Source organism: Tsukamurella sp. TY48 (assembly GCF_019656655.1).
GTDB lineage: Bacteria > Actinomycetota > Actinomycetes > Mycobacteriales > Mycobacteriaceae > Tsukamurella > Tsukamurella strandjordii.
The window spans coordinates 1,701,088-1,813,451 of the sequence record NZ_BPMV01000001.1 but is presented as its reverse complement, the minus strand read 5'-3'; the positions used below and the strand labels follow the sequence as shown (position 1 = coordinate 1,813,451).

Annotated in this window: 113 protein-coding genes and 2 pseudogenes (1 of these 115 running past the window's edge); 66 read left to right on the top strand and 49 right to left on the bottom strand. The window is 70.3% G+C overall.

The window, feature by feature from the left end; translation table 11 throughout:
- The 3 genes from TTY48_RS08810 to TTY48_RS08800 all read right to left on the bottom strand — a co-directional run.
- On the bottom strand, positions 1-477 hold the 5' portion of the coding sequence (locus TTY48_RS08810; RefSeq protein ID WP_220657139.1) for a flavoprotein. It extends 42 nt beyond the left edge of the window; only the first 477 of its 519 coding nucleotides appear in the window; it begins with the start codon at positions 475-477; its stop codon lies beyond the left edge, outside the window.
- Positions 474-1,607, bottom strand: coding sequence for a helix-turn-helix domain-containing protein (locus TTY48_RS08805; RefSeq protein WP_220657138.1), 1,134 nt, complete (start codon positions 1,605-1,607; stop codon positions 474-476). Before TTY48_RS08805 ends, TTY48_RS08810 begins: the two co-directional genes overlap by 4 nt.
- A gap of 390 nt (positions 1,608-1,997) precedes the next feature.
- On the bottom strand, positions 1,998-2,588 hold the full coding sequence (locus TTY48_RS08800) for an NADPH-dependent F420 reductase (RefSeq protein ID WP_220657137.1): 591 nt from the start codon (positions 2,586-2,588) through the stop codon (positions 1,998-2,000).
- A 130-nt stretch (positions 2,589-2,718) separates the two neighbouring features.
- On the opposite strand from TTY48_RS08800, the gene TTY48_RS08795 reads away from it, so the two are divergent.
- The gene (locus TTY48_RS08795; RefSeq protein ID WP_220657136.1) at positions 2,719-3,627 is read left to right on the top strand and encodes a LysR family transcriptional regulator; all 909 of its coding nucleotides are present in this window, start codon (positions 2,719-2,721) and stop codon (positions 3,625-3,627) included.
- Here TTY48_RS08795 and TTY48_RS08790 read toward each other — a convergent pair.
- The 3 genes from TTY48_RS08790 to TTY48_RS08780 are packed head-to-tail and all read right to left on the bottom strand — an operon-like array spanning position 3,624 to position 7,199.
- Positions 3,624-4,637 carry a 3-oxoacyl-[acyl-carrier-protein] synthase III C-terminal domain-containing protein gene (locus TTY48_RS08790; RefSeq protein WP_220657135.1) on the bottom strand — a complete coding sequence of 338 codons (1,014 nt, stop codon included), beginning with the start codon at positions 4,635-4,637 and terminating at the stop codon, positions 3,624-3,626. The two genes, TTY48_RS08795 and TTY48_RS08790, sit on opposite strands and share 4 nt — an antisense overlap.
- 38 nt (positions 4,638-4,675) lie before the next feature.
- On the bottom strand, positions 4,676-6,106 hold the full coding sequence (locus TTY48_RS08785; protein ID WP_220657134.1) for an MFS transporter: 1,431 nt from the start codon (positions 6,104-6,106) through the stop codon (positions 4,676-4,678).
- The gene (locus tag TTY48_RS08780; protein WP_255585592.1) at positions 6,099-7,199 is read right to left on the bottom strand and encodes a zinc-binding dehydrogenase; all 1,101 of its coding nucleotides are present in this window, start codon (positions 7,197-7,199) and stop codon (positions 6,099-6,101) included. Before TTY48_RS08780 ends, TTY48_RS08785 begins: the two co-directional genes overlap by 8 nt.
- 325 nt (positions 7,200-7,524) lie before the next feature.
- Here TTY48_RS08780 and TTY48_RS08775 point away from each other — a divergent pair, with 325 nt between their 5' ends.
- Positions 7,525-8,055 carry a TetR/AcrR family transcriptional regulator gene (locus TTY48_RS08775; protein ID WP_220657133.1) on the top strand — a complete coding sequence of 177 codons (531 nt, stop codon included), beginning with the start codon at positions 7,525-7,527 and terminating at the stop codon, positions 8,053-8,055.
- A gap of 28 nt (positions 8,056-8,083) precedes the next feature.
- Positions 8,084-8,881: an ABC transporter permease gene (locus TTY48_RS08770; protein WP_220657132.1), complete on the top strand. Its 798-nt coding sequence runs from the start codon at positions 8,084-8,086 to the stop codon at positions 8,879-8,881.
- Here TTY48_RS08770 and TTY48_RS08765 read toward each other — a convergent pair.
- Positions 8,878-10,416 (bottom strand): MFS transporter, encoded by a 1,539-nt coding sequence (locus tag TTY48_RS08765; RefSeq protein ID WP_220657131.1) that lies wholly within the window; start codon positions 10,414-10,416, stop codon positions 8,878-8,880. The genes TTY48_RS08770 and TTY48_RS08765 overlap by 4 nt on opposite strands.
- Positions 10,417-10,565: 149 nt before the next feature.
- Between TTY48_RS08765 and TTY48_RS08760 the strand changes: the two genes are divergently transcribed.
- From TTY48_RS08760 to TTY48_RS08745, 4 genes are all read left to right on the top strand, one after another.
- A complete protein-coding gene (locus TTY48_RS08760; protein ID WP_220657130.1) occupies positions 10,566-11,201 on the top strand; it encodes a TetR/AcrR family transcriptional regulator in 636 nt (211 codons plus the stop codon).
- A gap of 82 nt (positions 11,202-11,283) precedes the next feature.
- Entirely contained in the window at positions 11,284-11,814 is a 531-nt protein-coding gene (locus TTY48_RS08755; protein WP_220657129.1) for a TspO/MBR family protein, read from the top strand.
- Positions 11,807-12,406 (top strand): TetR/AcrR family transcriptional regulator, encoded by a 600-nt coding sequence (locus tag TTY48_RS08750; RefSeq protein ID WP_220657128.1) that lies wholly within the window; start codon positions 11,807-11,809, stop codon positions 12,404-12,406. Before TTY48_RS08755 ends, TTY48_RS08750 begins: the two co-directional genes overlap by 8 nt.
- A 62-nt stretch (positions 12,407-12,468) precedes the next feature.
- A complete protein-coding gene (locus TTY48_RS08745) occupies positions 12,469-13,449 on the top strand; it encodes a zinc-binding alcohol dehydrogenase family protein (RefSeq protein WP_220657127.1) in 981 nt (326 codons plus the stop codon).
- On the opposite strand, the pseudogene TTY48_RS08740 reads toward TTY48_RS08745, so the two are convergent.
- A pseudogene (locus tag TTY48_RS08740) lies at positions 13,450-13,886 on the bottom strand (hypothetical protein).
- Between the two features lie 170 nt (positions 13,887-14,056).
- On the opposite strand from TTY48_RS08740, the gene TTY48_RS08735 reads away from it, so the two are divergent.
- The 3 genes from TTY48_RS08735 to TTY48_RS08725 all read left to right on the top strand — a co-directional run bounded on the left by TTY48_RS08735 (position 14,057) and on the right by TTY48_RS08725 (position 16,246).
- A complete protein-coding gene (locus TTY48_RS08735; RefSeq protein ID WP_220657126.1) occupies positions 14,057-14,710 on the top strand; it encodes a GNAT family N-acetyltransferase in 654 nt (217 codons plus the stop codon).
- Positions 14,711-14,791: 81 nt separating this feature from the next.
- Positions 14,792-15,001 carry a sigma factor-like helix-turn-helix DNA-binding protein gene (locus TTY48_RS08730; RefSeq protein WP_220657125.1) on the top strand — a complete coding sequence of 70 codons (210 nt, stop codon included), beginning with the start codon at positions 14,792-14,794 and terminating at the stop codon, positions 14,999-15,001.
- 114 nt (positions 15,002-15,115) lie between these two features.
- Positions 15,116-16,246, top strand: a complete 1,131-nt coding sequence (locus TTY48_RS08725; RefSeq protein WP_220657124.1) for a hypothetical protein — start codon at positions 15,116-15,118, stop codon at positions 16,244-16,246.
- Positions 16,247-16,282: 36 nt separating this feature from the next.
- Here the strand turns inward: TTY48_RS08725 and TTY48_RS08720 are convergent, their stop codons facing one another.
- From TTY48_RS08720 to TTY48_RS08710, 3 genes are read right to left on the bottom strand one after another with little or no spacing between them, the layout of a single operon-like run.
- The gene (locus tag TTY48_RS08720; protein WP_220657123.1) at positions 16,283-17,746 is read right to left on the bottom strand and encodes an NAD(P)/FAD-dependent oxidoreductase; all 1,464 of its coding nucleotides are present in this window, start codon (positions 17,744-17,746) and stop codon (positions 16,283-16,285) included.
- A complete protein-coding gene (locus tag TTY48_RS08715; RefSeq protein ID WP_220657122.1) occupies positions 17,743-18,672 on the bottom strand; it encodes a patatin-like phospholipase family protein in 930 nt (309 codons plus the stop codon). Before TTY48_RS08715 ends, TTY48_RS08720 begins: the two co-directional genes overlap by 4 nt.
- Positions 18,669-19,562, bottom strand: coding sequence for an SDR family oxidoreductase (locus tag TTY48_RS08710; RefSeq protein ID WP_220657121.1), 894 nt, complete (start codon positions 19,560-19,562; stop codon positions 18,669-18,671). Before TTY48_RS08710 ends, TTY48_RS08715 begins: the two co-directional genes overlap by 4 nt.
- A gap of 96 nt (positions 19,563-19,658) precedes the next feature.
- Between TTY48_RS08710 and TTY48_RS08705 the strand changes: the two genes are divergently transcribed.
- Positions 19,659-20,288: a TetR/AcrR family transcriptional regulator gene (locus TTY48_RS08705; RefSeq protein ID WP_220657120.1), complete on the top strand. Its 630-nt coding sequence runs from the start codon at positions 19,659-19,661 to the stop codon at positions 20,286-20,288.
- A 7-nt stretch (positions 20,289-20,295) separates the two neighbouring features.
- Here the strand turns inward: TTY48_RS08705 and TTY48_RS08700 are convergent, their stop codons facing one another.
- Complete coding sequence (locus tag TTY48_RS08700; protein WP_220657119.1) at positions 20,296-20,439, bottom strand: hypothetical protein; 144 nt, start codon at positions 20,437-20,439, stop codon at positions 20,296-20,298.
- Between the two features lie 163 nt (positions 20,440-20,602).
- Here TTY48_RS08700 and TTY48_RS08695 point away from each other — a divergent pair, with 163 nt between their 5' ends.
- Positions 20,603-21,901, top strand: a complete 1,299-nt coding sequence (locus TTY48_RS08695) for a lipase family protein (RefSeq protein WP_220657118.1) — start codon at positions 20,603-20,605, stop codon at positions 21,899-21,901.
- Between the two features lie 38 nt (positions 21,902-21,939).
- Positions 21,940-22,497, top strand: coding sequence for a YdcF family protein (locus TTY48_RS08690; protein WP_220657117.1), 558 nt, complete (start codon positions 21,940-21,942; stop codon positions 22,495-22,497).
- Positions 22,498-22,505: 8 nt separating this feature from the next.
- Here TTY48_RS08690 and TTY48_RS08685 read toward each other — a convergent pair whose 3' ends face one another.
- The 4 genes from TTY48_RS08685 to rfbC form a co-directional block, all read right to left on the bottom strand.
- Positions 22,506-22,883, bottom strand: a complete 378-nt coding sequence (locus TTY48_RS08685; protein WP_220657116.1) for a hypothetical protein — start codon at positions 22,881-22,883, stop codon at positions 22,506-22,508.
- Positions 22,880-23,329 carry a hypothetical protein gene (locus TTY48_RS08680; protein WP_220657115.1) on the bottom strand — a complete coding sequence of 150 codons (450 nt, stop codon included), beginning with the start codon at positions 23,327-23,329 and terminating at the stop codon, positions 22,880-22,882. Before TTY48_RS08680 ends, TTY48_RS08685 begins: the two co-directional genes overlap by 4 nt.
- 5 nt (positions 23,330-23,334) lie before the next feature.
- Positions 23,335-24,855: a sugar transferase gene (locus TTY48_RS08675; protein ID WP_220657114.1), complete on the bottom strand. Its 1,521-nt coding sequence runs from the start codon at positions 24,853-24,855 to the stop codon at positions 23,335-23,337.
- A gap of 157 nt (positions 24,856-25,012) precedes the next feature.
- Positions 25,013-25,567 carry a dTDP-4-dehydrorhamnose 3,5-epimerase gene (gene rfbC / locus TTY48_RS08670; RefSeq protein ID WP_220657113.1) on the bottom strand — a complete coding sequence of 185 codons (555 nt, stop codon included), beginning with the start codon at positions 25,565-25,567 and terminating at the stop codon, positions 25,013-25,015.
- A 52-nt stretch (positions 25,568-25,619) separates the two neighbouring features.
- Here rfbC and rfbA point away from each other — a divergent pair, with 52 nt between their 5' ends.
- Positions 25,620-26,492: a glucose-1-phosphate thymidylyltransferase RfbA gene (rfbA, locus tag TTY48_RS08665; protein ID WP_220657112.1), complete on the top strand. Its 873-nt coding sequence runs from the start codon at positions 25,620-25,622 to the stop codon at positions 26,490-26,492.
- Here the strand turns inward: rfbA and TTY48_RS08660 are convergent.
- Positions 26,437-27,123, bottom strand: a complete 687-nt coding sequence (locus tag TTY48_RS08660) for a DUF1361 domain-containing protein (RefSeq protein WP_220657111.1) — start codon at positions 27,121-27,123, stop codon at positions 26,437-26,439. The genes rfbA and TTY48_RS08660 overlap by 56 nt on opposite strands.
- Positions 27,124-27,168: 45 nt before the next feature.
- A complete protein-coding gene (locus TTY48_RS08655) occupies positions 27,169-28,623 on the bottom strand; it encodes a hypothetical protein (protein WP_220657110.1) in 1,455 nt (484 codons plus the stop codon).
- A gap of 150 nt (positions 28,624-28,773) precedes the next feature.
- Between TTY48_RS08655 and TTY48_RS08650 the strand changes: the two genes are divergently transcribed.
- On the top strand, positions 28,774-29,349 hold the full coding sequence (locus TTY48_RS08650) for a dTDP-4-dehydrorhamnose 3,5-epimerase family protein (RefSeq protein ID WP_374758685.1): 576 nt from the start codon (positions 28,774-28,776) through the stop codon (positions 29,347-29,349).
- Between the two features lie 24 nt (positions 29,350-29,373).
- Here the strand turns inward: TTY48_RS08650 and TTY48_RS08645 are convergent, their stop codons facing one another.
- Entirely contained in the window at positions 29,374-29,901 is a 528-nt protein-coding gene (locus TTY48_RS08645) for a hypothetical protein (RefSeq protein WP_220657109.1), read from the bottom strand.
- A gap of 71 nt (positions 29,902-29,972) precedes the next feature.
- Here TTY48_RS08645 and TTY48_RS08640 point away from each other — a divergent pair, with 71 nt between their 5' ends.
- On the top strand, positions 29,973-31,067 hold the full coding sequence (locus tag TTY48_RS08640) for a glycosyltransferase family 4 protein (protein ID WP_220657108.1): 1,095 nt from the start codon (positions 29,973-29,975) through the stop codon (positions 31,065-31,067).
- On the opposite strand, the gene TTY48_RS08635 is transcribed toward TTY48_RS08640, so the two are convergent.
- From TTY48_RS08635 to TTY48_RS08625, 3 genes are read right to left on the bottom strand one after another with little or no spacing between them, the layout of a single operon-like run.
- On the bottom strand, positions 31,045-32,055 hold the full coding sequence (locus TTY48_RS08635) for a glycosyltransferase (protein ID WP_220658512.1): 1,011 nt from the start codon (positions 32,053-32,055) through the stop codon (positions 31,045-31,047). The genes TTY48_RS08640 and TTY48_RS08635 overlap by 23 nt on opposite strands.
- Positions 32,056-32,063: 8 nt before the next feature.
- Positions 32,064-34,040: a glycosyltransferase gene (locus TTY48_RS08630; RefSeq protein WP_220657107.1), complete on the bottom strand. Its 1,977-nt coding sequence runs from the start codon at positions 34,038-34,040 to the stop codon at positions 32,064-32,066.
- Complete coding sequence (locus TTY48_RS08625; RefSeq protein ID WP_255585589.1) at positions 34,037-35,482, bottom strand: flippase; 1,446 nt, start codon at positions 35,480-35,482, stop codon at positions 34,037-34,039. Before TTY48_RS08625 ends, TTY48_RS08630 begins: the two co-directional genes overlap by 4 nt.
- Before the next feature lie 143 nt (positions 35,483-35,625).
- Here TTY48_RS08625 and TTY48_RS08620 point away from each other — a divergent pair, with 143 nt between their 5' ends.
- Positions 35,626-36,681: a glycosyltransferase family 4 protein gene (locus tag TTY48_RS08620; RefSeq protein ID WP_255585588.1), complete on the top strand. Its 1,056-nt coding sequence runs from the start codon at positions 35,626-35,628 to the stop codon at positions 36,679-36,681.
- A 33-nt stretch (positions 36,682-36,714) separates the two neighbouring features.
- Here TTY48_RS08620 and TTY48_RS08615 read toward each other — a convergent pair whose 3' ends face one another.
- Entirely contained in the window at positions 36,715-37,356 is a 642-nt protein-coding gene (locus TTY48_RS08615; RefSeq protein ID WP_220657104.1) for a hypothetical protein, read from the bottom strand.
- Between the two features lie 91 nt (positions 37,357-37,447).
- Here TTY48_RS08615 and TTY48_RS08610 point away from each other — a divergent pair, with 91 nt between their 5' ends.
- From TTY48_RS08610 to TTY48_RS08550, 14 genes and pseudogenes are all read left to right on the top strand, one after another.
- Entirely contained in the window at positions 37,448-38,425 is a 978-nt protein-coding gene (locus TTY48_RS08610; protein WP_220657103.1) for a hypothetical protein, read from the top strand.
- Positions 38,422-39,096: a hypothetical protein gene (locus tag TTY48_RS08605; RefSeq protein WP_220657102.1), complete on the top strand. Its 675-nt coding sequence runs from the start codon at positions 38,422-38,424 to the stop codon at positions 39,094-39,096. Before TTY48_RS08610 ends, TTY48_RS08605 begins: the two co-directional genes overlap by 4 nt.
- Positions 39,093-40,445, top strand: a complete 1,353-nt coding sequence (locus TTY48_RS08600; protein ID WP_220657101.1) for an O-antigen ligase — start codon at positions 39,093-39,095, stop codon at positions 40,443-40,445. The genes TTY48_RS08605 and TTY48_RS08600 overlap by 4 nt, the downstream gene beginning before the upstream one ends.
- Positions 40,442-42,061 carry a hypothetical protein gene (locus tag TTY48_RS08595; RefSeq protein WP_220657100.1) on the top strand — a complete coding sequence of 540 codons (1,620 nt, stop codon included), beginning with the start codon at positions 40,442-40,444 and terminating at the stop codon, positions 42,059-42,061. Before TTY48_RS08600 ends, TTY48_RS08595 begins: the two co-directional genes overlap by 4 nt.
- 108 nt (positions 42,062-42,169) lie before the next feature.
- Positions 42,170-43,411: a class I SAM-dependent methyltransferase gene (locus tag TTY48_RS08590; RefSeq protein WP_220657099.1), complete on the top strand. Its 1,242-nt coding sequence runs from the start codon at positions 42,170-42,172 to the stop codon at positions 43,409-43,411.
- Between the two features lie 13 nt (positions 43,412-43,424).
- The gene (locus TTY48_RS08585; protein WP_220657098.1) at positions 43,425-44,207 is read left to right on the top strand and encodes a glucose-1-phosphate cytidylyltransferase; all 783 of its coding nucleotides are present in this window, start codon (positions 43,425-43,427) and stop codon (positions 44,205-44,207) included.
- Positions 44,204-44,857: a PIG-L deacetylase family protein gene (locus tag TTY48_RS08580; protein WP_220657097.1), complete on the top strand. Its 654-nt coding sequence runs from the start codon at positions 44,204-44,206 to the stop codon at positions 44,855-44,857. The genes TTY48_RS08585 and TTY48_RS08580 overlap by 4 nt, the downstream gene beginning before the upstream one ends.
- A complete protein-coding gene (locus tag TTY48_RS08575) occupies positions 44,854-45,870 on the top strand; it encodes an NAD(P)-dependent oxidoreductase (RefSeq protein WP_220657096.1) in 1,017 nt (338 codons plus the stop codon). The genes TTY48_RS08580 and TTY48_RS08575 overlap by 4 nt, the downstream gene beginning before the upstream one ends.
- 2 nt (positions 45,871-45,872) lie before the next feature.
- Positions 45,873-46,814, top strand: a pseudogene (locus TTY48_RS21295) (class I SAM-dependent methyltransferase); the annotation flags it as partial.
- Between the two features lie 210 nt (positions 46,815-47,024).
- Positions 47,025-48,365: a glutamate-1-semialdehyde 2,1-aminomutase gene (locus TTY48_RS21290; RefSeq protein ID WP_255585734.1), complete on the top strand. Its 1,341-nt coding sequence runs from the start codon at positions 47,025-47,027 to the stop codon at positions 48,363-48,365.
- Positions 48,366-48,430: 65 nt separating this feature from the next.
- A complete protein-coding gene (locus tag TTY48_RS08565) occupies positions 48,431-48,895 on the top strand; it encodes a hypothetical protein (protein WP_220657094.1) in 465 nt (154 codons plus the stop codon).
- 52 nt (positions 48,896-48,947) lie between these two features.
- On the top strand, positions 48,948-49,670 hold the full coding sequence (locus tag TTY48_RS08560; RefSeq protein WP_220657093.1) for a hypothetical protein: 723 nt from the start codon (positions 48,948-48,950) through the stop codon (positions 49,668-49,670).
- Between the two features lie 2 nt (positions 49,671-49,672).
- Positions 49,673-51,514, top strand: coding sequence for a cytochrome c oxidase assembly protein (locus TTY48_RS08555; RefSeq protein ID WP_220657092.1), 1,842 nt, complete (start codon positions 49,673-49,675; stop codon positions 51,512-51,514).
- A 100-nt stretch (positions 51,515-51,614) separates the two neighbouring features.
- A complete protein-coding gene (locus tag TTY48_RS08550; RefSeq protein ID WP_220657091.1) occupies positions 51,615-53,270 on the top strand; it encodes a hypothetical protein in 1,656 nt (551 codons plus the stop codon).
- A gap of 19 nt (positions 53,271-53,289) precedes the next feature.
- On the opposite strand, the gene TTY48_RS08545 is transcribed toward TTY48_RS08550, so the two are convergent.
- Positions 53,290-54,057 (bottom strand): WecB/TagA/CpsF family glycosyltransferase, encoded by a 768-nt coding sequence (locus TTY48_RS08545; RefSeq protein WP_220657090.1) that lies wholly within the window; start codon positions 54,055-54,057, stop codon positions 53,290-53,292.
- A 95-nt stretch (positions 54,058-54,152) separates the two neighbouring features.
- On the opposite strand from TTY48_RS08545, the gene TTY48_RS08540 reads away from it, so the two are divergent.
- Complete coding sequence (locus TTY48_RS08540) at positions 54,153-55,217, top strand: TPM domain-containing protein (RefSeq protein ID WP_220657089.1); 1,065 nt, start codon at positions 54,153-54,155, stop codon at positions 55,215-55,217.
- Between the two features lie 21 nt (positions 55,218-55,238).
- Here TTY48_RS08540 and TTY48_RS08535 read toward each other — a convergent pair whose 3' ends face one another.
- The 4 genes from TTY48_RS08535 to TTY48_RS08520 all read right to left on the bottom strand — a co-directional run bounded on the left by TTY48_RS08535 (position 55,239) and on the right by TTY48_RS08520 (position 59,836).
- On the bottom strand, positions 55,239-57,485 hold the full coding sequence (locus tag TTY48_RS08535; protein WP_220657088.1) for a cation-translocating P-type ATPase: 2,247 nt from the start codon (positions 57,483-57,485) through the stop codon (positions 55,239-55,241).
- Between the two features lie 235 nt (positions 57,486-57,720).
- On the bottom strand, positions 57,721-58,803 hold the full coding sequence (locus TTY48_RS08530) for an alpha/beta hydrolase (protein WP_220657087.1): 1,083 nt from the start codon (positions 58,801-58,803) through the stop codon (positions 57,721-57,723).
- Positions 58,804-58,824: 21 nt separating this feature from the next.
- Positions 58,825-59,427, bottom strand: coding sequence for an FMN-binding negative transcriptional regulator (locus tag TTY48_RS08525; RefSeq protein ID WP_220657086.1), 603 nt, complete (start codon positions 59,425-59,427; stop codon positions 58,825-58,827).
- A 10-nt stretch (positions 59,428-59,437) separates the two neighbouring features.
- Positions 59,438-59,836 carry a DUF5313 domain-containing protein gene (locus TTY48_RS08520; RefSeq protein ID WP_220657085.1) on the bottom strand — a complete coding sequence of 133 codons (399 nt, stop codon included), beginning with the start codon at positions 59,834-59,836 and terminating at the stop codon, positions 59,438-59,440.
- A gap of 200 nt (positions 59,837-60,036) precedes the next feature.
- On the opposite strand from TTY48_RS08520, the gene TTY48_RS08515 reads away from it, so the two are divergent.
- From TTY48_RS08515 to TTY48_RS08500, 4 genes are read left to right on the top strand one after another with little or no spacing between them, the layout of a single operon-like run.
- Positions 60,037-60,651, top strand: a complete 615-nt coding sequence (locus TTY48_RS08515; protein ID WP_220657084.1) for a TetR/AcrR family transcriptional regulator — start codon at positions 60,037-60,039, stop codon at positions 60,649-60,651.
- A complete protein-coding gene (locus TTY48_RS08510) occupies positions 60,648-61,145 on the top strand; it encodes a GNAT family N-acetyltransferase (protein ID WP_220657083.1) in 498 nt (165 codons plus the stop codon). The genes TTY48_RS08515 and TTY48_RS08510 overlap by 4 nt, the downstream gene beginning before the upstream one ends.
- Positions 61,145-61,786, top strand: coding sequence for a 5,6-dimethylbenzimidazole synthase (gene bluB / locus TTY48_RS08505; RefSeq protein ID WP_220657082.1), 642 nt, complete (start codon positions 61,145-61,147; stop codon positions 61,784-61,786). Before TTY48_RS08510 ends, bluB begins: the two co-directional genes overlap by 1 nt.
- 27 nt (positions 61,787-61,813) lie before the next feature.
- Complete coding sequence (locus TTY48_RS08500) at positions 61,814-63,154, top strand: Ig-like domain-containing protein (protein ID WP_255585587.1); 1,341 nt, start codon at positions 61,814-61,816, stop codon at positions 63,152-63,154.
- Here TTY48_RS08500 and TTY48_RS08495 read toward each other — a convergent pair.
- A complete protein-coding gene (locus TTY48_RS08495; protein WP_220657081.1) occupies positions 63,151-64,380 on the bottom strand; it encodes an MFS transporter in 1,230 nt (409 codons plus the stop codon). The two genes, TTY48_RS08500 and TTY48_RS08495, sit on opposite strands and share 4 nt — an antisense overlap.
- 103 nt (positions 64,381-64,483) lie before the next feature.
- Between TTY48_RS08495 and TTY48_RS08490 the strand changes: the two genes are divergently transcribed.
- Positions 64,484-64,822, top strand: coding sequence for a helix-turn-helix transcriptional regulator (locus TTY48_RS08490; protein ID WP_220657080.1), 339 nt, complete (start codon positions 64,484-64,486; stop codon positions 64,820-64,822).
- On the opposite strand, the gene TTY48_RS08485 is transcribed toward TTY48_RS08490, so the two are convergent.
- Both TTY48_RS08485 and TTY48_RS08480 read right to left on the bottom strand, forming a co-directional pair.
- The gene (locus TTY48_RS08485; protein ID WP_220657079.1) at positions 64,746-65,453 is read right to left on the bottom strand and encodes a DUF998 domain-containing protein; all 708 of its coding nucleotides are present in this window, start codon (positions 65,451-65,453) and stop codon (positions 64,746-64,748) included. The two genes, TTY48_RS08490 and TTY48_RS08485, sit on opposite strands and share 77 nt — an antisense overlap.
- A 9-nt stretch (positions 65,454-65,462) precedes the next feature.
- Positions 65,463-66,386, bottom strand: coding sequence for a cytochrome c oxidase assembly protein (locus TTY48_RS08480; RefSeq protein ID WP_220658511.1), 924 nt, complete (start codon positions 66,384-66,386; stop codon positions 65,463-65,465).
- Between the two features lie 20 nt (positions 66,387-66,406).
- Here TTY48_RS08480 and TTY48_RS08475 point away from each other — a divergent pair, with 20 nt between their 5' ends.
- The 7 genes from TTY48_RS08475 (at position 66,407) to TTY48_RS08445 (ending at position 74,140) form a co-directional block, all read left to right on the top strand.
- The gene (locus tag TTY48_RS08475) at positions 66,407-67,105 is read left to right on the top strand and encodes a response regulator transcription factor (protein ID WP_220657078.1); all 699 of its coding nucleotides are present in this window, start codon (positions 66,407-66,409) and stop codon (positions 67,103-67,105) included.
- The gene (locus TTY48_RS08470) at positions 67,102-68,232 is read left to right on the top strand and encodes a cell wall metabolism sensor histidine kinase WalK (protein WP_220657077.1); all 1,131 of its coding nucleotides are present in this window, start codon (positions 67,102-67,104) and stop codon (positions 68,230-68,232) included. Before TTY48_RS08475 ends, TTY48_RS08470 begins: the two co-directional genes overlap by 4 nt.
- 124 nt (positions 68,233-68,356) lie before the next feature.
- Positions 68,357-70,507, top strand: a complete 2,151-nt coding sequence (locus TTY48_RS08465; protein ID WP_220657076.1) for a bifunctional SulP family inorganic anion transporter/carbonic anhydrase — start codon at positions 68,357-68,359, stop codon at positions 70,505-70,507.
- A 155-nt stretch (positions 70,508-70,662) separates the two neighbouring features.
- Positions 70,663-71,310, top strand: coding sequence for a phosphatase PAP2 family protein (locus tag TTY48_RS08460; RefSeq protein ID WP_220657075.1), 648 nt, complete (start codon positions 70,663-70,665; stop codon positions 71,308-71,310).
- Entirely contained in the window at positions 71,282-71,980 is a 699-nt protein-coding gene (locus tag TTY48_RS08455; RefSeq protein ID WP_220657074.1) for a response regulator transcription factor, read from the top strand. The genes TTY48_RS08460 and TTY48_RS08455 overlap by 29 nt, the downstream gene beginning before the upstream one ends.
- Positions 71,977-73,332, top strand: a complete 1,356-nt coding sequence (locus tag TTY48_RS21460; RefSeq protein ID WP_220657073.1) for a cell wall metabolism sensor histidine kinase WalK — start codon at positions 71,977-71,979, stop codon at positions 73,330-73,332. The genes TTY48_RS08455 and TTY48_RS21460 overlap by 4 nt, the downstream gene beginning before the upstream one ends.
- A gap of 10 nt (positions 73,333-73,342) precedes the next feature.
- The gene (locus TTY48_RS08445) at positions 73,343-74,140 is read left to right on the top strand and encodes a glutamate racemase (RefSeq protein WP_220657072.1); all 798 of its coding nucleotides are present in this window, start codon (positions 73,343-73,345) and stop codon (positions 74,138-74,140) included.
- A 164-nt stretch (positions 74,141-74,304) separates the two neighbouring features.
- Here the strand turns inward: TTY48_RS08445 and TTY48_RS08440 are convergent, their stop codons facing one another.
- Together TTY48_RS08440 and TTY48_RS08435 are read right to left on the bottom strand one after the other, a co-directional pair.
- A complete protein-coding gene (locus TTY48_RS08440) occupies positions 74,305-75,885 on the bottom strand; it encodes an ABC transporter permease (RefSeq protein WP_220657071.1) in 1,581 nt (526 codons plus the stop codon).
- The gene (locus TTY48_RS08435) at positions 75,882-76,781 is read right to left on the bottom strand and encodes an ABC transporter ATP-binding protein (RefSeq protein WP_220657070.1); all 900 of its coding nucleotides are present in this window, start codon (positions 76,779-76,781) and stop codon (positions 75,882-75,884) included. The genes TTY48_RS08440 and TTY48_RS08435 overlap by 4 nt, the downstream gene beginning before the upstream one ends.
- Before the next feature lie 64 nt (positions 76,782-76,845).
- On the opposite strand from TTY48_RS08435, the gene TTY48_RS08430 reads away from it, so the two are divergent.
- Together TTY48_RS08430 and TTY48_RS08425 are read left to right on the top strand one after the other, a co-directional pair.
- The gene (locus tag TTY48_RS08430) at positions 76,846-77,307 is read left to right on the top strand and encodes a GbsR/MarR family transcriptional regulator (protein ID WP_220657069.1); all 462 of its coding nucleotides are present in this window, start codon (positions 76,846-76,848) and stop codon (positions 77,305-77,307) included.
- Positions 77,308-77,505: 198 nt separating this feature from the next.
- Positions 77,506-78,126 carry a hypothetical protein gene (locus tag TTY48_RS08425; RefSeq protein ID WP_220657068.1) on the top strand — a complete coding sequence of 207 codons (621 nt, stop codon included), beginning with the start codon at positions 77,506-77,508 and terminating at the stop codon, positions 78,124-78,126.
- 78 nt (positions 78,127-78,204) lie between these two features.
- Here the strand turns inward: TTY48_RS08425 and TTY48_RS08420 are convergent, their stop codons facing one another.
- The 3 genes from TTY48_RS08420 to TTY48_RS08410 are packed head-to-tail and all read right to left on the bottom strand — an operon-like array spanning position 78,205 to position 80,670.
- On the bottom strand, positions 78,205-78,861 hold the full coding sequence (locus TTY48_RS08420) for a M15 family metallopeptidase (protein ID WP_255585586.1): 657 nt from the start codon (positions 78,859-78,861) through the stop codon (positions 78,205-78,207).
- A 19-nt stretch (positions 78,862-78,880) separates the two neighbouring features.
- Positions 78,881-80,041 carry an NAD(P)/FAD-dependent oxidoreductase gene (locus TTY48_RS08415; RefSeq protein WP_220657067.1) on the bottom strand — a complete coding sequence of 387 codons (1,161 nt, stop codon included), beginning with the start codon at positions 80,039-80,041 and terminating at the stop codon, positions 78,881-78,883.
- Positions 80,038-80,670, bottom strand: coding sequence for a DsbA family protein (locus TTY48_RS08410; protein WP_220657066.1), 633 nt, complete (start codon positions 80,668-80,670; stop codon positions 80,038-80,040). Before TTY48_RS08410 ends, TTY48_RS08415 begins: the two co-directional genes overlap by 4 nt.
- 367 nt (positions 80,671-81,037) lie before the next feature.
- Here TTY48_RS08410 and gltB point away from each other — a divergent pair, with 367 nt between their 5' ends.
- Both gltB and TTY48_RS08400 read left to right on the top strand, forming a co-directional pair.
- Positions 81,038-85,645, top strand: a complete 4,608-nt coding sequence (gltB, locus tag TTY48_RS08405) for a glutamate synthase large subunit (protein ID WP_220657065.1) — start codon at positions 81,038-81,040, stop codon at positions 85,643-85,645.
- Positions 85,638-87,104 carry a glutamate synthase subunit beta gene (locus TTY48_RS08400; protein ID WP_220657064.1) on the top strand — a complete coding sequence of 489 codons (1,467 nt, stop codon included), beginning with the start codon at positions 85,638-85,640 and terminating at the stop codon, positions 87,102-87,104. The genes gltB and TTY48_RS08400 overlap by 8 nt, the downstream gene beginning before the upstream one ends.
- 57 nt (positions 87,105-87,161) lie before the next feature.
- Here TTY48_RS08400 and TTY48_RS08395 read toward each other — a convergent pair whose 3' ends face one another.
- Positions 87,162-87,677 (bottom strand): DUF937 domain-containing protein, encoded by a 516-nt coding sequence (locus tag TTY48_RS08395; protein WP_220657063.1) that lies wholly within the window; start codon positions 87,675-87,677, stop codon positions 87,162-87,164.
- 212 nt (positions 87,678-87,889) lie between these two features.
- On the opposite strand from TTY48_RS08395, the gene TTY48_RS08390 reads away from it, so the two are divergent.
- Positions 87,890-88,030 carry a hypothetical protein gene (locus TTY48_RS08390; protein ID WP_220657062.1) on the top strand — a complete coding sequence of 47 codons (141 nt, stop codon included), beginning with the start codon at positions 87,890-87,892 and terminating at the stop codon, positions 88,028-88,030.
- Here the strand turns inward: TTY48_RS08390 and TTY48_RS08385 are convergent.
- Entirely contained in the window at positions 88,027-88,860 is an 834-nt protein-coding gene (locus TTY48_RS08385) for an alpha/beta fold hydrolase (RefSeq protein ID WP_220657061.1), read from the bottom strand. The two genes, TTY48_RS08390 and TTY48_RS08385, sit on opposite strands and share 4 nt — an antisense overlap.
- A 32-nt stretch (positions 88,861-88,892) precedes the next feature.
- On the opposite strand from TTY48_RS08385, the gene TTY48_RS08380 reads away from it, so the two are divergent.
- Both TTY48_RS08380 and TTY48_RS08375 read left to right on the top strand, forming a co-directional pair.
- Positions 88,893-89,114: an RNA-binding S4 domain-containing protein gene (locus TTY48_RS08380; RefSeq protein WP_344185447.1), complete on the top strand. Its 222-nt coding sequence runs from the start codon at positions 88,893-88,895 to the stop codon at positions 89,112-89,114.
- Positions 89,115-89,175: 61 nt separating this feature from the next.
- Complete coding sequence (locus TTY48_RS08375) at positions 89,176-89,943, top strand: isochorismatase family protein (protein WP_220657060.1); 768 nt, start codon at positions 89,176-89,178, stop codon at positions 89,941-89,943.
- Here the strand turns inward: TTY48_RS08375 and rraA are convergent, their stop codons facing one another.
- Positions 89,944-90,435: a ribonuclease E activity regulator RraA gene (gene rraA / locus TTY48_RS08370; RefSeq protein ID WP_220657059.1), complete on the bottom strand. Its 492-nt coding sequence runs from the start codon at positions 90,433-90,435 to the stop codon at positions 89,944-89,946.
- A gap of 140 nt (positions 90,436-90,575) precedes the next feature.
- On the opposite strand from rraA, the gene TTY48_RS08365 reads away from it, so the two are divergent.
- The 3 genes from TTY48_RS08365 to TTY48_RS08355 all read left to right on the top strand — a co-directional run bounded on the left by TTY48_RS08365 (position 90,576) and on the right by TTY48_RS08355 (position 94,148).
- Positions 90,576-92,126, top strand: a complete 1,551-nt coding sequence (locus TTY48_RS08365; RefSeq protein ID WP_220657058.1) for a succinic semialdehyde dehydrogenase — start codon at positions 90,576-90,578, stop codon at positions 92,124-92,126.
- A gap of 85 nt (positions 92,127-92,211) precedes the next feature.
- On the top strand, positions 92,212-93,555 hold the full coding sequence (locus tag TTY48_RS08360) for an MFS transporter (protein WP_220657057.1): 1,344 nt from the start codon (positions 92,212-92,214) through the stop codon (positions 93,553-93,555).
- A 41-nt stretch (positions 93,556-93,596) separates the two neighbouring features.
- Positions 93,597-94,148: a hypothetical protein gene (locus TTY48_RS08355; RefSeq protein WP_220657056.1), complete on the top strand. Its 552-nt coding sequence runs from the start codon at positions 93,597-93,599 to the stop codon at positions 94,146-94,148.
- On the opposite strand, the gene TTY48_RS08350 is transcribed toward TTY48_RS08355, so the two are convergent.
- Positions 94,102-95,043 (bottom strand): SGNH/GDSL hydrolase family protein, encoded by a 942-nt coding sequence (locus TTY48_RS08350; RefSeq protein WP_220657055.1) that lies wholly within the window; start codon positions 95,041-95,043, stop codon positions 94,102-94,104. The two genes, TTY48_RS08355 and TTY48_RS08350, sit on opposite strands and share 47 nt — an antisense overlap.
- A 37-nt stretch (positions 95,044-95,080) precedes the next feature.
- Positions 95,081-95,776 carry a DUF6474 family protein gene (locus TTY48_RS08345; RefSeq protein WP_220657054.1) on the bottom strand — a complete coding sequence of 232 codons (696 nt, stop codon included), beginning with the start codon at positions 95,774-95,776 and terminating at the stop codon, positions 95,081-95,083.
- A gap of 96 nt (positions 95,777-95,872) precedes the next feature.
- Here TTY48_RS08345 and TTY48_RS08340 point away from each other — a divergent pair, with 96 nt between their 5' ends.
- Positions 95,873-97,426, top strand: coding sequence for a TM0106 family RecB-like putative nuclease (locus TTY48_RS08340; RefSeq protein WP_220657053.1), 1,554 nt, complete (start codon positions 95,873-95,875; stop codon positions 97,424-97,426).
- 25 nt (positions 97,427-97,451) lie between these two features.
- On the opposite strand, the gene TTY48_RS08335 is transcribed toward TTY48_RS08340, so the two are convergent.
- On the bottom strand, positions 97,452-98,510 hold the full coding sequence (locus TTY48_RS08335) for a hypothetical protein (RefSeq protein WP_220657052.1): 1,059 nt from the start codon (positions 98,508-98,510) through the stop codon (positions 97,452-97,454).
- A 192-nt stretch (positions 98,511-98,702) separates the two neighbouring features.
- Between TTY48_RS08335 and TTY48_RS08330 the strand changes: the two genes are divergently transcribed.
- From TTY48_RS08330 to TTY48_RS08320, 3 genes are all read left to right on the top strand, one after another.
- On the top strand, positions 98,703-99,188 hold the full coding sequence (locus tag TTY48_RS08330; protein ID WP_013124830.1) for a helix-turn-helix transcriptional regulator: 486 nt from the start codon (positions 98,703-98,705) through the stop codon (positions 99,186-99,188).
- 63 nt (positions 99,189-99,251) lie between these two features.
- Entirely contained in the window at positions 99,252-99,758 is a 507-nt protein-coding gene (locus tag TTY48_RS08325) for a hypothetical protein (RefSeq protein WP_220657051.1), read from the top strand.
- Complete coding sequence (locus TTY48_RS08320) at positions 99,749-100,861, top strand: MAB_1171c family putative transporter (RefSeq protein ID WP_220657050.1); 1,113 nt, start codon at positions 99,749-99,751, stop codon at positions 100,859-100,861. The genes TTY48_RS08325 and TTY48_RS08320 overlap by 10 nt, the downstream gene beginning before the upstream one ends.
- Here TTY48_RS08320 and TTY48_RS08315 read toward each other — a convergent pair whose 3' ends face one another.
- From TTY48_RS08315 to TTY48_RS08305, 3 genes are all read right to left on the bottom strand, one after another.
- Positions 100,862-101,620 (bottom strand): SDR family NAD(P)-dependent oxidoreductase, encoded by a 759-nt coding sequence (locus tag TTY48_RS08315; RefSeq protein ID WP_220657049.1) that lies wholly within the window; start codon positions 101,618-101,620, stop codon positions 100,862-100,864.
- A gap of 56 nt (positions 101,621-101,676) precedes the next feature.
- Positions 101,677-102,384: a TMEM165/GDT1 family protein gene (locus TTY48_RS08310; RefSeq protein ID WP_220657048.1), complete on the bottom strand. Its 708-nt coding sequence runs from the start codon at positions 102,382-102,384 to the stop codon at positions 101,677-101,679.
- A gap of 328 nt (positions 102,385-102,712) precedes the next feature.
- Positions 102,713-103,180, bottom strand: coding sequence for a hypothetical protein (locus TTY48_RS08305; RefSeq protein ID WP_220657047.1), 468 nt, complete (start codon positions 103,178-103,180; stop codon positions 102,713-102,715).
- 285 nt (positions 103,181-103,465) lie between these two features.
- Between TTY48_RS08305 and TTY48_RS08300 the strand changes: the two genes are divergently transcribed.
- Positions 103,466-104,308, top strand: coding sequence for a hypothetical protein (locus tag TTY48_RS08300; protein WP_220657046.1), 843 nt, complete (start codon positions 103,466-103,468; stop codon positions 104,306-104,308).
- 155 nt (positions 104,309-104,463) lie between these two features.
- Here the strand turns inward: TTY48_RS08300 and TTY48_RS08295 are convergent, their stop codons facing one another.
- Positions 104,464-105,066 carry a superoxide dismutase gene (locus TTY48_RS08295; protein ID WP_220657045.1) on the bottom strand — a complete coding sequence of 201 codons (603 nt, stop codon included), beginning with the start codon at positions 105,064-105,066 and terminating at the stop codon, positions 104,464-104,466.
- A gap of 137 nt (positions 105,067-105,203) precedes the next feature.
- Positions 105,204-105,344, bottom strand: coding sequence for a hypothetical protein (locus tag TTY48_RS08290; protein WP_220657044.1), 141 nt, complete (start codon positions 105,342-105,344; stop codon positions 105,204-105,206).
- Positions 105,345-105,625: 281 nt separating this feature from the next.
- Between TTY48_RS08290 and TTY48_RS08285 the strand changes: the two genes are divergently transcribed.
- The 7 genes from TTY48_RS08285 (at position 105,626) to TTY48_RS08255 (ending at position 110,418) form a co-directional block, all read left to right on the top strand.
- Entirely contained in the window at positions 105,626-106,024 is a 399-nt protein-coding gene (locus tag TTY48_RS08285) for a hypothetical protein (RefSeq protein WP_220657043.1), read from the top strand.
- 16 nt (positions 106,025-106,040) lie between these two features.
- On the top strand, positions 106,041-106,460 hold the full coding sequence (locus TTY48_RS08280; protein ID WP_220657042.1) for a DUF2752 domain-containing protein: 420 nt from the start codon (positions 106,041-106,043) through the stop codon (positions 106,458-106,460).
- Positions 106,461-106,494: 34 nt separating this feature from the next.
- Positions 106,495-107,415, top strand: coding sequence for a S49 family peptidase (locus TTY48_RS08275; protein WP_220657041.1), 921 nt, complete (start codon positions 106,495-106,497; stop codon positions 107,413-107,415).
- A 134-nt stretch (positions 107,416-107,549) separates the two neighbouring features.
- Positions 107,550-107,912: a rhodanese-like domain-containing protein gene (locus tag TTY48_RS08270; protein ID WP_220657040.1), complete on the top strand. Its 363-nt coding sequence runs from the start codon at positions 107,550-107,552 to the stop codon at positions 107,910-107,912.
- Positions 107,912-108,751, top strand: a complete 840-nt coding sequence (locus TTY48_RS08265; protein ID WP_220657039.1) for a DUF4328 domain-containing protein — start codon at positions 107,912-107,914, stop codon at positions 108,749-108,751. The genes TTY48_RS08270 and TTY48_RS08265 overlap by 1 nt, the downstream gene beginning before the upstream one ends.
- Positions 108,736-109,494: a glycerophosphodiester phosphodiesterase gene (locus tag TTY48_RS08260; RefSeq protein ID WP_220657038.1), complete on the top strand. Its 759-nt coding sequence runs from the start codon at positions 108,736-108,738 to the stop codon at positions 109,492-109,494. Before TTY48_RS08265 ends, TTY48_RS08260 begins: the two co-directional genes overlap by 16 nt.
- Before the next feature lie 27 nt (positions 109,495-109,521).
- Positions 109,522-110,418, top strand: coding sequence for a DUF5926 family protein (locus tag TTY48_RS08255; protein ID WP_220657037.1), 897 nt, complete (start codon positions 109,522-109,524; stop codon positions 110,416-110,418).
- A 5-nt stretch (positions 110,419-110,423) separates the two neighbouring features.
- Here the strand turns inward: TTY48_RS08255 and TTY48_RS08250 are convergent, their stop codons facing one another.
- Both TTY48_RS08250 and TTY48_RS08245 read right to left on the bottom strand, forming a co-directional pair.
- The gene (locus tag TTY48_RS08250) at positions 110,424-111,068 is read right to left on the bottom strand and encodes a TetR/AcrR family transcriptional regulator (RefSeq protein ID WP_220657036.1); all 645 of its coding nucleotides are present in this window, start codon (positions 111,066-111,068) and stop codon (positions 110,424-110,426) included.
- A gap of 9 nt (positions 111,069-111,077) precedes the next feature.
- Complete coding sequence (locus TTY48_RS08245) at positions 111,078-112,127, bottom strand: LCP family protein (protein ID WP_255585585.1); 1,050 nt, start codon at positions 112,125-112,127, stop codon at positions 111,078-111,080.
- Positions 112,128-112,364 lie beyond the last annotated feature (237 nt).

Sequence of the window (112,364 nt, the reverse complement as noted above, 5' to 3'; positions counted from 1 at the left end):
GCGATCGAAGGCGGGGTCGTCGGCGTTCTCGGTGGGTGCCACTCGTATCTGCATGGCGGCCAGGGCTTTCCTGCTCAGTGGTAGTTGCGGGTGGGACAGGTTGGCCTCATGGAACCGGGGGATCAGAACGACGGGCACACCCGACCCGGCCAGTTCGCAGATCTTTCCCGCCGGGATGGTGTCGGTCAGTCCCATGGCGATCTTGTTGAAGGTGGAGAAGGTGACGGGAACCCCGATGGCGGCCTCGGCCGGAGGCAGGGGATCAGGGTCCGACGGTGTCCGGGGAACCGAACGGATCGGGTATCCGGTGGCCTCCGTCAGGTGACGCACCTGGTCTGCGGTCAACCACGAACTCGCGGCCTCGCTCAGGATGACGCACGGCCGCCATCCGGCACCGTGTGCACGGTCGACCCATTCGTGCATCTGGAGAACGGGTGGTGAGGCGCAGCCGATCAGATACAGGGTCGGTCGGTTCATGTTTCCGATCCTAAGATGGTGGTGCACAGTCGCTCGAAGTCGCCGGATACGGGACCGGCATTCATCAACGTGCGCATCAGGTTCGTGGCGTCGGGGTGGAGCAGCTGGGCCGGTGCGGTGCGCGACACCTCCAGCAGATGAGCGCAGGCCGACGCCGGCTGATCGTTCGCGATGAGGAGCGCGAGGTCGAGCCGGAAATGGGCCTGGCGCTCGCGCGAGAGTTCCTTGAGCGCGGGGGAATCCAGCAGACTCTGAGCGAGATCGCGACTCTTGCCGTACTTCCCCAGCCGGGCGTAGACGTCCACGTAGTGCAGTCGCACGTTGGTGGCGCCGAAACCGGTGCCACCGCTGTCGGCTCCGTTCTGCTGCTCGGCCGTCGATTCGGCACGCGCGAGGAGCGCCAGGGCGCGGTGGCCGTCCGTGGCCGCAGCGGCCGCCACCGCACCTTGGAGGAGGGCCGCCCCGTAGAGCGGGCTCGAATCCAGATCCCGCCACCGCTCGCTCACAGCGGTGACGAGTGCGGCTGCAGCTGCGGCCGATTCGGGAATCCGCGAGAACGCGAGGGCGTACGCCTCCACCGCCAGCAGCTTCGACTCCCGATCGGTGGCCGATTCCAGCGATCTGTCCGCCGCCCTGCCGGCGAGGTGGATCGCGCCGTGCTTGAACGCGGTGTAGGTGACCAGCCGATAGACGTCGGACTTCAGTGCCGAGGCACCTCTCGCCTCGTGGACGGCCGTGATCAGGTCGGGCAACGCTGCGGCCAGCTGCACGTACTGCGCGTTCGCGTAGGCGTGGTGCGCCCATCGCACCTGCTTGCGAATCGGGGCGAGGTCGGCGTCCATCGGAGTCGACAAGGGGGCGCACGCCACCCTCTCATCGATCTCGCGCAGGCTCCGCCCGGGAGCCTCGTCACGGTCGTGCCGGCTGCCCATGAGGACGGGGAGGGAGACGCCCAAGGCCTGCGAGACCTCACGGAGGACGCTCAGCCTCGGGTCGCTGTGTCGTTCGCTGCCCTCGAGTTTCTGGATCCAGGACTTCGAGCGGGACATCCGGTCGGCGAGGTCCTGTTGCGACATGCCGCGTCGCAGACGCCACGACTTGATCCGGTCCCCCAGAGTGTCGGACTCCATGATCGCCTCCGCCCCGTCCTATCGACTCGTTCCGACGGCGGCAGGTCCCTCGGTGTCCGCGCCCCGCCACCGCACCGTCGACGCCATCTTCCAGCCACTCGGCCGTGCGCGCTCGGTGAGCGCGCCCGGGACGAGGCACACGAATCGTGTGTCTCGGCGCCCGGCCGCGCTTCTAGAGTCGTGGTGATCGGTTGCGCGGGGTGCCGGGAGGGCGCTCTTCGCCGCCGATGGCCTGGTGACAGCGCGTCCGGCCGACGGCCGGTGTGACCCGTGTGCCGGAATGGGGCACACGGGTCACGAGCGCTCGTCCGGCCGGTGAGCCGGACGATCATGCACCGTCCGGAGCCGTCGCGCCGCCGGCGCCGCCGAGCGCGCCGCCGGCTCCCCGGGTCAGGCCCGCAGCAGCGACAGGGCGATCTGCGTGCCGTTGTTCTGGAAGTAGGCCAACTGAACCAGAAGCTCGGCGAGCGGCTCGATGTAGCGCGCGTTGGCCAGCGGCCCGGCGTCGATGGGCGCGAATCCGAGGGAGGCGAGGACGGCGATCACCGTGGCCTTCGCGGCATCGTCGTCCGAAGCGACCGGAACGAAGACGGAGTCGGCGGGATATGCGGAGGGGTCGTGGTTGGGCGCCAGGACGGCGTTGAGCGCCTTGACGACCGAGCTCTTCGGAAGCGCGGCAGCCACTCGTTCGGCACCGGAGACGTCGAAACCCAGGGTGAGGCCTGAGAAGTCGGGCTTGAGCGGGTTGGTGACGTCGACGACGACCTTGTCGGCCAGCGCGTCCTTCCAGTCGACGGGAAGGTCGAGGGCCGCCTCATAAGGGAGAGCGAGGAAGACGAGGTCGGCCGTTTTGAGGACGCCCAGCGCCTCGCTGGCGTCCGTGGCGCGCGTGATACTTGTGGTCTCGTGTCCGGTCCGGGTGGCGGTGGTGGCGAGGGGCCCGCCGACGCTGCCGGTTCCGACGATCGTGATCTGTGCCATGGTCGTGCTCCTGTCTGTTCGGATGGGGACGCTTCCCACGATGCGGGTGATGGACGCCGGGATCGAGGCTCGAATCGCGAAATCAGTCTTCGCGGTCCAAGATGAGTGGGATCACCCGCGGGAGGAAGCGATGTCGCTCGAACTGAGACAGTTGCGGTACTTCCTCGCGGTCTCCGACGAGATGCACTTCGGCAGAGCCGCCGCCAGGCTTCACGTTCAGCAGTCCGTGGTGAGTGAACAGATCCGGAGACTCGAACGGGAGCTGGGAGTCGAGCTGTTCGACCGCAGCCGACGATCGATCACCGTGACGGAGCACGGATCGCGTCTCATGCCGCACATCCGTCGCATCGTCGAGGACTGCGATGAGCTCCCGTTCCTCGCCGAGTCGAGTAGCGACAGCGACCACCGACTGCGCATCGGAGTCGGGCTGGGGATGGGGCGGCGATTGCCGAGCATCCTTCGGCGCCTCGCCGAATCGGGTTACTCGACGACCACGGTGTACGCAGCACCGGCCGAGCGGTGCAGGATGGTCGATGCGGGAGAGCTGGACGCGGCCCTGGTCCGGGGGCGGGTGCGCAACAGCGCCGTTGCGGCACACCATGTGTGGAACGACAGAATGGAGGTCGCCCTCGCGGCGAGCCATCCGCTGGCGGGGCGTGATGAGCTCGAGCTCCGCGATCTCGCCGAGTACCCGGTGGCACTGGGACCCGAGGACGGCAACCCGGCACTTCACGCCACCCTGCTCGGCGCCATGGCGGCGGAGGGCCTGACTCCGCGGCGAGGGATTCCGTTCACGTCGCCCGAGGTGACCTTCGCCGAGATGGTCGCGCATGCGCACAACACGTGGACGGTGATGTACCAGGAGTTCGAGGCGACGCAGGGCTATGAGGGCATCGTGAGCTCGCGACTGGCGAAGCCGATCACGCTGGCTGCTTTCCTGGTGACCGCCAAGCGCGATTCTCCGCGTCACCAGGTGATCCTGGACGCGTGCCGCCGCTCGAGGGTGGAGAGGCGTCCCGCCGGAGCGGATGAGATCTAGGCGATTTCGACGAGGACGCCGCTGAAACTGAACCCGCCCCCGATTCCGATCAGCATGACGAGATCACCACTGATGACATCACCGTCGTCGAGGAGGCGATTGAGGCCCTCGATCTGATCCGCTGCCCCCATGTGCCCGAGCTTCCGACCCGCGGGCCAGGTCGTGCGCTCACGGGTGATTCCGAACTTCTCCCGACGCGAGTTCCAATCGACAAGTGTGTTACCCGAGTTGGAGAACACGAATCTCTCGATATCACCTGCCTTGCAGCCGGCGTCGGCCAGGAGCGTGGTGATCACCCGCTCCATGCCGCGGTCCAGCACGCGGACGATGTCGTCGCGGTCCGCGCCGGTGCTGAAGTACTCCTTCAACCGGATACGGAGGTCGACCGGTCTTCCGTGCGCCCAGCTCTGATCGCCCCACTCGGACGTGCCGCGGTACATACGTTCGTGGCCGACGTCCCCGATGGCGCAGGTGGACAGCACGCGGGCGACCCCGGTGCCGGAGTTCGATAGGACGAGTGCCACAGCGCCGTCTCCGCGCGGGAGGCCCTTGTCCGAGTTGTACCGGTCGAAGTCCGGGAGGGCGTAGCGATCGGCCGCGGTGATGAGTGCGGACTCCGGATGGTCCGAGGCCGTCAAGACGCGCGACAACAGGTGGATCGCGGACATGGCGCCGTTGCAGTTCTGCTTGATCTCCAGGGGAGACGCCTGGCCGCCGACCGTCTCGGCCTGGATGTAGGGCGTCGGCGACCAGTAGTCCAGACCTTGGTACGCGGTCGAGGAGTGCGAGACGTAGGTGAAGTTCTCCTCGGCAGGGTCGATCTTGGCGAGTGCCAGACGCGCGGCCGCGATCGCGGAATCGACAGGGGCGCGATGGGATACGGCGAGGGATTCGTAGCCGTCCGCATCGGCCTCCTTCGCCGAGTAGAGCCCGGCCTGCACCGCCTGGTCCATCGGGATGAGCTCTCCGATCACGGCGCCGGTCGACTTGATGACGATGTTCGAGTACATGGCGTTCCTCGCTCTCTGGCGGTAGGTGGCCGACGGTTTCAGCCGCCGATCCCGACGGTCTGGGGTGTGGTGCGCGCGGCTCGCTCGGCGACGACCGCTCCCGCCAATCCGACGAGGCAGATCGCCGCGATCGTGGCGCACGCGGCCGCGGTCCCGCTGAAGCCCGTTCCGTCGACGAGCCGCGATGCGATGACCGCGAGCGCGAGCCCGATGCCGGCGCCGATCTGCCGCGCCGACGAGCCCGCGGCCGAGATGACGCCCGGCAGTTCGGACGAGATCGGTAGGTGGCCGAGAAGCGCCATCGCGGCGGGGAAGAGGTAGGCGCAGGCCACGGCCCACACCAGCATGATGCTGAGGACGATCGCGAAACCTGCGCCGGCGGCGTACGCGACGCTGAGTGCGAGGAAGGCCAGCGCCGAGCCCGTGAAGCAGGCGGTCACCACTCGAGCGGGTCCGAAGCGGTTCAGGGCACCGGGAACGGCCCTGCGTGAGAGAACTATCGACACGACCGCGAGGGGCAGGAAGCCGAGGCCGGCCGAGACCGCGCCCCAACCGAGTCGATCCTGCAGGTACTCGGTGTACTCGTAGTAGCCGGCGCCGAGCATCCCCTGGGCGGCCATCAGCGCGATCGCGACGCCCAGGAATCCGCGATCGCGCGCTGCCCGCGGGGGGAACAGGGGAGAACGGGCGGATCGCTCCCACCGCAACCAGACGGCACCCACGACGATCCCGGCGACGAGCGCCCCACCTCCCGCGAGTGAGAAGAAGCCGGCTTCGGGGATCGATGCGAGGGAGTAGATGATCAGAACGGAGCCGATCGTCGCGAGGATCGCGCCGAAGACATCGAAGTCGTTCCACCGCGCGAGGGCATCCGGGGGCAGGAGCGCGGCGGCCAGCGCGATCGCCAGCACGGCGAAAACGGTGTTGACCCAGAACACCGACGGCCACCCCAGGAGCCCGGTGAGCACACCACCGAGCGCGGACCCCGCTGCCAGGCCGATCGCGGTGGCTGCGCCCCAACCGCCGAGCGCTCGGTGGCGTTCGGCGGGATCGCTGAACGCCGCGTAGATCAGGGCGAGGGAGGCGGGTGTGGCGAGTCCCGCGCCCGTCCCCTGGACGAAGCGGCCCAGGATCAGGAGGAAGGCGTCGGCGCCGACGGCGCTGATCAGGCAACCGAGTCCGTACAACGCCATTCCCGCCATGAGGATGCGACGGGAGCCGACCCGATCCGACAGGCGCCCGCCCAGGATGAGGACGCCGCCGACAGCGACGGTGTACGCGGTGACGACCCATTGCAGGCCACTGCTACCGATGTTCAACTCGGAGCCGATGGTGGGCAGTGCGACGAAGACGATGTTGTAGTCGATCGCGATGATGAACTGACACGTGCACGCTACGGCGAGCACCGCAGCGGGTGTTCCCCGCGCCCCCGCGATCCGCCGGCCGGCCCGAGTGAGTACCTCACTCATGATGAATCACGGTCTTGAGGTGAGGAGTCCCGCGGTAGTTCGCGAAGACACCTTCCACGGCGGCGGCGTCCGTGAACGGGACACGCTGGGTCACCATCTCTGCGGCGGGAACGATGCCGCGGCGGATGAGTTCCATGGCCTTGTCGATCACCAGGGCCGTCATGTGCATCGGGTACGAGCGGACGTCGAACGATGCCGAGACGATCCGGAGTCCCTTCGACAGCATCAGCCAGGTGTCGAGCAACTGCCGGGTCTGTGATGCACCGTAGAGCACGTACCTACCGCCGGGCTTGAGCGCGAGCATGGCATTGCGCCGCGGGCAGGCCGCCGGGTCCGCGACGTTGAGCGGCGGGAGGCAATCGAAGACGTAGTCGTAGGTGCTCTCCGGAACGGCCGCGAGTTCGTCCGGCAGGTACGCGTTGTCCGCGAAGAAGTGCGAGGCCTGCGCCGTGCGCGCAGGGACGGCGTCCGTGGCGTCCACGCCCGACGTTGCGTACAGCGCCGCGAAGATCGCGCCGGCGATGATGCCGATGGGGCCCGCGCCGAGGACCAGCACCCGATCACCGACCTCCGGCGGGTTGCGGAGGATGGATCGGAGCGCACCGGTCACCGGTTCGATGAGCGAGGCGTGATCGTCTCCGATCTCGTCGGGCACGACTACGGCGGCGGCCCGAGCGTCGTCCATGAAGTCGCGCTCGGCGAAGAAGTGGTCGCGCAGCGACTGACGCGCGAAAACTGGACGCAGAGTCTGGTATTGAGCGAGTCCGCCGAAGTCCGACTGGCCCCAGTAGACGATGCGCTCGCCGACGCTGATTCCGGACAGTCGCCGCCCGACCTCGACGACGCGGCCGAGGTACTCGTGCCCGAGGGTCACCGGATACTGCTGAGGAAACAGATTCCCCTCGTAGAACGAGATGTCGGTGGAGCAGATCGAGGTGGCGATCGTGCGCATCAGTACACCGTCTTCCGGTGTGCTGGGGACGGGAAGGCTGCGGAACGAGAGGCTTCCTGGCGCGTCGAGTTGGTATCCGAACATCTCGCCCGTGGGGGTGCGGTGCGGTGTGGCGCTGGGGGATTCGATCAGTGACGACATGCTTGCCCTTTCCTTCGAGCCCGAGGCTGCGGAGAACTCCGCCGCGTCCACAAATGTGAACACTGCCGAGTAGACGTCGCGGGGGAGCCGGCGTCAAGGAATCAGGGAAGTGAGATGTTTCACATTACTAACGGTTGGCAGCGTTGACCTGCCGGTATGCAAGAAACAAGTGTTCACAGAGGCGAACGATGCGGGGCGCGCAGTGGTGTCCGGTCCTCCTCGCGGGCCGCGGGTGCGTCTGCTCATTCCCTGCCGGAGATGACGACACGAGTGTGGAGCAGCCCGTTCTCCATCTGGAGGCCGGACGGCACGATAAGTTGCCCGCATGGAGTTCGAGACCCGCAAGCACCTGCTCCATGCAGGGCTGGAATTGCTGGCCAGGGTGGGTTTCCGCGAGTGGTCGCTGCGTGGCGCCGAGGATGAGGCGGGCGTGCCGCACGGCACCGCGAGGCACTACTTCACGAACAAGCAGGGGCTGGTGGTCGCGATGTTGCGACACATGCTCGATCTCGATCTGCCGCAGATCGGCGAGAGCCCGGTGGACCAGGTCCGCCGGCTGCTGGGTCCGAACGTGGCGCTGACCCGCGCGCGGTACGAGTTCGTGGTCGCCTCGTTCCATGACCCGGCGCTGTCGGCGGAGCTGGTGCGCGGACGCGAGCGCCTGGTGCGGATGTTCGTCGAGCGCGGGCTTTCCGAGGAGATCTCCGTTTCGCTGATCGCGGCGGTCGACGGCCACATCCTCGACTGCATCCTGCGGCGCCGCGCCCTGGACGATCCCGCCACCGACCCCGAGTGGCTCATCTCGCGGATCACCGCGGACAGCGCTGTCGCGCAGGCTCCGAAAACCGCGCAGTAGCCGGCAACGCCGTGGAACGCTGCAGCCCGTGGTAGGCGAATCACCGGTGGTGGCGGTGGGGCCCGCGCTCGCGGTGGTTCTGATCCTCCTCGCGGTCACGGCGATCGCGGTGGCGTACATCGGGCGCACCGGGTACGGGAGTCGGATCGGGTGGGCGGTCGTCCGGGCGACGGTCCAGTTGATCCTGCTGGGCCTGCTGGTCGCCGCGATCATGGACAGTCTCGCGCTGAGCGCGGCGTTCATCGCCGTGATCGCCGCGGTCTCGTCGTACACCGCGGCCGCACGGATCGTCGGACGGCGCCCGCGGCCGCGCGACGCCGCGCTGACGGCCACCGCGGTCGCCGTACCCGCGCTGGTGGTCGTGGGGGTGTTGTTGGCGCTGGGGGTGATTCCGCTGCGCGGCATCGCGATCATCCCCATCGCCGGGATCGTGATGGGTGGCGCGATGGCGGCCGCGGGGCTGGCGGGACGCCATGCGCGCGAGGCGATCACGGCGCGCTGGGGCGAGGTGGAGGCAGGACTGGCGTTGGGACTCCCGGCACCGTTCATCCGGTGGGAGGTGTGCGGCCGCAGCGCCGGCGCAGCGATCATCCCGCATCTCGACCAGACCCGCACCGTCGGTCTGGTCTCGATCCCCGGCGCCTTCGTGGGCATGATGCTGGGCGGGGCGTCGCCGGCCGCGGCCGCCGCGATGCAGCTGCTGGTTCTCGTGGCGATCCTCTGCTGCGGGTCGATCGCCGCACTGCTGGTGTGCCGGTACGTCGCCGAGGGCTGGTACGGACAGTTCCGGCCCGACGCATCGTCTCCACCCGCGGATTCCGGCTAGTCCTCCGCGGGGGCCGAGGGGGTGCGCGGCGCGAAGACGAACGAGGTCACCGCTGCGACACCGACGATGACGGCGACCACGACCATCGACGCGGAGAGTCCGTCCATGAAGGCCGTGCGCACCGCTTCGGCCAGACCGTTCCCGGCGGCGCCGAGCTGTGCGGCGACGGCCAACCCGCCCGCCGCGGACTCGCGGGCCACCTCGGCGGCGTCGGCCGGGAGCCCCGACAGGTCCGGCAGGCTCGCGGTGTAGTTGGAGCTGTACACCGCGCCCATGAGGGCGATCCCGATCGCCGATCCGACCTCGCGGGTGGTGTCGTTCATCGCCGAGGCCACGCCCTGCTTGCCGAGCGGTAGCGAGCCCACGATGGCGCTGGTCCCGGTCGAGCTGGCCAACCCGATTCCCAGGCCCGCGATCAGCAGTCCGGCCAGGAACGGCAGGTAACCCGAATCGGCGTTCATCGTGGAGATCGCCATGAAGCCCGCGGCGAGCAGCACGAGCGCGACCCCCATCGTCACGTTGAGGCCGATCCGGTCGACGATCTTCGGTGTGGCCAGCGATACCGGGACCACTACGAGCGCAACGGGAATCAGCGCGACGGCGCTGATGAAGGGGCTGAACTCGACGATCAGCTGCAGGTACTGCAGACCCACGAACAGGAATCCGAACAGCGCCATGAACTGCACCAGGATCACCACGGCGCCCGCCCGGAAACCCGAGATGCCGAACAGGCGCGGGTCGAGCAGCGGATGCTCCGTGCGCAGCCCGGCGATGACGTAACCCGCGAACGAGACGACGCAGACGGCGAGGGAGGCGATGACGATCGGCTCGGTCCAGCTCTTCTCGTTGCCCTCGATGATCGCGAAGACGAGGGTGCCGATCCCGACGGTGGTGAACAGCGCGCCCAGGAGATCGGGACGGTGCTTCTCCTCGTCGCTGGTGTTCTCGGAGAGCAGGAGCGCGGCGATACCGGCGGCCACGGCCAGCGCGGCGCTGACGTAGAAGATCGACGTCCACGACCACACCTCGAGCATGGCGCCGGCGCCGACCAGTCCGATGATGGCGCCGGCGGAGGCGAACCCGGACCACACCGCGACGCCGCGGGCCCGCTGCTCGGCGGGGAAGGAGGCGGTGATGGTGGAGAGCGTGCCGGGCATGATCATCGCCGCGCCGAGTCCCATCACCACCCGCCAGACGATCAGTTCACCGGCGGAGTCGGACATTCCGGCGAACAGCGCGCCGATCGCGAAGACGACGGTGCCGGCGATCAGCACGTTCCGCCTGCCGTACCGGTCGCCGAGGGCGCCCAGCGGCAGGACCAGGGCGGCGAGCGCCACGGTGTAGGCGTCCGCGATCCATGTCAGCTGGGCGTTGCTCGCGCCGAGGCTCACCGCGAGCTCGGGCATCGCGAGGTTGATCGCGGAGACCGAGGCGACCACGAGGACGAGCGACAGGCACATCGAGAACAGGACGCCGGCGGTGCCGCGGCGCGGGCCCGCCTGTACGCGCCCGGGGGCGGACGGATCGGTGGTCATGGGGACTCCTTCGAGGGACGCACATAGTGATGACAAGATCAGAACTGAAGAAATCATCACATACTTCGATCCGCGTGTGCAAGACTTGAGCGCACGGAATGTCAGAAGTGACGTTCCCATCACTTTTGATCGAGAGGGAGGTCGCGCCGATGAACGACGTGGTTCCGGAGGCGCCCACCGGCCGCCTCGCGCAGCGCAAACTCAAGACCCGGGCGGCCCTGGTGGCGGCGGGTCAGCAGCTGCTGTCCGAGGGGAGGCCCGATGTCGCGGTCTCCGTCATCACGGAGCTCGCCGATGTGGGGCTCGGCTCCTTCTACAACCACTTCGCCACGAAGGAGGAACTCTTCGTCGCGGCGACCGAGGCCGCCGCCCAGGAGATCGTGGCCGGGCTCGACGCCCTCACGACGGAGGTCACCGACCCCGTCGAGCGATTCGCCACGAGCCTGCGGCTGATCGGGCGGATGCACCGTCGGTTCCCGCAGCTGAGCGCGATCCTGCTGCGCACCGGCACCGCGATGCTGAGCACCACCGGCGAATTCATGCGCAGCCCCCGCCGGGACATCGAGCAGGCGGTCGAGGCGGGCCGGTTCACCGTCGCCGATCCCGAGCTGGCGCTCGCCGCGACGGCCGGGTCGATTCTCATGCTGGGGCAGTTGCTCGTCGACGATCCCGAGCGCGACGACGAGGCCTCCGCCGACGAGCTGGCGCGATCGATGCTCGTCATGCTCGGGATCGACCCGGACGAGGCGGCCCGCGTCAGCACACTCCCGCTCCCCGCGCACTGACTCCCATCCATTCCGGGGTTCGCGCCGAATACAGGACAACGGCGACTGCGCCGGGTCGGCGACGAGCGACGAGGAGTGGACGATGCAGCAGCAGAAGAACCGGGAGTGGGCACCGGAGGATGCCGCGACGACCGCGGCCGGTTCCGGCGGGACGAGACCGATCGCGCTGCTGGTCTCGCTGATCTGCGTCGGTGCGGTCGCCGCGATCGGCGGGGCGGCGTCGGCGGATGCCGCGCAGGAGTACGGCCGGCTCGCACAGCCCTCGTGGGCGCCGCCGAGCTGGCTGTTCGGACCCGCGTGGGGCGTGCTCTACCTGCTCATGGCGGTCGCGGCCTGGCTGGTGTGGCGCACCGAGCCCACCTTCGGCAATCGCGCCATCCAGCTCTACGGCGCACAGCTCCTGGTGAACCTCGCGTGGTCGCCGCTGTTCTTCGGGGCCGAGCAACGAGGGTGGGCGCTGGTGGACATCCTGGTCCTCGACGTTCTCGTCGCGGCCACGATCGCCGCGTTCTGGCGCAGGGACCGCCGCGCGGCCGTTCTCCTTGTGCCCTATCTCGCGTGGATCCTGTTCGCGACGGCGCTGAACTTCTCCGTCTGGTCGCTCAATGCCTAGGCCGGCCGGGAACGGGAGGACGCCGGCGGAGGACGCCGCGGCGGCGAAGGGGCGGGGCGGGCGTCCGCCGAGGCTGAGCCGCGAGAGCATCATCGCCACCGCCATCGACATCATCGCCGACGAGGGCTTCGGCAGGCTGTCCATGCGGTACCTCGCGGATCGCCTGGGTACCAGCCCCATGGGCATCTACTACTACTTCGATTCGAAGACGGATCTGCTGGGTTTCATGCTCGCGCACGGCGCGAACCGGACCGCGGCCGAGGAGCCTGCGCGCGATCCCCGCGATCGCATCGTGCAGCTGTCCCTCGCCCTCGCCGAACATCTGTCGGCGCACTCCTGGGCGGTGTCCGCCCTGCTCAGCGGCGAGATCGGCGACGACTTCACCGAGCGCTCGCTCGACGAGCAGCTGATCGCCGCCCGGGAACTGGGATTGGACGAGGACGACGCCCGGGCCACCGTCCAGGGACTGTGGCGGATCGTGGTGGGCCAAGTGGTGGTGCGCCCCATGCGACCGCAGGGCGTCCGCGAGACCGTGTCGAGCTACCTGGAAGGGCGGCTGCGCCGCACCGTCGCGGTCGCGACCGCGCCATGATGGTGTCAGCGCCGCCCCGAAGGGCTGCGTGACCGGGTCGACCGACTGCGAGGAGTTGCACCATGAGCAAGGACATGCGCGCCGTCGTGATCGACGAGCCGGGCCCGCCGGAGGTGCTGCAGCTGCGGACCCGGCCGACCCCGGAGCCGGCCGCCGGTGAGGTGCTGATCCGCGTGAAGGCCTTCGGCCTGAACCGATCCGAGCTGCATTTCCGGCAGGGGGTGGCCACGAACGGCTCCTTCCCGCGGATACCCGGCATCGAGGCGACCGGCGTGGTGGCGGCCGATCCGTCGGGTGCGCTCGCGGAGGGAACACAGGTGGTCACCCTGATGGGCGGGATGGGGCGCGAATTCGACGGCGGCTACGCCGAGTACGTCGCGGTGCCCGCCGGACAGGTGATCCCGTTCGCCAGCGAGCTGCCGTGGGAGCAGCTCGGTGCCGTGCCCGAGATGCTGCAGACCGCCTACGGATCGCTGTACACGGGTGTGCGCGCGGCGCCCGGGCAGAGCCTGCTGGTGCGCGGCGGTACCTCGTCTATCGGCATGGCACTGATCGTGCTGGCCAAGCGCGACGGCCTGCGGGTGTACGCCACCACCCGGCGCGAACAGGCCCGGGCCCGGCTCGAGGAACTCGGTGCCGACGGTGTCCTCATCGACGACGGTGCCGTGGCCGAGCAGGTCCGCGCACTGCACGGGGACGGGGTCGACGGTGCGGTCGAACTGGTGGGAGCCGACGTTCTCAAGGACACCCTGCGGGCCGTGAAGCCCGGCGGCACCGTGTGTTTCACGGGCATGCTCTCCGACCAGTGGACCATCCCCGACTTCTACCCGATGGACTGGCTGCCCAACGGCGTCCGGCTCACCGCGTACTCGGGCGGCTCGGCCGATCTCCCTGCCGCGGTGCTCCAGGACTTCCTCGATGCGGTCGCAGCGGGTACCGCCACGATCCCCGTCGGCACCGTCTACGGGATCGACGACATCGTGCGGGCCCACCGCGATATGGAGGCCGGAACGGTGGGCGGGAAGGGCGTCGTCCTGCCCTGATCACCAGGCCGCGACGAAACCCGCCAGCAGCACGGCGAAGGCGCCGATCTCGGCGCCGATGAGCGCGATCATGAAGCCGCGCACCCCGGGTGCGGGCGGCGCCAGCTGGTTATCGGTGTCGCGGCGGTATCCGTGCCAGCAGTAGCTCCCGATCGCGGCCACGAAGAAGAAGGTGAGCACCGCGGAGGCGGCCAGGTTCACCACCGTCGGCCAGGCGCTGAGCTGGACGAAGACCGCGGTGAGCGCCAGCGCGAAGGAGTACATCAGTGCCGCCCGGTGGGCGATGTCCACGTACACGTGGGCGTGGTGTTCGGGCGAGGTCATGATGCCGTGGTACTTCCACACCCCAGGGCCAGGGCCCAGAGGAAGACGAGGCCCGCGGCGAGCAGGGTGAGGCGGGTGTCGATCCCCAGAGCGGTTACCTGGAGCTGCGGCATCGTCGACGTCCTTCCGGGAGCGCGTGGGTACTGCCATGATCGCAGGAGTCCTCGCAGGCTGTCCGAGACGTCCCGGTTTGCGCCGTAATGACCGTCTCGCCCAGGCAATGTCATGAGATATACAGGTTCCGATCAGGCTGTGGACGCGGAATTGAACCTATAGTTCATTCATGAGAAGCACTCTCGGATCGCGCCTCCCCTCCGTGGCCGACGGCGCGGCGGGGGACGAGTATCTCGTGCGACCGGCCCGGCTCCTCGACTACCGCTCCTGGCGCGCTACCCGGATGGCGAACGAGCGGAGGCTCGCCCCGGCCTTCGGCAGCCCGGACCGGCTCTGGTCCGCCTTGAACACGCGGTCGGCGTGGTTGGAGCGTTTCGGCCCGGTGCCGGGCCTCTCCCGCCGGGGGAGGTCGCTGACCTACGTGGTGGTCGCGCGCGATCCGCGGGGGAACGAGCGGATCGTCGGCGAGGTCGGGATCTGCGGGGTGGATCCGGTCACGGCCTCCGGCGAAATCAGCGTGTGGGCGACGGACCTCCCCGATGCGGTGATGCCGTGGGCCACCGCCAGCCTCGTGGCGGCCGCCTTCGCTTCCGAGCACCGATTGGATCGGGTGGTGGCCCCCGTGGCCCGGAACAACCCCGGACCGTGCCGCATGTTCGAGGCGGTGGGGATGGAGCGCCGGGCCGTCCGGCGGGCGCTGCGCGAGTACGACGGTGCGCCGCGCGACCACGACATCTGGGTCATCGAGAACACTCCTGCCACCCGCGCCGCGCTGCACGATCTCGCGGCGTACTCCGCACCGGGTGCCCGCTCCGGCGACTGACCGCATCTCGGGGCGGAGCTGGGACCGAGCTGTGACGGTACTGAGGAGTGCTCGCAGCACGCCGGCAGCATCATCGTCGGCATGCTCTGCCCAGACCCTTCCGAGCCCTCGCACGCGCGCGCCTCGGTGGATCGCCTACCCCGGGAACTGCGCACCGTGCTGCTCCTGCGGATCGTGGCCGGGCTCAGCGTGACCCGGTGTGCGGAGGTCCTGCAGCTGACCGAGGAGGAGGTGCGATGGCACCAGCATCGCGCGCTCGATCGGTTGCGCGCGAACTTCTCCGACCGGTGACGCGATTCACTATGTGATAGGCGCGCACGGCGGATTGTTCACTCCATACGTGTACACAAAGTGCGGAATCTGCCAGTGCAGCACGGGAAATCGTTGTTCCGTATGATCGCCTCCGTGCCTGGCGAAGGAACCCCCCGACTTCGCGCCGCGGTCGCCTCGACCCTCGGCGCGGCGTGGGCTGTGTCGGGCACGGCCTTGATCGCCGTGATGGTTGCGATCGCCGCCGGCGGCGCCACCTACGCCCTGCGCGCACCGGCCGCGCCCGCTGCCTCGCCGCAGAAGACGACCGGTGCGAGCACCGATGAGAACGTCCGGGTGGCGCTCAAGGCGGCCGACGATTCGCGGGTCATCTTCGGCCTGTTGTCAAACGCCGTCACCTCCTCGTCGAGCGGGCTCGCCGCGGCGATGTCCGGGGTGCCGCAGATCTTCGACAGCGTCGACACCGCCCGCGCCGGTGCGGCGGAGGTCGTGGCGGGGCTCGAGGAGACCGCCACCACCCAGGCGGCGCTCAACGAGGTCACCGAATCGGCGGGGGCGTGGGCGAACACCCTCGACCAGGTGCAGGGCGTCTCCGGTCTCTCGGTGGCCGTCCGGTCGAGTTCGACCCGGCTGCGTCAACAGCTCGTCGAGAACCCGACCCCGGGTTCGCACGAGACGGTGGAGCAGCTCGACCACGTGCTCGCCGCCACCGACGGTCTCAAGACCCTCGAATCGGTCGATCAGCTCAAGAGCTCGCTCACCTCGTTGACCACGCTCTCCGGCAGGTCGGCGGGCGCGCTCGCCTCCGCGCGCAGTGCCGCGCACCGGCTGCACGACGGCCTCGCGACGATCGCCCACGCCCGGCCCGATGCCGAAGCGGCGATGAACAATCTGTCCACCGGCACCAAGCAACTGGGCATCGCTCTCAAGTCCATCGACGATCAGCTCGCCCTGATCCAGACCCGCCTGCAGGCGGAGTCCCGCGATACGGAGCAGCCGGTGGCCGCCGTCGCCACCGATGATTCCACGCGGCTGGCCTGGGCCCTGTTCGCCGCCGGCTCGGCGGGGGCGCTCGCCTACCTGGTGGCGCTCGCGGTGCACCAGCGGATGCGCCGTGCCCCCGTTCCCGCAGGCGCCCCCGAGGCGCCGCTCGCCGATCTGGCCCGGGCGATCAGCGAGATCCCCACGCCCTCACACGGATTCCCGCGCCCGGATGCGCACAACACCGATCCGTGGCTGCCCGTCCAGTTCGCCCGGGAGAAGTAGCGCGGGCTCGGTTCTCACATCGAGGTGCGGAGCAGGTCAGGGCGTCCTGGCGGCCACCCGGAAGTCGCGGTCATCGGGGGTGCTGAGCATCTCCACCATGGTCGCGCGGTCGAACGGCCACAGATCGATGCTGCCGCCCTCGGTGAAGTACCAGGAGTTGCACCCGGTGTTCCACACCGTCGGGCCCATCGCCTCCGCCACCTGCCGGTTGAAGCCGGCGGTCGCCTCCTCCGTGACCTCGACCGTCGCGATCTCGCCGCGCCGGAAACGGTCGAGCCACTGCGCGATGTACTTCGCGGTCAGCTCGGCGGAGAACTGCAAGGAGATGGAGCCGGTCGGCGAGTTGGGGCCGAGCACGGTGAACAGGTTCGGGAAGCCGGGGATCGCGGTCATCCGGTAGGCGCGCGGACCGTCGGCCCAGGCATCGTCGAGCTTGATTCCCTCACGCCCGGTCACCTGCATCGGCCGCATGTAGTCGTGGGCGCGGAAACCGGTGGCCAGCACCAGGACATCCGCCGGATGCAGCCGTCCATCGGCGGTCCGGACGCCCTGGCCGGTGATCGCGGTGATGCCCTCGGTCACCAGTTCCACGTTCTCGCGTTGCAGGGCGCGGTAGTAGGTGCCCGAGACCACCTGGCGCTTGCACAGCGGCTCGAAATCGGGCGTGAGCTGTGAGCGGAGTGCCTTGTCGCGCACCTGTGCCCGGAGCGAGAGGCGGGCGTAGGCCTGCACCGCGCGGCGCCGCCAGGAGGGCGTGGTCACGATGTCGGCCAGGATGCCCGAGCCCCAGAGCAGGCCCCGGTGCACGGCGTCGAGGGCCTTCGGTGCGCGCTGGAACAGCGCCGTGATCGCGCCGAACTGGGGGATCCGCATCGGTGCCCACAGCACCCACTGCGGCGAGCGCACGAAGTGCGTCACCGACCGCGCCCCCGGTTGTAGCGCCGAGACCACCTGCACCCCGGTCGATCCGGTGCCGATCACGGCGATCCGCTTGCCGTCCGTGACGAGCTCGTCGTCCCAGCGTGCGGTGTGCACCACGGTGCCGTCGAAATCGGCGAGTCCGGGGATGTCGGGGATCGCGGGGTTCTGCAGCACACCGGTGGCGCACACCACGAAGTCGGCGGTGATGCTCTCGCCGGTGTTCAGGGTCAGCGCCCAGGTACCGGTGGCGTCGTCGAACTCCGCCGCGAGAACCTCGGTGTTGCACCGGATCCGATCGCTGAGGCCGAGCTCGTCGACCACGTCCCGGTGGTAGCGCTGGATATCGGGACCGGTGGCCCAGATGCGTTCCCAGTCGGGCTTCGGGGCGAACGCGAACTGATAGATCTGCGAGGGCACATCACAGGTGAGTCCGGGGTAGTGGTTCCAGTACCAGACGCCACCCACATCGGCGCCCTTCTCCAGCACCACCCAGTCGGTGAATCCCTGCTGCTGCAGCACGTGCGCCGCCGAGATGCCGGCGACACCGGCACCGATGATCACCACGCGCGGTTCGGTCACCGGGTCACCGCCTCGCCGGACAGTGCGCGCCGCACGGCCTCGGGTGCGGTGCGCTGCGCGGAAGCGAAGGCCTGCGCCCGCTTGCCCCGCGCCATGAAGTTCGCGCCGAGCCCGGCGAGATCGGCACCGTCGGGCGCGATCACGGTGACCTTCTGCCCCCGGGCCCGGGCCACCGCCACCTCGCGCCAGAAGACGGTGGACATGGGCCGGCGCAGCACGGCCTGTTCGAGCAGTCCGCCCAGGCCGGGACCGCGGACGCCGGGCGCCGAGGCCATCGAGACGATGGCGTAGATCTCGTCGGCATCGTCGGGGCCCACCAGATCGAGCGAGGCGGTGGAGGCGGCGCCACCGTCCACGAAGGTGCGGCCGCCGATGGTGACCGGCGGCATCCAGGCGGGGATGGCCCAGGACGCGCGCAGCGCCTCACCCGCCGTCGCCGACGGTGCGCCGGGCGCCCCGAAGGCCACGCGCTCGCCGGTCGCGGGTTCGTAGGCGACGAGGCGCGCCCGGTCGGGGACCGGAGCACCCGGGCCGAGCGTCGAATCCGCGAGCTCCTGCAACCAGCTCGCGTCGCCGCGACCGCGCGGCGCGATGCCCGTGAGGGGCGCGTGACCACCGGTGCGGCTCCACAGCGTGGACGGCTGGGTGGGGAGCGAGAAGGGGATGCGGGGCAGCGGTGCCGGGGTCGCCGCGAGGTGGCGGATCAGCACCGGGTCGTCGGTGCTCTCCTCCTGCATCGCCACCAGATCGTGCGGCGAACAGCCGCCGGAGAGCATCGTCACGATCTCGGCGCCGGCCGAGGTTCCCTGCAGCACAGCGGCTTCACGGGGATCCCAGTCGAGCTGATCGGCCAGCGCGGCGAGGGCGGCCATGGTCCAGGCGCCGCCGATGGTGCCGCCGCAGCCGATCACCAGGGCGCGGCTCATCGGGTGGCCTCCTCGGCGTGTGCGGAGGCGTGCCGCTCGATCCGGTCGGTGTAGGCCTTGCGCGCCGAGCCGTCCACATCGAGCGCGCGGCGGTCGCCGGCGAGCCTGCGTGCGAGCCGCTCGACCGGCTCGGGGACGAAGGCCTCCACCAGGCTCCAGCCCGGTGCCACCCACTTCGGCACCGAGGTGCGGGCCGCGCGGGTGCGCAGGGTGTCCAGGGCGGCGGCCGCGACGTCCTCGGGGTCCACCGTGGGCAGGGCACCGCCGAGCTGCGCGCCCGAGGAGAGCTCGGTGCGCACCGCGGCGGGCAGGATCGCGCAGACCGCGACGCCGGTGCCGTCGTACTCCCGGCGCGCCCCGAGTGAGGCGCCGAGCGCGGCGAACTTGCTGGCGTTGTAGGTGAGCATGCCGGGGATCGGGATCATCCCGGCCATCGACGCCACGTTCACCACGTGGCCGCGGCCGCGGGTCACCATCGACGGGATGGTGGCGCGCATGCCGTTGAGCATGCCGCGCACGTTCACGTCCAGGATCAGGTCGGTGGTGGACTCCGCCTCGGTCTCGAAATGGCCGAGCGGCATCACGCCCGCGTTGTTGACGAGCACGTCCACCGGGCCCGATTCCGCGGTCACCTCGGAGAGGAAGGCGGTCCAGGATGCGCGGTCGGTCACGTCGAGGCGGCCGGCGTGGGCGCCGGGGATGCCGCGGGCGGTCTCGGCCGCCACCTCGACATCGACATCACCGATCCACACCGTGGCCCCCTGCTGGGCGAACAGCCGCGCCGTGGCCGCGCCGATGCCGCGCGCGCCGCCGGTGATCACCACCACGGCACCGTTGAGGTCGGGGCGGCGCTTGCCGCCGATCGGGAGTAGGCCGTTCCATGCCGCCATCGCGAGTCCTTCCATCGGGTCCGCACGGACCATTCAAAACCCACGGTATCTGAATACTGGTGGTTTTTGAATACCGGAGGGCGTTATCCTTTTCGCATGGCGAGGCTGACCCGGGCGGAACAACGCGCGCAGACCCGTGCTGATCTGCTGATCGCCGCCCGCGAGCGATTCCTGGCCGTGGGCTACGCGGCGGCCAGCCTCGACGACATCGCCGATCGGGCCGGCTACTCCAAGGGCGCCGTCTACTCGAACTTCGTCGACAAGCCGAATCTGTGCCGCGAGGTGCTGCAGGACCTGCACGAGGAGAAGGTCGCCGAGATGGCGGCGCTCATCACCGGTCCGGGCGATCTGCAGGACCGCATCGACGGCCTCGCCGAGTGGGTCGAGCGCACCGTGGGCGATGTGGGCTGGACGATGCTCGAACTCGAGTTCGTGACCGTCTCCCGCAACGATCCGAAGCTGCGGGAGATGGTGGTCGAACTCCGCACCGCCGCGCATCGCACGGTGGTGGACATGCTGCGCGGCCTGCTGGGCGCCGACGACGAGGACATCGACGTGGCCGAGGCGGAGGCGGAACTCTACGAGCTGGAGGCCACCGCGGATCTCCTGCTCAGCGCCGGTATCGGGCTCGGCATCCAGCGCGCCGTCGATCCCACCCTGTCCGCCGAGCCGGTGATCGACACCATGCGCAGCACCCTGACCCTGCTCGCCGCGGGCGTGCGCTGACCCGGAACTACAGCAGCACCAGATCCTCGCGGTCGACCGCGACGGCGCGGCCGTCGTCGAGCTTCACCGAGACCGCGTCCTTCTCGGTCCGGAGCACCGTTCCGTAGGTCAGCGCCTCGTCGCGGAGCTGCACTCGATCACCGGGGGTCATGGCGGTCACCTCTTCTAGATGTCGGAATCAGCAAAGCTAGCCGGTGGAACGGATTCTTGAGGCCGGTTCATCGGATGTTCACCATCGTTGAATGGGACAGATTATTCAGATCTGTCCCAAAGCCGTGTATGGTCGCACGGACCGCCGAATCAGGAGGACCGATATGACGGCCGTGAGCACGCGCCTCGAGACCGCCGAGCAGTGGCCCGCACCCGCGGAGCCGCAGCAGGTGGGCGTCGATCCGTTCTTCGACGCACCCGCAGGCTTCGCGGAGGCCCCCGTGGGCACCGTGCTGCGCTACCGCGACGTCACCGTCGGCTTCCTGGGCCGGATCAAGCAGCGCGTGCGCGCCACCCAGCTGCTCTACCGCACCGTCAACATGCACGGCGAGCCCGAGGTCACCGTGACCACTGTGATCGCGCCCCGCCGCGGCGCGAAGCCCGGTGCCCCGCTGGTCTCGTACCAGTGCGCGATCGACTCGCTGCACCCCAAGACCTTCCCCTCGTACGTGCTCCAGCACGGCGTGCGCACCGAGGACGCCTCGTTCCCGCAGATCGAGTACCTGTTCATCGCCGCGGCCGTGGCCAAGGGCTGGACCGTCTCGGTGCCCGACCACGGCGGCCAGACCGGCCGCTGGGGCATCCCCCGCGAGCCCGGCCACATGGTGCTCGACGGCCTGCGCGCCTGCCTCGCGCACGCCCCGCTCGACCTCGCGCCGGACACCCGCATCGGCGTGTGGGGCTACTCCGGCGGCGGGCTCGCCACCGTCTGGGCGGCGGAGACCGCACCCACGTACGCGCCCGAGCTGAACCTCATCGCCAGTGCCGTGGGCGCCCCGGTCTCCGATCCGGGCAACGTTTTCGTCTACCTCAACAACACGCTCTTCACCGGGCTCCCCACCCTCGTGATCGCGGCGCTCGCCCGCGAGTACCCCACCCTGCGTGAGGTACTGGCCGAGCACGTGGACGACAAGGGCCGCAAGCTGTTCTACGAGGACGCCCTCGAATGGTCGCCCGAGCGGGCCATCCGCAAGATGGCGCACAAGGACTTCGGCTACTACTGCGATCTGCCCTTCGACGAGATCGCGCGGCTGCCCAAGCTGCTGGAGATCTTCGACGACATCCGCCCCGGACAGTCGGCCCCCACGGTGCCGATGCTCGTGGTGCAGTCCACCAAGGACCAGATCTCCCCGGAGCAGGACGCCGCCGCGCACGTGGGCCGCTACGCCGCCGGCGGTACCCACGTCGAGTACCGCACCGACCAGTGGAGCGACCACTTCTCCATGCACTTCATGTCGGCGCCCCTGCTGCTCGGCTGGCTGGCCGACCGGCTCGACGGTAAGCCGGCCGGGGCCGCCGGGCACCGGCACAGCCGCTCGATCATGGCCTCGCCGAAGCAGATCGGCCGCACTCTGCGGCTGGTGGGCACCGCGGCCCGGGTGGCCGCGGGCGGCCGGTTCTGATTCCTCCCCGCCGCTGAGCTGCCGGTAGTCTGGCGGCCGTGTCGAAGATCAAGATCGCGATCTGGAGTACGGCCGTGCTCGTGGTCGTGGTCCTCGGCGTGGTCGCGGCCGTCGGCTACCCGATGTTCGGCAAGGCCAAGGAGGATCCGCTCGAACGCGTGGACGCGGTGGTGGTCCTCGGCGGCGAACACGACGGTCGCGAGCAGTACGGGATCGATCTGGCCCGGGAGGGCTACGCGTCCACGGTCGTGCTGTCGAACCCGTACGAGTCGCACGATCCGGTGATGGCCCCGCTGTGCGATCGGCGGATCGACGGGATCGAGGTGCTGTGCGAGGTGCCCGATCCCTCCACCACCCGCGGTGAGGCCCTGTTCACCGAGCGGCTCGCGAAGGAACGCGGCTGGAAGAAGGTGATTGTGATCAGCTGGCGGTACCACCTGCCGCGGTCCCGCTTCATCTTCGGTAACTGCTTCGCCGGGGAGACCGTGACGCGCGCGGTGCCGCGTGGCTACGATTTCGGCCCCGCCGATTGGGAGCTCATCTACCTCTACCAGAGCTTCGCCATGCTCAAGGCCACCGTGCAGGGCGGCTGCTGACCGCGGGCTCAGCCCACCCGGGGCAGCTTCACGTACGCCAGGCCCAGCAGGTCGAAGGCCAGGTAGCCGAGCATCGCCGCCGCCACCGAGGCCCCCACGATCACCGCGACCGCCGCCGCGGCCCGCACCGGGCGCTCGGCGCGCACCAGGCACCACGCCAGCGCCGCGAAGGAGACCATCGTTCCGCACAATCCGGTGAGGAAGGCCCCGACCGGGGAGGCGTGCGCCGCGGCGCCCGCCCGGGCGATCGCCCCCAGCGCCATCGATGCTGCCGCGACCAACAGCAGCAGCGCGGTGGCGCGGTTCTCCGGCGAGAGGCGGGCGCTGCGGTAGGCGACGATCGCGCCCAGCGCCCCACCGGCCGCGGCGAACGCGGTGACGATCACGAGGCCGCACCGTCCGTGTCGACGGCGTGCGCCTCGGGGCCGCCGGACCGCCGGGTGAGGGCGGATGCCGCGGAGTAGCCGGCGACTCCCGCGATCAGCGCGACCACGGGCGTGCCCACCAGGAAGACGGCGCTGCCGATCCCGGCGTGCACCGTCAGGCCCACCGCCGCATAGCTCGCCACCGGCGTAATCCCGCAGAGCAAGCCGATCACGAGGGCGCGGGGAAGGCGGGGCAGCCGGGCGCCGGCGCCACCGAGGAGCGCACCCGCGGCCAGGCAGCCCGCGCCCACGAGGAGCAGGGTCACCAGTGGGAGGCTCGCGGCGCCCTGACCGGTGTCGTCGGCGTGCGTCTGCACGTAGTAGGTGATCGCTGCGCCCACCGCGCCGCCGGCGGCGACCGCTGCGCTCTCGGACCGCGTGGCGCGGGGGATAGGACTGTCCGGCATCCGGTTCAGTATGCGCCGCTCGACCTGACGACGGTCCGCACGGTGCGCGCGACGATCGACAGGTCGGTGAAGATCGACCAGTTCTCCACGTACCCCAGATCGAGGCGCACGGACTCGTCCCAGGACAGGTCGGACCGCCCGCTCACCTGCCAGGCACCGGTGATGCCGGGCTTGACCAGGTGCCGGCGGCGCATCACCGGCGGGTACTGCGCGACCTCGGCGGGCAGCGCCGGCCGCGGACCCACCACGGACATCTCACCCGTGAGCACGTTGATGAACTGGGGCAGCTCGTCGACGCTGTAGCGCCGCAGCAGCCGGCCCACCCGCGTGACCCGGGGATCGTCGGGGATCTTGAACAGCACGCCGGCGCCGACGTCCTTGTCGGCCAGCGTGTCCCGGTACCTGTCGGCACCGTCGACCATGCTGCGGAACTTCACCATGCGGAAGGTCCGGCCGCGCGCACCGACGCGTTCGGCCCGGTAGAACAGCGGGCCGCGGGAATCGATCTTGATCGCGATCGCGACGGCCACGGTGAGCGGCAGGGTGAACAGCAGCGCGGCGAGCGCGAAGACGATGTCGAAGGCGCGCTTGGCCAGACTGTCGGCCCGGCGGTGCTGCGGTCGGGCGATGGACAGCATCGGCATGCCGCTGACCGCCTGGTACAGCACCCGGTGTCCGGCCACGTCCACCACGCCGGGGGCGAGCACCAGCTCGACCTGCTTCTCGTCCAGTTCCCAGATGAGCTTGCGGAGATCGCCGGGGCCGAGGGTGTCGGTCGGGGTGAGCGCCACGGCCCGCGCGCCGGTCCTGTCGATCGCGGCGAGCAGGGTCTGATCGGATCCGATCACGGGGACCTTGGTGCCATCGTCGAGCGGGACCACCTCGTGCAGCTCGGACTCGCTCTCGGGCAGGCAGATCCCCACCACCTCGGCGCCCGTGCGCGTCTCGCGCAGCAGTGCCGCGGCGGTGGCCCGGCTGGCGTAGTAGCTGCCCACCACCAGCGTGGGAGTGCGGAACTGCCGGCTGTCGTGGGCGCGGACGCGGCGTCCCCACAGCAGGCGGCACAGGAGCACGCCGCCCAGGGCGACCGGGAACGAGGCCTGCATGACGGACTGCAGGAGCGGGGTGTGCACGTAGGCCTCGACGATGGCCGTGATGCCGAAGACCACGATGGTGGCCTGGATGACGTGGCGGTACTCGGCCGAACCCAGCCGCAGTAGCGGCACGGCGAGGGCGCGGGAGCTGCTCAGCGCACCCACCCAGATCGCATGGATCGCGAGGATGATGATCACCGAGGCCAGCGGGGCAGCGCCCGCGCGGATGGCGGCGGCGATCCCGGAGGCGGAGGCGACGGCGGCCACGACCAGATCGTCGGTGAGGACGGCGCCCCGCGGCAGGCTCGGGGTGGTGGTGGAGCGGTCGCCCGGTGCCGGCGCGGAGAAGGGCGCGGTCTCGGGCGTCGGGGCAGGGGGCTGACCAGCGTGCACGGCTGCGCCACGGGTGGTCTCGGCGGATAGTTCCGTCATTGGTCGCGCACCTCCGTCCGCTGGTTCGAGGCGGGCCCGCTCGATTACCCGCGTCACGATACCTTGTGCAATCGCGTTGCAGAACACCCCGGGGTTGATCCGAAGTTGCGGCCTTGAGCAGGCCTTTCGGACCCCTATCTAAGTGGGATCGCGCTGATCAGCGCAGACGCTCGACGAGGTCTTTCCACGAGCCGGCGGCGGCATCGCGAGGTGAGATCAGTGTCACAGGTAGCGGCCAGTGAATCCCTAAACCTGGGTCGTTGTAAGCCACCGCCAGGTCCTCTTTCGGATCGTGCGGGCGGTCGATCCGGTAGCAGACATCGGCCACCGGCGTCAGCGCCTGGAATCCGTGCAGGAAGCCCGGCGGCACGTACAGGTGGTGGAAGGCGTCGTCGTCCAGCCGGAAGGTCGCGTGCCTGCCGAAAGTGGACGAATCGGGCCGGATGTCCACGAGCACGTCCAGCACGGCGCCGTGCGCGCACCGCACCAGCTTCGCCTCGCCCCGCCCCGAGCGCCCGTGCATGCCCCGCACGACGCCGGCGTGGGACCGCGATTGCGAATCCTGAACGAAGCTCGCCGAGGCCCCCGGCCGCCCCAGGTGGGCGTCGAAGACCTCCGCGTCGAAGGTCCGGGTGAACAGTCCCCGCTGATCGCGGAACGGCTCCGGGATCAACAGCACCACGTCGTTGAGGTCGGTCTGCTCGATGCGCACGCAAACATGGTGTCATGCGCGCCGCACCGGCCATCTGAGGCACGATGGGCGAATGCGCGGAATCATCCTGGCCGGCGGCACCGGCAGCAGGCTGCATCCCATCACCTTGGGCGTGAGCAAGCAGCTGGTCCCGGTGTACGACAAGCCGATGATCTACTACCCGCTGTCCACGCTGATCCTGGCCGGGATCTCGGACGTGCTGGTGATCACCACCCCGCACGACCGCGAGGCCTTCACCCGGCTGCTCGGCGACGGCAGCCAGTTCGGCATCGCCATCACCTACGCGGTGCAGCCGGAACCCGACGGTCTGGCGAGCGCCTTCCGCATCGGGCGCGAGCACATCGGCGGTGAGTCGGCCGCACTCGTGCTGGGCGACAACATCTTCTACGGCCCCGGGCTGGGCTCGCAGTTGCAGCGCTTCTCCGGCATCGACGGCGGCGCGGTGTTCGCCTACCGGGTGTCCGATCCCGAGCGGTACGGCGTGATCGAGTTCGACGCCGACGGCACGGCGCTCTCGCTCGTGGAGAAGCCGGAGCACCCGCGGTCGAACTACGCCGTGCCCGGCCTGTACTTCTACGACAACGACGTGGTCGAGATCGCGGCCGGCCTGCAGCCCTCGGCGCGCGGCGAACTGGAGATCACCGATGTGAACCTCGAGTACCTGCGCCGCGGGAAGCTCCAGGTGGAGGTGCTGCCCCGTGGAACGGCCTGGCTCGACACCGGAACCGTGGATTCGCTGCTCGACGCGGGCACCTACGTGCGCACCATCGAGCAGCGGCAGGGCTTGCGGATCGGGGTGCCCGAGGAGGTGGCCTGGCGCCGCGGTTTCCTCACCGACGATGAGCTGCGCGTGCGCGCGGAGCCGCTGGTCAAATCCGGATACGGCGCGTATCTACTGAATCTCCTTGCCGCGGAGCGGAACTAGATACCGTGGGCGTCAGCGACCAGATGGTCAGGTAGGCCAGACCGTAGAAGGCCGCGACGGCGAAGGCCACACCCGTCGATTCCACGTGCGCGAAGGGTGAGCCGATCCATCCGAAGGTGGCTGCCACCACGTCGTCCGGGCGGGTCACCAGGTCCCACGAGTTCCACCGCTGGAACCGGCCGATCACCACGCCGATGGCGCACAGCGCCACCGACAGCGCCACGGCGAGCCAGCCCCACCGGGCGCCGAACTCACGCGTGAGCCGCCGGTGCACCAGGAGCAGCGAGATCACGCCCAGCAGGATGCCCGTCCACGCCGCGAAGCCGTACTGCAGCACGTGCCGCCACAGGTTCGCGCCCTCGCCGAGGTGCACGAGGTCGGTCACCAGGTACGGCGAGTTCGGCAGGAAGGCGAGCCAGCCGAGGCCGAGGGGCACGAGCCACGCGCGGCCGCGCACCGTCGCGAACCCGATCGCGCACAGCATGGGGATCCAGGCGAGGAAGAGGTTCCACACCAGGAACCGGGTCGGATAGAACAGCGGTGCCTGCGGGTCGCTCACGCCGAGGGCGACGGTGAGCGCGGTGGTCGCGAGCAGGGACGCCACCAGGAGGACGCCTCGGGCCTTGGTCATCGGACCAGTGTGCCCGGTGCGCGGCGGTGTGCGCCGCGGCCGCGGTCAGGGGGCTGTCGTGGTGGTGGTCGGCGCGGGCCGGGTGGTCGTGGTGGTCGCCGGTGGCGTGGTCGTGGTGGTCGCAGCCGCCGTCGTGGTCGTCGGGGCGGTCGTGGTGGCCGAGGGCCGCGGGGTCCGGGACGTGGCCGACGGTGCCGCGCGGGTGGGCTCGGTGGTCGTCGATTCCGGTGCGGTGCTCGACGCTGTGCCGGTGCCGGGCGCAGGCGTTCGTGTCCCGGAGCCGCCGGTGGCTGGGGCGGTCGTGGTGGTGGTGTCGGCGCTCGGGGCGGTGGACCGCGAGGTGGATTCCGACGTGGTGGACGCCGATGTGGTCGACTCCGGTGTGGTGGATGTCGACGTGGACGCGGCACGGCTGGTCGCGGATGTGGTCGTCGCCGTGGCGGTGCGCACGTCGGCATCGGCCCCGTACACCTGCGCGAGATCGGCGCGCGAGCCGCTGTACAGGGTGGCGCCCTTGATCGCGGCGGCCGTCGGGATCAGCACGGCGGCATCGGTGTTGGGGTTCTCCGGGAGGCGTTGACCCGGGGTGGCGGTCAGCAGCTGTACCCGGCCGTCGGACGGGATCCCGGCCAGTGTGACGCCCGGGTAGGCGGGCGGCGCGATGTAGGTGGTGGTCGACGTGGCGGTGGCGTAGCCGGGGATCCAGGGGGCCACCACCCGCGACTGGTCCCGGGCCACCACGGGCTGGCCCGGGGTCACCGCCCAGACCGGGTAGTACGCCTCCGTGCGCCGCTGCGGGTTCGGGCGGGCGTACGGATTGCGCGGCAGGTTCAGCCCGATCGAGACCGAGATCAGTGGCTGCGGCTTGGGTTTGCTCCAGGTGGGCGGGTACACCCACATCACCGGAACGTCGGGCCGGAAGTCGCGCTCGAACCACGGCGTGGGCCACGACGGCCGCTCCCAGGGCTTGGGCTGGCCCGGATGCCAGGGCCGCACGCCCAATTGGCGTCCGTACACCGTCCAGCAGGTCTGCGTCTGCACCTCGGTGCTCGCCGCCCAGTCGTTCCAGCGCCCCGTCTCGCAGATCTGCCGGAACGCGGCGATCTGGTGGGGCGTGTACCGCCAGGGGGCGGTGCCGGTGGGCCGCTGCAACTGCGGCGGCGGCGGAGTCACCTGATCGGGTGCCACGGGTAGGCCGGGAATCTCGGGAGCCTTGGGGTAGTAGACCGTGGTGTCCCCGGACGTGGCGGTCACGGTGCCCTGTTGCAGGCCCGCGTTCGCCACCGCCTGTGCGGGGACCGGATCGCCCACCATGGACACCCCGGCCTCGGGGACCGGCACACCGTCGGTCTGCCAGGCGCCCGGGTTGGCGGTGAACCGGTCGCCGGTCACCGGGCTCCACGAGATCGGGCTGTCCTTCTCCTCGCCGGAACCGCAGGAGGCGACAGTGGTGGCGGCGAGGACGGCGGCGAAGGCCGCGCCGAGTTTCCGTGCGTGCATGGGTGATCCGATCCGTTCGGGCTGGTACGTCGCGCGGATTCGTCACGCCTGCCGGCCCGCCGCAGGGCGGACCGCTTCGCCCACTGAAACACGGCGTCCCGTGCCGGTCAAGTTCCGTCGGTAGGATCGCAAGCGAAAGGGGCGTGAGTCATGGGAGTGCAGGCGCGCGGTTTGACGGTGCCCGGGGCGTTCGAGTTCACGCCGCAGCAGTTCGGCGACGATCGCGGCCGGTTCCTGGAGTGGTTCAAGGCTTCCGAGTTCGAGGCGGCCACCGGCTCGCCGATGCCGGAGCTGCAGCAGGCGAACTGCTCGGTGTCCGCCGCCGGGGTGCTGCGGGGCGTGCACTACACACTGAATCCGCCCGGCCAGGCGAAGTACGTGACCTGCGTGCGGGGCGCCTTCCTGGATGTGATCGTGGACCTGCGACGCGATTCGGCCACCTTCGGCACCTGGGACAGCGTCCTGCTCGACGATGTGGACCGCCGTGCGGTGTACCTCCCCGCGGGCCTGGGGCACGCGATCCTGTCGCTGGAGGACCAGTCCACGGTGATGTACCTGTGCTCGTCCGAGTACGCCCCCGATCTCGACCGGGAGATCGACGCCTTCGATCCCGATCTGGCGATCGACTGGCCCACCACGGGGCGCGACGGCGCGGCGCTGCACTACGTGCGATCCGCGAAGGACGGCGCGGCACCGTCCTTGCGCGAGGCCTTCGGCGGCGCCTGAGCCGTGCGGCGGCGCGGCGGGCGATCAGTGCGCGAGCAGGGTGTACATGTGCCAATCGCCGCCGTCGGCGCCGATCAAGCCACCGGCGGGCGGGGCCGACCAGCCCTCGTCCAGGAACCCGAGGCCGACCAGCGCGGGCCCCGACGGTGCCGCGGGCGGCAGCGATATGGCGACTCGGCGCAGGTCCGGACCGGCGGCCACGAGCGCTCGGGCGAGCGCCGCCACCGCCCGGTGATCCACCGGACCCCGCGGCCCCGATGCCGGATACACCTCGGTGGTCGCGGTGCCCCCGTCGTACCGGCACAGATACGTCGAGGAATCCGAGCCGATCGACACCTGGTAGGCGGTCAGGGCGCCGCTGCGCACGGCGGCCGCCGCGGCCGATGCCCGGATTCCCGAGGCCAGGGCCGCGCGCTTGGTCTGATCCGGCGTGCACGGCGTGAACCGCACCCCTTCGATCGGGGGGAGTTCCCGGGGTGCGGCGCCCGCGCGGTACTGCGCCAGGGCGCGGCGCGCCTGACGCACCCCGATTCGGGCCCTCGCTACGGTCATCGCTGCACGGTCGGCCAGCTCGTCAGATCCCACGGAACGGGAGTGTAGCGGGTTTTGCATATGCTAAGACGATGAACGAGCCGCTCCGCGTCCTGCTGGTCGGGCCCGCACCGCCGGGTCCGGATAGTCGCGGCGGCATGGCCACGGTGATGGGGCACATGGCCGCGCACCCCGGCGCCCGGATCACCGTGGTGCCCACCTACGTGGACGGCACCCCCGCCGAACGGCTCCGGGTGGGCGTGACCGGGATGCTGCGTGCGGCGGCGCTCGTGCTCCTCGGCCGGGTCGACGTGCTGCACGTGCACCTCTCGCACGGTGGCAGCGTGGTGCGCAAGGCGGTACCGCTGTGGGCTGCTCGCCTGCGCGGAGTCCCCGCCGTGGTGCACGGCCACAGCTTCGATTTCGGCGGTTGGATGCGGCGCCTGCCCGCCCCGGCGCAGGCCGTGGTGCGGGCGGCCCTGCCCGCCGATGAATGGCTCGTGCTCAGCACCGGCCTCGCCGAGGAGTACCGCGCGGCGCTCCGGCTCCCCGCCGACCGCGTGCGCGTCCTGCACAACCCGGTGCCCTCCGGCTCCGTCGCCGCTCCGGACCCGCGCGGGGCCGAGGTGCTGCAGGTGGTCTCCCTGGGCCGGCTCGGTGAACGCAAGGGCAGCTACGACCTGGTGCGCGCCGTGGCCCAGCTCCCGCCCGAGGTGGCCGCGCAGCTGCACCTCACGCTCGCGGGCGACGGCGAGGTCGAGCAGGTACGGGCCGCCGTCGCGGACGCGGGCGTCGGCGCGACGGTGACGGTGCGCGGCTGGGTGGACGCCGCGGAGCGGGACCGGCTGCTGGCCGCGAGCCACGTCTTCGCGTTGCCGAGCTACCACGAGGGCCTGCCGATGGCGCTGCTCGAGGCGATGGCCGCCGGGCTCGCACCGCTCGCCACCGGGGTGGGCGGCATCCCGGACGCGATCGCCGACGGGGCCGACGGCGTGCTGGTGCAGCCGGGCGATACCGCGGCCCTCGCCGCGGCGCTCACCGCCATGGTCCGCGACCGCGAGTCCACGGCGGAACTCGCCGCGGCCGCGCGCGAGCGCGCCGACGACTTCGACATCGAATCCTGGTACGAGACGCTCGGCCAGCGGTGGAACGCGCTGCTCCCGGTCAGGCCCGCGCGGCGCGGCTGAGCACCTCGTCGAGGCGAGCCGCCGAAACCGGGGCCGCGTACTCGGCGAGGTAGTGGGCCCGCGCCGCGGTCCCGCGGCGGGCCGCCTCGGCGGGATCGGCCAGCGCGTCGAAAGCCGCTGCGAGCCCGGCCACATCGTCCACCGCGATCGGCGGCTCGCCCGGCGGCTGGAACTCCGGCAGCGCACCGCGGTCGGAGACGATCGGGGTGACGCCGAGCTGCATGGCCAGTACCTGCACCCCGCTCTGCGTGGCCCGGCGGTAATGCGCCACCGACCCTTTGGCGGCGGCGAGCGGCGCGATCACATCGGCGTAGGAGTAGGCGCCGGCCACCCGGCGCACGTGCGGCGCATCGCGCAGCGGCGCGTCACCATCGCCGATGAGCACCAATTCGTCTCCGCGCCACCCGGGGCCGGTGGCATGACGCTCCCACGCCCGGAGCGTGACGTCGAGGTTCTTGTAGCCGTTGAGCCGGCCGACCGCCACGAAGTCCCTGCGGCCCTCGGCGGCGACCACCGGGGGAACGAGCGATTCGGCCAGATCGCTGGTGAGCGGCGCGAATCCGTCCGCTCCCACGGCGCCGCGGACGTAATCACTGAAGGCGACGGTCGCCGCGGCCGAACCGCCCCAGCGGTCGAACAGGGCGCGTTCCCAGCGGGGGAGGGCCTCACCGGAATCGTGCGGGCGGTCGTCGTGCACCAGCCGCACCCGGGGGGCGCGGCCCGCGAGCGCGATCCACCGTGGATCCCGCACCAGTTCGGTGACCACCACATCGGGCGCGAATCGCCTGGCCTCGCCCAGCGTGCGCGCGAACGGCGCCCACGTGGCCGGCGTCTTGGGCCGCGGATCGAGGACCCACTCGTACGGCCGGGCGGCATCGGATTCGGGGTGCTGATCGGAGGTCACGAGCACCACCTCCCAGCCGCGGTCGGCGAGCGCCTCGCAGTACACGCGCGCCAGCGGGCGCATCCACGGCGACAGCCACAGCAGGCGGCCGCTCACCGCAGCACACCCGCGAAGGCCGCCTCGTAGGCATCGGCCATGGCCTCGATCGTGTACCGCTCGCGCATCCGGTCGAATCCGCGCTCCCCGAGCTGCTTCCACCGCGCGGTATCGGCCAGCAGTTCACTCAGCGCGGCGCGCCAGCCGGCCACCGTGATGTCCTCCACCACGGCGCCCGCGCGGCCACCGTCGAGCATGTCGGGCACCGCGCACACCGCCGATGCCGCCACCGGCACCCTGCGCGCCATCGCCTCCAGGATCACCAGCGGGAAGGCCTCCGAGCGGCTCGGGACACACACGAGGTCGGCGTCCGCGAGGGCGTGCTCGGGTCCCGGCGACCATCCGCGCCAATGGATCCGGTCGCGCAGATCGCCGGGCGTGAGCGCCTCGAGGCGCGCGCGATCGGGACCGTCGCCGAAGATCGACAGCTCCCACGGGAGATCGCGCAGGCCGGCCAGGGCCTCGACCAGCAGGTGCGGGTTCTTGTGTTCGACGATGCGCGAGAGCATCACCAGATGCGGCGGTCCGGTGACCGGCGGACGGGCGGGAACGCCGTCGAGGGAAGCGGCGGAGGCCACGCCGTTGGGGGCGGTGAACACCGTGGAGCCGAGGTCCTGATGCGCGGTGGCCTCCTCCCAGTGGCGAGGCGAGAGGGCGATGAATCCGTCGGCCCGGCGCATGGCCGCGGCCAACCCCGCCGAATACGTCGGCCGGTCGAGCTCCGGCGGAATATGCGCCGCCACCAACCACTTCCGGTCCCGACCGGCGGCCCGCCACAGGGTGGCGAAACCGGTCTCGGTGTTGGTATCGCCGCTGATCAGGATCTGCGGTCCCGGCGGGAGGTCGAGAGCCGGAGCCCACCACGGCTGGCGCACCACCCGCACACCGTGCGGGATCTCGCTCACCAGCGGGCCGAACCGTTGCATGCAGACGATCGTCACCGGGTAGCCGCGGCGCGCGAGCTCGGTGGCCAACACCACGTGCTGGCGTTCGGCGCCGCCGAAGACGAGCCGGTTGGTGGTGATCACGATCGCCGGCTTCGCCGCGGCCGGGGCTCGCGTGGCCGCACGCTTGGACCGCTGCACCCGGTCCAGGAGCGAGGCCCCGGCCAGGTAGCCACCGGCCGCGCGGGCGCCGAGCTCGTGCTCGAGGTTCAGGGCCGTGTTGGCGCGCAACAGGTCCGTGGAACGACGGCTCGCGGCACCGTCGTTACGGACCGTGCCGTGCCCGCTGTGGTCGATCCCGGCGTCCCCGGTGAGCAGCAGCCGCCATCCCGCGGCCCGCGCCCGCGCCTGCCAGTCGGATTCCTCACCGTAGAGGAAGAACTCCTCGTCGAAGGGCCCCAGCGCGTTCCACGCGTCCCGGGAGACCGCGAGGCAGGCGCCGGTGAGGTAACCGGACACCTCCTCCGGCGGATCGGCGTAGAGATCGGACAGCGGTGTGCCGCGCAGGCGCTCGGCGTATCCGGCCCGCGAGACCAAGGCCCGCAGCACTCCGCGGCGGCGGTGCGCGACGTCCCAGGGGCGCCGGATCCCCGCCCCGTCCTCGGGATCCCGCACCGGGGGAGCTGCGGCCGCGACGCCGGTGCGGCCCAGCGCGGCGCGCGTTGCCGTCAGCCCGTCCCGGATCACCGCATCGGGATTGAGCAGCAGCAGATCGTGATCGGGCACCTCGGCCGCGATCCGGTTGACGCCCGCGGCGAAACCGTGATTGCGGCCGTCCCCGAGGTACCGGGCATCGGCGAATTCGCCCACCACGGCGGGGACCTCGGGATCGGCGGGGAAGGAGTTGTCCCACAAGAGGACCGGTGTTCCCGGGAGGTGCTCCGCCACCGACGTGAGGCACTGCCGGAGATCGCCGGGGTTGCGGTAGGCGACGATCGCGACGGCGAGATCGCGCCGCGTGGGCACGGCGGGCGGCGGCGCCGAGCGCAGTCCGCCCGCCAGATACGCACGGTCGAGCTCGCGGCTCACGGTGTGCTCCCTTCGGAGGCGGTGGATTCGGGGGCACCGGGCTCGTCGGACTCCTCGCCCTCGGCGCGGGCCACCATCTGGCGCACCGCCGCGGGCCGGACGGGGCCGAGCACCGCGTTGACGACCAGGTAGACCACCCCGGCCAGGAGTGCTGTGAGAAGCACCGGCTGATCCCGCAGTAGGACGCAGACGGCCGCCGTCGCGGCGAGCGGAACCGTCAGATGCAGGCAGAACCGCCACGGCGTGCGGTACGGGCTGCGCCGGGTGAGCCGCCAGGTGGCCACCAGCAGGCCCACGGTCTCGCTGGCGATGAGCGCGACACTGGCACCCGCGGCGCCGAAGGGCGGGATCAGGATCAGGTTGAGCACGATGTTGCCGATCAGGTTCACCACGTTCAGCCGGAGCAGGAAGACCTGATCGTGGGCGGCGAACAGTGCCTGGCTGAGCACCGCGTTCACGAACCGGATGGCCACCGCGATGAACAGCAGTCCCAGTGCGATACCGCCGATCTGGACGAACTCGTCGTCACTGATCAGGTGGATCAGGCCCGAGGAGAGGATCACGCCGATCACCACCATCGGGGCGCCCAGGAACAGCATTGCCTGCATGCTGCGCACCGTGAACCGGGCGAACTCGTCGCGGTCGGTGGCCCACAGGTTGGTCATCGTCGACAGGGCCGAGGCGAGGTACACCGTGGAGATCACCGTGGCGTTGAAGGCGATGCCGTACGCGAGGCTGTACCCGCCCAGCTGCTGCGGCGTGCTCAGGATGCTGAGCAGGAAGGCGTCCGACCGCCAGTAGAGCGCCGCGATGATGAGCACGCCCGTCTGGGGCAGGCTCTCCCGGACCAGGTGCCAGCTCTCGCTCGCGGAGAAGATGGGCGTCACGTCCACCAGCCGGCGGGCCGCCACCGCCTGGATGACCAGCGCGATCAGCGGGGGGATCACCTGGACCGCGGCGAACCACACGAGCGGTGCGTCGATCGAGATCAGCCACACCGTGCCCGCCAGCGAGAAGACGCGGCCGAGCACATCGGAGGCCGCGACCGCGCCGAATCGCACGTTGGTCATGAAGATCGGCTGGAAACAACTGCTCAGCGTGGTGAGCACCAGGCTGGTGGAGACGATCGCGATCATCGCGATCACCTCCGTGCCCTGATCGGCGTAGATGCCCCAGCCCATGAACAGGGTCAGCGCCCCGAGTGGCACGCAGTACGCGAGGGACAGGCCGATGCTCACCCGGACCAGGTGTGCGAGATCGTCGACGCCGGAGGTGACCCGGCGCACGATCACGGAACCGATGCCCAGCTCGGTGAAGCTGGTCCACAGGCCCACGAAGGCGATCGCGGTCTGCAGGTGGCCGTACGAGGTCAGCCCGAGGTGACGGCTGGTGAGCGCCATGGTGAAGATCGACGCCATGAGGCCCACGACGCGCGCCACCATCTGCAGCCCGAAGGCGCGGGCGATGCGCCCGGAGGAGGCACGTCCCTGTGCAGTGGGGGGCTGGGTACCGTTACCCTCTGTTGCGATCGAATAATCGGGCACGCCCGATTCCGGGGCGAGGTCGAGCGGAGGATCAGGTGCGGGTGACGGTGCCGCTGGCCGGAGGTCTGTCCGAGCAGGACTGGGCTCGCCGTCACGACGCCGGTGAGGTCCCGGATCGTTCACCGTACGGCCTCCATCAACTGGCGCGGCACGACATCGACGTGCGTTTCGCCACCGCAGGATTCGGCGCCGGACCGGGCGGCCGGGCCGCCTCCCGCGTCGCTCGCGCCGTGCGCCACCGCACCGGCGGCTACGAATTCGTCGAGGCCCTCACCGGCAGCGGCCGCACCGGCGATGCCGACGCCGTGCTCGCCTACGACGAGCGGACGGGCGTGCCCGCCCTGCTCACCGGACGCACGCCCGTGGCCGCCGGCATCGGCTGGCTCACCACCCGCGCGGGGACGGATCGCGTGCACGGTGCGCTCGCCGCGAAGGCTCTGCCCCGCGCCGGCGCGGTGTGGGCGCAGTGCTCCGCCGTGCTCCCGGTGATCGGCGCCGAGTGGGGCGTACCGGAGTCCCGCCTGCAGTTCATCCCGCTGGGCATCGATACCGACTTCTACTGCGAGCAGCCCCTGCCCGAGCGTCCCGGCCTGGTGATGAGCGCGGGCGAGGATCGCTTCCGCGATCACGCCACGCTGATCGCCGCCGTGGCGGCGGTGCGTGAGCGGCGCGCCGAGACCCGCCTCGAACTGGCCTCCGCGCTCCCCTTCGCGGCCCCGGAGGGCCTCGTCGCCCTGCACACCGAGCGGCTCAACGGCCGTATCCGCGACCTGTACCGCCGCGCGAGCGTGGTGGCGGTCGCGTTGCACCCCACGGTGACCGGGTCCGGTCTCACCGTGGTGCTGGAGGCGATGGCCAGCGGCCGGCCGATCGTGGTCACCGACAATCCCGGTATCGCCGACTACGTCGAGCACGGAGTCACCGGCCTCACCGTTCCCGCGGGCGATCCCGCGGCACTCGCGGCGGCGATCGAATCGCTGCTCGGCGACGATGCGCTGCGGATCGAGATGGGGCGCCGCGCCGCCGAGCGCGCCCGGGAGCGGTTCACCTCCGACGTCATGGCCGATCACCTCGCCCGGATGCTGCGCAGGATGTGATCGTTCGACGGTCCGCGCGGGAAGCGGGACGGATCATGCCTTCGCCCACTTGGCGATCGCGGCCCGGTTCTCCGGCGTGTTGTCCAGGTACGAGATGTCGTGATCGGCGGGTGCGCCGGCGTAGGGCCGTAGGGCGTGCCGACGGCCACCGTCGGAGAAGCCCAGGATCTGCAGACCCGGCCGGGTGGCCGCGTTGGCCGCGGCCGCGGGCACGATGACGCGGTCCAACCGGTACTCGGGCTCGAGCACCATGCCGACCGCCGTCGACAGGGTCCACGGTGTGATGCGGGTCTTGGTGGGGGCGATCCAGCCGTACATCTCACCCGAGCGGGTCGCATCGTCGATACCGCACAGCCCGACCTCGCCGAGGAACTCCTCCCCGTGGGCGTCGCGCCGGTAGATCACCAGCGGCAGTGTGCGGCGGCTCCGGTACCCCTCGATGAGGGGTGTGGCGTACTCCACCCAGGAAGTGACGTCGTTCTGTTCGGCCCACGTCCTGCCCTCCGCGGCGAACGCGGGAGCCAACCGGTCTTCGCAGCGCAGACGCGTCTTCTGCCAGGGCCGGAAGTCGCTCAATCGCATGTGACGCACTTCGTAGTCGACCCCGTCGAGCCGCATCGCGGCCACGGTCCTGGCACGGCCGGAGGCCAGGCGGGTTCGAATACTACGCAGCATTGCTTCATTATAGAGTTGCAAAGTCGGCGTTTGCTCGGTGCCGCTGACCAGTGCTCGCGGTGCGGAGCCAGGGACCAAGGAGAGACGGATCATGAATGTCGCGGGATTCGTAAGGACTGTTCTCGCCAAGCCGCTGGTCCTCGTCGTCCTCGTGGTGGTGACCGCCGCCGCGGGCGCGGTCGGCTGGTCGTCGACGTCGCCGCACTACGTCAGCGGCGGTGCCGTGCTGGTGATCCCCCCGGGGGCGGGCAACACCGACGCCGGCCGGAACCCGTTCGCCAACCTCAACGGCGGGCCCCCGCTCCTCGCCCACGTACTCGCGACCTCCTCCGGGTCACCCGAGGCGCGCGACAAGGTGGCGGCCACGGGCGCGCAGCCCGACTACCAGCTCTCCACCCTCGCGGGCGATTCGTCGAGCTTCAATCAGCTCTCGCCGCAGATCACCTTCCAGGTGTCCGGGCCGGACCCGGAGACGGCGCAGCGCGGCTCCCAGGCGCTCGTGGCGTTCATGCGCGCGGAGCTGCGGAAGATGCAGGTCCAGGCCGGTGTGGCGGACGGCACGTTCGCCGATCTGCGCGTCACCGTCGAGGCGCAGCCCGGCACCGAGGTGCCCGCGAAATCGGCGCGGACCGCGGCCTCCTACGGGATGGCGGCGGCGGCACTGGTGATCATCGCCCTGCTGGTGGTGACGGCGGTGCGTCAGCAACTGCTGCGCCGCCGCGTCCCCGCGGTCGCGGCACCCGGACCCGCGCCCGCGCCGGCGAACGCTCCCGCGGCGGCCGCACCCGCGCCGCACGGCGAGGCCCCGGCCGCCGACGGCGCCGCCGACCGTGCCGCCCCCCGACGAGGGCCGCCCCCCGCGGCCGCGGCGCATCGCACCCCCGCAGCGCCCCGTGCGCTCGCAGCCGAGCCAGGTGACCGACTGGTCCTCCGAGGAGGAGCCGCTCCCCGCACCCACCGACGAGACGACGCCGGCGGGCCGGTCGTCGCGGCGACCGTCGCCGCAGGTCCGGTGGGCGCGGCCCGCGAACCGCGACGATCCGGCGCGTCCCAAGGTCTGAGGGGATGAAGGAATCCGCCCGCTCATCGGTGCTGCTGCGGCGATGGCTCGCAGTCGGCGCCGTGTTGCTCGTGGGGCTCACGGCGGGAAGCTTCGGCTGGAAGTCCACGTCCGTCTGGTACGAGTCCTCCGGCGTCGTGCTCGTCATTCCGCCCGGCGCGGGTAACCCCGACGCCCGCAACAACCCGTTCAACCGGCTCGACACCACCTCCCAGTTCGCGAACGCCCTCGCGGTGATCGCCTACGGCGACGAGGGAAGGGCGACCGTCGCGAAGACGGGCGCATCGTCGAGCGACTACACCGTGTTCCGCGTGGCCGGCCAGGGACCGACGTCGTCCCAGCTGTCGGCGCAGATCAGGATCTCGGTGCGCGGTCCCGGCCCCTGGGTGGCCCGGGAGGGTGCGATGGCGCTGATCGACCTGATGCGCACGCGGCTGCGGTCCCTGCAGCGCGATGCGGGCCTGGTCGACGGGACCTACGCCGACTTCCGGGTCACCGTGGAGCCGGATCCCGGAGAGGCGGGCAGCGGCGACCGGGTGCGCTCGGCCGTCGGCATGGCCATCGGTGCGGTGCTGGCGCTGCTGTGCGTCGCGGCCGCCGGCGCGGCGATGCGCGCGCGATCGTCCGCCTCCCGAGCCTCGTCCGCGCCGGACGCCGAGCGTGAGCCGGTGCCGGCGTGATCGGCGGAATCGACCTGGTGGAGACCGGTTCCCGCACGGTCTCCCGGATCGAACGGTTCGCGCCCGCGGGGGCGCTGTTCATCGCCGTCGCCTCGTTCTCGCTGCTGTCGATGCGCCAGGTGATCTCGGTGCCGGGCACGTACGGCATGTCCTTCGCCGGCACGTTGTTCGCGTGCGGATCGCTGCTGTGGCTGGCCACGGTCCTCACCGGACACGCGCACCTGGTGAAGGACTGGGTGGTGATCGCCGCGGTCCTCGGCTACGTGAGCGCCTCCTTCATCTCCTACGCGCTGGCCTCGGCGCGCGGCATCCCGGCGGAATCGCAGCCCTCGATCGACCGCTACGTGATCACCGACCTCTTCCTGGCCGGCCTGGTGCTGCTGATCCTCACGGTGGTCCGCACCGAGCACGGGCTGCGCGTGATCCTCGGCGGCCTCGTCCTGGGCGCCACGGTGAGCTCCCTGTTCGCCCTCCTCTTCGCGGCCACCGGCATGGACATCGCCGCCAGCTTCCGGGTTCCCGGGCTGACCAAGGCGAACGACTGGGTGATCCTGCGCAACCTCGCCCGCGCCGGCGTGAACCGGCCCCAGGGCAGCGCGGGCCACCCCCTGGAACTGGGCGCGGTCCTCACGGTGATCGCGCCCCTGGCCGCGGCCCTGTACTTCAACGCCAAGGCCCGCGGCGCGGGGACGCGGCTGTGGCTGGCCTGCTTGCTGATCGTGCTGGTGGCCGATCTCTCCACCGTCTCGCGGTCCGCCGTGGTGGGCGGGGCGGCCGCGATCGGCGTGATGTGCTGGCGGTGGCCCGTGCAGCGGTTGGCATTGCTGCTGGGCACCGGTGCGGCCGTGGTGGTCGTCGGGACGGTGGCGCAGCTCAAGCTCGTCACCGCGCTGATCGAGACCTTCGCGGGCTCGTCGACCGACTCGTCCATCCAGTCGCGCGAGATCGGGCGCGCCTTCGTCGCCGACAACGTGGAGAAACACCTCTGGTTCGGCCAGGGCGTCGGCGCGTACCCCACTCTCAAACAGCCGGTCCTCGACAATCAATACCTGTCGCGGCTGATGGAGTCGGGGATCGTGGGCCTGGTCAGTTTCTGTGTGGCCCTGGCGATCGCGCTCTACCTCGCGATGCGCGCGTCCACCGCCGCCGACGGACCGCTCGCGGAGCTGGCCGGCGGCATCAGCGGCGCGGTCGCGGCCCTCATCGTGATCTGCCTGATCCTGGACACCTCCGGCTTCCAACAGATCTGGTACCTCACCTGGATCCTGCTCGCCCTGGCCGGTGTCGCCTACCGCTTGGCGCGGGTGAACCAAGCCGAGGAACCGGGCGTCGTCGAGGCGGCCGCGTGACCCGCACGGCATGGCTGCTGGGGCCGGTGGCGCTCGCCGCGGCCGCCGCCGTCACCCTCTCCACCACCTCCGCGCCGCCCCCGCCGGGCGACCTTCCCTTCTCGGAACCCGATCTGGTCAATCCCCTGCGCGGGCAGTACGAGAACCTCCTGACCGGGCCCTTCCCCCAGACCTCGGAGCTGAACCGGGACCTGCCCGCATGGCCCGGCGTGGCCGATGTCAGCGTCCGCATCCCGTGGTCCTTCCTGCAGCCGAAGGACCCGCGCACGGTGCCCGCCGACGCGACCGACACCGAGAAGTACTCCTTCGACCAGCTCGACACCTACATCGCCGATGCGGCGAAACAGGGCAAACGCGTGGGATTCCGGGTCACCGCGTTCAACTCCTGCTGCGACGCCACCAAGCCCGGCGATGTGGTCACCACGGCGCCCGCGTGGCTGCGGACCCTCCCCGGTGCGTCGACGACGGCCGTGAAGGACGGTGTCTCGTACGTGATCCCGCGGTGGAACGACGCCGCCTACCTCGACGCCTTCACCGGTCTGGTCGAGGCCCTGGGCCGCCGGTACGACCGGGACGAGCGGGTCGCGGTGTTCGAGTTCTCGGGCTACGGGGACTTCAGCGAGAACCACATGTCCTTCGCCCGCGACAGCCTCGGCGCACCGGGTCCGGCGCCCGAACGGAGCAGGGCCGAGCTCGGCTACTTCAGCCAGTACCGCGACCAGACGCTCACGGCGGCGTCGGCGAACCGGCTGGTGGGAACCACGCTGCGGGCCTTCCGCAGCACCCAGATCGTGTCCCCGATGGGCAACCCCGAGATCGCCCGGCTGCTGCTGCGCGACCATCCCGACCTGGCCGGGCTGCGCCGCCCGGTCGGCATCCGCGCCGACTCGCTCGGCGGCATGGAGATCTTCCCCACCTGGGCGCAGAACCGGTGGTCCCAGTACGTGATCGACCGCGATCCGCTGATCGGCGTGCTGGCGCAGCGATACCGCACGGCACCGGTCCTGTCCGAGTGGTCGCCCCAGCTGCTGACCGGCGGCACCGACCTCGAGTACTACCGCCGGGGAGCGAACGACGTGGTGCGACAGCACGTCTCCAGCACCTCGAGCACCGGGTTCCCGGCGCAGAGCCGGCCCGAGCGGATGACGGCCGAGCAGTACGAACTGTGGGAGCGGGCCAACAAGTACGCCGGATACCGCTACAGCGCGGCCACCCTCGGTCCCCGGACGACGGACGACGGACGCCGCGTCCTCGATGTGCGGTGGACCAACGCCGGTTCGGCGCCGACCCACGACCGGTGGACGGTGACCTACGACCTGCTCGACACGCTCGGGCGCGTGCGCGCCAGCATCCCCGGCGCCGTCGATCTCGCGGGCCTGCTGACCACCGAGCCCTACGCGGGGGCCCCCGCGGTGCCCCCGGCGGCCGAGGTGACGGACACCGTCGAGCTGCCCTACCTGCGCCCGGGGACCTATTCGCTGCGGGTCCGGGTGCAGTGGGACGAGCGCAAACCCGACGCCACCCACACGGTGGACCTGCAGCCGATGGCACTGGCACAGACCGGGCGCGACACCGGGGGCGGATATCCGGCGGGCACCGTCGAACTCGGACGATGAGACCTCCGGAATTTCCCACTACAGTGTGTGCGATAGCATTCGTCGAGTAACGATGATCCGTTCAGCGTCGAGATCGCACGGCGCGCAGAGCAGGGGAGCTGACCCGGTATGACCTGCAGTGTGTGTGGCTCGGAGCGCCTGCGCAGCGTGGTGGACCTCGGCGCCACCCCGCCGTGTGAGAAGTTCCTGACGGCCGATGAGCTGGACCTGCCCGAGCCCACGTACCCGCTGCACCTGCGGCTGTGCGAGAACTGCCTGCTGCTGCAGATCCCCGCGCTGATCCTGCCGGAGGAGACCTTCTCCGAGTACGCGTACTTCTCGTCCTTCAGCGACAGCTGGGTGGCGCACGCGAAGCGCTTCGTGGACGAATCCGCCGACCGGCTCGGCCTCGGCCCGGACAGCCTGCTGATCGAGGTGGCCAGCAACGACGGCTACCTGCTGCAGCACGCCGTGGCCCGCGGCATCCCGTGCCTGGGCATCGAGCCCTCGGTGAACGTGGGCGCCGCGGCCCGCGAGAAGGGCGTGCCCACGCTGACCGCTTTCCTGGGCGAGGAGACCGCCGCGCAGGTGGTCGCCGAACACGGCAAGGCCGATCTGATCGCCGCGAACAACGTCTACGCGCACGTCCCGGACGTCCTCGGCTTCACCCGGTCGCTGCGCACCCTGCTGGCCGACGACGGCTGGCTCAGCATCGAGGTGCACCACGCGCTGAACCTGGTGCAGCTCGGCCAGTTCGACACCATCTACCACGAGCACTTCAGCTACTACACCGTGTACTCGGCGCAGCGGGCCCTGGCCACCGCCGGGCTCGAGGTGGTCGACGTCGAGCTGATCCCCACCCACGGCGGCTCCATCCGGCTGTGGGCGCGCCCGGTGGAGGCCGGCGCCACCCCGTCGCCCCGGGTCGCCGAGGTGCTGGCCCTGGAGGCCGAGGCGGGGCTGCACGAGGTGGCCGGGTACACCGGGCTGCAGGACCGCGCCGATGCCACCCGCCAGGACCTGCTCCGCTTCCTGCTCGACCGGAAGGCGGAGGGCAAGAAGGTGGTCGGCTACGGCGCGCCCGGTAAGGGCAACACCCTGCTCAACTACTGCGGCGTGCGGCCCGACCTGCTCGAGTACACCGTGGACCGCAACCCCTACAAGCACGGCCGCTACACGCCGGGCAGCCGGATCCCGATCCATGCGCCCGAGCGGATCGACGAAGACCGGCCCGATGTGATCGTGGTCCTCCCGTGGAATCTGGAGACCGAGATCACCGCGCAGCTCGCCCACGTCGCGGAGTGGGGCGCCGAGCTCGTGTACCCGCTTCCCACCCTGCACTCCGCCGACCTGCCCGCGCGGGTCGGCTGACAAGGAGCACACCATGAAGGTCGTCCTGTTCTGCGGCGGATACGGCATGCGGATGCGGGGCAGTGCCGACGACACCGTGCCCAAGCCCATGCAGATGGTGGGCCCGCGGCCGTTGATCTGGCACGTGATGCGGTACTACGCCCACTTCGGGCACACCGAATTCATCCTCTGCCTCGGCTACGGCGCCGGCCACATCAAGGATTACTTCCTCAACTACCGCGAGACGGCCTCGAACGATTTCGTGATCCGCGGCGGCGAGGTGGAACTGCTGCACTCGGACATGTCGGACTGGACGATCAACTTCGTCGACACCGGCCTGGAATCCGCCATCGGCGAACGACTCCGGCGCGTGCGCCCCTTCCTCGACGGTGACGAGTACTTCCTCGCCAACTACGCCGATGTGCTCAGCGACGCCCCGATGAACACCATCATCGACAAGGTCAAGGCCGAGGGCGCCGCCGCCTCCATGCTGCTGGTGCCGCCGCAGTCCTCCTTCCACTGCGTCGATGTGAACGACGACGACAAGGTCACGGGCATCACGCCGGTCTCCGAGTTCCCGATCTGGGAGAACGGCGGCTACTTCGTGCTCACCCAGGAGGTCTTCGACCATCTGCCGGAGGGCGGCGATCTGGTGGCGGACGCCTGCGGCGCCCTGCTCAAAGAGGATCGGCTGATCGGATACCGGCACCGCGGATTCTGGAAGCCGGCCGATACCTTCAAGGAGCGCGCCGAACTCGATGCCGGCTACGCCCAGGGGTACCGCCTCTGGATGCTGTGGGAGAACGACCACTCGTGATCGGACTCTCGCCCGGAACGGTCCGTGAGATCGCGGTACTCGGCGCGCACTGCGACGACATCGCGATCGGCATGGGCGGCACCCTGTTGCAGATCGCCGAGGCGAATCCCGGTGTCCGAGTGCGCGCCTGGGTGGGCAGCGGCGGCGGCACACCGCGCGAGGCGGAGGAGCGGGCCGCGCTCGCCGCGTTCGCGCCCGGCGCAGACCTGCAGGTCACCGTCTTCGATCTCCCCGACGGGCGTTCCCCCGCGTACTGGGAGCGGGAGAAGCAGGCGCTCAGTGAATTCCGTCGCTCGACGGACCCGGACCTGGTGTTCGCGCCGCACCGCGGCGATGCGCATCAGGACCACCGTCAGCTCGCCGAACTGGTGCCCACGGAGTTCCGCGACCACCTGATCCTCGGTTACGAGATCCTCAAGTGGGAGACCGACACCCCGCGTCCCACGGCGCTGAACCCGCTCACCGTGTACGCCGCGATGACGAAGGCCCGGTTGCTGACCGAGTGCTATCCGTCGCAGACCGCGCACGACTGGTTCGATGACGAGTCCTTCCTCGGCCTGGCCCGGCTGCGCGGAATCCAATGCCGCGCACCCTATGCCGAGGGATTCATGCTGGAGAAGGCGATCGTGGAGTTCGGAGGAAGTCGATGAAGGTTCTGGTCACCGGCCACCAGGGATACCTGGGCACGGTCATGGTGCCGCTGCTGCAGGCGGAGGGCCACGACGTGGTGGGCCTCGATTCGGGCCTGTTCGCCGACTGCACGCTGGGCGTCGCGCCGCCCGAGCCCCCGGACATCGCGGTGGACCTGCGCGATGTGACCGAGGAGCAGCTCACCGGCTTCGACGCCGTGATCCACCTCGCCGCCCTGTCCAACGATCCGCTGGGCGCACTGGAACCGCAGATCACCTACGACATCAACCACCACGCCTCCTCGCGCCTGGCGCGCCTGGCCAAGCAGGCCGGCGTGTCCCGGTTCCTCTACGCCTCCACGTGTTCGGTGTACGGCGCCGCGGGCGACGGCCTGGTCAACGAGGACGCCCCGTTGCGCCCGCTCACCCCGTACGCGGAGAGCAAGGTGCGGGTGGAAGACGATGCCGCGGCCCTCGCGGACTCGGGGTTCGCCCCCGTCTTCCTGCGCAACGCCACCGCCTTCGGCTTCTCGCCGCGGCTGCGCGCCGACATCGTGCTCAACAACCTGGTGGGCTACGCCACCCTCACCGGCGAGGTGAAGGTGCTCTCCGACGGCACGCCGTGGCGGCCGCTGGTGCACGCGCAGGACATCGCCCGCGCCTTCGCCACCTGCCTCACCGCGCCGGTGGAGAAGATCTCCTGCCGGGCCTACAACATCGGCACCGAGGTCAACAACGTGACCGTGGCCGAGATCGCGCAGTCGGTGGTCGACGCGGTCCCCGGCTCCACGCTCAACATCACCGGTGAGTCCGGTGCCGACCCGCGCTCCTACCGCGTCGACTTCTCCCGCGCCCGTGAGGGACTCGGGTTCGAGGCGCAGTGGACGGTGCCGCAGGGCGCCGCCGAGCTGTACCGCGAGTACACCGCCCGTGGTCTCACCTCGGACGCCTTCTTCCAGCGCTACACCCGGCTCGCGCACCTGAAGGCGCGGCAGGAGGCGGGCACGCTGGACGACACGATGCGCCCGGCCTAGGCATGGCCTGCCGGGGCTGCGGGAGCGGCGATCTGCACCGCGTGCTGGACCTGGGCGCCGTGCCCGCGGCCGACCACTTCCCGCCCGCCGACACCCCCGTCGAGCCGGGCGAGTCCGCGCATCCGCTGGCGATGGACCTCTGCGGTGCCTGCGCTCTCGCGCAGCTCGCCGACGACGACACGGTGACCGATGAGCCCCGGGGGGTGGAACCGCAGGCGCTGCGGGACCAGGCCGCCGATGCCGTGGCCCGCGCGGCGGCGGACGGCTGGCTCACCGGGAACACGGTGCGCGAGTTCGGCAGCCCGCACGGCGGGACCTGGCTGCCCCTGCTCGCCGAGCGCGGACTCACCCCCACCGACGGCCCCGCTGATGTGGTGGTGGACTGCTTCGGCATCATGCACGAGCCCGATCAGGCCGCGGCCTTCGCCCGCCGAGCCGAGGCCCTCACCCCCGGCGGTGTCCTGCTGCTGCAGTACCACGCACTCGGCGCGATCGTGGCCGGCGAGCAGTGGAATGCGCTGCGCCACGGGCACTTCGCGTACTACTCGTTGCACGCACTGAGCGGCCTGCTGGCCCGCGCGGGCCTGAGCATCGCCGCGGCCTGGGAGTTCGATCTGTACGGCGGAACCGTACTGCTGGCGGTGGTGCGCGGCACTGTGGCACCCGACGACACCGTCTTCCGGCTGCTGGACGAGGAGGAGCGCGCGGGCCTGCGCGATCCCGCCGTGGTGGGCACCCTCGGTGCCGCGGCGCAGCGGCAGGCCGGTGCGCTGCGGACGTGGGCGCAGGCCGAGACCGCCGCGGGACGGCGTCCGGCCGCCTACGGCGCGGCCTCGCGCGCGGTGGCGTTGTTCGCGCTCGCGGGACTGGACCGCACCGTGCTGTCCGCCGTCGCCGATGCCAGCCCCGGCAAACAGGGGCGGCGCATGCCGGGCACCGATATCCCCATCGTGGCTCCGGCCGACGTCGCCGCGGGCGGCGGGCCCGTTCTCCTGACCCTGCCGGACCTGCGCGACGAACTGCTGGCGGGCTACCCGGCGTTCGCCGGGCGCCTGGTCGTCGATCCGGCCACCGCCGCACCACCGGCGGCACCGTCGGCCGTCCCCGAAGAGCCGGCCGAACAGCCGACCGCACCGCCCGCCGACGAGGAGCCGGTGCGCCGCGACTTCACCGCATCGAACCGGCTGCAGGCCCGCCTGCACGAGCTGGTGCCCGGCGGCGCGCACACCTACGCCCGCGGTTCGGATCAGTACCCGGAGCACATGGCGCCCGTGCTCACCCGCGGCCTGGGCGCGCGCGTGCAGGACGCCGACGGCAACGAGTACGTCGAGTACGGCATGGGCCTTCGGGCCGTGACCCTGGGACATGCCCACCCGCGGGTGGTGGCCGCCGTGACCGATGCCATCGCCCACGGCACCAACTTCAGCCGGCCCACCGCGCTGGAGGTGGCCGCCGCCGAGGACTTCCTGGGCCTGGTGCCCGGCGCCGATATGGTCAAGTTCGCCAAGAACGGCTCCGATGCCACCACCGCCGCGCTGCGCCTGGCCCGCGCCGTCACCGGCCGCGACCTGGTGGCCGCCTGCGATCACCCCTTCTTCTCGGTGGACGACTGGTTCATCGGCACCACCGCCATGAACGCCGGCATCCCCGCCGAGGTCCCGGCCAAGACCCTGCGCTTCCGCTACAACGACCCCGGCTCCCTGGAGCGGCTGTTCGAGGAGAACCCGGGCCGGATCGCCTGCGTCTTCCTCGAGGCCGCCACCGCCACCGCCGAACCGGTCGACGGCTTCCTGGACCGGGTGCGCACCCTGTGCGACCGGCACGGGGCGCTGCTCGTCTTCGACGAGATGATCACCGGATTCCGCTGGTCCGAGCACGGCGCGCAGGACCTCTACGGCGTGACCCCCGACCTGTCCTGCTGGGGCAAGGCCATGGGCAACGGCTTCCCCCTGGCCGCGCTCGCCGGCAAGCGCGAGTACATGGAGCTAGGCGGCCTGAACACCGACAGCGACCGGGTCTTCCTGCTGTCCACCACCCACGGTCCCGAGACCGCGAGCCTGGCGGCCTTCCGCGCGGTGGTCGCCGAATACGCCGAATCCGATCCGATCGGCGCGATGGAGACCGCGGGCCGGCGGCTGGAGAACGCCGCCACCGACGCCATCGTGGGTGCCGGACTCGGCGAATACGTGCAGGTCATCGGGCGCCCGTCGTGTCAGGTCTTCGTGACCCGCGGTCCCGACGGTGCGCCGTCCCAGGCCTACCGCACCCTGTTCCTGCAGGGCCTGCTCGACAACGGCGTGCTCGGCCAGTCCTTCGTGAACTCCGCCGCGCACACCGACGCCGATATCGATCACACCGTGGACGCGATCGAGGAGGCCCTCGTCGCGTACGGGCGGGCGATCGTCGACGGCACCGTCGACGGACACCTGCGGGGCCGTCCCGTGGCCCCCGCCCTGCGGCGCAGCGCGGCGCCCCGGCGCCTGCCCGACGCCTGAGGCCCGCGCCGAGGTGGACGACGTACGGTTTCGGCTGCGGCGTCGCCGCAGGTAGGATCGGGCGCGTGAACCACGCGCCAGCCGACGCCGCCACCTCCTCCCGGTCCCTGCGGATCTGGGGCTGGGTGGGCGCCGCCGTCGCGCTGGCCACATCGCTCGTGCACATCCCGATGCTCGGCGACAACAGCTGGGTGGTGTCGATCATCGTGGCCGCGATGCTGATCGGCTGCGCGCACTGCTCCGTGTGCCTGTTCCGCAATCCGACGGTGAGCGCCTGGGTGCGCACCGCCGCGATGGGCGCGATCATGATCGCCCTGCACCCCGTTCTCATGTCCGCGATGGGCCACGGCTCGGGCATGGCGATGGACCACTCCATGCCGGGCATGGACATGGGCGGCATGGAGATGGCGTCGATGCAGCCGTGGATGACCCTGATGATCGTTTTCGCGGCCGCCGAGATCGTGGTGGCGGTCGCGGCGCTGGGCATGATCGCTCTCCGCAACCGCGGGATCTCACGGACCGCCGGGTGACCACGATCACCCGGTGCTAACACTCGGGTGATCAGAACAGATAGGTGAAGCGATGAACGCGACGACCAACTTCCAGAAGCCGGCCCTGCGCCGGGCCGCTGCCGTGGCCGCGGCCACCGCCGTGATGTTCGGCCTCACCGGTGGCATCGCCACCGCCGAGCCCGACGCCGAGACCACGCCCACCACCCCGGTGTCCGACCTGCTGCTCGATCAGAAGGAATTCCCCAGTGGCTACTGGGTGGTGCCCTCGCCGCAGCAGCGCCTGGCCAATGAGCTCGGTGCCGATCCGCTGACCCTGATCAGCGCGGCCAAGGTGAACCCGCCCGAGTGCAAGAACCTGCTGAACGCCGCGAAGAACGGCGAGGGCGACCTCAACACCGTGGCCGGCGTGCACGATCAGGACCGCAAGAGCCTGAGCGAGTCGCTGGTGCCCAAGGCCGCCGATGTCGACACCCTCAAGGTGGGCCTGCTCAAGCTGTGCTCCGACGTCACCATCGAGACCAACGATCCCAAGGGCGGCGTGATCAAGGCGCGGGCGAAGACCAAGGAGGTGTCCTCCGATAAGCAGAAGGCCACCTTCGAGGTGGTGCTCAACGGCACCCGCACCAAGGGCACCGATTCCTTCCCGATCCAGCAGAAGGTGCTCTTCGGTGTCGCCTCGCTGCGCGGCTACACCGTGGCCGTGCAGGGCACCAAGCTCGGCGGCGATCCGGATCGCGGCGAGTTCGACTCCTTCTTCAACAAGTCGGTGAACAAGATCAAGGACGCGAAGTAGCGATGGCGGAGGCGGTCGCCCCCGAGCGCCCGTCGCCGACCCCCGCGGAGCGCCCCGGCACCACGTCGCGGGGCGGAGCGGTGGCGCTCGGCATCGGGTTCGCGGTGGCCTTCGCCGTCGTGCTCTGGCTCGTGACGAGCGAGGGCGAGATCCGCTACGACATCAACGGCGACAGCTACCCGGGGGCGCTCACCGCCTACGGTGCGTCGATCGGCCGGCTCGTCGGCACGCTGACCGCGGCCCTCACCTTCGGCGCGCTCGGCTACGCCGTCTTCCGCACCAAACCGCAGGACGGTGGCGAACTCGGCCTGCGCGGCTACGTCACGCAGCTGCACGCCCGACGGTACGCGGCCGTCTGGGCCCTCGTCTCGGCCCCGATGGTGCTGCTCGCCGCGTCCGACAGCGCCGGCCAGGACCTGGTGGCCACCTACCGGGTGGGCGGCCTGTTCGCCCTGGTCTCGGCGTCCGAGGGCGCCAAGGGCTGGATCGTGTCCCTGATCTGCGCGGTGATCGTGATCGTCGCGCTGCGCAACGCCCTGAGCTGGGTGGCGCACCTGTGGATCCTGCTGCCCGCGGCGGTCGGCCTTCTGGCCACCGTGGTCACGGCGAACGAGGCGCAGGGCCCCAAACACGACTACTCCACCGCCGCGCTCATCACGATCGCGCTCGCCGGGGCCCTGTGGCTGGGTGGCCTGTGGACCTCCGTCCGGCTGCCCGAGCGCCCCGAGAAGCGCTGGACCGCACCCGCCTTCGCGGCGCTCGTGCTGGCGAACGGCGCCGTTCTCGCCGTGGTCTACGCACCGGGATCCGATCTCTGGGTCACCTGGTACGGCTGGCTGTACATCGCCACCGCCGTGCTGATCGCCGGGGCCGCCGTGGCGCAGTACCTCCGCGCCCTCGCGCCCGCCGCCGCGCTGCTCACCGCGTCCATCGGTACCGCCCTGTCCGCCTCGCTGCTGACCCCGCCGCCCTTCCTGCGCACGCGGTTCACGGTGGGCGAGGTGTTCATGGGCTACGACCTGCCCGAGCCGCCGAACGCGCTGCGGCTGGCCACACTGTGGCGGTTCGACCTGAACTTCGTGCTCATCGTGGCCGCCTTCGCCATCGGCTACCTGCTGCTGGTGCGGCGCACCACCGCGTGGCCCGGGTACCGCACCGCGTGCTTCCTGTTCGGCTGCCTCGCGCTGCTGGTGCTCACCAGCTCGGGCGTGAGCACCTACTCCAAGGCCATGTTCAGCGTGCACATGGTCTCGCACATGCTGATGACCTCGCTGGTACCGGTGTTCCTGCTGCTGGGCGCGCCGATCACGCTGCTGCGCGACACCCTCACCGGTGCGCCGAAGCGGTGGCTGGAGCTGTTCCTCGGTTCGCGTTCCTTCGTGGTGCTGATGCGCCCCTCGGTGCAGCTGCTGATGTTCGCGTTCATGCTGTACGGCCTGTACTTCACCCCGCTGTTCGACCGGATCGGCCGGTACCACTGGGGCCACTTCGGCATCAACATCGCGCTGCTGTTCACCGGATTCCTGTTCTACTGGCGCGTCTTCCAGATCGATCCGGTGCCCAAGCCGCTGCCCTTCATCGGCCGCATCGGCATGCTGCTGGCGATGATGCCCATCTCGATGGTGTTCGCGCTCATCGTGATGACGATGGACGGCCTCGTCGGGTCGCGGCTGTACTACTACCTCGACCTGTCGTGGATGACCGACCTGCAGCGCGACCAGTTCGTGGGTGGCGTCGCCGCCTGGGCGGTCGACGAGGCCGCCATCGCCCTGGTGACGCTCGGCCTGGTGCTGCACTGGGCCTGGCAGAACCGCGACGAGGATTCCGAGCCCGAACTGCTCTGATCGCGCGCCGTCGCCACGGCCTCATCCGTGGTCCGGTCCCGCACTCGCCGTGTACCGTTTGCAGCGGCAAACAGGTGTCGGTTGCTGCGGAGGGGGCCGGATGTCGGTGGGGAACGCGCGCGCGATAGCGATGATGCCCACGGGGCTTCATCGCTTCTGGATACTCGTTCCGCTTCTCGCCCTGGGGCTCCTGGATCTGTCGACCCTGTCGCGCAGCCACAGCGAGGCGGAGGACTCCGCGCTGTACATCGTGAACGTCACCAACGGCGACGATCTCTATCACCCGAACCACCTCCTCTTCGCGCCGCTGAACCGGATTCACTACCTCGTGTGGGAGGCGTTCGGCTACGGGGGCAACGCGACGGTCCCGATGCAGATCCTGTCCGTGCTCGCGAGCCTGACCTCCGCCTGGCTGATCTACCGCATCGCGCTGCGCATCGGCGCCGGCCTTCCGCTGGCCCTCGTGGCCACGGGCTGGGCCTGCTTCTCGTTCGGCTTCTGGGTGTACAGCCTGGAGGCGGACACCTATCTCCTGCCGATGCCCTTCCTGCTGTGGGCGATTCTGCTGCTCCTGCGGTTCGCATCGTTCGCGGACACCGGCCGGCGCACCGTCCTGCGCCTCGCGGGACTCGGGGCCGTCGTCGCCGTGGCCGCGCTGCTCCATCAGCAGTACGCCTTCGTGATTCCCATCATCGCGATCACCTTCGTCGTGCTCTGGCGGCGCGATCCCGAGCGGACGGTGCCGCCGCTCCTGCGCGCCGTGGGCGTTTTCGTGACGGTCGCGGTGGTGATCACCGCGGGGGCCTACCTGCTCGTGGGGCGCTACGCCCTGGGGCTGCACTCGGTGTCCGAGGTGATCGGGTGGTCCCGGGGCCACGCCAGCAACGGCCTGTGGGAGAGCCTGTCCGCGAAGACGCCGCTGCTGCTGGTGGCCGGGTTCGTCCGGTCGATCTTCTCCATCAACTTCCTGTTCCACTCGCCGCGCTCCGCCGACGTGATGTCCAGGGTGTTCGCCGGGAAGTCGCTCGTCGAGGAGCGCTATCTGGCCGAGCACGGCATCAGCACCCCCGCTTTCGTCGCGATCGTCATCGCGATGGTCGTGGCGGCCCTGGCGACGCTGTGGTTGGTGCTGCGCCTCGCCCGCCGGGCACCGGGCCCGGAGCTCAGCGGGTCCGACGACGGGCCGCGGCGCCGGTTCACCGGGTTCGCCACCGTCTACCTGGTGATCAGCGCCCTGCTCATCATGATCTGGGAACCGGGGAACCTCGAGTTCTGGATCGCCGTGACGCCGGTGCTGGCGCTCCTGCTGGCCGTCCTCCTCTCGCGGCGGACCAGGGTCGTGGCGGCCGGGTTCGTCCTCGTGGGAGCGTTGTTCGTCGCGAACCTCCTCGGTGCCGTCCTGCCCTACTCGCAGAGCGATACCGACTACTGGTCGGTGCAGAACAAGGGTTTCCGCGAGGTCGCGCGCACGGGCGATGTGATCGTCACCGACTGCCCCTACGTGTGCCGGGGCAACCTCGCCCTCATGACCGATGTGTTGCCGATCGAGGCCTCCTCGGACGATGTGGACCAGCTGCAGGCGGCCCTGGGTACGCGCCGGGTGCTCGTCTCGTCGTGGGCCTTCACGCCGCCGCCGAGCACCGAGGCGCCGGCGGGCAACGGGGCGGTCCGCAAACAGCTGAGCGATAACCGATCCCGGCTGGTGGAGATCGGCCGGTCGGGCGATCAGGTGATCTACGAACTGCGGTCCCGCTGACCCCGGATCGGGGTGCGGGTCAGTGCGCGGGCCCGGAATCGGCCGGGGGCTCCGCCAGGTCGCGTCCGCGCGTGCGCGCCGCCCGGTAGAGGAAGGTGGGATTGCCCAGCAGGTAACGCCGGGCCTTGTGCGGTTCGCGGAGCAGGATGTCGACCCATTCCATCCCGATCCTGCGGGCGAATCCCGGAGCGCGGGTACGGGTTCCGGACCAGAATCCGAAGAGCCCGCCCACGCCGGCGATCAAAGGGACGCGGAGATCGGACCGGTTGTGGTGGATCCAGTTCTCCTGCAGTGGATTCCCGAAGCCCACCAGGAGCACATCGGGTGCCGCCGCGTTGATCTCGTCGATCACGGCGCCGGAATCGTCGTGGTCGAAGTAGCCGTGGTGGCGGCCCGCCACCACGATGTCGGGGTAGCTGCGCCGCACCGATTCCGCTGCGGCGGCGTTCACCTCCTCGGTACTGCCGAGCAGGTGGACCCGCAGCCCGGGCGAGGCGGCGAGCAGCGCGGGGATCACATCGGTGCCGTTGAGATTGGCCAGCAGGTCCACACCGCGCATCCGCGCCGCCCACCGGACCCCGGTGCCGTCGGGATAGACGAAATCGGCGGCGTTGAGCACGTCGCGGTAGGCGGGGTCGCCCGCGGCGAGGTTGAGGGTCGCGGCATTGGGGAAGAACACCGAGTGCGGACGCCGGGTGTCGGCGATCGCGTCCCGGAGCTCCGTCAGAGCCCCGTCGACGGTCCGATCGTCGAAGTCGACGCCGAGCACTCGTACGCTTCTCCTCACGGCTGAAAAGTATCACTCGGCCGGTCGCGGCCGATCGCCCGGCTGAGTTCGTCACACTGTAGACCCACGCCGTGTTAGCAAATTATGATTCGTACATGAAACGGATCATCGGCATCATCGGGACACTCCTCGTTGCGCTGATCATCGGCGCCGCACCGGCCTCGGCGGACCCGGCCGGCATCGCCGACCGGGCGGGACTGTTCGGCGCGCGGACCGGCGATGTCGAGGCGGTCCTCACCGACTTCCAGGCCCGCACCGGCATGACCGCCACCGTCGCCACCGCGAACGGGATCGGCGGCCAGGACATCCGCGGTTACGCCACGACCGCGGGCGCCGTCCTCGGCCGCGATCAGGGCGAGGCGGTGGTGATCGGCGTCGACGTCCAGACCCGCAAGGTGGGCGTCTACACCACACCGCAGGCGATGGCCCGGATCCCCGACGCCGAGGTGACCCGCATCGTCGACACCGTGATCACGCCGCCCTTCCGCACGGGGGACTACCCGCAGGGCGTGATCGACGGCCTGCGCGCACTCGCCGATGTCGCCACCGGTGTGGCCGCCCCCGCGGCCACCACCACCGCGGACCCGCCCGCGACCGCGCCGGCCGGTGCGGCGCCGGGGGACATCGGCGGACCCACCATCACGGTGTACCCGGGCGGGGTCGGCGGAATGCCCTTCCCCGGCCAGCAGGGGAGCTGGCCGACCTTCGGCCAGACCGGATGGCCGGGAACGCCATCGGTCGAGCGGAACGACGGGACGGGCACCGCGGTCGGGCTGTTCATCGGTTTCGTCGCGCTGGTGCTCGTGGGCGGCATCGTCAAGGCGATCGTGTCCTCCGCGAACTCCGTGTCCGACACCCCCGCGCTCCGCACGCAGTTGTCCGGCCTCATCGACGAGGAACCGGAGTGGTCCACCTGGTCGAACCGGCAGCGCTACAACCACGCCCGCCGGCACACCAGCATCGGCACCGGAACGTGGAACGCGATCTATCCGCAGTGGCGCGTGCACGAGGATCGGTCCAGCTCGAGCTCGAGCTCCAGCTCCTTCGGCGGCTTCAGCGGAGGCGGCGGATCGAGCTCCAGCTTCTCCTCGGACAGTTCGAGCTCGTCGTCGAGCTCGGGAGGATTCTCGGGCGGCGGCGGATCGTCGGGCAGCTTCTGACGGGCTCGGGCTCGGCCGGGCTCAGCGCTCGCCGAACTTGCGCAGGCGCAAGCTGTTCCACACCACGAAGAAGGAGCTGAAACTCATCGCGGCGGCACTGATCAGCGGGTTCAGCAGTCCCGCGGCGGCGATCGGGATCGCGGCCACGTTGTAGCCGAAGGCCCACACCAGATTCGTCTTGATCGTCTTCAGGGTGGCGCGGGCGAGGCCGAGGGCGTCCGGCACGGCGGCGAGCTCCTCGCGCATCAGCACCACATCGGCGGCACCCTGCGCCACATCGGTACCCGTGCCCATCGCCAGGCCCAGATCGGCCGCGGCGAGCGCCGGGCCGTCGTTCACGCCGTCGCCCACCATCGCCACGCGACGGCCCTGCGCCTGCAGCTCCCGCACCGCGTCCACCTTGCCGTCCGGCAGCACGTCGGCACGCACGTCGTCGATGCCCACGGACGCGGCGACCTTCGCGGCGGCGGCGGCGTTGTCGCCGGTGAGCAGCACCGTGGTGATGCCGGCCTCGTGCAGCCGCGCGATGGCCGCCGCGGCGTCGGGCTTGACGGTGTCGGCCACCTCGAGCACGGCGGCCACGGCACCGTCGACCTCGACCACGGCCACCGTGCGCCCGGCCTGCGCCGCGGCGTCGACGGCGGCGGCGAGGCCCCCGGGCGCGACGAACCGCGGATTGCCCACCCGCACCGCGCGACCGTCGACCACACCGGTGGCGCCCAGGCCGGGTACCGCCCGGAAGTCGTCCACCGCAGGCAGATCCCCGCCCGCCCGGGCCACCACGGCCCGGGCCACGGCGTGCTCGGAGGCGGTCTCCACGGCGCCCGCGAGGCGCAGCACCTCGTCGTCCGAGAAGCCCGGCGCCGCGGTCACCCCCGTCACCTCCAACAGGCCGGTGGTCACCGTGCCGGTCTTGTCGAAGACCACGGTGTCGATGGTCTCGGTGGCTTCGAGGGCCTGGTGTCCGCGCACGTACACGCCGAGTTGCGCGCCGCGCCCGGAGGCCACCATGAAGGCCACCGGCGTCGCGAGGCCCAGGGCGCACGGGCAGGCGATCACCAGGACCGCGATCGCGGCCTTCACCGCGTTGTCGATCGAGCCGCCGAACACCAGCCAGCCCAGGAAGGTGAGCGCGGCGATGCCGAAGACGCAGGGCACGAAGACCGCCGAGACCCGGTCGGCCAGCCGCTGCATGCGCGCCTTGGTGGCCTGCGCGTCCTCCACCAGGCGCAGCATCGCCGCGAACGTGGTGTCCTCGCCGACCGCGGTGGCGCGCACCGTCAGGCGGCCGTCCTGGCACACCGTGCCGCCCACCACCCGGTCGCCGGGACCGGCCGGGACGGGACGGGATTCGCCGGTCATCGCCGAGTTGTCGACGAAGGCGGAGCCGGATTCGACGACGCCGTCGGTGGCGATGGTCTCGCCGGGGCGCACCACGAACTGCTGCTCCTCGCGGAGCTCGCCGATCGGGATCCGCAACTCGGAGCCGTCGCGCACGAGCACGGACACCTCGCGGGCCCCCCGCGTGGACAGATCGCGCAGCGCCGCGGCGGCCTTGGCCCGCGCGGAGGCCTCGAAGTACCGCCCGGCGAGCACGAACACCGTGACGCCCATGGCGACTTCGAGGTAGATCGGATCGGACTGGATGATCGCGTTCCACAGGCCGTGCGGATCGGGACGCTGCCGGCCCGGGGTGAGCACGGTGACCACCGACCACGCGGTGGCCGTGATGATGCCCACCGAGACCAGGGTGTCCATCGTGGCGGCGCCGTGCCGCGCGCCCTGCCAGGCCTTCTTGTGCAGCGGCCACGCGCCCCACGTGACCACCGGCAGGCTCAGCGCCAGCAGCACCCACTCCCAGCCCGGGAAGCGGGTGGACGGGATGGTGGCCAGCACGATCGACAGATCGGCCGCGGGCACGAACAGCACCAGCGAGACCACGAGCCGGCGCAGCACGTCGCGCCGCTCGCGTTCCTCCGCCAGCATCGCGCGGCGCGGATTGGGCGACTTCGGGGCCGCGGTGTACCCGGCCGCCTCGACGGTGCCGGTCAGCTGCTCGACGGTGACCTCGGGCGCGTGCTCGACGGTGGCGGTGCGCGTGGCCAGGTTGACCACCGCGCGCACCCCGTCGAGCTTGTTCAGCTTCCGCTCGACCCGGCCGACGCACGCGGCGCAGGTCATGCCGCCGACATCGAGGAAGGTGCGCTGCGCCGACGCCGCGGAATCCTCCGCGGGGGCGGCCGGCGCGGCCGAGTGCAGATCCGTCACCCCTCCAGTATCCACGCCGGGAGAAATCGCCCGGAAACGCGAAAGGCCTTGATACCGGCTCCCGGAATGGGGGGAGGAGGGGGAGCCGGTATCAAGGCTCAAACACGCAGCCGTCGACGTGGGGGGAGACGTCATATGACGGCCGCAGAACCTACGATACGTGGTGTACGCGTACGCCCGCCACCTTTCGTGACATGCGTGTTCGCATGGCAGTGCAATGTGCCTACCCACGTTGTCAAGATCGCGCCGCCAGAACGGTTCGCAGCACGTCAAGCGCGGTGTCCACATCGACGCGCGCATCGGCGCTCACACCCACCGAATTCAGGAATCCGTGCAACGCGCCGGGCGCGAGCTGCGTGGTGGCGTCCACACCGGCGTCCCGCAGCCGCTGCGCGTACGCCGCTCCCTCGTCCCGCAGGGGATCGAAACCGGCCACCACCACGTGGGTCCGGCCGATCCCGCCCAGGCCGTCGGCGTGCAGCACGTGGAACTTCGGATCGGTGTCCTGCCCGGGTTCCGGCGTGTACTGCTGCCGGAACCACTCGATGTCCGCCTTCGTCAGGAAGTAGCCGGAGGCGAAGGTGTCGCGGCTGCGGTTCGCCGGATCGGCGCCCGTGACCGGGTAGAACAGCAACGCGAAGGCGGGTTGCGGACCGCCGCGCAGCGACAACTCCCGCGAGACCACCGCTGAGAGGTTCCCGCCCGCGCTGTCACCGGAGACCGCGACCCGCTTCGGATCGGCGCCCAGTTGATCGGCGTGCGCGATCGCCCACAGCGTGGCCGCCACCGCATCGTCCGCGGCCGCCGGGAAGATGTCCTCCGGGGCCAGCCGGTAGTCCACCGCGAGCACCCGCACCCCGGCGCGCTCCGCGATGTACCGGCACGGTGCGTCGTGCGAGTCCAGATCGCCCAGCACGAACCCGCCGCCGTGGAAGAAGACCACCAGCGGCGAGCCCGCGGGCAGGTCCTTCGGGGTGTACAGCCGCGCCGGGAGGGGGCCGGCGGCACCGTCGACCATCAGTCCGCGCGTGCCCACCGACGGCGCCGTGCCCGCGCCGACGGCGGCGCTGAGCTTGAGCATCGAGGCGCGGGAGAGGGCCACATCGCGCCCGGCCAGGCCGTCCACGCCCTGCGCCTTGAGGAGCATCAGGGTGATCTGCGAATCGAGATCCATCTCGTTGCCGTCGACCCGCGGCGCGGGGCCCACCAGCCGCCGCTTCACCTGGGTGGGGAGGCCGAAGACCGCCTTCGCCCCGCCCGCGACCAGCGGGGTGGGAATCGACAGAGCGGCCTTCTGGACGAGTTCTTTGAGCGCCATGATCCGATAGTAGGACGTGCGTCACACATCCCGCGCGCGGCGCATCTCCGCCGCCGCCACCGGGTCCGAGGCGTCCAGGGCGGCCTGCACCCCGGCGATGTCCTCGGGGCTGCGGCCGCGGCTCCACTTCTCCTTCGCGGCCACCTCGGTGACCGCGACCCGGAGCCCGACGATCGCCTTCAATTGCTGCTCGATGTACGTGGACGGGGCGTCGTCCAGGCCCCACGGTGCGGGCCTGCCCGCCTCGTGCCGGGCGGTGAGCCGGGCGACGATGTCGCGGCACGCCGCGGCGTCCTCGTGGATGCTCGCGCGGCCCCGCAGCTGCACCTCGGAGTAGTTCCAGGTGGGCACCGCGCGACCGTGCTCGGCCTTGGACGGGTACCAACCGGGGGAGACATAGGAATCCGGCCCCGTCACCACGATCAGGACCTCGGCGCCGTCGAGCTCGCGCCAGTGCCGGTTGGCCTTCGCGAAATGCCCGATCACCGTCTCGCCCACCCAGAGCAGGGGCAGCGTGGTCGCGTGCAGGCCACCGGCGGCGGAGAAGACGGTGCCGATACCGGCGGCGTCCACGGTGGCGCGGGCCCGCTCCTCATCGGAGCGGTCGGGTGCGGCGACGTACATCAGCGGCGCCTCACTGACCCCGGGGCCCGTACTTCTCCACGTACTCCCGGTGCAGATCCGCCTCCCGCACCCGGGCGCGCTGATCCACCAGATCGGGATCGAGGCCGTGCCAGCGCAGCCGCGCCCGCCGGTAGATCTTGTTCAGGGCGATCGCGAAGTACACGAACGGGATGAAGATCGGCAGCGTCATCGTGGCCTTGACCAGGAAGTCCGCGTCCACGAACCAGAACGGCACCAGCATCAGGAAACACGGGATCGAGAACCGGATCACGGTGCGCGCGGCGGCGCCGGGACCGGCGAGATCGTTTGCCACCCAGTCGCGCATCGAGTCCGGCAGCGTGCGCCCGTAGGAGTACAGCAGGTACTGCACGGGGTTCGGCTTGCTCGGGCTGTCGGTCATGTCAGTCATTGTCTCACCACGCAATCCCCGTGCCGAGCGGGGCGAATCGCGCGTGCACGAACGCGGTGACGACGAGGTGCTGGGGTGCGGTCCGCGGCCCGTCGCGCCCGGCCACCGGCCCTTGATGTGGCATGAACGAACCACAATTCCGGGCGGTTCTTGCCATCATGAACCTTCCCGGCGGGGTCACAAGCCTAGAATCGGACGTTGTGAGTCCCGGCAGAAACGATCAGACCGCGCAGAGCATCCTCTCTGCGGCGGTGGCGAGCATCGGCAGCGTCGGTATCTCGCGTACCACCATGGAGCACGTCGCGAACCTCGCGGGCATCGGCGTGGCCACCGTGTACCGCCGCTTCAACCGCAAGGACAACCTCGTCCAACAGGCCATCCGGTACGAGGCCGAACAACTGCTCAAGACCATCGAGCAGCAGATCGCGGGCCTGCCCACGGTGGAGGAGGCGCTCACCGAGGGCTTCGTGGCCTTCCTCCGCGAGGCGCACCGGCGCCCGCTGATCCGCGGGATCGGCGACGGTAACGTGGTGGTGGGCCTGCCGATGATCGCGCAGGGCGGGGCGATGCTCATCGAGATCGGGCGGACCTTCGCGGCCAACATCATCGAGGGCTTCCAGGACAAGGGTGATCTGCCGCCGTTCGATCCGAAGCCGATCGCCGAGATCTTCGCGCGTGTGGGGCACTCGGTGCTGCTGGCGCCGGACGGGCTGATCAGTTTCGACGATCCGTACGCCGCGGGCCGGGTGGTCCGTGAGTGCCTGATGCCCGCGATCGCCGCGCAGACCGCGGCCGCAACCGAAGGAGCTTCATGATCCGCCCGGCTACACCCGCTGATGTCCCCGAGCTGCTCGCGATGATCTCCGAGCTGGCCGCCTACAACAAGGCTCCCGATGCGGCCGTCGCCACCGAGGAGCAGCTGCACGAGGCGCTGTTCGGCGAGCACCCGGCCGTGTTCGCGCACCTGGCCACCGAGCCCGGCGAAGACGGCGCCGAGGTGGCCGTGGGCATGGCCGTCTTCTTCCGCACCTTCTCCACCTGGACCGGCGGCTACGGCATCTGGCTCGAGGACCTGTACGTCCGTTCCACCTCGCGGGGCGGCGGCCACGGCAAGCAGCTCATCGCCTCGCTGGCGAAGCTGTGCGCCGACCGCGGATACCCGCGGCTGGAGTGGACCGTCGTGGAGTGGAACACCCCGGCGATCGGCTTCTACCGGGCGCTCGGCGCCGTCCCGATGGACGACTGGACCACGCAGCGCCTCACCGGCGATGCCCTCGGATCGTTGGCGAGCCAGTTCGACGGTTCCTGATGGACGTCTTCGAGGCGATCCGCGCGCGCCGCGATGTGCGCAACGAGTTCAGCGGCGAGCTGATCGACGAGGACCGCCTCACCCGGCTGCTGCGGGCCGCGCACAGCGCACCCAGCGTGGGGAACACCCAGCCCTGGGACTTCGTGGTGGTGCAGGACCCGGCCACGCTGGCCGCCTTCGCCGCGCACGTGGGGCGGTGCCGTGATGACTTCGCCCGGTCGCTGCCCGAGGACCGTCGCGAGACCTTCAACCCGATCGTCATCGAGGGCATCGAGAGCTCGCGCACCGGTGTCGTGGTGACCTACGACCCCACCCGCGGCGGCGCCAACATCCTGGGCCGGCACACCATCGACGAGACCGGCCATCTCTCGGTGGCGCTCGCCATCCAGAACCTGTGGCTGGCGGCCACATCGGAGGGCGTCGGGGTGGGCTGGGTGTCCTTCTACCGCGAACCCGCACTGCGCGAACTGGTCGGCGTACCGGAACACGTTCATATTGTGGCGTGGTTATGTGTGGGACCGGTCACACGCTTCCAGGAAGTCCCTGACCTGGAACGATTCGGATGGCGCGATCGGCGCCCGCTGTCTGCGGCGGTGCACCGGGAGCGTTTCGGAAACGGAGACGTCACCGGAGATCGTTAGACTGCGGTCGACGATGAGGGGATGTACGTGACGCGATTCAAACGTGCCCGGAGCGGCGGTCAGCAGCTGGTCGGGCGACGGACGGTGCTCATCGGCGCCGCCGCGGCGGTGCCGCTGGTCGCCGGTGCCTGCACGATCGGCGATGTGGGCGGCAAGAACGCGGCACCGTCGACCCCAGCGAAGGATCCGGCCGAGATCACCGTGACCCCGGCCGACGGTGCGAAGGACGTGAGCCCGATCGCCCCGGTCTCGGTGTCGATCGCCAAGGCCGTGCTGGGCTCGGTCACCCTCACCGATGCCAACGGCGTCGCCGTGGAGGGGAAGCTGTCCACCGACATGCTGTCGTGGAAGCCCGCCAAGCCGCTCGCCTACAACGGCGTGTACACCCTGGTCGCGAAGTACGAGACGCTCGGCCAGCCGCGCGAGCACAAGACCACGTTCAGCACGGTGGTGGTCGATGAGACCAACAAGACGCTGCCCTACTTCGAGAACACCGGCGGCATGTCGCTCAACGACGGTGCCGTGTACGGCGTGGGCCAGGTGGCCGTGGTGCACTTCGACGAGCCGATCAAGGATCGCTCGATGGCGCAGAAGCTGCTCAAGGCGACCACCACGCCGCCCGTCGAGGGCGCGTGGAGCTGGACCACCGATAAGACGGTCGCCTGGCGGCCCAAGGACTACTACCCCTCGGGCACCAAGGTCTCGATCGAGGTGAACGCCTTCGGCAAGCAGGTCAGCCCCGGACTGTGGGGCGAGAAGGACATCGCGATCACCTTCAGCATCGGCGAATCCCACGTCTCGATCGCCGACGACAACACCAAGCAGGTGCAGGTCTTCGTGGGTGGCCAGATGGTGCGGTCGATGCCCACGTCGATGGGGCAGGGCGGCACCGAGGTGGTGAACGGCAAGACGCTGCACTTCTGGACGCAGCGCGGCGTGTACACGGTGCTGGACAAGGCGAATCCGGTGATCATGGACTCGTCCACCTACGGCCTGCCGATCAACTCGCGGCTGGGCTACAAGCAGACCATCGGCTGGGCCACCCGGATCAGCAACGACGGCATCTACCTGCACGCGCTGGACAACATCGGCGCGCAGGGCGTGCGCAACGAGTCGCACGGCTGCCTGAACCTGAGCCCCGCGAACGCGCAGTGGTTCTTCGAGCTCAGCCAGCCGGGCGATGTGGTCGAGGTCCGCAACACCGGCGGTCCGCCGCTGGAGCAGTGGCAGAACGGCGACTGGACGGTGCCGTGGGCCACCTGGGTGGCCGGGGGCGCTCCGGTCGACGAGACCCCGAGCACCACGCCGAGTGCGGGTTCGGGTCCGGCTCCGTCATCGGCGCCGAGCTCCGTGGCCCCGGGGAACTAGACCACCCGCTCGGTGACGACGGGGCGCGCGCGGCCGCTGCGCATGCCGATCGCGGCGGCGATGAGGCAGCCGGAGGCGACGGCGGCGGCGAACCACGGGAAGATCGCGGCGGTGCCGTACTCGGTGGCCAGGTAGCCGGCGATCACGGTGGGCACGCCCATCGCGAGGTAGCCCAGCAGGTAGTAGGCGCTCATCACCTGTCCGCGGGCGTGCGCGGGCGCGACGGAGGCGAGGTGCCGCAGGGAGCCGCCGAAGGCGAGTCCGAAGGTGGCGCCGAGGGCCACGGTGTCGACCATGATCAGCCAGGTGATGCCGGAGTGCACGGCCACCACGGCCAGGCCCAGCGAGACCACCAGCCCCAGATCGCCGACGATGGCGGTGGGGCGCGCCGGATACCGGCCGCCCACGTACTGCGCCACGGCGGAGGCCACGGCCATCATGGCCACCAGCATGCCGGTGAAGATCACCGAGCGGTGCCCGGTCACGTGCTGCACCAGCGCCGGGTACAGGCTGAGGAAGACGCCGAGCACCGACCACGCGGTGATGATGCCGATGCCGGAGAACCAGAAGTCGGAGGTGATCTCGCCGGGAACGCTGGGGCGGGAGAACCGGACCCGGCCGCCGGTGCGCCCGAAGTGCGGTTCCACGAGGGCGATGACGCCGATCAGGATCACCAGCACCACCACGCCCATGGCGATGAACGGGGTGCGCAGCGGGCTGGGTGCGTACTGCGCGACGGCGGCGGCGCCGAGCGCGGTGGCCGCGATGCCCACGTTGAGGAAGACGCCGGACAGCATGCCGTTGCGCGCGCCCTCCTGGGGTCGCACGTCCAGCAGGGCCGCGCCCGCGACCACGGTGATCGAGCCGATGGCGGCGCCGTGCAGGAATCGCGCCAGGATCAGCTGCCATTCGGCGCCGGCGAACAGGAAGATCACCAGGCCCACCAGGATGGTCGCGACCGCGACCAGCAGCACGGGTTTGCGGCCGATCGCGTCCGAGATGGGGCCCACGGTGAGCGCCGCGCCGAGCGCACCGATCGCGTAGACGGCGAAGACGAGCGTGGTCGACAGGGCCGACAGGTGCCACTGCTGCTGGTAGATCGGGTACAGCGGGGAGGGCAGCCCGGAGACGCCGAGCGCGAGTGCGAGCAGCGTGAGCAGGAGCGCGAACGACCAGGCCTGCGGGTGCGGCCGGGCCGCGCTGCGCTGGTGCTCGGTGATGCTCATCGGCATGCCTTCCGGTGGTTCCGAGTTCGATGGACGTCGAACCAAGACGAGAGTACAGTCAAGTTCGATCAAGATCAAACCGTTATCTCAGGAAACGAGAGCCATGCCCGACAGCCCCGTCGCCCCGTTGCAGACCGTCCTCGCCGCGCTCGCCGATCCGGTGCGCCTGGAGATGGTTCGTCGTCTGCATCGCGAGCAGCGGCCGCTGGCCTGTGCGGAGCTCTACGACGGGGTCACCAAGGCCACGGCGAGCCATCACTTCAAGGTGCTCCGGGAGGCGGGCGTCACCCGGCGCGCCGATGAGGGTGCGCAGGCGCGCCAGCAACTCCGGCTCGACGATGTGGAGGACGTGTACCCCGGGCTGCTCAGCTCGGTACTGGCGGCGGCGGATCAGGAGGCGGCGGATCAGGAGGCGGGCGTACCGGTATCGGCAGGGCGATGAGCACCAGCCACACGGTGAGCCCCGCGATCTGCAGGCGTTGCGCCACACCGAGATACAGGTCCGGATCGGTGATCGCCATCGCGGCCAGCGTCCACACCGACGCGATCAGGTAGGTCAGTCCCGCGACGAACGCGACCACGGTGACGGGCCGGACGGTGCGCAGCGCACCGTCGTGCCCGCCGCGCAGCAGCCAGGCGCCCCAGGCGAGCACCGCCACGGCCCCGCCCGTTCCGGCGAGTCCCGAGGAGTAGGCGTGCGCGAGGTGGGTGAACGGGACCTGCCCGTTGGCCTCGCGGTAGGCGCACGTGGCATCGGCGGTGGGCGTGCAGGACAGCGGCAGCAGCGCATCGCACATGGTGGCCGCGCCCAGCACGATCATGCCGCCCATCCAGGCCCAGGCGAATCGTGACTCGGGCCGGGCGGCCTTCCACCACAGCGCGGCGCCCACGATGAAGCAGGTGCCGGCCAGCAGGTCGGTGGCGCGGAAGAACTGGGCGTAGGGCTGGCCGGTGGCCGCCACCTCGCTCACGTAGGACCGCAGTCCGTTGAGGGTGGAGCCGAGGGTGGGGGCGAAGATCCACGCCGAATAGAAGATCGCGCCCGCGATGATCACCAGGCGGGCTCGCTGCATGTCCCCACGTTACCGGCCGCGCAATTGCTCCAGGTAGGCGTTGTAGGCGGCCCGCTCGTCGTCTTCGCGGACCTCGGCGCCGGCCCGCTCGGAGTCGTGGTTCTCCGCGCGGCGCCAGCGCAGCGCGAAGATGCACACGGTGACCATCGCGACCGGTTCGCCGTACGACCAGGCGAGGGCGCCGGCGATGGTCTGGTCGCGCACCGGGTCGATGCCCCATTCCGGTGGCGGGAAGGCGAACATCGCGACCATCGGCGTGGTGGCCATCATCAGCATCACGCCGATGAAGACGTGCAAGGGCATCTCGATGAAGATGTCGAAGAAGCGCATGAGCCAGGAGTCGCGGCCCGGCAGCGGGCCCACCGACATGATCGGCAGGATGAACAGGATCCCGGCGCCCAGGAAGAACAGCTGCAGGGCCGTGTGACCGAACCAGTTGCCGCCGATCCGGTCGATGATGCCGCTGAGGTACACGCCGTAATAGCTGATCAGGAACAGCGGGATGGTGAAGCCGGAGTGCAGCAGGATCCTGGGCGCCCGGCTGCGCAGCAGCCCCAGGGCGGCGCCGAGCACCACCTTGCCCGCGCCGTGGTGCGGGGTGGCGCGCAGCAGCAGGACGCCGGGTGCCCCGCCCACCAGCAGGGGCGGCACCAGGATCGACAGGGTGAGCTGCTGGAACATGAATGCGCTGAACAGGTGCCAGGAGTAGGCCTCGATCTTCAGGCCGGTGACGGCGGCCAGTGCGAGGCATCCGAGCAGGAAGCTGATCACCCGCGCCGGGTGCCACGATCGCCCTTGGGCGCGCACCCTGCGCACGCCGATCAGGTAGACGATCGCCGCGACGGCCGCGAGTACCGGGAGCAGGGGTAACTGCGGCGGCTCCCACCCGAGCATTCCCAGCACGGTGGGCGCCGCCGCCGGCGGCGCTGGCATATCCACATGCGCATATTACAATGAATGTCATGAACACTGAAAGTGTCCTCGTGATCGAGGACGAACCCGCCCTCGGACGGCTCGTCCGGGACTATCTGACCCGCGAAGGATTCGACGTCACGGTGGCCATGGACGGAGAGCGCGGCCTGCAGCTCGCCCGCGAGCTCGACCCCGCCGTGATCATCCTCGACATCGGCCTCCCCCGGATCGACGGACTCGAAGTCTGCCGCTCACTGCGCAGGTTCTCCGACGCCTACGTCCTCATGCTCACCGCCCGCGGTGACGAGACCGACAAGATCGTCGGCCTGTCCGTCGGGGCCGACGACTACCTGGTCAAACCCTTCAGCCCGCGCGAGGTGGTGGCCCGGGTGCGGGCCATGCTGCGCCGCCCCCGGCGCATGCCCGACGGTGCCGGCACCGACCGCACCTACGGAGACCTCGCGATCGACCTGCTCGGGCGCGAGGTGCGCCTGGGCGATCAGGCCGTGGACCTCACCGCCACCGAATTCGACGTGCTCGCGGTGCTCGCCCGCAGCCCCAACGTCGCCTTCTCCCGGCGACAGCTGATCGAGGCCGTCTGGGGCGCCGGCTGGGTGGGCGATGAGCGCCTGGTCGACGTGCACGTCGGCCGGGTGCGCCGCAAACTCGGCGACGATGCGGGCGACCCGCGCTACGTTCGTACCGTGCGCGGCGTGGGATACCGAATGGGTCAGGGGTGAAACTTCTCGAACCGGTGCTCGAACCGATTCGGGAGCGGCTGGCACGGCAGGGGATCGGCACCCGCATGGCGGTTCTGCTGGTCCTGGTGTCGCTGGTGACCCTCTCCATGACGGCCCTGGTCGATTTCGTGCTGTGGCCGAGCATCCTGGAGGGACACTTCGCGGGAATCCGGCTGCCGGATCCGAAGGACCACACCAGGGACAACACCACACCGGCGAACGTGCTCGCGGTGGTCCTCGGCTTCGGATCGGCCGTCGTGGTGTCGATCGCGCTGAGCCTGGTGATCGCCCGCCGGCTCAATCGCTCGGTGGAGCGGCTGGCGAACGCGGCCCAGCAGGTGGCCGACGGCCGCCCCGATGTGCGGGTGGCGCCGGTCTCGCTCGGGCCGGAGGCCGGGGAGCTGGTGACCGCCTTCAACGACATGGCCACCCGCCTGGAATCCACCGAGCGGTCGCGTCGCCGGCTACTGACCGATCTGGCGCACGAGATCCGCACGCCGGTCAGCGTTCTCGACGGGTACCTCGAGGGGATGCAGGACGGGGTGGTGGTGGCCGACGATGAGACCGTCACCATGCTGCGGGAGCAGACCAACCGTCTTGCGCGACTGACCGAGGACGTGCTCGCCGTCTCGCACGCCGATGAGGGCGCGCTGGATCTGCGTCCGTCCGAGGTGGACGTGCGCGAACTCGTGGAGTCGTCGGTGGCGGCCGCCCGGAAGGCCTACGCGGACAAGGACGTCGCGCTGTCGTCGAAGACCCGTCTGGGGCGCACCACGATCCGCGCCGACCGCCAGCGGCTCCAGCAGGTGCTGGCGAACCTGCTCGCGAACGCCCTGCGGCACAGCCCGCCCGGGACCGCGGTCGAGGTGGTGGCGGAGATGGCCTCGCACCGGCGGGTGAAGATCAGCGTGGTCGATCACGGCGACGGCATCGACGCCGCGCACCTGCCCTGGATCTTCGAGCGGTTCTACCGCACCGATATCGCGCGCGACCGGGACAGCGGCGGCAGCGGGGTGGGCCTGACCATCTGCCGCAGCATCGTCGCCGCCCACGACGGCCATCTGTGGGTCGAATCCGAGGGCCCCGGCACCGGCGCGACCTTCGCAATGACGCTGCCCGCCCGCTGAATTCGCGGGCGAAACGTGTCCTGCGCCACTTCACCGAACCTTCACGCCCGTGCGGCGACGCGGACACATGCCGTCACCACAGTGGATGGGGTAAGCAACAGATCCGATCCGTGAGGGAGTCGTCGTGCAGGAGAAGTTAAGAGAGGTGGTGCGTTTCGATGTGCCCGCCTCCATCGTGGTGTTCCTGGTAGCGCTGCCCCTGTCCTTGGGCATCGCCCTCGCATCCGGTGCGCCCCTGATGGCGGGATTGATCGCGGGCGTCATCGGCGGCATCGTCGGCGGCGTGATGGGCGGCTCCCCGCTCCTGGTCAGCGGCCCCGCCGCGGGCCTCACCGTGGTGGTGGCCGAACTGATCAACAAGTTCGGCTGGAAGGTCACCGCCGCGATCACCGTGGCCGCCGGCCTGGTGCAGATCATGCTCGGCATGAGCCGGATCGCCCGTGCCGCCCTGGCGATCTCGCCGGTGGTGGTGCACGCGATGCTCGCCGGTATCGGCGTCACGATCGTGATCCAGCAGACCCACGTGCTGTTCGGCGGCTCCTCGCGGAGCTCGGTGCTGCAGAACCTGATGGACCTCCCCGCGCGGATCGGGTCGATGCACTGGCCCGATTTCGCCGTCGGTGCGGTGGTGATCGCGGTGATGATGGTGTGGCCGAAGCTGCCGCCGAAGTTCCGCAAGGTCCCGGGCGCCCTGGTCGCCATCGTCGCGGCCACCGTGCTCTCGCTCGTGGTGCCGATGAACGTGGAGCGGATCAAGCTCAACGGCTCCATCATCGATGCCATCGGCCTGCCGCAGCTGCCCACCGGACAGTGGGCCGCCGTCGCCCTCGGTGTGCTCACCGTGGCGCTGATCGCCAGCGTCGAGAGCCTGCTCTCGGCGGTCGCCGTCGACAAGATGCACGACGGCCCCAAGTCGAACCTCGACCGTGAGCTGATCGGCCAGGGTGCCGCGAACTCGCTGTCCGGTCTGCTCGGCGGCCTGCCCGTGACGGGCGTGATCGTCCGCAGTGCCACGAACGTCACCTCGGGTGCCCGCACCAAGTGGTCCGCGGTGCTGCACGGCGTGTGGCTGCTGCTGTTCTCCGTGGCCCTGTCCGGCCTGGTGGAGAAGATCCCGACCTCGGCACTCGCCGGCCTGCTCATCGTGATCGGCTTCCAGCTGGTCAAGACCGCGCACATCCGCACCGCACGCCGCACCGGCGACATCGCGGTCTACGCCGTCACCATCCTGGGCGTGCTCTTCCTCAACCTGCTCGAGGGTGTCCTCGCGGGCCTGGTGGTGGCCATCCTGCTGGTGCTCTGGCGAGTGGCCCGGGCATCGATCGAGGCCTCGCAGGACAGCGCCGGACGGTGGCACGTGGCGATCGACGGATCGCTCAGCTTCTTCTCGCTGCCCCGCCTCTCGCGGGTGCTCGCCTCGGTCCCGCCCCAGTCGGACGTGGCGATCGAGCTCACCGTCGATTTCCTGGACCACGCGTCGGCGGAGGAGATCACCGAGTGGGTGCGCCGCTACCGCGCATCGGGTGGCACCGTGACCATCGACGATCTGGGCGTCGCGCAGATCCACGCGGCCGGCGACATGTCGCCGCGACGCACCACCGACCGTCCGGCCGAGCGCGGCCTGCTGCCCTGGCGTGCGCACGCCCGCGGTGGCCTCGCGGACGGCATCGCCCGCTACCACCGCCGGCACGCCTCGCTGCTCAGCGACGATTTCGACGAGCTCAGCGATGCCCAGCAGCCCGAGGCCCTGTTCCTCACCTGCGCCGATTCGCGGGTGGTGCCGAACGTGATCACCGCCAGCGGCCCGGGCGACCTGTTCACCGTCCGCAACGTGGGCAACCTGGTCCCGGCCGGGGGCGTCGACGGGTCCTTCGAGGCAGCGCTCACCTTCGCGGTCGACAACCTGCAGGTCCGCCAGGTGATCGTGTGCGGGCACTCGGCCTGCGGCGCGATGGGCGTGGCGATGAACCGTCCGGCGGTGCCGCCGAGCATCGAGGAGTGGATCGGTCACGCCGATCCCTCGGTCGCCGCCTACCAGGAGGGGCACCCCGTGCGGCGCGCCGCCGAGGAGGCGGGGTTCGATGCCGCCGATCAGCTCGGCGTGGTCAATGTGGCGGTCCAGGTGGAGAACCTGCGGGCCCATCCGCTGCTGCGCGAGGCCGTGGCGGCCGGCCGGATCGATGTGGTCGGCCTGTTCTTCGACATCCGGTCGGGGCAGGTGCTGCGGGTCACGGACACGGCGGTCGTAGAGGCGGATACCCTCACCCACGTCTGACGGCATGCCGGCGCGGCGTCGCGGGGTCCCTCACCCCTGCGGCGCCGCGCATCCGTCTGCGTTCCGCTCTTCGGAACGACTACTGTGACAGAGTTGTGACACGGATGAGGCGCGGACGCGGCCGACGCGGGACCTCCGCGCCGGAGGCTGAAGTCATGCTCCTCAACCCCCGCCTCTGGGCAGCGGCCAGTGTGGCCGCCGCGTCCTTCCTGGGCCTCGCCGCGCTCTACCTCGTCGTGGTGGGCACCCAGTCCGGCCAGTACATCGACAACCAGCTCATGGTCCGCATCTCCGCCGTCTTCGGCGTGCAGATCCCCACCTCCGGCTGGTTCGGCGATGCGCAGATGCCGCTCCTGATGATCGGCTTCGCCGCCGTCGCCATCCTGCTCGCCGCGAACCGCTCGCTGCGCACCGTCGTCGAGGCGGGCGCGATCGTCTGCCTCACGCTCGGCGGGGCCTACGTGCTCAAGGCCCTGCTGGACCGTCCGTCGTTCGGTGTGGGCCCGGCCCTCAATTCGTTTCCGTCGAACACCGTCGCCGTCTTCGCCGCGCTCACCGCGGTGGCCGTGATCTGCGCGCCCTCGGCGCTGCGCACGCTCGTCCTGCTGTACGCCTTCGGGGTGGGCGCGGTCGCGTCCTTCGCCGTCGTTGCATTGCAATGGCACCGCCCGGGTGATGTGCTGGGGGCGTGGTTGGTGGCCGCGTGCGCCGCGGGAGCGGTGCGCACCTACAGCGCGGCGTGGAGTGCGGAGACGATTCTGAGGAGGCCCGTCGGTGGTCAAACTGCTGCTCATCGAGGATGATCCGGCGATCGTCGATGCGCTGACCTTGTCCCTGCGGCGGCTCGACCACACCGTCGAACACCTCGCGGGTGCGCCCGACGATCTCGAGGAGCACGTGGCCGCCGCCGATGCGGTGATCCTGGACGTGGGCCTGCCCGGCGACGACGGTTTCGCGGTGTGCCGCCGGATCCGCCGCACCAGCCAGGTGCCGATCCTCATGCTCACCGCCCGCGCGGACGACATCGACACGGTGGCGGGACTCGAATCCGGCGCAGACGATTACGTGGTCAAGCCCGTGAGTCCGCGGGTCCTGGACGCCCGGATCAAGGCCGCGCTGCGGCGCAGCGCGCCCGCGGTCGAGCAGGTGGAGGACGAGGAGGCGCCACCCGCCGTGGTGACCTCGTCCGGCCTGACGGTGGACCGCGCGGCGGCCGAAGTGCTGCGCGACGGTGAGCCGCTTCCGTTGACCCCCACCGAGAAACGCCTCATGTACGTCTTCGCCGATCACCCCGGGCAGGTGCTCAGCCGCGAGCAGCTGTTGACCCTGGTGTGGAATCAGGACTTCCTCGGTGATTCGCGCCTGGTGGACAACGCGATCCTGCGGCTGCGGCCGAAGGTCGATCGTCCGGACGAGCCGAGCTGCATCGAGACGGTGCGGGGCTTCGGCTACCGGTTCCGGGCGGGGAGATGATCAAGAGCCTCCGGGTCCGCCTGCTGGTGATCATCGTGCTGGTCACGGCGTTCACGGCGGCGGTGACGGGAGCCTCCGTCGCCTACGTGGTGCGCGACTGGGTGTACGAGGACGCCCAGCAGGCCGTGCTCACCACGTTCCGCCACGATATGGACACCTTCGATGAGCGGCCGACCCTGGAATTCGTGTCGTCCACCTATCGCGTCGTCGACCTCAACGGCACCGTCCTCCAGGCGGGCGAGGTGCCGCCCGGACTGATCCCGCAGTCGATGGACGACTACCTGCGGCAGGTGCGTAGCACCTATCGTTTCCAGCGGCTGGACGACGGCCGGGTTCTGGTGGGGCACAGCTCGAACAAACATCCGTACATGGTCTTCGCGGTGGAGCCCCTGGAGGGGGTGAACGAACGCCTGCGGCAACTGATGAGCCTCGTGGCGCTCGCGACGCTGGGCGGCGCGGTGCTCGGCGCGATCGCCGGGGTGCTCGTGGCCCGTGCGGTCACCCGCCCGTTGCGACGGGTCCAGGACGTGGCCGCCGCGGTGGCCGGTGGCGATGCGACGGTGCGCCTGCCGGAGACCTCGATGGCGGAGCTGCGGGAACTGTCGCAGAACTTCAACGGCATGCTCGACCGGCAGAACGAATCGCTCGATGTGCTGCGCCGCCAGGACGAGCGCTCGCGCCGCTTCGCGAGCGATGTCTCGCACGAGTTGCGCAGCCCGCTCGCGGCATTGGTCCCGGCCGCGGAGGTGCTCCGCGAGGAGGCCGATGCCATGGCGGCGGAGTCGGGCGACGATCCCGATCTCGCTCGCGCCGCACGGATGGTGGCCACCGAGGTCGACGGGTTGGCCCAGCTGCTCGACGATCTGCTGGAGATGACCCGGCTCGACGCCGGTGTCGCCGAGGTCCGGGCGGAACGGTTCGAGCTGGTCGGGGCGGTGCGCTCGGCGCTCGACGCACGGGGGTGGAACTCGGTGCGGGTCGGCGGCCCGGCCGAGTTGTGGGTGAACACGGACCGGCGACGGGTCGTCGCGGTGGTCACGAACCTGGTGGGTAATGCGCTGCGTCACGGCGCCGCGCCGGTGTCGGTGCGGGTGGGACCGTGGGCGCCGGAGCAGGGCGAGCCGGGCGCGGTCGTCGAGGTCCGTGATCAGGGCGACGGTGTGCCGCCCGGGCACGAGGCCCTGGTCTTCGACCGGTTGCACAAGGTGCAGGACGCCCGCTCGCGGACCGTCGGCGGCGGTGCGGGCCTGGGGCTCGCGATCGCCCGGGACAACGCACGGCTGCTGGGCGGCGATGTGGATTACCGCCGCGACGGCGCCACCACCGTCTTCCGGACCTGGTTCCGCGGCTAAACTCTGGGCCATGCGCGTGGCGGTGATCGACTCCGGTTTCGGGATGGTCAATTACGCCGACGCCCTGTCGCGGCTGCGCCCCGATACCGAGCTGGTGCTGGCCCGCGATCCCGACAACATGCCCTACGGCCTGCTGCCGCCCGAGCGGATCTCCGAGTGCATCGTGGCCATGGCGGGGGCCGCCGCCCGCTACGACGTGGACGCGATCGTGGTGGCCTGCAACACCGGATCGATGTACGCCCTGGAGGCGGCGCGGGCCCGGTTCGAGCCCGCGGTGCCGGTGATCGGGGTGGTGCCCGCGATCCGTCCCGCGGGGTCGACGGGGCGTCCCTTCGCGGTGTGGGCCACCGCCGCGGCCACGGTGAGCGACTACCAGACCTCGCTCATCGACGCCTTCGCCGATCCGGCACTGGCGCATCGGATTCCCTGTTACGGGCTGGCCGAGGCCATCGACTCCGGCGATCTCGGCCGGGTGTCCGCGGCGGTGTCCGCGGCCGCGGCGGCGACCCCCGAGGACATCGAGTCGGTGGTGCTCGGGTGCACGCACTACGGGCTGGTGCGGGAGCAGATCGTGGCGGCCCTGCGGGAGCGCACGGGACGCGATCTCACGGTCTTCGATTCACCGGAACCGGTGGCTCGGCAGGTGTTGCGACGGCTCGGTGTGGAGCCCGGGGGACCGGACCGGCTCGGCGCGGTGATCGCGGTCCTGGAGTCCGGGCGGCCGGGCTCGATGCCGGCCGCGCTGGCCGCGTATCCCGCGGGCCGCGCTCTCCTGAAACGTTGTGATCACAACGAAATAAAGACATGACAAAAAGATCGCGATGAGATATATGCATGATCGCAACTCTCCTGTTATCCTGAGAGTGCACTGACCGCAGCTGACTCGCTCGCTGCGGTCAGTAGTCATTTGCAGGGCTTTTCGCGTGATCGCACTCTCAGGAGCGCACCGGCGCCGGCGGACGTGGTCATCGATCAGGCCGCCAGATCGCGTCGCGATTCGGAGAAGGCCGCGGCGAGCAGGCCGGCCGCGGCGATCGCGATCAGGGCCACGGTGGTGCCGGTGATGAGCGGGGAACCGGGCTGCGTGGCGACGTGCGTGAACGGCGACAGCTTCGAGACCCAGTCGGGCAGGCGCAGGACGTCGGCCACCATCATCACCACGCACAGGGCCAGCGCCACCCACCCCACCGCGGACCACTGCGCGGAGATCGCGCCGGCCAGCGCGGCGATGGCCGTCAGGACCCACACCGCGGGCAGTGCGCCCAGCGCGGGACCGATCAGCTGTTGTCCGGCGGTGAGCGAGACACCCAGGCCCAGTGCGGCGGTGGCCACGAAGGTGGCGATCACCGCCACGGTGAGGTGGGAGGCGTACCAGCGCAGCCGCCGTACCGGTCCGGCGAGCAGGTACTCGGCGCGTCCGGAAAGCTCTTCGGAGCACGCGGTGTTCACGATGGAGATGCCGAGCGCGGCGGTGGCCATGCCCATCACCGAGAACTCCGCACCGAAGAAGATGTCGAGCAGGTTCGAGCCGGATCCGCCGAGGCGCTCCAGCATCTCGCGGGTGCCCTCGTTCCCGGCGAGCGAGTCGATCGCCGAACCCATTCCGCCGAAAGCGGCACCCACGGCGAGCATGCCCACCGTCCAGCCGATCAGCTGGCCGCGATGCAGCCGCCAGGTGAGCGCCTCGACGGAGCCGAGCAGGGGACCGGCGTGCGCCCGGCCCCGTCCCACCGGGATGATCCCGGCGCCCAGGTCGCGCTGAGCAGCGATGCGCAGCGCGATCGCGGCGAGCGCCACGGTGAGCACGAGCAGCGGGATCACGGGCCACCACCGGTCGTCCGCGAAGGGGCGCATCTGCTGCGACCAGCCGAGCGGCGAGAGCCAGGACTCCCAGCCCGGTTCGGCGGGCAGGGTGCCGTCCGTGCGGAGCACCGAGACATCGCCCACCGCACGCAGCAGGTAGGCGGCGCCCAGTCCCACGGCGAACAACCCGCGAGCGGCGCGGGCGCCTTCGGTGAGCTGCGCGCACAGCAGGGCGAAGGCCGCGAAGACGATGCCGGCGAGGGCCCACAGCGCCCCGAAGGCCAGGCTTCCGGGTGCGTCGGCGCCCATGCCGATCAGCGTGAGCGCGCTGAGCACGCCGATCGCCAGGCTGAGCACGACGGACTCGATGAGCGCGGCCAGGGGCGGTGCGATGCGGTCGATGGCGGAGGCGCCCAGCATTTCCCGCCGCCCCGATTCCTCGTCGGCACGGGTGTGCCGGATCACCAGCAGGCCGGTGAGCAGGCCGAGCGCGGCGGCCATCATCACCACCATCTTGATCATGCCCACGGCGCCGACGGTGGCGGAGTACACCGGGCCGAACATCGCGACGAGCGAGGGGTTCTCGCTCGCGGCGCGCGCGGCCGAGTCGAGTGCGGCCTGGTCGGTGTAGTTGGTCTTCGCGGTGGAATAGGCCGAGGCCGCCATCGCCACGTACAGCAACAGCCACACCACCAGCTGGATGCGGTCGCGCCGCACCACCAGCCGCAGGGTGGCGCCGAGCCCGGTCATCGAGCGCCCTGTTCGGCCGTGTCGTAATGCCGCAGGAACAGCTCCTCCAGTGTGGGCGGGCGGCTGGTGAGTGAGGTCGGCGCGCCGGCCGCCAATCGGGCGAGGACGCTGCCGAGGTCGGCGGTGTCCACGCTGAACGACAGTCGATCGCCGTCGGCCTGCAGATCGTGCACGCCCGCGGTGCCCGACAGATCCGTCGGCTGGGAGACGGTGGCCTCCACCCGGGTGCGCGAGAGGTGACGCAGCGAGGCGAGCGTGCCGGTCTCCACGGTGGCGCCGTCCTTGATGATGGTCACGGCGTCAGCCACCCGGTCCACCTCGGAGAGGATGTGGCTCGACAGCAGGATCGAAGCGCCCCTGGCCTTCTCCTCCTCCAGGCACTGCGTGAACACCTCCTCCATCAGCGGATCGAGGCCCGAGGTGGGCTCGTCGAGGATCAGCAGTTCGGCCCGCGCGGCGAAGGCGGAGACCAGTGCCACCTTCTGCCGGTTGCCCTTGCTGTAGGTGCGCGCCTTCTTGGTGGGGTCGAGGGCGAAGCGGTCGAGCAGCTCGTCGCGGCGCGCCTCGTCGATGCCGCCGCGCAGCCGGCCCAGGAGATCGATGATCTCGCCGCCGGACAGGTTGGGCCACAGGGTCACATCGCCCGGCACGTAGGCGAGCCGACGGTGCAGCTCGGGGGCCTGGCGCCAGGGATCACCGCCGAGCAGTTCGACGGTGCCGTCCGTCTTCTTGAGCAGGCCGAGCAGGATTCGGATGGTGGTCGACTTCCCCGCGCCGTTGGGGCCGAGGAAGGCGTGTACCTCCCCGGGGCGGACGTGGAGTTCGAGGCCGTTGAGAGCGTGAGCGCTACCGAAGGTCTTGGTCAGGCCCTCGGCGCGGATGACATCGTTGGTCATAGCGGCGACGCTATACCCATTTCAGAAGTTTGTGAAGTGTCAGAACACTGTATATTCTGCGTCTGTGGACGCGCCGAACTTCGTGGAGAACATGGCAGCCGCCCTCGTCGAGGCCGGAATGCAACGGATGGCGGCCCGGGTCTTCTCCGCGGTGCTCGCCTCGCCGGACGGTGCGCTGACCCCGTCGCAGATCGCGAAGCAGCTCTCGGTGTCGGCCGGCGCCGTGTCCGGTGCGGTCGGCTACCTCGAACAGGCCGGCATGATCCGGAAATCGCACGTCCCGGGTTCGCGGCACAGCCTCATCGAGCTGGGTGACGACATCTGGTACGAAGCGCTGACCTCGCGCAATCCCATTCTGGAGCGGTGGCTCACCGTGGCCGACGACGGGCTCAAAGAGCTTCCGGAGGGCGGTCCGGCGGCCGAGCGTGTGGCGGTGATGCGTGACTTCTTCGAGTTCGTGCTCACGGAACTCCCGGATCTCATGGAGCGCTGGCGTCTGACACGCCTTGAGCGCCACGGACACTGAGGCGGCCGAAGCGGTTCCGCCCCCGGCGATAGCACAAAGGGCGTTGCCGGTTAAGTTTGTTTGCAATAACAACACCCAATGGCCATGAGGCGTTTCTTCTTTTCGTTAGTTTGCGAATGCAGACTCACTGGCGAGCGGGTCACTGTGGCCCCGCTCACAGTATGTGTCCGAGCGTCTCCCTCAACGAAAGGCTCTACCGTGAATACTCAGGTCACCAGGTCCGTCGCGGCCATGGTCGGAGTCGCCGCAGGCGTCTCGCTCTCGCTTCTCGGTGCCACCGGCGCGGCATCGGCATCGCCCAAGCCGCATCCCTCGGGTGGCGGCGCGAACAGTGTCGATCTCGTCGAGGTCACCGCGCAGGCGTCGGCGATCGGCAAGGACAACGGATTCACCATCAGGAACGTGGCCGATCGGGCCGATGCGAACGCCGGGCAGGCGCAGCGCGCGCAGGTGCTGCCGGCCGGAACCCAGTTCGTATTGAGCTCCAACAACTTCGGCAACGTGGCTCTCGGCGACACCGAGGGGTACTCGGTCACCCTGCTCACCGCGAACGGTCGCGACAAGGTGATCACCCTGAAGAACGACATCCAGCCCGGCGGATCGATCCCCGTGACGCTCGGCAAGATCCAGGTCTCGGTCGGAACCACCTTCAACCTCAAGCTCTCCGACTACTCGGTGCAGCCGGCCCGCACCAAGCAGGCGCTCGACTGGACCGAGCGGGCCAACCCCGGTCAGACCCAGTACCAGCAGAACAACGCCGCCGGCGTCTTCTGCCTCGCGGCGGTCGCGCCGGTCCTGAGCTTCTGCTCGCCGACGTAGATCCCATCCGGTCGCAGGGCCGGCTGTGAAGGGCTCCGGTACCGGCTCCGCTGGTACCGGAGCCCTTGTCCGGCTGGGTCATCGGGAGCGCGATGCGGCGTCGTCCACCATCGGGGCGCACTGCCCGCCCGTCTTGGCCTCGAAGTGCCACATCTCGTTGGCGTACACGCGGCACAGCCCGTAGTCCTCGCCGAACCGGGTCATCCAGTCGGCGGCATCGGTCGGTCCCACATCGACGGCCTCACCGCGCACGTGCTCGGAGGTCGCCCCGTCCGCCACCGTACGCCGGGCCTCGGCCTCCGATCCGTACTTCCTGACCGCATCGTCGTAGAGCGACTGCTGGTACCGCGCTGAGCGCCAGCCCGAGGTCACCCGGATCTCCACGCCCCGGTCGTCCCGCGCCGCCGTCGCCGCCGCCTGCAAGGCCCGGCGCAGCTCCGGCTGGAGCTTGGTGATGGCGGGCGTATCGGTGTCCACGGAGATGCTGTCCGGCAGCACGCCGTCGGCGGCCCCCAGCGGACCGCTCGGGGTGCCGTCCGAACCGCCGGCGGCAGGTCCCGCGGGCGTGCCCACACCGGGAAGGGTGGTGGATCCACAGCCGCCCACCGCGAGCAGCGCGGCGAGACCGACGGCGAAGACGATCCGGGGGAGTGGTTTCGACGGTGCCATGCGACCAGCATCGGCGCGCTCCGTCCCGGGCTCGTCCCCGTCGAGCCCCGGCCGTGTCCCGATCATGTCTCAGATCGCGACGGGCTCACTCCCAGTACGACCGCCACTGCTGCTCTTCGTGCATCTTCTCCTCGTGCAGCTGTACGGATGCGGGTGTCAGCGTCACATCGGGGTGCGGTTCGGCGAAGAAATCGCCCTGGCCGCGGGCGGATTCGTGGGCGCCGGTGTCGATGTAGCAGTACCCCAGCCCCGACAGGGCGGCCGTCGCATCGTCGAGTCCGAGGTGGTGCAGCACGTTCCGGGCCACGGCGGCCGCACCGTTCTTCGCGAAGATCGCCGCCTTCGGGAGCGGTCGGTCGGTGGGCGAGGTGACGGAGGACAGATCGCCGATCGCCCAGATCCCGTCGTGTCCGGTGCCCATGCTCGCGCGGTCGACGGGGATCCATCCCGCCCCGTCCAGCGATAGCGCAGGCTCGTGCGGCGGCACGAAGACGAGCAGATCGAACGGAGCGCTCCCGCCGTTGGCGAAGCGCACCGACTTCACCGCGGCGTCCACCTCCGTGACCTGGTGCAGCGGGTGCAGGCCGATCCCGGCGTCCCGGACGTGCTGTGCCAGTTCGAGACCCACATCGGGACCGGCGGAGGGCATCGGCTGCGGTTCGGGCGTGTACACGGCGATCTCGGTGCGATCGCGCACCCCGCGTTCGGCCAGCAGATCCGCGGCCAGGAAGGCGCCCTCGTACGGCGCGACGGGGCAGCGGAAGGGCATCGAGGCGACGAGGAAGACCAGGCGCCCGCCGGGGAACTCGGACAGCGCCCGGTGGGCGCGTTCCGCGTCGGCCGTGGCGTAGAAGTGCACCGCGATTCCGGCGTCGACGGCCTGCTGCAGTCCGGGGACCCGGTGCGGAGCGTTGCGCGCGCCCAGCGCCAGCACCAGGGCGTCGAAGGGCACCCGCTCACCGTCGTCCAGCACCACTTCCTTCGGCGCGGCGTCGACCCCGGTCACCGTGGCGCGGATCGTCCGAATCCCCGCGAGGCCGGCCTCCGAGGGGCGGATGGGGATGCTGTCCGCGGTGCGCCACCCCCGCATCACCCAGGGCAGGGTGAAACCGAGGTAGTGCTCGAAGTTCTCATCGATCAGGGTGATCTCGGCATCGTCGAGGGCGACGCCGGACTCCCGCAGTTCCTTGATCACGCTGAGCCCGCCGATTCCGGCGCCGGCGATGACGATTCGCTTCGTACTCATTCTCGCTCACTTTCCTTCCGGTCACTGCTCGGTGGTGTGGATGCGGGGTGGAGCCGCTGGACGGACGCGAAGGCGTCCACCGCGGCGAGGGTGTCGAGGGCGGCGAGGAGTTCTCGTCCGGCGGTGGGCTCGGGGACCGCGGTCAGTACCGGGCCGTGGAAGACCTTCCCGCCCAGGTCGATCAGGGGACTTCCGCCGGTGCCGCCCGCCGCGTCCTGGCTGCGGATGTGCGATTCGAGGACCGCGGCGTCGAGGGATTCGGCGGTGGTGCCCTGAGCGACCGGGCCGCCGAACTGCGCCTGCAGCGCCGCGACCAGCTCGTCGTCGAGCGTCCGGCCGTCCTCGTGGTAGCTACGGGTGAAGGCCCGTAGTGCCTCCCACCTCCGGTCGTGGTCCAGCGTCTGCGACAGGCGCGCGAACAGGCGTCCGGCGGTGCGGGAGTCGCGCATCCGGGCTCGGGCCCGTTCGGGCAGGTCGCGGCCCTCGTTGAGGATCGCGAGGCTCATCTGCTCCCAGCGCACCGCGGCGGTGTCGCCGGTGGCGTCGCGCAGCCACTGGGCCGTGGACCAGGAGTACGGGCACACGGGGTCGAGCCAGATCGTGATCGCGGGCGGCGCTTCGGTGTTCATCGACTGCCTCCGAGCTGGTGGTGCGGATGAGAAGAACGTGAGGGCAACGGATCCGCCGAAGCGGAAGATATCCCCCCGGGGGGATAGATTCAACGTAACACCGGTCCGCGCGGCCGGCAACGGCCCTCGGCCTCGGTCCGGGGACGTGACGCGCACGCTCAGCGAGATCGGCGTGGTTCCCGGTGCACGCCGAAGATTTCCGAAACCCCCAGGTCAAGGCCGGTTAGGATGGCCTTTCATTTGGTGATAGAGCCCCGGGAAACTATCGTTTCGGGTACAGCCAACGATGCCTGAGGTGACGTATGCCGTCACCGAACCTTCATTTCCACCGTTCCGCCGTGAGGCGCTGCGCTAAGGCAGGTATTCGATGAGCCGTTTCGTCCCCCCGGGTCCGCAGGGGCTGTACCACCCCGCGAACGAGCACGACGCGTGTGGCGTCGCCTTCGTGGTGGACATGCACGGCCGCAAATCCCGCGACATCGTCGATAAGGCGATCACCGCGCTGGTCAACCTGGAGCACCGTGGTGCCGCCGGTGCCGAGCCGAACACGGGCGACGGCGCGGGCATCCTGATCCAGGTCCCCGACCGCTTCTTCCGCGAGGTCGTCGACTTCGAGCTGCCGCACCAGGGTGCGTACGCCACCGGTATCGCCTTCCTCCCGCAGGCCTCCGCCGAGGCCGGCAAGGCGGCCGAGGGCGTCGAGCGCATCGTCGCCGAAGAGGGGATGACGGTGCTCGGCTGGCGCGATCAGCCCACCGACGACGGCTCGCTGGGCGCCCTGGCCCGCGACGCCATGCCCACCATGCGCCAGGTGTTCATCGCCGGCACCGACGCCGAGGGTGCGCCGCTGTCCGGGATGGACCTCGAGCGCCGCTGCTTCGTGATCCGCAAGCGGGTCGAGCGCGAGCTGGGCACCGACGGTGCCGGCGCGGGCTCGCAGGGCGAGGAGTCGGTCTACTTCCCCTCGCTGTCCGGCCAGACCTTCGTTTACAAGGGCATGCTCACCACCCCGCAGCTGCGCGGCTTCTTCGAGGACCTGCAGGACGAGCGCGTGGAATCGGCTCTGGGCCTGGTGCACTCGCGGTTCTCCACGAACACCTTCCCCAGCTGGCCGCTGGCCCACCCGTACCGCCGCGTGGCCCACAACGGTGAGATCAACACCGTCGGCGGCAACGAGAACTGGATGCGGGCGCGCGAGTCGCTGCTCGACCCCACCGTCTTCGGCGCCGACGCCGAGAACAAGATCTTCCCGATCTGCACCGAGGGCGGATCGGACACCGCGCGTTTCGACGAGGTCCTCGAACTGCTGCACCTCGGTGGCCGCAGCCTGCCGCACGCCGTGCTCATGATGATCCCGGAGGCCTGGGAGCGCCACCAGGACATGGATCCCGCACGCCGCGCCTTCTACGAGTACCACTCCTCGCTCATGGAGCCCTGGGACGGACCCGCCTCGGTGTGCTTCACCGACGGCACCGTGATCGGCGCCGTGCTCGACCGCAACGGCCTTCGCCCGTCGCGCATCTGGGTCACCAAGGACGGCCTCGTCGTCCTCGGCTCGGAGGTCGGCGTGCTCGACATCCCGCACAGCGACGTGGTCTTCAAGACCCGCCTGCAGCCGGGCCGCATGTTCCTGGTGGACACCGCGCAGGGCCGCATCGTCTCCGATAAGGAGATCAAGGACGAGCTGGCCGCGGCCGAGCCCTACCAGGACTGGTTGGACGAGGGCCTGCTGCGCCTGTCGGAGCTGCCCGACCGTCCGCACCCGGTGATGCCGCACGATCGGGTCACCCAGCGCCAGCAGATGTTCGGCTACACCACCGAGGAGCTGAACCTGCTCCTGACGCCGATGGCGAAGACCGGCGCCGAGGCGATCGGCTCCATGGGCACCGACACCCCCGTCGCCGTGCTCTCGCTGCGCCCGCGCCTGCTGTTCGACTACTTCCAGCAGCTCTTCGCGCAGGTGACCAACCCGCCGTTGGACGCCATCCGCGAGGAGATCGTCACCAGCCTGGGCGGCACCATCGGCGGCGAGTCCGATCTGCTCAACCCGACGCCCGTCAGCTGCCGCCAGATCCACCTGGACCAGCCGATCCTCAACAACGACGAGCTGATCAAGCTGGTCAAGGTCAACGACGACGGCACCCTGCCCGAGTTCCGGTCCGTGGTGATCCCCGGCCTGTACGCGGTGGCCGAGGGCGGCAAGGGCCTGCGCGAGGCGCTCGACACCGTGCGCACGCAGGTCTCCGAGGCCATCGCCGGTGGCGCGCGCCTGATCATCCTGTCGGACCGCAACTCCGACCGGCTGATGGCGCCGATCCCGTCGCTGCTGCTGACCGCCGCCGTGCACCACCACCTGGTGCGCGAGCGCAGCCGCACCAGGGTCGGCCTGATCGTCGAGTCGGGTGACGCCCGCGAGGTGCACCACATGGCCGCGCTCATCGGATGCGGTGCCGCAGCGGTGAACCCGTACATGGCCTTCGCCACGATCGAGGACATGCACCTGCGCGGTGAGCTCAACGGCATCCCGCTGGAGAAGCTCAACGCGAACTACGTCAAGGCCGCGGGCAAGGGCGTGCTCAAGGTGATGTCGAAGATGGGCATCTCCACCCTGGCCTCGTACACCGGCGCCCAGCTGTTCCAGGTAATCGGCCTCGCGCAGGACGTGGTCGACGAGTTCTTCACCGGCCTGCAGAGCCAGCTGGACGGCATCGGCCTGGACGAGATCGCCGCCGATGTGGCCGCGCGACACAAGCGCGCCATGAACGACCGCCCCGAGGAGCTCGCGCACCGCGAGCTCGAGGTGGGCGGCGAGTACCAGTGGCGCCGCGAGGGCGAATACCACCTGTTCAACCCGGACACCGTTTTCAAGCTCCAGCACGCGACGCGCACCGGGCAGTACAAGGTGTTCAAGGAGTACACCAAGCTGGTGGACGACCAGAGCGAGCGGCTCGCCTCGCTGCGCGGCCTGTTCCGCTTCCGGAGCGATCGCCCGTCGATCTCCATCGACGAGGTGGAGCCCGCCAGCGAGATCGTCAAGCGCTTCTCGACGGGTGCCATGAGCTACGGCTCGATCTCGGCGGAGGCGCACGAGACCCTCGCCATCGCCATGAACCGTCTCGGCGGTCGCTCGAACTCCGGTGAGGGCGGCGAGGATCCGGCGCGGTTCACGCCCGATGAGAACGGCGACTTCCGCCGTTCGGCGATCAAGCAGGTGGCCTCGGGCCGGTTTGGTGTGACCTCGCACTACCTGAGCAACTGCACCGACATCCAGATCAAGATGGCGCAGGGTGCCAAGCCCGGCGAGGGCGGCCAGCTGCCCCCGCACAAGGTGTACCCGTGGGTCGCCGAGGTCCGCGGTTCGACGCCCGGTGTGGGCCTGATCTCGCCCCCGCCGCACCACGACATCTACTCGATCGAGGATCTGGCGCAGCTGATCCACGACCTGAAGAACGCGAACCCGTCGGCCCGCATCCACGTGAAGCTGGTCTCCGAGATCGGCGTGGGAACCGTGGCCGCGGGCGTCTCCAAGGCGCATGCCGATGTGGTGCTCATCTCCGGTCACGACGGCGGCACCGGTGCCACCCCGCTCACCTCGGTCAAGCACGCCGGCGCCCCCTGGGAGATCGGCCTGGCCGAGACCCAGCAGACGCTGCTGCTCAACGGTCTTCGCGACCGGATCGTGGTGCAGGTCGACGGTCAGCTCAAGACCGGCCGCGATGTGGTCGTGGCCGCCCTGCTCGGCGGCGAGGAGTTCGGTTTCGCCACCGCGCCGCTGGTGGTCTCGGGCTGCATCATGATGCGCGTGTGCCACCTGGACACCTGCCCCGTGGGCGTGGCCACCCAGAACCCGGTGCTGCGGCGCCGGTTCACCGGCAAGCCGGAGTTCGTGGAGAACTTCTTCCTGTACATCGCGGAGGAGGTGCGTGAGCTGCTCGCCGAGCTCGGCTTCCGCACCCTGCAGGAGGCCGTGGGCCAGTCGCAGGTGCTCGACACCGAGGCGGCGCAGCAGCATTGGGGTGGCGCCAAGGCCGGCAAGCTCGATCTCGCACCGATCCTGGCGCAGGTCGATTCGCCGTTCATGAAGCAGGACCCGTACTGCTCGCAGACGCAGGAGCACGGGCTGGAGAAGGCGCTCGACCAGCAGCTGATCTCGCAGGCCCGGGTGGCGATCGACACCGGCGCGCCCGTGTCGATCCAGTCGGCGATCTCCAACGTCAACCGCACCGTGGGCACGATGCTCGGACACGAGGTCACCAAGGCCTATGGGGCCGAGGGTCTTCCGGACGACACCATCGACATCACCTTCCGCGGCAGCGCGGGCAACAGCTTCGGCGCCTTCGTGCCGAAGGGCATCACGCTGCGGCTCGAGGGCGATGCGAACGACTTCGTGGGCAAGGGACTGTCCGGCGGCCGCATCGTGGTGCGCCCGGCGCAGGACGCCCCCGAGGGCTTCGTGGCCGAGGACAACATCATCGCGGGCAACGTGATCCTGTTCGGCGCCACCGCGGGTGAGGTCTTCCTCCGCGGCAAGGCGGGCGAGCGGTTCGCGGTGCGCAACTCGGGCGCGGTCGCCGTGGTCGAGGGCGTGGGCGACCACGGCTGCGAGTACATGACCGGCGGCCGGGTGATCGTGCTCGGCGATACCGGACGCAACTTCGGTGCGGGCATGAGCGGCGGCATCGCCTACGTCTACAACGCCGACGGCCAGTTCGAGCGCGACCTCAACACCGAGCTCGTGGAGCTCGAATCGCTCGACGAGACCGATATCGAGTTCGTGCGCGCCACCGTGACCAAGCACTACGAGGCCACCGATTCCGCCATCGCGGAACGGATCCTGGCCAACTGGGCTCGGGAGCGCCAGCTCTTCGCCAAGGTGATGCCGCGCGATTTCAAGCGCGTGCTCACCGCCATCAAGCGTGCCGAACTGGACGGCCGCAACATCGACGACGCAGTGATGGAGGCCGCTCGTGGCTGATCCCCAGGGCTTTCTGAAGAACAACTCGCGCGAGCTGCCGGTGCGCCGGCCGGTTCCGCTCCGCCTGCTGGACTGGAACGAGGTGTACAAGCCCTTCGACGGCGGCACGCTGCGCAAGCAGGCCTCCCGTTGCATGGACTGCGGCATCCCGTTCTGCCACAACGGTTGCCCGCTCGGGAACCTGATCCCGGAGTGGAACGACCTGGTCTACAAGGACCGCTGGCGCGACGGCATCGAGCGCCTGCACGCGACCAACAACTTCCCGGAGTTCACCGGGCGGCTGTGCCCCGCACCCTGCGAGGCCTCGTGCGTGCTGGGCATCAACCAGGACCCCGTCACCATCAAGCAGGTCGAGGTCGAGTTGATCGACCACGCCTTCGACGAGGGCTGGGTCTCGCCCGAGCACCCCACCAAGCTGACCGGCAAGAAGGTCGCCGTCGTCGGGTCCGGCCCCGCGGGTCTCGCTGCGGCGCAGCAGCTCACGCGCGGCGGCCACACCGTCACGGTCTACGAGCGCGCCGACCGGATCGGCGGCCTGCTCCGCTACGGCATCCCCGAGTTCAAGATGGAGAAGCGGCACATCGATCGCCGCCTCGCCCAGATGAACGCCGAGGGCACCATCTTCAAGACCGGTGTCAACGTGGGCGTCGATGTGACCGTCGAGCAGCTGCGCGAGGACTACGACGCCGTGGTCCTGGCCAACGGCGCCACCCTGTGGCGCGACCTGCCGATCCCCGGCCGCGAACTGGACGGCATCCACCAGGCCATGGAGTTCCTGCCCTGGGCCAACCGGGCCGCGGTGGGCGACGACGTGGTCGACGAGGACGGACTGCCGCCCCTGCACGCCAAGGGCAAGAAGGTCATCATCATCGGCGGCGGCGACACCGGTGCCGACTGCCTCGGCACCTCGCTGCGCCAGGGCGCGGAGACGGTGCACCAGTTCGAGATCATGCCGGTCCCGCCGCGCGAGCGCGCCGAGTCGACCCCGTGGCCGACCTACCCGCTGATGTACCGCATCAGCTCGGCGCACGAAGAGGGCGGCGAGCGGGTGTTCTCCGTGAGCACCGAGGAGTTCCTGGGCAAGGACGGCAAGGTCACCGCCCTCAAGGCCTACGAGGTCAAGATGGAGGGCGGCCGCTTCGAGAAGGTCGAGGGCACCGATTTCACCATCGAGGCCGATCTCGTCCTGCTCGCCATGGGCTTCGTCGGCCCCGAGCGCGACGATCTCCTGGACAAGCTGGGCGTCGAGTACAGCGACCGCGGCAACGTGGCGCGCGGCGACGACTTCCAGTCGACCGTGCCGGGCGTCTTCGTGGCGGGCGACGCCGGCCGCGGCCAGTCGCTGATCGTGTGGGCCATCGCGGAGGGCCGCAGCGCTGCGGCCGCCGTCGACCGGTTCCTCATGGGCGAGTCGGCGCTGCCCGCGCCGATCGTGCCCACCGCTGCACCGCAGCGCTGAGACCGCGACGACGAAGGCCGGTACCCCGCGGGGTACCGGCCTTCGTCGTGCGTGGGGCTACTTGCGGTTCAGCAGTCCGCCCAGGATGCCGCCGAGCACGTTGCCCGCGGCATTGCCGGCGTTGCCGGAGGTGTTGCCCCCGCCGATCATGTTGCCCAGGATGCTGCCGAGCAGATCGCCGTTGCCCGCGGGGGCCTGCTGCTGCTGCGGCTGCGCGGCGGTGCCGCCGGAGAGCTTCTTCATCACGAAGCTGATCACGATCGGAGCCAGGATCGGCAGCAGCTGCTTGACCAGATCGTTGGTGACGCCCGACGAGAGCGGAGCCGCAGCGGCGGCGGCCACATCGTCGGTCTTATCGCCGAACAGGCTGGACACGATCTGCTGGCCGTTGCCGTTGTCGGCGGCCTGCGCGAGATCGGTCGGGGCCTCGGTGGTGTCCTGCGCCTGCAGGCCGGCCAGCAGCGTCGGCACCGTCTGGTTGACGGCCTCCGAGGCGACGTCCTGCGAGACGCCGAGCTGAGCCGCGATATCGGCGAGCGGGATGGACTTGAGCAGATCGTCAAGATCGGACACGGTACTCCTCGAGAGATGTGCGAACGCAACAATGGGACGGAACCCGCTCAGCCTAACCGTGCGTGCGGCGCAGGTCCCGAGAAGGATCCCGGCCCGTGGCTGTAACGGCTGTCACGAACGGGGAGTGACCACTGGACGCTCCCCGCATCAGGCAATACACTATCTGTAACCAACCGTTCCGCATCGACAGACACGATCTTCGGAGATTCGCAGTGAAGCAGCACCGCCGCCCCGTCAACCTGGGAACCCGGACGATCTACCGACTGCGGAACCTGCGCAAGCGCAGCCTCCTCGCCGAAGACGGCGAGCGGCTGGTCACGCCCGCGGAACTGCGCCTGCTCGGCGTCGGCTAGGCCGGAGTCGAGTCCAGGATCAGCGCCGCCACCTGCGCGGGCTGCTCCACCATCACGTGGTGCCCGCTGGGTGCGATCACGGCGAACCGGGCGTGCAACCGGTCCGCGAAGCCGCGCTGCTGCCGGAGCCACGACGCCGCCCACGGGGTGGGCTTACCGGTGTACGCCGCCCCGACCGTGACCGGCATGCCGGCCCGCAACGGGTACCGCTGCCGAACGTCCACCAATTCGTGCGCGATCACGGGGTACTGACCGTTCTCCAGGAGTGCGGCGCGCAGGTACTTCTCCGACGACAGGATCTCCGCGTGCTCTTCGGGCGGCTCCGAATCGACGAACAGGCGGTGCATCGTCGGGGCGATCCGGTTCAGTCCGGCGGCCGCGGCGACATCGGCCGACTTGAGCACGAGGTCCTCGCGGAGGTTGCCCGGGAGTACCCAGCGGGGTGACTCCTCGACGCTGCCGTCCAGGATCACCAGGCCCGCGGCCCGCTGCGGGTGTTCGCGGGCGAAGGCCTCCACGTAGAAGCTGGCCATCGAGTGGCCGCACAGGACGGCGGAGTCGATTCCCAAGGCGTCCACCAGGTCCCGTATCCGGGTGACCTCGGAGTCGATCGTGGGTACCTCGCCCTCGGGCCACGGATCGGAGAGGCCGTAGCCCGGCCGGTCGAAGCGCACCACCGTGCGGCCCGAGGTCAGCAGCTCGGTGCAGGCGTCCCAGTCGAACCAGTTGCCGGCCAGGCCCGACGACAGCACGACCGGCGGCCCGGTGACGGGGCCGATCGGATCGTCGACCACCACGTGGGTGCGGACACCGGCGAGCGTGAGGAACACCTTGCCGAGAGTAGTCCGGCATGATGGCAGGCGTGACGGACGCAATCGACGTGGAGATCTCCGACGAGGTGATCCGCCTGGGGCAGTTCCTCAAGCTCGCGGGTCTGATCGACTCTGGTGCCGAGGCCAAGGGTGTGATCGCCGACGGCGAGGTGACCGTGAACGGCGAGGTCGACACCCGTCGCGGCCGGCAGCTCGCCGTCGGCGATGTGGTCGAGGTGTTCGGGCGATCCGCCCGGGTCGCGCGGGGGTAGCGGAGCGCCGAGTGTGAAGCACGCGGATGCGGGCCGGACGGCGCGGTCCTAGCATCGCGCCATGACGTCACAACCCGGCCCTGATCGCGACGCACCCGGCCCCGACCGGTCGCTGGGCAGGCGGCATTTCCTCCGCACCGCGGCACTGGGCGCGGCCGTCGGTGCGGTCGGGGTGGCGGCCGCGGGGCAGGCCGGATCCGCCGGGGCGGCGGTGGCACCGCCGGGCTCCGTGTCCTATCGGATCGGTGAGATCCCGATACCGAAGAACAAGGTGGCGTGGCGGGTGGATCCACGTCGCGCCGCCCTACTGGTCCACGATGTGCAGCTCTACTTCACCCGGATCTTCGCCGAGCCCACGAAGCAGGAACTGCTGCGCAATGCCGCACGGGTTCAGCAGTGGGCCAGGAGCAATCAGGTCCCCGTCGCGTACTCGGCGCAGCGCGGGGGAGCTACCCGGGAACAACGCGGCCTGATCTACGACTTCTCCGGGGCCGGAATGAGCTCGGACGAATCCGACCGCGGCATCGAGCCCGCCGTGGCGCCGCGCCCGGGGGAGCGCGTCCTCACCAAACACAAACTGTCCGAATACTTCCGGTCGGACCTCCTGGAGTACCTGCGGTCGCAGGGGCGCGATCAACTCATCCTGGTCGGTGTCTACGCGAACACCGGCGTCCTACTCACCGCTGCGGATTCGGTGCAGAACGACATCCAGGCCTTCGTGGTGGGCGACGCCGTCGCCGATCAGACCCCGAACGGGCACCGCGACGGTCTGGCCTGGGTGGCGGCCCGCGCAGGCAGCGTCGTCACCACCGCCGCGATCAGCGGCTGACTACCGCAGGACGATGCCGTCGTCGTCGCTGAACAGCACATCGCCCGGGTGGAAGGTGACGCCGCCGAAGGTGAGCGGCACATCCCGCTCGCCGGCACCGGTCTTGGTGGACTTGCGCGGGTTGGTGCCCAGCGCCTTCACGCCGATGTCGAGGGTGCCGATCACCGCGGCGTCCCGGATCGCGCCGTAGGCCACGATGCCGGCCCAGCCGTTGCCACGGCCCAGTTCGGCGATGATGTCGCCCACGAGTGCGGTGTGCAGCGAGGGCACCCCGTTCTCGTCGGAACCGTCGATCACCAGCACGCGGCCCTCGCCGGGCTCGCCCAGAATCGACTTGAGCAGCGCGTTGTCCTGGAAGCACTTCACCGTGACCACCTCGCCCGCGAACGCGCGGCGAGCGCCGAACTGACGGAACTGGGTGTCGCAGCTGCGCACGTCCTCCCCGATCTCGTCGACGAGGTCCGCGGTGGGGGTGAACTGAACATGGCTCATGGCGCGATCCTATCGACGTTCACGATGTCGGCCTCAGCGCGGTGACGCGGCAGGATTGTGTCGCGTGCGGACGGAGGGCCCGAAATCGTGAACCGGTCGCGCTATTGAGGCACCGTCAACAAGCGGGTAATCTGGCCGTCATGCCAGCACCCACCCAGGCCACGTTCGACCGTCTTCGCGCCCTCTCGGCGATCGACCACCCCGACCAGCGCGAATCGCGCGATGTGCTCGAGGCGTTCTCCGGGGAGAAGATCACCACCATCCCCGTGGGCACGGTCGAGGACGTCGAGCTGGCCTTCACCCGCGCCCGCCTGGCCCAGAAGCAGTGGGCCGCGCGCAGCGCGAAGGACCGCGCCAAGGTGCTGCTGAAGTTCGCCGACCTGGTCAACGAGCGCCGCGCCGACCTGATGGACATGGCCCAGTTGGAGACCGGCAAGGCCCGCCAGTACGCCCAGGAGGAGACCCTGGACGTGGCGATGACCGCCCGCTGGTACGGCAAGAACGCGCCGAAGCTGCTGGAGCAGAAGAACACCGCCGGCATGCTCCCGGTGTTCACCAACACCCGCGTGCGCTACCAGCCCAAGGGCGTGGTCGGCGTGATCGCGCCGTGGAACTACCCGCTGACCCTGGCCGTCTCCGACGGTGTCGCGGCGCTGGCCGCCGGCAACGCGGTGGTGCTCAAGCCCGACAGCCAGACCCCGTACTGCGCCCTCGCCGCCGTCGAGCTGCTGTACGAGGCCGGCCTCCCGCGCGACCTGTTCGCCGTGGTCCCCGGCCCCGGTGGCATCGTGGGCACCGCGATCGTCGAGCGCGCCGACTACCTCATGTTCACCGGCTCCTCGGCCACCGGCGCCACCCTGGCCGAGCAGTGCGGTAAGCGCCTGATCGGCTTCTCCGCCGAGCTCGGCGGCAAGAACCCCATGGTGGTCACCAAGGACGCCGACATCGCGCACACGGCCGACGGTGCCGCCCGCGCCGCCTTCTCCAACTCGGGCCAGCTGTGCATCTCGATCGAGCGGATCTACGTCGAGCGGGAGATCGCCGACGAGTTCGCCCGCGCCTTCGCCGAGCGCACCGCCAACCTGGCGCTGGGCGCCGGCTACGACTTCACCAACGAGATGGGCTCGCTGGCCAGCAAGTCGCAGATCGACACCGTGACCGCGCACGTCGACGATGCCGTCGCCAAGGGCGCCACCGTGCTCGCCGGCGGCAAGGCCCGGCCCGACCTCGGCCCGTTCTTCTACGAGCCGACGGTGCTCAAGAACGTTCCCGAGGAGGCCGTCTGCTACGCCTCCGAGACCTTCGGCCCCGTCGTCTCGATCTACCCCGTCGACTCGGTCGACGAGGCGATCGCCCGCGCCAACGACACCGAGTACGGCCTCAACGCCAGCGTCTTCGCCGGCACCACCAAGCAGGCCCAGGAGATCGCCGAGCAGATCAACGCCGGCACCGTGAACATCAACGAGGGCTACGCCGCCGCGTGGGGCTCCACCGCCGCGCCGATGGGCGGCATGGGCATCTCGGGCGTTGGCCGCCGGCACGGCGCCGAGGGCCTGCTCAAGTACTGCGAGTCGAAGACCATCGCGCAGCAGCGGATCATCGGCATCGGCGGGATCAAGGGCGTTCCGCGCACCGTCTTCCTCTCCGTGGTCCCCCCGATCATCAAGGCCCTCAAGTTCATCGGTCGCTGACCACCCCGACTGACCACCGTTACCGCGACGCCGACCTGAGGTTTTCGCCGCGGTAACGGTGTTCGATCGGGCAGTATCCCGGGGTATGGCGAACGAGCAGGTCCGGGCGGGTTCCGAGGAGTTGCGCCGCCGCACCCTCCGTAAGGTGGCGCGGCGGCTGATCCCCTTCCTCGCGGTGCTCTACTTCGTCAACTACCTGGACCGCACCAACATCGGCTTCGCCGGGCCGAACGGCATGAACGAGGACCTGGGGCTCACCCAGGCCATGTTCGGACTCGCCTCGGGCCTGTTCTTCATCGGCTACCTGCTGCTGGAAGTGCCGTCCAACCTGGCGCTGCACCGGTTCGGCGCACGTCGCTGGATCGCCCGCATCCTGGTCACCTGGGGCGCCGTCGCCGCGGCGATGGCCTTCGTTCCCAACCACGAGTGGCTGTACGCGCTGCGGATCCTGCTCGGCATCGCCGAGGCGGGCTTCTTCCCCGGGATCATCCTGTACCTCACCTTCTGGTTCCCCCAGGCCGAGCGGGCCAAGGCGGTCGCCTACTTCATGGTGGCCATCCCGCTGTCGACGGTCTTCGGGGCGCCCCTCTCGGCCTTCCTGATCGACCGCGGACACGAGCTGCTCGGCGGTATGGCCGGCTGGCGGTTCATGTTCCTGGTGGAGGGCATCCCGGCGATGATCCTGGGTGTGGTGTGCTGGTTCTACCTCACCGACCGGCCGAAGGACGCCCGCTGGCTGGCCCCCGACGAACGCGAGTGGCTGCGCACCGAGATGGAACGGGAGGAAGCGCAGACCGCATCCAGATTCCATGTACCGCTGCGCACGTCGCTGACGAAGCCGCGAGTGTGGGCACTGGCCTTCGTGTACTTCGGCATCGTCTACGGGCTCTACGCCATCAGCTTCTTCCTGCCGACGATCATCAAGGGCTTCCAGCAACGGTTCGCCGTGAAGTACTCGATCTACGAGGTCGGCCTGCTCACCGCGGTGCCCTGGGCCTTCGCGGCCGTCTTCATGGTGCTCTGGGCCCGGCACAGCGACCGGACCGGCGAGCGCGTGTGGCACGTGGTGATCCCCATGCTGCTCTCCGCGGGCGCGATCCCGCTCACGGTGATGGCCGGATCGCCGTATCTCGCCATGGCGCTGGTGGCCGTGTTCGCCTGCGGGATCGCCGGCTCCCTCGCGACCTTCTGGACCCTGCCCACCGCCTTCCTCAGCGGCACCGCCGCGGCGGCCGGTGTGGCCCTGATCAACTCGATCGGCAACTCCGCGGGCTTCTTCGGCCCGTACATCACCGGATTCCTCGCCGATCGCACCGGAACCCAGAACGCCGGGATGTGGGCCATCGCCGCCGTGATGGCCGCGGCGGCGGTCCTGGTACTGATCCTGGGGGCGGTGCCGAAACAGGACGCCGGGACGCCGCCCGCGTAAAAGCCGTTGCGCCCCGCCCGGTCCCGACCGATCCTGGATACATGGACGTCACCTTCATCAAACGCGCGTCGGGCTACGACGTGCGGGTGCGTCGGGACCGCGGCCCGGAACTCGCTCCGCGCGGAGGCCCGGGCGCCAGCCCGACGGTGCCGCACGACGCCGCGCACCTGCTGGTGGAGATCGAGGCCGGGCTGCGCGGCGGCGTCTTCGGCCGGCTCGCCGACGCGAACGGTCTCGACGGCCTGTTCTGGCCCGCGGACCCGGCGCAACGCCGGGCCGCGAGCCGCAAACGCAAGCAGCCCACCGCAGCCCAGTCCGCGGATATGGCGCGCTCGGAGTACCTCGCCTCGCTCACCGTCGCCCTGTGGGAGGTGGAGCGCGGGCACCGTGCGCCCGATGCCGCGTGGCCCGGGGCCCTTGGTGACGCCGATATCGCCGCGGACCTGCGGGAGCGGATCTTCGCCCGCTACGACGACTTCGCGGCGCGGTGGCGCGCCCTGCGGGACGGCGGCGAGCTCACCGTCGCCTGGCCCGGACCGGGCGCGGTCAGCGGGGACCGACGGCGGGACCGGAAGCCCGCACGGCGCGGGTGACCGCCGCCGCCACCGCCTCGCCCTCCTCGGGGAACGGGTGCATCCCGGCGGCCCGCGGCACGTCGGTGACGCCGTTGATCCACGGGCGGGTGCTGCACACCTCGTGGCCCCGCGAGGCGGGCTCCATGTCGATGTACTCGACCCGCTCGGTGATCGCGGCGCGCTGCACGGCCCGGTTGAGCCGCTCCGTGAGGATGCTCCGCATCCAGCCGATGCTGGCACTGTGGAACGGGGCGATCGCCCCGCACGTGCGATCGGCGGCGAACACCGCCGGATAGCCCACCACCAGGATCCGGGCCTGTGGCGACCGATCGCGTACCGCGCGGATGATCCGCTGGTTGGCCGCCGTGATCCGCGCCAGCCGGTCGTCGATGGCACCGTCGGAGAGTTCCGCCGGACGGGAGGCCTGATCGAAGGTGCAGCGCGGGGCCGCCGCGTGCGGCACGCTCGCGCATGCGCGCAGGATGGTCGAGTAGAGGGAGCCGTCGTTCCCGCCCAGCGACACCGTCACCAGCCGGGTCTGCGGGACGATGCCGTCGAGCTGCGCGGGCGCGTCGTAGTACCCGGTCTTCGCGTCACCGGCGCGCTGGCTGGCGAAGGCGTCATCGGTATCGGCGCCACCACAGGTGTTGTCGCGCAACTGCTCCCGCGGGATCCCGAGCGCATCGGAGACCAGCTTCGGGTAGTTGCGCACGGACCGGCCGCACGAGCGCTCCTGCTGCGAGCCGCCCACCGTCGCATCGGCCGGCAGGGACGAGTACGAATCGCCCAGCGCCACGTAGACGGGCGGCGGCGGGGCCGCGTTCGCCGGGACGGCGAGGCCCGCCGCGCAGGTGGCCGCGACAGCCGCGCCCAGACCGAGGAGGGAAGTCCGTACGCGCATCGTCGAAGCCACCCGACGACGGTAACGCCCCCGCGGGCGCCCCGCAGTGCTAGGAGCTGATGCCGAGGCGGTTGAGCAGATCGGCGTCGATGCCGTCGAGCTCGCGGGCGATCGCCTGATGCGCCGGACGGCGCCGCGCCGGCGGCATCGCCTCGGACGCGGTGATCGCGGCCGACAAATCGTCGAGTCGCTGGGCGACCGCGGCGACGAAGGCCTTGGTCTCGGCATCCGGATGCGCGGACGCCAACTGGTCCAGGGAGCGACGGGACGCGGCCACCCGCGCGGCGAGGCCGCCGCCGAAGCCGGCGAACTGGGCCACCTCGTCCACCGGCACACCGAGCCGGGTGGCGCGTGCCGAATCGAGCTTGTTGCGGCCGGCCTGCGCGGCGCGGTACGCCAGCGGCACCACCACGGGCGCGAGCAGGCGCGCGGTGGAGACGTAGCGCTTGAGGCGGGCCTCCGAGAGCAGCTTGCCGTCGACCGCGGCGCGGGCATTGGTCTCGGCGATCTTGAGGTTGAGCTTGTCCGACTTACCCTGCATCCGCGCGATCACCTTCGCGCGTGCCACATCGGACTTCTGCGCGCCGCGCTCGGACTTCACGGCGTTCTTCGCCGAGCGCTTCGCGCTCCTGGCATCGTTCTTCGCGGCCAGCTTCGCCTCGAGCCGCGCCTTCGACTTGAGCGCCTTGGCCTGCGCCTTCCGCTCCGCGCGCGAGGACTTCGCCTTCTTGCCGAACAAACCCATCAGTGCACGTCCTTATAGGTCAGTACTGCTTTCGCCTACAGCATTGCACAGCGTCCGCGTCGTGGTTGTCAGTGCCGCCCGCGATAATGCAATGCAGTGGACATCGACGAGCACATCACGGCACCACCGGTGAGCGCCAGGGCGCTCACCGGATGCCGTCACCGCCTGGCACTCGACGCGCGGGCACCGCTCGCCGATCCCGACCCCTCCATGGCGCTGCGCGTGGAGGCCGCGGCGGTCTTCCGCGCCTCGGTACGCGACCGGCTGGCCGCCGCCGCCGACCTCACGGTGATCGAGCCCGGCGAGGGCGCCGTGACCCGCACGCTGGCGGCGATGGACTCCGGTGCGGAGCGGATCTGGGGCGGCGTCCTGCCCACCGCACACGGCCGCCGCGGGCACAGCGAGCTGCTGATCCGCGTGCGGGACGGCTACCTGCCGGTGATCGTGGTCAATCACAAGGTCTCGGACCCGGGCTCCGGCGCGCTGACCACGCCGCTGGACCGGTGGTCACCGTCGCCGGACGAGACGGTCCGGGCGCGCCAGCACCGGGGCGACCAGATGCGGCTGGCGCACCTGACCCGGATGCTGCAGGACGCGGGCCACGCCTCGACGTCGCTGTCCGGCGGGTCGCTCGGGATCGGCGGTGAGCGGATCGTGGTGCACGATGTGGCGCCGCTGCTGGCCGCCTACGACGAACGCTTCGCGGACCGCCGGGACGTGCTGGCGGGCACCGTGGAGACCGAACCGGTGCGGGTGGCCGAGTGCCGGCGCTGCCCGTGGTGGCCGCAGTGCGAGGCGACGCTCGCCGCGCGGCGGGACGTGAGCCTGGTGGCCGACGGTCGCTCGGCGCCCGGGCTGCGCGAGGCCGGCATCGTCACGGTGGATCAACTGGCCGAGTACACCGGCCCGCAGCCGGAGGACGTGCCCGCGTCGATCGCCGATCTGCGCGCGATGGCCAGGGCCTGGCGCGATGGCCAGGTGCTGGTGCGGCGCCGCCCGGAGGTGAAGGTACGCCGCGCCGATGTCGAGGTGGACGTCGATATGGAGAGCTACCAGGAGTACGGCGCCTACCTCTGGGGCACCTGGCTGCGCCGCGACGGGGTCGAACTGGGATACCGCCCGTTCGTCACCTGGGAGCCGGTGCCCACCACCGACGAGGGGCGTTCCTTCGCCGAGTTCTGGGCCTATCTGATGGACCGCCGGGCGGAGGCACATGCGGCGGGGAAAACCTTTGCGGCGTACTGCTATTCGCAGCAGGCGGAGAACAAGTGGCTGCTCTCCTCCGCCGATCGGTTCGCGGGTGCCCCGGGCGTCCCCAGCCGCGCCGCCGTCGCCGAGTTCATCGCCTCACCGGAGTGGGTGGACATGTTCGACGCCGTGGGCGATGCCTTCCTCTCGCTGGAGGGGCGCGGCCTGAAGAAGGTGGCGCCGGTGGCCGGATTCCATTGGCGCGATGCGGAAGCCGGGGGAGAGGCGTCGATGCTGTGGTACCGCGTGGGCGTCGGGATGGACGCCGGCCACGACGAGGCGGAGCGCGCCGCGCAGCGGCAACGGATCCTGGAGTACAACGAAGACGATGTGCGGGCCACCGCGGCCCTGCGCGCGTTCATGTCCAGTGAAGCGGTGAACGCGCTACCCGTGGTCGACTAGCGGAACGGCGCTGCGGCGCAGCGGATCAGGCCTGGGCCTGGCGCAGGTGGGCGCGGCGGAGCGCATCCACGAAGGTGCTGCTCCCCAGGAGGGCGATACCGCCCAGCACCGCGAACAGCGCAGGCGAGAGCTGCCGGGCCGTCTCGGTGGCCACGGGCGTCACCCGCTGGGCGGAGGAGTAGGCCGCGGTGAGGAGCGTGGGCTCGCTGCGCTTGTCGTCCTTGCCGGACGGTGCCGCATCGTTGCCGGCGTCCTTATCGGACGCGCCGTCACCGGCGGCGGGGGTGCCGAACTGTACCGGCTGGGGACCCGCGGCGCGCGGACCAGCCGCGACGATCACGGGCGGCAGGAGAACCGGAACCGCGGGGACGGCGACCACGGGCGGCACGACGGGTGCCGCCGCGGGCGCGCCGGCCGACGGTGCGGGGGCGGCGTCGCGGCCGCCCGGTGCGGTGGCGGGTGCCGGATTGCCGTTGCGGACGCCCGCACCGCTCGCGGTGGCGCCGCCCTCGCGGACGCCGACGCCCTGGGGTTCGGGGTTGCCCGAGCGGATTCCGGCGCCCTGTGCGGCGGGGCTGCCCCCTCCCGAGCTCGGGGTCTCGATCGATGCGCCGCCCGCGGGACCGGTGGCGGCACCCGTGGAGCCGCCGGTGGATCCGGAGCCCGATCCGGCGGACGAGCCGCCGCCCAGGATGCCTCCGATGATCTGGCCGATGCCGGGCAGGCCGTGCTTGTCCTTGTCGTCCTTGCCCTTGCCGCCCTGGTCTTTGTCGTCCTTGCCCTTGCCGCCCTGGTCCTTGTCGTCCTTGTTCTTGTCGCCCTTGTCCTTGCCGTCGTTCTTCGACGAGCCGGTGGCGTCCTTGTTCGAGTCCTTGATGGAGAACTCCGCAGAGGTGCCGCCGGACGAGGTGCCGCGCAGGGTGTTGCCGTCGGAGGACGACTCGACGGACGAGGAACCGCTGGAAGACGAGGAGGAGCCGGAATCGGGCTCGGCGAAGGCCGGCGCCGCGGAAATGGTGCCCACGGCGAGCGAGACGATCACGGCGGCACGCAGACGTGCCGAGAGGTGCGTTGGAGCGGACACGCTACCCCTTCCGTTGTATCTGCGCGCGCGTAGGTAACAATACATCACGAGCGCTGCGGACTGATAGTCGATCCCAAAGGGGATGTACCTATTGGCAAACTACGCTATAGTGTGAGGAAGCTTGGACGTCGTGCAATACCGCACTCGGCGGACAGGTGGCAGGTCGTGCCGAAGAGAGAGGGATGGCACAAAGTGGACGCAGGTAACACTAAGTACGACAGCGAGGCTCTGGTCGGCCAGGGTCTGTTCGCGAGTCGGCTCGAGGAGCTGTTCCGTACGGTGCCCGGCCCGAACGGCCGCGCGTTCACCGCGAAGGCCATCGCGCAGCGGTCGACCGCTCTCGGCTTCCGCCTGGGTGAGTCGTACCTGAGCCAGCTCCGGTCCGGCAAGGCGAAGTCGCCGTCGTTCCGCACCGTCGAGGGGATCTCCGCGGCGTTCGGCGTGGACGTGCACTACTTCCTCGAGGACGAGGCCGCACAGCGCACCCGTGACCAGATTCACCTCATGCGGCTGCAGGCCGACACCAAGGTGCAGATGGCCGCGTTCCGCCTGGCAGGGCTCTCGCCCGACTCGGTGAACATGGTCAACGAGCTCATCAAGGTGCTGCGGGTGCAGCAGGGCTTGCCCGCGGACCCGCCCGAGCTTCCCGTAGACTCGCGCGAAGCTGAGGGTCAGTAACCACACCGGAGTCCGATCCGGAGCGGACGCCGCCCCTCATGCGTCGATCGACGGAGGAGGGGCGTGCGTACCGCAAAGGCACTTCGTCGTCTCTGTGAGCGCGAGGTGCGCAGTCTCGACCTCGACCTGCCGTTCGACGCTGTGCAGCTCTGCGAGAAGTACGGACGGCGCCGAGGCCGCGACATCCTCGTGATCAGCCAGCCGCTGCCTGTTGGGATGCCCAACGGGTTGTGGCTCGTGGGCGACGATGCCGATTACTTCTTCTATCAGGCCAACACCTCGCGCACCCACCGTGACCAGATCATCATCCACGAGTTCGGTCACCTCATCGCGGGCCACCAGCACGTCTCCGCCGCCGGCGACGATGCGGCCACGATGCCGCCCGACGAGGCCGCGGCCGCGCTGCACCGCACCTGCTACGACGACGAGAACGAGTGGGAGGCCGAGATGATCGCCTCCATCATCCTCGGCTGGGCCGCACAGGCCGGCGCCACAGCGGGCCGCACCGCCAAACACGACAGCCTGCGCGGTATCCAGCGCGCGTTGGGAGGCCACTCCCGGTGGCTGTGAAGCTCGTCAACGTACTGGGCGTCGCATTCTTCACCATCGTGTTGTGCTGGCGCATCGATCGTCTGTACCGGTCCAAGGCCGGTGTCCAGGCGGTGGCCGTCACCGTGGCCATCGCCGCGCTCACCGTGGCCGTCCTGCTGCTCGGCTCGCCCCTCGCGACCACCGTCGACGGCAGCCTCTGGAAGGGCGCGTCCCGGCTCGGCGGATACGTGGGCCTCGCGCTCGGCGTGGCCGCCCTGGCGGTGGCCTTCTTCTACGGCCCCACCGAGAGCGCCCGGCAGAAGCGTGCGGGCATGGAGGCCATCCCGCTGCTCGCCGCCGTGATCGGGCTGTCCGTGGCGATGACGGCGACCCCGCCCTCGATGCGGGACGCGTCCCTGGACTCACTCACCGTGCAGGAGTTGGGTTTCGCGGTCTTCTTCGCCATCGCCGGCGCCTACCTGATGTACGGCCTCGCCGACTGCGTCCTCTCGCTCACCCGGCTGATGCCCTTCGCCGACGGCTACCTCGTGACCTCGCTGCGGATGATGGCGGCCGGTCTCGGGCTCACCGCCCTCGGCTCGCTGACCCAGGTGGTCTTCGTGGTCACCAGCGTGCTGCAACTGGTCTCCTGGCCGGCCCTGCTCACCGTCTCGCAGGTGTGCACCGGCATCGGCATCCTGCTCTTCGTGCTCGGCCTGAGCTACCCCGGCGTACGGGGCTTCTTCATGGAGCTCAAGTACCGCAAGCGGCACCGCGAGGACTACAAGCGCCTCGCGCCGCTCTGGGAGCTACTCACCACGGCGGTCCCCGAGGTGGTGCTCGACGCCGGGCGCGCCGGGCGTGATCCGCACGTGCGGTTCCAGCGCCGCGTGGTCGAGATCCGCGATGTGCTGGTGCAATTGAGCCCGTACCTGCCCGACGACTTCGGCGACGGTACGCCGGAGGAGAACGTGCACAACCTGCTCGTCGCCATCGACCTGCGCGCCGAGGCGGGCGGGGCCCCGGCACCGTCGGCCATGGTGCTGCCGCCCGAGGGCACTTCGATAGACGACGACGCCGCCCCGCTCCTCGTCCTCTCGGACGCGGTCAGGGCGACGCCGGCGGATGAACTGCAGATCTAGTTAGCGCGGAGCCATCCGGAGCGCACCGTCCATGCGGATGGTCTCGCCGTTGATGTAATCGTGCTCCGAGAGGAAGTAGGCCAGCTGGGCGTACTCCTCCGGCTCACCCAGGCGCGACGGGAACGGGATGCCCGCCTCGAGGGTCTGCTTGAACTCCGGGGTCACGCCGGCGAGCATCGGGGTGTTGATGGTGCCCGGGGCGATCGTGTTCACGCGGATGCCGAACTGCGCCAGGTCGCGCGCCGCGGTGATGGTCATCGCGTGCACGCCGCCCTTGGAGGCGGTGTAGGCGATCTGGCCGATCTGGCCCTCGAAGGCCGCCACGGAGGCGGTGTTCACGATGAGGCCGCGGGAGCCCTGTGCATCGGCGGTCTCCTGCTTGCTCATCTGATCGGCGGCCAGGCGCATCACGTTGAACGTGCCCACCAGGTTGATGTTGATGACGGTCTGGAACAGGTCCAGCGCGTGCGGGCCGTTCTTGGACAGGATGCGGCCGGCCCAGCCGACACCGGCGCAGTTCACGGCCACGCGCAGCGGGCCCGCCTTGACGGCCTCGGCGATGGCGTTGTTGACCTCGTCCTCCTTGGTCACGTCCGTCGGCACGAGGTGCACGTTCTCGACGGGGGTGGCCTTGTCGATCGAGGGCTGCAGGTCGAGGCCGAAGACGGTGGCGCCGGCCTCGGCGAAGCGCTTGGCGGTGGCGGCACCGAGGCCCGAAGCGCCGCCGGTGACGATGACGGAGGAGCCGGAGACGTCCATGGCTCGATTCCCTTCTGTATGGCGCCGCCGACTCGGAACGTGGGGCGCGACACACCTCACACTAGTGAATCGGCGTTCTTCACCTGAGCCGGGTCGGCGAGACGGCTCCGGTGCGCCCGGCGCACCACGAACAAGCCGCCCAGCACCGTGACCGCGACGATCGCACCCGTCACGATCCGGGCCACACCGTCGAGCTCCGGCCAGGCCTCGAACAGCAGCCAGCCACCGAAGGCGAAGAAGAGGATCGTGGCGCCGATCGCGACGGCGCGCTCGGGCAGCTTCGAGCCGAGAACCGCGCCGACGGCGATCGCCAGGGCGTCCGCGGCCACCATGCCGACGGTGGAGCCGAGCCACACGCCGAACCAGTTGTACTGCGTGGTGAGGGTGACGGTGGCCAGCATCGTCTTATCGCCCAGCTCGGCCAGGAAGAAGGCGGAGGTGACCGCGAGGAAGACCGAGCGGGTGACGCGATCGGCGGTGGTGGACTCGTCGTCGGACAGCGCGTCGCCGCGCCAGGTCCAGAAGGCGAAGACCAGCATCGAGATACCCGCGATCGCGGTGATCAGCTGGGTGGGGATGCTGGACCCCAGCGCGTAACCGATTCCCACCGAGGCGATGTGGACCACGGCGGTCGACAGCGTGATGCCGGCGAGCACGATCCACCATTTGAACTTGGCGGCGAAGGTCATCGCCATGAGTTGCGATTTATCGCCGAGCTCCGCGACGAAGACCACGGCGAAACTGACCAGCAATGCGTTGAGCACGGTGGAACCTCCCGAAAAGACCTGTGCCACACGGATCCGACGATCGGACCGCGCAATGGCACAAAGGTCTCGCCCACCGGCGCGCCGCCGGCGCGAGGTCTCGCGCAGCGACTCGGGTGTCTCCGGTTCGCGGGCCGGGCGGATTCGCCAGTATGTCGACCACGCGATTGGGGGCTACTCCCCTTCGTGCGATTCCCAGAATAGTCGCCGATTCGCGAATCGACAAGCCCTGCTTAAGTTTTGGAAACCGCAAGGGGTTATTGGCGAGGCCTGTGCGGAGGTTTCGGCTACCCGGAAAACTACTGCTCGGGCGGCCTGTCCGCCGAGGTCACTGTCCGGCGGGATCGCCGCCGACATCGGTGATCAGCCAGCCGCGGTTCTTGTCCAGGGTGATGACGTACTGGGTGGTCATAGTGCGCCCCTGCGGCGCATCCGTGTTCGTGACGTGCACGTTGATGAAGCACTTCGCGCGCCAGACACCGTTGCCCAGGTCCTGGGTCTCGGCGCCGGCGAAGCGGCCGGTCGAGACCCACTGCAGCGGCTGCAGCACCTGGTTCATCGCCCCCACGGTGTGGTCGTACTTCGCGGACAGTTCGGGCGAGACGCCCTGCTTGAGGCGCTGCTGCCACGAGCGCAGGTCGCGGTAGTCGAACGTCGATGCGCCCACCGCGTACTGCTCGCAGGCGATGCGGCGCACCGTCTGCGCATCGCCGGGGTCGGCGATCGCGGGCGCGGCGGACCCGAGTGCAACGGCCGCGGTCGCGGCGGCGGTGAGGACGATCGCGGTGCGAGACATGAGAGACCTTTCCGGGATGACGTATTGATTCCTCACGATAGCGAACCATCGTGGACCGGTGCCTCCCGCTCCCGTTGTGTTCTCTCGCTCCCGCTGTTTCGGGAGCGAGAGAACGAAACGGGAGCGGGGAGGCGTACCTGTCAGGCCCCGGTGGCACCATCGCGGCAGGCGACCTTGGGGGAGGTTCGACGATGCCGGACGATGCGGTGCCGGGGTATCGGCACAGGCGGGAACTACTCGCCGTGGGAATGCGCGACAGTGAGATCCGTGCGGCGGTCCACCGGCGTGAGCTCACGCGAAGTGTGGGCGGGTGCGTATCACCGAGGGGACGCGCTCGCGCCATGGCGGGAGTTCGCGGTCACGGTTCGCGCGGCGGCCGACCGCACTTCGCGCCGGTTGGTGCTGAGCCACGCCGCGGCCGCCGCGCTGCACGGCATGCAGATCCTCAACAACGATTGGCGGACTGTCGATTTCACCGGTACGGGATCTCGGGGCGGATCCGTCCGGGGAAACCGGCGGGTGCACCTGCGAAGGCTCGATGCCCACGATGTCTGCGAGATCGACGGCTACGCGGTGACCACTCTCGCGCGCACCGCGCTCGATCTCGCCCTCGCGGGCACCTTCGAGCAGGCGGTGTGCGCTCTGGATGCGGCGCTGCGGGCCGGTGCTTCGATGGGGGAGCTGGAGGCGGCCGCGGACCGTCTGGGGCGGCGTCGCGGAACGGCGACCTTGCGGGCCGCGTTGCCGGAGGCCACTGCGCTCGCGGAGTCGGTGGGCGAATCGCTGAGCCGGGCCCTGATGCTCCGGTGGCCGGAGATCCCGCGCCCCACGCTGCAGTTCGAGCTGTTCGGCCCGGCGGGCAACCTGGTGGCGCGCACTGATTTCCTGTGGTCGCACCTGGTGGTCGGCGAGTTCGACGGGCGGGTGAAGCTGAGCACCTCCGAGGCGGACCACCAGCTCACCCGGGACAACCTGCTCGTGGAGAACGGTCTCTCGCCGCACCACTGGCGCTGGCTGGAATGCCGCGAGCCGGACCGACTCCGGAATCGACTGCACGCGGCGCTCGGTCCGCGGGGTCTGCTCCTCTCGCGGCGCCTTCCCGCTCCCGTTTCGACATCCCGCTCCTGATGCATCGGGGGCGCGACGAGGAAACGGGAGCGGGAGCGGAAATCAGGTGGGGAGCCAGGGCGCCGGGCCGGACGGTGCGGCGCACCGTCGACACGCCGAAGCCCCGCCGCGAGGGTGCGCGGGCGGGGCTTCGGACGAGGGCTGCGAGCGGGCTGTCAGGCCTTCGCGGCGGCGTAGCGGGCCGCCACGTCGTCCCAGTTCACAACGTTCCACCAGGCCTTGACGTAATCGGCCTTGACGTTCTTGTACTGGAGGTAGAAGGCGTGCTCCCACATGTCCAGCATGAGCAGCGGGGTGAGGTTGATCGAGATGTTGCCCTGCTGATCGGTGAGCTGCTGGATCACGAGGCGCTGACCGATGTGGTCGTACGCCAGCACCGACCAGCCGGAGCCCTGCAGCGAGTTCGCGACGGCGGTGAAGTGCGCCTGGAACTTGTCGAAGCCGCCGAAGTACTCGTCGATGGCCGCGGCGAGATCGCCGACCGGCTTGTCGCCACCGTTGGGCGACAGGTTCTTCCAGAAGATCGAGTGGTTGGTGTGGCCACCCAGGTGGAAGGCGAGGTTCTTCGAGAGCAGCGGCGCCTTGGTGGCGATGGAGCCGTCCTCGCGAGCCTCGGCGAGCTGCTCGAGGGCGGCGTTGGCGCCGGCGACGTAGGCGGCGTGGTGCTTGCTGTGGTGCAGCTCCATGATCTCGCCCGAGATGTGCGGCTCCAGCGCACTGTAGTCATAGTCGAGATCCGGCAGAGTGTAGACGGCCACGGCATTCCCTTCTGTTGCGGGAGCGATCGCCCCCTCGGTGATCCTTCGGTACCGCTCCAGCCTTTCTTATCTGGAATGGTTCCGCAATAAGGACGGACGAATGCGCATCAAGCGCAGTTGAGGTTCGGCGGCGACGGTCAGCGCAGGACGAGAATGAGCACCAGCGCGAGCGCCAGGACGGCCACGGTGATGCTGGTGCGCGTGAGCGACCGGGAGAAATGGACGGTGGTGCAGCGTGCGGAGGAGGTCGCGTGCGAGTGCTCGTGCTCGACAGTCATTCCTCCGCCTCTCCCAGCCCGAGGGCTGTGAATCCCGTCACAGCGTGTGATGTCGACCACCATAGCCGACCTACTCGCGAGTAGGAAATCCGTCGATGCCCACTGGGGTGTGAGTGGCATATGTCTGAAGTTTGTTGTTCACCTATGCTCGTGTGACGAACTAGACGGAGAAGTGGTTTACACCTCCCAACCTGGGATGCGACGAAATGTAGCGATAGAAACGACCTGAATCTCTATCGGAAAAGCTTGGAATCCGGGCCTTCGAGCCGGATCATGGTGGCATGACCGAATACAGCATCGGGGTGCGCGAGCCGTCGCCCCACGCTGGTCGGGCGCACCGTATTCGAACCCTCGTCGGCGGTCGTCAGACCCGCACCGACATCGTGGTGGCGATCACCCTCCTCGCCGTCTCGGTCGGCGCGACCCTCGCGAACCTGTACCTCACCGTGCAGGCGCTCCCGTCCTTCCGGGAATGCGCCGCGATGGCCTGCACCTACGGCCCCCGGTTCGACGTCTTCGCGATCACCTTCGTGGTCTCGCTGCTGGTGGGAACCACCTTCGGTGCGCACGCGGTGCTCAACCTGCTGAACCGTCGCAATGCCTGGGGCTACGCGCTCCTGGACGCCCTGGTCTCGGTGGGCAGCCTCGTGATCGGCCTGATCTGGGTCTCCGCGTTCTGACGCTAGCCTGGAGCGCATGACGGCAAGCAGCAGTCCCGCCGACGGTCGCCTGCGCGCCGCCGCCGCGCCGCTGCTGACCGCCTCCGGTGTGGGCGGGCTGGTCCTCGCACTGCATCTGCGCGACCCGCACGTCCAGAACAGCTGGGGCGTGTGTCCGCTGTACGCGGTCACCGGTCTCTACTGTCCGGGCTGCGGCGGCCTGCGCGCCGTCAACGATCTGACCAACTTCGATTTCGCCGCGGCCTTCTCCTCGAATCTGCTGATCTACCCCATCGTCGTTCTCCTGGTGTGGCTGTGGGCGCAGTGGCTGGGGAACCGGGTGGGCTTCCGGGTCCCCTCGCTGCCGAGGAACAAATGGCTGTGGATCGGGCTCGGGGCGCTCGCCGCGGTGTGGACGGTGGCCCGCAACTTCCCGGGATCACCGTTCGCGCCCTGAGAGCGACCGCCGTACAGGCGCTACCTTCGAGGGTATGAGTGCACTCGTCACGGAACTGCAGGACGCGGCCAAGGCCGCCAGCCATCGGGTGCGCACCGCGCTCGGCCAGGCCGGCGGGGTGGTCCCCGTCGTCCGCCTGGAGGGCCCGATCGCCGCACCCGCCATGTCGGGCGGGCTCAGCAGCCGCGGCGTGCTCAACCTGGCCGGCGTCGAGACGGTGCTGCGCAAGGCTTTCGAGACCGACGATGCGGTGGCCGTGGCCCTCGCCCTCAACAGCCCCGGCGGCTCGCCCGCCCAGTCCGAGCTGATCGGCGCCCGCATCCGCCAGCTCGCGGCCAAGCACGACCTGCCCGTGCTCGCCTTCTGCGAGGACGTGGCCGCCTCGGGCGGGTACTGGCTGGCCTGCGCCGCCGACGAGATCTTCGTGACCAGCACCTCGATCGTCGGCTCGATCGGCGTCATCTCGGCGGGCTTCGGCGCCAAGGAGCTCATCGAGAAGATCGGCCTGGAGCGGCGCGTCTTCACCGCGGGCGAGTCCAAGCACCGCCTCGACATGTTCGAGGACGTCCGCGAAGCCGATGTGGAGTGGCTGCACGGCGTGCAGGGCGATATCCACACGGCCTTCCGCGGTTGGGTCACCGACCGCCGCGGCGCCAAGCTCGGCGACGATCCGCGGCTCTTCACCGGTGAGGTGTGGATCGGCGAGAAGGCCGTGGACCTGGGGCTGGCCGACGGTGTCGGCACCCTGCGCGGTGTGCTCGCCGAGCGCTACCCGGACGCCGAGGTCGAGACCATGCACACGCCGAAGCCCCTGCTCGCGCGCCTGCTCAGCGGCGGGACCTCCATCGCCGACGGCGGGCTGGCCGGGGCCGCGGCCTCCCTCACGACCGGCGTGCTCGACGGTGCGCTGTCCGGCCTGCAGCGGCGGGGCCTGTGGGCGAGTTACGGTTCGTGATTCCACACGCTCCACAGGGGGCGGAATCCGCGCTGGTGAACGCCGATATGAATGAACCTCAAGCTGTGGATGAGCCTGTGGAAACTGTGGATGAATTCGTTGCCCTCGCAGAAGGTCGTGCCAAACTGGTCCCCATGACGGACGCGCACGGAATCCCCGCCGCCGGCCCCGTGCACGATGGGCTGATCGGGATCGACGCCCTGCCCGCGATCGAGGGCATCACCCTGCTCGACGTGCGCGAACCCGATGAGTGGGACCTCGGTCACGCACCGGGCGCCGTGCACATCCCGCTGATCGAGCTGCCGGCGCGCTTCGGCGAACTCGACCTCGACTCCGAGGTGTACGTGATCTGCCGCGGGGGCGGCCGCTCCGAGAGCGCCGTGCGCTACCTCGAGACCGTGGGTGTGGAGGCCGTGGTCGTCGACGGCGGAATGATCGCCTGGGCCGCGGCCGCGAAGCCGGTCGTGCGGCCGGACGGTGGCCCGGGGGCGGTCTGATGCAGCCCACCGCGCGCACTCAGCCCCCCGGCCGGCGGATCCGCTGGCTGGCCCGGCGCCCACCGGAGACCCTCCCGGTGCCGCGCCGCGCACCGTCGGAACAGGGGCCCACGCCGAAGTACACGGACGTGCCCCGCTGGGGCCTGCGGCAGGAGTTCGCGCCCGCGCCCGTCACCGAACAGGGCCGGCGGGCCGAATCCGCCACGACCGCGCTGGTCTCGGTGCTGCAGGGCACCATCGCGGTGCTGGTGCTCGCGGCGCTGGCCGAGGCCGCCGCGTACCTGTTGCTGGTGATCAACCGCGCCGGACCGATCTCGAAGTACCTGGCCTGGGGTGCCGAGGTCTCCGTGTTCGCCATCGGGTGGCTCGCGGTGATCGCGCTCGTGGTCCTGTACATCGTCTTCGCCCGTTGGCTGCAGGCCGCGCGCGCGGCCGTCTACGGCGAACTCGGCACGCTCGACCCGCGGCCCACCTGGCAGCTCTGGGTGTACTGCCTGGTGCCGGTGGTCAACCTCGTGGCGGCGCCCGTCCTGGCCATGGAACTGGTGGGCGCGCAGGACCGCGTCGCCGGCCGCGCACCGTCGTCGGATGGCCGCCTGGAGTTCATCCGCCGCTGGTGGGCGGGGTGGGTCGCGCTGAGTATCGTCACGCTCGCCTGTGTGGCGTACGCGCAGGCCTCCGGCGGGCTGCAGCACCACGCGGATGCCGTGCTGTACACGGCGATCACGTACGCGCTGGGAGCGGCGTTCCTGGTCGTGACTCTGCGTGTGGTGCGCGCCATCGACGCGGGGCCGGACTCGCAGAAGGACTCTGAGGAGGGCCGATGGTTGGCGGTGTAGCGGGCATCGTGGCACATCGCGGTGCGAGCGGCGAGTACCCGGAGCACACGATGAGCGCCTTCGAGGCCGCCGTGGCCGAGGGCGCCGACGCGATCGAATGCGATGTCCGGCTCACGCGCGATCACCACCTCGTCTGTGTGCACGACCGCACCGTGGAGCGCACCTCCGACGGCACCGGGGCGGTGTCCGAACTCGACCTCGCCGATCTGCGGGCGATGGACTTCGGCTCGTGGAAGCGGCCCGGCCATCCGGAGTCCGTGGTCACCCTCGACGAGCTGATCGATCTGGCCCGCAGCGCCGATCGCACGCTGTTCGTGGAGACCAAGCACCCGGTGCGGTTCGGCGGGCTCGTCGAACAGAAACTGCTGGCCACGCTGCAGCGGCACGGGCTCTCGCGCCCCGGCGACCCGGCCTCCGCGCCGGTGGTGGTGATCTCCTTCTCCGGATCGGCGGTGTGGCGAGTGCGTCGCAATGCGCCCGGCGTCCCCGCGGTCCTCCTGGGCGAGGCCTCCCGGCTGCTGGGCGGCGGAGCGGCCACCGCCGTGCGCGCGCAGGGCATCGGACCGTCGGTGGAATCACTGCGCGAGCGTCCCGACACCGTGGCCAAGGCGCGCGCCGCCGGACGGTTCACCTACTGCTGGACGGTGGACACCCAGGCCGATGTGGCCCTGTGCCACGGCCTGGGCGTGGAGTGGATCGCCACCAATCACCCGGCCCGCGCGCGGTCCTGGTTGCAGGGCTGACCGGGGCTCTTGGGTACCCTGCGGGGCATGGGTAGACGCGAACGCAATGCCACTCCCCGCGAGGGATCGAACCGCGCCGAGAAGCTCGCCGCGCAGCGTGCACGGTCGGCGGACGACGCCGTGGCCGCGCGCCGCCCGTTCGAGGGCCTCGCCGCCGAGTGCGATCTCGTCGCTCTGCGGCAGTTCGTCCCGAGCGCGACGGCGCCCCTCGCCGTGCAGGGCTCGTCCCGCGACGTCCGGCTGGCGACGGTGCTGCCGGGTGCCTCCTTCGCGCTGGTCCGCGAGGAGTCCGACGGGCCCGTGGGCTACGCCGCGCTGCAGACCTCGGTGCGCCCGGAGGATCCCGCCGCCGCGCTCGCCGGATCGGCCCGGTTCGCCGCCGATACGGCGCCCGGTGAGGCCCTCGCCGAGCCGACCGACGCCGTGCCGAGCGAGGTGCTCGATACCGCGGCGGCGCTGGAGATCACGGTGCACTCCGACTTCGACTGGTGGCTCGCCGGCGAGACCGATGCGCAGACCCGCCAGCTGGTGGAGCACGCGAACTCGCTGATCACGCCCGCCGCCAGGCTCGACCTCGGCGCCGACGGCGTGGGCGCGCCCTGGTGGGCCGACACCGGCTCCAAGGCGCACCTGCGCTGGGTGCATCCCGCCCCCGAGGACGAGCTGATGGCCGCGCTGGCACGCGTGCACGCCGCCGGCGGCCTCACCGTGGGCGAGGGCTCGCGGTTCGCCGGCTCGTTCCGCGCCGACGGCCTGCTCATCCCCGTCTTCGACCTCGACCGCGAGTCGCATCCCGACGAGTGGGTGCCGGGCACCGTCGAACTCGCCAAGCGGCTCGCCGAGGCACTCGCGGACGATTCCGAACTGACTGCGGCGCAGCGACGTTCACGTGACGGCCTGCGCGGCCGCCAGGTGTCGATCTAGGCGGACTACCCCAGCTTGCCGGCCAGGTACGCGCGGAGGGTGACCTCCACGTCGTAGGCGTTGATGCCGTCGTCGACGTTGCCGAGCGCCCGCATCAGGCGGTCGCGCTCGGCGACGTGGGCCGGGACCTCGCGCTCGTACCAGGGCGGCGTGGGCCGCTCGTTGCGCATCGCGATGTTGTTGCGCACCACGACCTCGCCGACCACGATCCGCCAGATGCCGAACAGCAGCTGAAGCGAATCGGCCTCGTCGATGTCGAGTTCATCTGTGGTGATGAGGAACTCGTTGAATGCCCACGCGGAGAAAGCGTCGATGATCTCGTCGGCCGAGAGCACGTCGATCACCCAGGGATGCCGGGACAGGTGCGTGATCACCGCCAGGGGCAGCTCCACGAGCCGCTCGCGGGGGTCGGCGGACAGCTCCGGAACGGGCGTGTTCCACGCCTGATGTTCGAGAACGGCTCCCAGCAGGTCGTTCTTGGAATCGAAATAGTGATAGATCCCCATCGCGCTGATGTCCAATCGGGACGCCAGGGCACGCATGGAGAACTTCAGCGGACCATCATTGGTGAGGATGTCCGCCGCCGCGGCAACGACCTGCTCGCGGTTCACCTTGGGGGGACGGCCGATCCGGCCGCGCTCATCGGTCATAGGTTCACCTTATCCGGAATTCGCGGGTGCGCTGAGCAGGCGATCGGGCACCGGTTGATCCGCCGCGATGAGTCCGAAGAACTCGGTGGTGTTCTTGCCCCAGAGGAGCGCATCGCCCTCGTCGGTGTTGCTGCTGCCGCCCGTGGGCGTGGTGGTGGTGACGGGTGAGCTGCTCAGCGCCCATGCCAGGCGCCCCAGGTCCCACAGGTGCGTGTCGGTGTCCACGGTGAGCGCGCCCACGGTGGCATCGGCCAGGCTCCACATCTCGAACGGATTGAGCAGCGTGCTGGGCGATGTCGCCTTCTTGAACAGCGCCGTCATGAACTCGCGCTGGTGCGTCACCCGATCGAGGTCGGCGTTCGGCGTGGCGCGGGTGCGCACGTAGCCGAGGGCCTGCGCGCCGTTGAGCGTCTGGCAGCCGGCCTGCAGCCGGATTCCGGCCTTGGGGTCGTTGATCGGGTACTTCGGGCACATCTCGATGCCGCCGAGGGCGTCCACCATGTTCGCGAAGCCGCCGAAGCCGATCTCCGCGTAGTGGTCGATGCGCACCTTGGCCTTCGATTCGAAGGTCTGCACCAGGAGCTTGGGGCCGCCCAGGAAGTAGGCGGCGTTGATCTTGTAGCTGCCCTGTCCGGGGACCGGGACGTACAGGTCGCGGGGGATCGAGATCAGCAGCGGCGAACCGGACTTGGGGATGTGCACCAGCATGATGGTGTCGGTGCGGGCGCCGCCGAGGTCGCCGCCCGTGGCCAGGTCCTTCTGCTGCTGCGGGGAGAGTCCCTCGCGGGCATCGGATCCCACCAGCAGCCAGTTGGTTCCCGGGGTGTCGGCGATCCGGCCGGCGTAGGCGGCGAGGGAGTCGACCCGGTTGAGTTTGCCGTCGAAGTAGAAGGTGGCGGCCGCGGTGCCCACGATCACCAGGACCAGGAACAGGCTGATCCAGCGCAGCGGATGAAGCCGCCGTTTGCGTGTGACGCGGGGCGTAGCGGACGGCTTCGGCGCCTCCGGTGCGGCCCGGCGCCGGCTGCGGTCGCGGGGCGGTCGCGGCGGCGGGGGCACCCGGCCGCTGCTTCCGCGCGCGCCCACACTGCTGCCGCGTTCTCCGACGCGACCGGTGCCCCCGGCTGCGGCGCTCCGCGCGCGCGGGGATGGGCTCGGGCGTCTGCGGCGGGGCCCAGTTGCCCTGCGGCGGCGCGGGCTGCGGGCGCTCGACCCGGGTGGGTCGCGGCTGCGGAGCCTGCGGACGGAAGGGCTGCTGTCCGCGCGGCGGCTGCGGCGGCTGCTGCGGTCGCGCCT

Bases quoted from the DNA above. Each gene is read 5' to 3' on its own strand.
- TTY48_RS08805 (WP_220657138.1), bottom strand. From the start codon at position 1,607: ATGGAGTCCGACACTCTGGGGGACCGGATCAAGTCGTGGCGTCTGCGA.
- TTY48_RS08800 (WP_220657137.1), bottom strand. From the start codon at position 2,588: ATGGCACAGATCACGATCGTCGGAACCGGCAGCGTCGGCGGGCCCCTC.
- TTY48_RS08795 (WP_220657136.1), top strand. From the start codon at position 2,719: ATGTCGCTCGAACTGAGACAGTTGCGGTACTTCCTCGCGGTCTCCGAC.
- TTY48_RS08790 (WP_220657135.1), bottom strand. From the start codon at position 4,637: ATGTACTCGAACATCGTCATCAAGTCGACCGGCGCCGTGATCGGAGAG.
- TTY48_RS08785 (WP_220657134.1), bottom strand. From the start codon at position 6,106: ATGAGTGAGGTACTCACTCGGGCCGGCCGGCGGATCGCGGGGGCGCGG.
- TTY48_RS08780 (WP_255585592.1), bottom strand. From the start codon at position 7,199: ATGTCGTCACTGATCGAATCCCCCAGCGCCACACCGCACCGCACCCCC.
- TTY48_RS08775 (WP_220657133.1), top strand. From the start codon at position 7,525: ATGGAGTTCGAGACCCGCAAGCACCTGCTCCATGCAGGGCTGGAATTG.
- TTY48_RS08765 (WP_220657131.1), bottom strand. From the start codon at position 10,416: ATGACCACCGATCCGTCCGCCCCCGGGCGCGTACAGGCGGGCCCGCGC.
- TTY48_RS08760 (WP_220657130.1), top strand. From the start codon at position 10,566: ATGAACGACGTGGTTCCGGAGGCGCCCACCGGCCGCCTCGCGCAGCGC.
- TTY48_RS08755 (WP_220657129.1), top strand. From the start codon at position 11,284: ATGCAGCAGCAGAAGAACCGGGAGTGGGCACCGGAGGATGCCGCGACG.
- TTY48_RS08750 (WP_220657128.1), top strand. From the start codon at position 11,807: ATGCCTAGGCCGGCCGGGAACGGGAGGACGCCGGCGGAGGACGCCGCG.
- TTY48_RS08745 (WP_220657127.1), top strand. From the start codon at position 12,469: ATGAGCAAGGACATGCGCGCCGTCGTGATCGACGAGCCGGGCCCGCCG.
- TTY48_RS08735 (WP_220657126.1), top strand. From the start codon at position 14,057: ATGAGAAGCACTCTCGGATCGCGCCTCCCCTCCGTGGCCGACGGCGCG.
- TTY48_RS08730 (WP_220657125.1), top strand. From the start codon at position 14,792: ATGCTCTGCCCAGACCCTTCCGAGCCCTCGCACGCGCGCGCCTCGGTG.
- TTY48_RS08715 (WP_220657122.1), bottom strand. From the start codon at position 18,672: ATGAGCCGCGCCCTGGTGATCGGCTGCGGCGGCACCATCGGCGGCGCC.
- TTY48_RS08710 (WP_220657121.1), bottom strand. From the start codon at position 19,562: ATGGCGGCATGGAACGGCCTACTCCCGATCGGCGGCAAGCGCCGCCCC.
- TTY48_RS08705 (WP_220657120.1), top strand. From the start codon at position 19,659: ATGGCGAGGCTGACCCGGGCGGAACAACGCGCGCAGACCCGTGCTGAT.
- TTY48_RS08700 (WP_220657119.1), bottom strand. From the start codon at position 20,439: ATGACCCCCGGTGATCGAGTGCAGCTCCGCGACGAGGCGCTGACCTAC.
- TTY48_RS08695 (WP_220657118.1), top strand. From the start codon at position 20,603: ATGACGGCCGTGAGCACGCGCCTCGAGACCGCCGAGCAGTGGCCCGCA.
- TTY48_RS08680 (WP_220657115.1), bottom strand. From the start codon at position 23,329: ATGCCGGACAGTCCTATCCCCCGCGCCACGCGGTCCGAGAGCGCAGCG.
- TTY48_RS08675 (WP_220657114.1), bottom strand. From the start codon at position 24,855: ATGACGGAACTATCCGCCGAGACCACCCGTGGCGCAGCCGTGCACGCT.
- rfbA (WP_220657112.1), top strand. From the start codon at position 25,620: ATGCGCGGAATCATCCTGGCCGGCGGCACCGGCAGCAGGCTGCATCCC.
- TTY48_RS08660 (WP_220657111.1), bottom strand. From the start codon at position 27,123: ATGACCAAGGCCCGAGGCGTCCTCCTGGTGGCGTCCCTGCTCGCGACC.
- TTY48_RS08655 (WP_220657110.1), bottom strand. From the start codon at position 28,623: ATGCACGCACGGAAACTCGGCGCGGCCTTCGCCGCCGTCCTCGCCGCC.
- TTY48_RS08650 (WP_374758685.1), top strand. From the start codon at position 28,774: ATGGGAGTGCAGGCGCGCGGTTTGACGGTGCCCGGGGCGTTCGAGTTC.
- TTY48_RS08645 (WP_220657109.1), bottom strand. From the start codon at position 29,901: ATGACCGTAGCGAGGGCCCGAATCGGGGTGCGTCAGGCGCGCCGCGCC.
- TTY48_RS08640 (WP_220657108.1), top strand. From the start codon at position 29,973: ATGAACGAGCCGCTCCGCGTCCTGCTGGTCGGGCCCGCACCGCCGGGT.
- TTY48_RS08625 (WP_255585589.1), bottom strand. From the start codon at position 35,482: ATGGTGGCGCGCGTCGTGGGCCTCATGGCGTCGATCTTCACCATGGCG.
- TTY48_RS08615 (WP_220657104.1), bottom strand. From the start codon at position 37,356: ATGCTGCGTAGTATTCGAACCCGCCTGGCCTCCGGCCGTGCCAGGACC.
- TTY48_RS08610 (WP_220657103.1), top strand. From the start codon at position 37,448: ATGAATGTCGCGGGATTCGTAAGGACTGTTCTCGCCAAGCCGCTGGTC.
- TTY48_RS08605 (WP_220657102.1), top strand. From the start codon at position 38,422: ATGAAGGAATCCGCCCGCTCATCGGTGCTGCTGCGGCGATGGCTCGCA.
- TTY48_RS08590 (WP_220657099.1), top strand. From the start codon at position 42,170: ATGACCTGCAGTGTGTGTGGCTCGGAGCGCCTGCGCAGCGTGGTGGAC.
- TTY48_RS08585 (WP_220657098.1), top strand. From the start codon at position 43,425: ATGAAGGTCGTCCTGTTCTGCGGCGGATACGGCATGCGGATGCGGGGC.
- TTY48_RS08575 (WP_220657096.1), top strand. From the start codon at position 44,854: ATGAAGGTTCTGGTCACCGGCCACCAGGGATACCTGGGCACGGTCATG.
- TTY48_RS08560 (WP_220657093.1), top strand. From the start codon at position 48,948: ATGAACGCGACGACCAACTTCCAGAAGCCGGCCCTGCGCCGGGCCGCT.
- TTY48_RS08555 (WP_220657092.1), top strand. From the start codon at position 49,673: ATGGCGGAGGCGGTCGCCCCCGAGCGCCCGTCGCCGACCCCCGCGGAG.
- TTY48_RS08550 (WP_220657091.1), top strand. From the start codon at position 51,615: ATGTCGGTGGGGAACGCGCGCGCGATAGCGATGATGCCCACGGGGCTT.
- TTY48_RS08540 (WP_220657089.1), top strand. From the start codon at position 54,153: ATGAAACGGATCATCGGCATCATCGGGACACTCCTCGTTGCGCTGATC.
- TTY48_RS08530 (WP_220657087.1), bottom strand. From the start codon at position 58,803: ATGGCGCTCAAAGAACTCGTCCAGAAGGCCGCTCTGTCGATTCCCACC.
- TTY48_RS08525 (WP_220657086.1), bottom strand. From the start codon at position 59,427: ATGTACGTCGCCGCACCCGACCGCTCCGATGAGGAGCGGGCCCGCGCC.
- TTY48_RS08520 (WP_220657085.1), bottom strand. From the start codon at position 59,836: ATGACTGACATGACCGACAGCCCGAGCAAGCCGAACCCCGTGCAGTAC.
- TTY48_RS08510 (WP_220657083.1), top strand. From the start codon at position 60,648: ATGATCCGCCCGGCTACACCCGCTGATGTCCCCGAGCTGCTCGCGATG.
- bluB (WP_220657082.1), top strand. From the start codon at position 61,145: ATGGACGTCTTCGAGGCGATCCGCGCGCGCCGCGATGTGCGCAACGAG.
- TTY48_RS08495 (WP_220657081.1), bottom strand. From the start codon at position 64,380: ATGAGCATCACCGAGCACCAGCGCAGCGCGGCCCGGCCGCACCCGCAG.
- TTY48_RS08490 (WP_220657080.1), top strand. From the start codon at position 64,484: ATGCCCGACAGCCCCGTCGCCCCGTTGCAGACCGTCCTCGCCGCGCTC.
- TTY48_RS08485 (WP_220657079.1), bottom strand. From the start codon at position 65,453: ATGCAGCGAGCCCGCCTGGTGATCATCGCGGGCGCGATCTTCTATTCG.
- TTY48_RS08480 (WP_220658511.1), bottom strand. From the start codon at position 66,386: ATGCCAGCGCCGCCGGCGGCGGCGCCCACCGTGCTGGGAATGCTCGGG.
- TTY48_RS08475 (WP_220657078.1), top strand. From the start codon at position 66,407: ATGAATGTCATGAACACTGAAAGTGTCCTCGTGATCGAGGACGAACCC.
- TTY48_RS08460 (WP_220657075.1), top strand. From the start codon at position 70,663: ATGCTCCTCAACCCCCGCCTCTGGGCAGCGGCCAGTGTGGCCGCCGCG.
- TTY48_RS21460 (WP_220657073.1), top strand. From the start codon at position 71,977: ATGATCAAGAGCCTCCGGGTCCGCCTGCTGGTGATCATCGTGCTGGTC.
- TTY48_RS08445 (WP_220657072.1), top strand. From the start codon at position 73,343: ATGCGCGTGGCGGTGATCGACTCCGGTTTCGGGATGGTCAATTACGCC.
- TTY48_RS08440 (WP_220657071.1), bottom strand. From the start codon at position 75,885: ATGACCGGGCTCGGCGCCACCCTGCGGCTGGTGGTGCGGCGCGACCGC.
- TTY48_RS08435 (WP_220657070.1), bottom strand. From the start codon at position 76,781: ATGACCAACGATGTCATCCGCGCCGAGGGCCTGACCAAGACCTTCGGT.
- TTY48_RS08420 (WP_255585586.1), bottom strand. From the start codon at position 78,861: ATGATCGGGACACGGCCGGGGCTCGACGGGGACGAGCCCGGGACGGAG.
- TTY48_RS08415 (WP_220657067.1), bottom strand. From the start codon at position 80,041: ATGAGTACGAAGCGAATCGTCATCGCCGGCGCCGGAATCGGCGGGCTC.
- TTY48_RS08410 (WP_220657066.1), bottom strand. From the start codon at position 80,670: ATGAACACCGAAGCGCCGCCCGCGATCACGATCTGGCTCGACCCCGTG.
- gltB (WP_220657065.1), top strand. From the start codon at position 81,038: ATGAGCCGTTTCGTCCCCCCGGGTCCGCAGGGGCTGTACCACCCCGCG.
- TTY48_RS08375 (WP_220657060.1), top strand. From the start codon at position 89,176: ATGACGTCACAACCCGGCCCTGATCGCGACGCACCCGGCCCCGACCGG.
- rraA (WP_220657059.1), bottom strand. From the start codon at position 90,435: ATGAGCCATGTTCAGTTCACCCCCACCGCGGACCTCGTCGACGAGATC.
- TTY48_RS08365 (WP_220657058.1), top strand. From the start codon at position 90,576: ATGCCAGCACCCACCCAGGCCACGTTCGACCGTCTTCGCGCCCTCTCG.
- TTY48_RS08360 (WP_220657057.1), top strand. From the start codon at position 92,212: ATGGCGAACGAGCAGGTCCGGGCGGGTTCCGAGGAGTTGCGCCGCCGC.
- TTY48_RS08355 (WP_220657056.1), top strand. From the start codon at position 93,597: ATGGACGTCACCTTCATCAAACGCGCGTCGGGCTACGACGTGCGGGTG.
- TTY48_RS08345 (WP_220657054.1), bottom strand. From the start codon at position 95,776: ATGGGTTTGTTCGGCAAGAAGGCGAAGTCCTCGCGCGCGGAGCGGAAG.
- TTY48_RS08315 (WP_220657049.1), bottom strand. From the start codon at position 101,620: ATGGACGTCTCCGGCTCCTCCGTCATCGTCACCGGCGGCGCTTCGGGC.
- TTY48_RS08305 (WP_220657047.1), bottom strand. From the start codon at position 103,180: ATGTCTCGCACCGCGATCGTCCTCACCGCCGCCGCGACCGCGGCCGTT.
- TTY48_RS08290 (WP_220657044.1), bottom strand. From the start codon at position 105,344: ATGACTGTCGAGCACGAGCACTCGCACGCGACCTCCTCCGCACGCTGC.
- TTY48_RS08285 (WP_220657043.1), top strand. From the start codon at position 105,626: ATGACCGAATACAGCATCGGGGTGCGCGAGCCGTCGCCCCACGCTGGT.
- TTY48_RS08280 (WP_220657042.1), top strand. From the start codon at position 106,041: ATGACGGCAAGCAGCAGTCCCGCCGACGGTCGCCTGCGCGCCGCCGCC.
- TTY48_RS08275 (WP_220657041.1), top strand. From the start codon at position 106,495: ATGAGTGCACTCGTCACGGAACTGCAGGACGCGGCCAAGGCCGCCAGC.
- TTY48_RS08270 (WP_220657040.1), top strand. From the start codon at position 107,550: ATGACGGACGCGCACGGAATCCCCGCCGCCGGCCCCGTGCACGATGGG.
- TTY48_RS08265 (WP_220657039.1), top strand. From the start codon at position 107,912: ATGCAGCCCACCGCGCGCACTCAGCCCCCCGGCCGGCGGATCCGCTGG.
- TTY48_RS08260 (WP_220657038.1), top strand. From the start codon at position 108,736: ATGGTTGGCGGTGTAGCGGGCATCGTGGCACATCGCGGTGCGAGCGGC.
- TTY48_RS08255 (WP_220657037.1), top strand. From the start codon at position 109,522: ATGGGTAGACGCGAACGCAATGCCACTCCCCGCGAGGGATCGAACCGC.
- TTY48_RS08250 (WP_220657036.1), bottom strand. From the start codon at position 111,068: ATGACCGATGAGCGCGGCCGGATCGGCCGTCCCCCCAAGGTGAACCGC.